The sequence below is a fragment of the Bordetella pseudohinzii genome, from assembly GCF_000657795.2.
Classification (GTDB): domain Bacteria; phylum Pseudomonadota; class Gammaproteobacteria; order Burkholderiales; family Burkholderiaceae_B; genus Bordetella; species Bordetella pseudohinzii.
The window spans coordinates 226,199-338,674 of record NZ_JHEP02000003.1 but is presented as its reverse complement, the minus strand read 5'-3'; the positions used below and the strand labels follow the sequence as shown (position 1 = coordinate 338,674).

At 67.6% G+C, this 112,476-nt stretch carries 112 protein-coding genes and 1 tRNA gene (2 of these 113 only partly in view); 46 read left to right on the top strand and 67 right to left on the bottom strand.

Translation table 11 applies throughout. The features are described 5' to 3' along the window. Together L540_RS05955 and L540_RS05950 are read left to right on the top strand one after the other, a co-directional pair. Positions 1-308, top strand: partial view of an alpha/beta hydrolase family protein gene (locus L540_RS05955; RefSeq protein WP_043210238.1) — the 3' end only. The gene continues 598 nt to the left of window position 1, outside the view; 308 of the gene's 906 nt are visible here — the last part of the coding sequence; the start codon falls outside the window, past its left edge; its stop codon occupies positions 306-308. 8 nt (positions 309-316) lie between these two features. Next, on the top strand, positions 317-1,447 hold the full coding sequence (locus L540_RS05950) for a M20 family metallopeptidase (protein ID WP_043210241.1): 1,131 nt from the start codon (positions 317-319) through the stop codon (positions 1,445-1,447). Between the two features lie 62 nt (positions 1,448-1,509). On the opposite strand, the gene L540_RS05945 is transcribed toward L540_RS05950, so the two are convergent. From L540_RS05945 to hemE, 3 genes are all read right to left on the bottom strand, one after another. Then, the gene (locus L540_RS05945) at positions 1,510-3,570 is read right to left on the bottom strand and encodes a UvrD-helicase domain-containing protein (RefSeq protein ID WP_043210244.1); all 2,061 of its coding nucleotides are present in this window, start codon (positions 3,568-3,570) and stop codon (positions 1,510-1,512) included. Positions 3,571-3,608: 38 nt separating this feature from the next. Beyond that, entirely contained in the window at positions 3,609-5,678 is a 2,070-nt protein-coding gene (locus tag L540_RS05940) for a primosomal protein N' (RefSeq protein WP_043210246.1), read from the bottom strand. Between the two features lie 382 nt (positions 5,679-6,060). Beyond that, positions 6,061-7,134, bottom strand: coding sequence for a uroporphyrinogen decarboxylase (gene hemE / locus L540_RS05935; protein WP_043210249.1), 1,074 nt, complete (start codon positions 7,132-7,134; stop codon positions 6,061-6,063). A 211-nt stretch (positions 7,135-7,345) separates the two neighbouring features. On the opposite strand from hemE, the gene L540_RS05930 reads away from it, so the two are divergent. Continuing rightward, positions 7,346-8,419, top strand: a complete 1,074-nt coding sequence (locus tag L540_RS05930; protein ID WP_197085639.1) for an LD-carboxypeptidase — start codon at positions 7,346-7,348, stop codon at positions 8,417-8,419. 134 nt (positions 8,420-8,553) lie between these two features. Here the strand turns inward: L540_RS05930 and L540_RS21735 are convergent, their stop codons facing one another. The 12 genes from L540_RS21735 to L540_RS05870 form a co-directional block, all read right to left on the bottom strand. Then, on the bottom strand, positions 8,554-9,300 hold the full coding sequence (locus L540_RS21735) for a hypothetical protein (RefSeq protein WP_197085638.1): 747 nt from the start codon (positions 9,298-9,300) through the stop codon (positions 8,554-8,556). A gap of 162 nt (positions 9,301-9,462) precedes the next feature. Then, positions 9,463-9,888, bottom strand: coding sequence for a F0F1 ATP synthase subunit epsilon (locus L540_RS05920; protein ID WP_043210251.1), 426 nt, complete (start codon positions 9,886-9,888; stop codon positions 9,463-9,465). A 9-nt stretch (positions 9,889-9,897) separates the two neighbouring features. Beyond that, entirely contained in the window at positions 9,898-11,298 is a 1,401-nt protein-coding gene (atpD, locus tag L540_RS05915) for a F0F1 ATP synthase subunit beta (protein WP_043210253.1), read from the bottom strand. 37 nt (positions 11,299-11,335) lie between these two features. After that, on the bottom strand, positions 11,336-12,241 hold the full coding sequence (atpG, locus tag L540_RS05910; RefSeq protein WP_043210255.1) for a F0F1 ATP synthase subunit gamma: 906 nt from the start codon (positions 12,239-12,241) through the stop codon (positions 11,336-11,338). A gap of 97 nt (positions 12,242-12,338) precedes the next feature. Continuing rightward, the gene (atpA, locus tag L540_RS05905) at positions 12,339-13,880 is read right to left on the bottom strand and encodes a F0F1 ATP synthase subunit alpha (protein ID WP_043210259.1); all 1,542 of its coding nucleotides are present in this window, start codon (positions 13,878-13,880) and stop codon (positions 12,339-12,341) included. A 37-nt stretch (positions 13,881-13,917) separates the two neighbouring features. Then, positions 13,918-14,457, bottom strand: coding sequence for a F0F1 ATP synthase subunit delta (locus L540_RS05900; RefSeq protein ID WP_043210261.1), 540 nt, complete (start codon positions 14,455-14,457; stop codon positions 13,918-13,920). Positions 14,458-14,469: 12 nt separating this feature from the next. After that, a complete protein-coding gene (locus L540_RS05895) occupies positions 14,470-14,940 on the bottom strand; it encodes a F0F1 ATP synthase subunit B (RefSeq protein ID WP_043210264.1) in 471 nt (156 codons plus the stop codon). A 121-nt stretch (positions 14,941-15,061) separates the two neighbouring features. Further along, positions 15,062-15,304, bottom strand: coding sequence for a F0F1 ATP synthase subunit C (gene atpE, locus L540_RS05890; RefSeq protein WP_003815363.1), 243 nt, complete (start codon positions 15,302-15,304; stop codon positions 15,062-15,064). 115 nt (positions 15,305-15,419) lie between these two features. Further along, complete coding sequence (gene atpB / locus L540_RS05885) at positions 15,420-16,301, bottom strand: F0F1 ATP synthase subunit A (protein ID WP_043210266.1); 882 nt, start codon at positions 16,299-16,301, stop codon at positions 15,420-15,422. Positions 16,302-16,367: 66 nt separating this feature from the next. Then, positions 16,368-16,784 (bottom strand): ATP synthase subunit I, encoded by a 417-nt coding sequence (locus tag L540_RS05880; protein WP_029577603.1) that lies wholly within the window; start codon positions 16,782-16,784, stop codon positions 16,368-16,370. Between the two features lie 429 nt (positions 16,785-17,213). Beyond that, a complete protein-coding gene (locus tag L540_RS05875; RefSeq protein ID WP_043210270.1) occupies positions 17,214-18,695 on the bottom strand; it encodes a DUF1254 domain-containing protein in 1,482 nt (493 codons plus the stop codon). 248 nt (positions 18,696-18,943) lie between these two features. Further along, positions 18,944-19,720, bottom strand: a complete 777-nt coding sequence (locus L540_RS05870) for an enoyl-CoA hydratase (RefSeq protein ID WP_043210273.1) — start codon at positions 19,718-19,720, stop codon at positions 18,944-18,946. Positions 19,721-19,755: 35 nt separating this feature from the next. Here L540_RS05870 and L540_RS05865 point away from each other — a divergent pair, with 35 nt between their 5' ends. Then, entirely contained in the window at positions 19,756-21,516 is a 1,761-nt protein-coding gene (locus L540_RS05865; RefSeq protein ID WP_109842460.1) for a M61 family metallopeptidase, read from the top strand. On the opposite strand, the gene L540_RS05860 is transcribed toward L540_RS05865, so the two are convergent. Beyond that, positions 21,513-22,400, bottom strand: a complete 888-nt coding sequence (locus L540_RS05860; protein WP_043210276.1) for an NAD(P)/FAD-dependent oxidoreductase — start codon at positions 22,398-22,400, stop codon at positions 21,513-21,515. The genes L540_RS05865 and L540_RS05860 overlap by 4 nt on opposite strands. A gap of 107 nt (positions 22,401-22,507) precedes the next feature. Here L540_RS05860 and folB point away from each other — a divergent pair, with 107 nt between their 5' ends. Together folB and ttcA are read left to right on the top strand one after the other, a co-directional pair. Beyond that, positions 22,508-22,867 carry a dihydroneopterin aldolase gene (folB, locus tag L540_RS05855; protein ID WP_043210279.1) on the top strand — a complete coding sequence of 120 codons (360 nt, stop codon included), beginning with the start codon at positions 22,508-22,510 and terminating at the stop codon, positions 22,865-22,867. A 3-nt stretch (positions 22,868-22,870) separates the two neighbouring features. Next, positions 22,871-23,821: a tRNA 2-thiocytidine(32) synthetase TtcA gene (gene ttcA / locus L540_RS05850; protein ID WP_043210281.1), complete on the top strand. Its 951-nt coding sequence runs from the start codon at positions 22,871-22,873 to the stop codon at positions 23,819-23,821. On the opposite strand, the gene L540_RS05845 is transcribed toward ttcA, so the two are convergent. The 6 genes from L540_RS05845 to apaG all read right to left on the bottom strand — a co-directional run bounded on the left by L540_RS05845 (position 23,805) and on the right by apaG (position 29,390). Beyond that, the gene (locus tag L540_RS05845) at positions 23,805-24,557 is read right to left on the bottom strand and encodes a DUF3800 domain-containing protein (RefSeq protein WP_043210282.1); all 753 of its coding nucleotides are present in this window, start codon (positions 24,555-24,557) and stop codon (positions 23,805-23,807) included. The two genes, ttcA and L540_RS05845, sit on opposite strands and share 17 nt — an antisense overlap. Before the next feature lie 137 nt (positions 24,558-24,694). After that, positions 24,695-25,648, bottom strand: coding sequence for a D-2-hydroxyacid dehydrogenase family protein (locus tag L540_RS05840; protein WP_043210284.1), 954 nt, complete (start codon positions 25,646-25,648; stop codon positions 24,695-24,697). Between the two features lie 26 nt (positions 25,649-25,674). Continuing rightward, positions 25,675-26,502: a DsbC family protein gene (locus tag L540_RS05835; RefSeq protein ID WP_043210285.1), complete on the bottom strand. Its 828-nt coding sequence runs from the start codon at positions 26,500-26,502 to the stop codon at positions 25,675-25,677. A gap of 40 nt (positions 26,503-26,542) precedes the next feature. Continuing rightward, positions 26,543-27,712 (bottom strand): UbiH/UbiF family hydroxylase, encoded by a 1,170-nt coding sequence (locus L540_RS05830; protein ID WP_043210286.1) that lies wholly within the window; start codon positions 27,710-27,712, stop codon positions 26,543-26,545. Continuing rightward, entirely contained in the window at positions 27,709-29,001 is a 1,293-nt protein-coding gene (gene mltA, locus L540_RS05825; protein ID WP_043210289.1) for a murein transglycosylase A, read from the bottom strand. The genes L540_RS05830 and mltA overlap by 4 nt, the downstream gene beginning before the upstream one ends. A 14-nt stretch (positions 29,002-29,015) precedes the next feature. Next, positions 29,016-29,390: a Co2+/Mg2+ efflux protein ApaG gene (gene apaG / locus L540_RS05820; protein WP_043210291.1), complete on the bottom strand. Its 375-nt coding sequence runs from the start codon at positions 29,388-29,390 to the stop codon at positions 29,016-29,018. A gap of 105 nt (positions 29,391-29,495) precedes the next feature. On the opposite strand from apaG, the gene rpe reads away from it, so the two are divergent. The 7 genes from rpe (at position 29,496) to adhP (ending at position 36,333) form a co-directional block, all read left to right on the top strand. Beyond that, positions 29,496-30,221, top strand: a complete 726-nt coding sequence (rpe, locus tag L540_RS05815) for a ribulose-phosphate 3-epimerase (RefSeq protein WP_043210293.1) — start codon at positions 29,496-29,498, stop codon at positions 30,219-30,221. Positions 30,222-30,236: 15 nt separating this feature from the next. Then, a complete protein-coding gene (locus L540_RS05810) occupies positions 30,237-30,932 on the top strand; it encodes a phosphoglycolate phosphatase (protein WP_043210295.1) in 696 nt (231 codons plus the stop codon). A gap of 233 nt (positions 30,933-31,165) precedes the next feature. Then, positions 31,166-32,686: an anthranilate synthase component I family protein gene (locus tag L540_RS05805; protein ID WP_043210296.1), complete on the top strand. Its 1,521-nt coding sequence runs from the start codon at positions 31,166-31,168 to the stop codon at positions 32,684-32,686. Positions 32,687-32,754: 68 nt separating this feature from the next. Beyond that, positions 32,755-33,318 carry an aminodeoxychorismate/anthranilate synthase component II gene (locus L540_RS05800; protein WP_043210298.1) on the top strand — a complete coding sequence of 188 codons (564 nt, stop codon included), beginning with the start codon at positions 32,755-32,757 and terminating at the stop codon, positions 33,316-33,318. Positions 33,319-33,334: 16 nt separating this feature from the next. Further along, positions 33,335-34,366: an anthranilate phosphoribosyltransferase gene (gene trpD, locus L540_RS05795; RefSeq protein ID WP_043210299.1), complete on the top strand. Its 1,032-nt coding sequence runs from the start codon at positions 33,335-33,337 to the stop codon at positions 34,364-34,366. Further along, positions 34,363-35,151 (top strand): indole-3-glycerol phosphate synthase TrpC, encoded by a 789-nt coding sequence (gene trpC, locus L540_RS05790; RefSeq protein ID WP_043210301.1) that lies wholly within the window; start codon positions 34,363-34,365, stop codon positions 35,149-35,151. The genes trpD and trpC overlap by 4 nt, the downstream gene beginning before the upstream one ends. A 147-nt stretch (positions 35,152-35,298) precedes the next feature. After that, positions 35,299-36,333 carry an alcohol dehydrogenase AdhP gene (gene adhP / locus L540_RS05785; RefSeq protein ID WP_043210303.1) on the top strand — a complete coding sequence of 345 codons (1,035 nt, stop codon included), beginning with the start codon at positions 35,299-35,301 and terminating at the stop codon, positions 36,331-36,333. Between the two features lies 1 nt (position 36,334). On the opposite strand, the gene L540_RS21885 is transcribed toward adhP, so the two are convergent. Both L540_RS21885 and L540_RS05780 read right to left on the bottom strand, forming a co-directional pair. Beyond that, the gene (locus L540_RS21885; RefSeq protein ID WP_165590410.1) at positions 36,335-36,487 is read right to left on the bottom strand and encodes a hypothetical protein; all 153 of its coding nucleotides are present in this window, start codon (positions 36,485-36,487) and stop codon (positions 36,335-36,337) included. Positions 36,488-36,572: 85 nt separating this feature from the next. Next, positions 36,573-37,190 carry a 2-hydroxychromene-2-carboxylate isomerase gene (locus L540_RS05780; RefSeq protein ID WP_043210305.1) on the bottom strand — a complete coding sequence of 206 codons (618 nt, stop codon included), beginning with the start codon at positions 37,188-37,190 and terminating at the stop codon, positions 36,573-36,575. A gap of 233 nt (positions 37,191-37,423) precedes the next feature. Here L540_RS05780 and L540_RS05775 point away from each other — a divergent pair, with 233 nt between their 5' ends. Next, complete coding sequence (locus L540_RS05775; protein WP_043210307.1) at positions 37,424-38,332, top strand: LysR substrate-binding domain-containing protein; 909 nt, start codon at positions 37,424-37,426, stop codon at positions 38,330-38,332. 20 nt (positions 38,333-38,352) lie between these two features. Continuing rightward, a complete protein-coding gene (locus L540_RS05770; protein WP_043210309.1) occupies positions 38,353-39,312 on the top strand; it encodes an MBL fold metallo-hydrolase in 960 nt (319 codons plus the stop codon). Between the two features lie 27 nt (positions 39,313-39,339). Here the strand turns inward: L540_RS05770 and selD are convergent, their stop codons facing one another. The 8 genes from selD to fdnG form a co-directional block, all read right to left on the bottom strand. After that, positions 39,340-40,389: a selenide, water dikinase SelD gene (gene selD, locus L540_RS05765; protein ID WP_043210311.1), complete on the bottom strand. Its 1,050-nt coding sequence runs from the start codon at positions 40,387-40,389 to the stop codon at positions 39,340-39,342. A gap of 58 nt (positions 40,390-40,447) precedes the next feature. Further along, positions 40,448-40,543, bottom strand: a tRNA-Sec gene (locus L540_RS05760). Between the two features lie 12 nt (positions 40,544-40,555). After that, on the bottom strand, positions 40,556-42,484 hold the full coding sequence (selB, locus tag L540_RS05755; protein ID WP_043210312.1) for a selenocysteine-specific translation elongation factor: 1,929 nt from the start codon (positions 42,482-42,484) through the stop codon (positions 40,556-40,558). Beyond that, entirely contained in the window at positions 42,481-43,896 is a 1,416-nt protein-coding gene (gene selA, locus L540_RS05750) for an L-seryl-tRNA(Sec) selenium transferase (RefSeq protein WP_043210314.1), read from the bottom strand. Before selA ends, selB begins: the two co-directional genes overlap by 4 nt. After that, positions 43,893-44,828 (bottom strand): formate dehydrogenase accessory protein FdhE, encoded by a 936-nt coding sequence (gene fdhE, locus L540_RS05745; protein WP_043210316.1) that lies wholly within the window; start codon positions 44,826-44,828, stop codon positions 43,893-43,895. Before fdhE ends, selA begins: the two co-directional genes overlap by 4 nt. A gap of 96 nt (positions 44,829-44,924) precedes the next feature. Further along, complete coding sequence (locus tag L540_RS05740; RefSeq protein ID WP_043210318.1) at positions 44,925-45,572, bottom strand: formate dehydrogenase subunit gamma; 648 nt, start codon at positions 45,570-45,572, stop codon at positions 44,925-44,927. Beyond that, positions 45,565-46,464, bottom strand: a complete 900-nt coding sequence (gene fdxH / locus L540_RS05735; RefSeq protein ID WP_043210320.1) for a formate dehydrogenase subunit beta — start codon at positions 46,462-46,464, stop codon at positions 45,565-45,567. The genes L540_RS05740 and fdxH overlap by 8 nt, the downstream gene beginning before the upstream one ends. Before the next feature lie 10 nt (positions 46,465-46,474). Then, positions 46,475-49,543, bottom strand: a complete 3,069-nt coding sequence (gene fdnG / locus L540_RS05730) for a formate dehydrogenase-N subunit alpha (protein ID WP_146028131.1) — start codon at positions 49,541-49,543, stop codon at positions 46,475-46,477. A gap of 259 nt (positions 49,544-49,802) precedes the next feature. Here fdnG and L540_RS05720 point away from each other — a divergent pair, with 259 nt between their 5' ends. Both L540_RS05720 and L540_RS05715 read left to right on the top strand, forming a co-directional pair. After that, on the top strand, positions 49,803-51,227 hold the full coding sequence (locus L540_RS05720; protein WP_043210326.1) for a DUF1254 domain-containing protein: 1,425 nt from the start codon (positions 49,803-49,805) through the stop codon (positions 51,225-51,227). Positions 51,228-51,265: 38 nt separating this feature from the next. Then, positions 51,266-51,778, top strand: coding sequence for an acyl-CoA thioesterase (locus L540_RS05715; RefSeq protein ID WP_043210328.1), 513 nt, complete (start codon positions 51,266-51,268; stop codon positions 51,776-51,778). On the opposite strand, the gene L540_RS05710 is transcribed toward L540_RS05715, so the two are convergent. Genes L540_RS05710 through L540_RS05700 form a run of 3 tightly spaced genes read right to left on the bottom strand, consistent with a single transcriptional unit; the run spans position 51,735 to position 54,507 of the window. Then, positions 51,735-52,724: a sterol desaturase family protein gene (locus L540_RS05710; protein ID WP_043210329.1), complete on the bottom strand. Its 990-nt coding sequence runs from the start codon at positions 52,722-52,724 to the stop codon at positions 51,735-51,737. The two genes, L540_RS05715 and L540_RS05710, sit on opposite strands and share 44 nt — an antisense overlap. 6 nt (positions 52,725-52,730) lie before the next feature. Next, entirely contained in the window at positions 52,731-53,528 is a 798-nt protein-coding gene (locus L540_RS05705; RefSeq protein ID WP_043210330.1) for a polysaccharide deacetylase family protein, read from the bottom strand. Then, positions 53,512-54,507, bottom strand: a complete 996-nt coding sequence (locus tag L540_RS05700) for a YVTN family beta-propeller repeat protein (RefSeq protein WP_109842462.1) — start codon at positions 54,505-54,507, stop codon at positions 53,512-53,514. The genes L540_RS05705 and L540_RS05700 overlap by 17 nt, the downstream gene beginning before the upstream one ends. Before the next feature lie 310 nt (positions 54,508-54,817). Here L540_RS05700 and L540_RS05695 point away from each other — a divergent pair, with 310 nt between their 5' ends. The 7 genes from L540_RS05695 to L540_RS05665 all read left to right on the top strand — a co-directional run bounded on the left by L540_RS05695 (position 54,818) and on the right by L540_RS05665 (position 62,633). After that, positions 54,818-55,336, top strand: a complete 519-nt coding sequence (locus L540_RS05695; protein ID WP_043210333.1) for a sigma-70 family RNA polymerase sigma factor — start codon at positions 54,818-54,820, stop codon at positions 55,334-55,336. Further along, a complete protein-coding gene (locus L540_RS05690; protein ID WP_043210334.1) occupies positions 55,333-56,265 on the top strand; it encodes a FecR domain-containing protein in 933 nt (310 codons plus the stop codon). Before L540_RS05695 ends, L540_RS05690 begins: the two co-directional genes overlap by 4 nt. 102 nt (positions 56,266-56,367) lie before the next feature. Next, complete coding sequence (locus tag L540_RS05685) at positions 56,368-58,917, top strand: TonB-dependent receptor (RefSeq protein WP_231584741.1); 2,550 nt, start codon at positions 56,368-56,370, stop codon at positions 58,915-58,917. A 55-nt stretch (positions 58,918-58,972) separates the two neighbouring features. Continuing rightward, positions 58,973-60,019 (top strand): hemin-degrading factor, encoded by a 1,047-nt coding sequence (locus L540_RS05680; protein ID WP_043210336.1) that lies wholly within the window; start codon positions 58,973-58,975, stop codon positions 60,017-60,019. A gap of 7 nt (positions 60,020-60,026) precedes the next feature. Further along, positions 60,027-60,860 (top strand): heme/hemin ABC transporter substrate-binding protein, encoded by an 834-nt coding sequence (locus L540_RS05675; protein ID WP_043210337.1) that lies wholly within the window; start codon positions 60,027-60,029, stop codon positions 60,858-60,860. Beyond that, positions 60,844-61,848: a FecCD family ABC transporter permease gene (locus L540_RS05670; RefSeq protein ID WP_043210338.1), complete on the top strand. Its 1,005-nt coding sequence runs from the start codon at positions 60,844-60,846 to the stop codon at positions 61,846-61,848. Before L540_RS05675 ends, L540_RS05670 begins: the two co-directional genes overlap by 17 nt. Next, the gene (locus L540_RS05665; RefSeq protein ID WP_043210339.1) at positions 61,848-62,633 is read left to right on the top strand and encodes a heme ABC transporter ATP-binding protein; all 786 of its coding nucleotides are present in this window, start codon (positions 61,848-61,850) and stop codon (positions 62,631-62,633) included. Before L540_RS05670 ends, L540_RS05665 begins: the two co-directional genes overlap by 1 nt. A gap of 2 nt (positions 62,634-62,635) precedes the next feature. On the opposite strand, the gene L540_RS05660 is transcribed toward L540_RS05665, so the two are convergent. From L540_RS05660 to L540_RS05630, 8 genes are all read right to left on the bottom strand, one after another. Then, positions 62,636-63,103, bottom strand: a complete 468-nt coding sequence (locus L540_RS05660; protein WP_043210340.1) for a MarR family winged helix-turn-helix transcriptional regulator — start codon at positions 63,101-63,103, stop codon at positions 62,636-62,638. Positions 63,104-63,153: 50 nt separating this feature from the next. Beyond that, positions 63,154-64,128, bottom strand: coding sequence for a Bug family tripartite tricarboxylate transporter substrate binding protein (locus L540_RS05655; protein WP_043210342.1), 975 nt, complete (start codon positions 64,126-64,128; stop codon positions 63,154-63,156). 56 nt (positions 64,129-64,184) lie between these two features. Further along, entirely contained in the window at positions 64,185-64,358 is a 174-nt protein-coding gene (locus L540_RS21880) for a hypothetical protein (protein WP_165590411.1), read from the bottom strand. Positions 64,359-64,369: 11 nt separating this feature from the next. Continuing rightward, positions 64,370-65,920: an FAD-dependent oxidoreductase gene (locus L540_RS05650; RefSeq protein WP_082149557.1), complete on the bottom strand. Its 1,551-nt coding sequence runs from the start codon at positions 65,918-65,920 to the stop codon at positions 64,370-64,372. Positions 65,921-66,024: 104 nt separating this feature from the next. Further along, positions 66,025-66,531, bottom strand: coding sequence for a 2-thiouracil desulfurase family protein (locus L540_RS05645; RefSeq protein ID WP_043210344.1), 507 nt, complete (start codon positions 66,529-66,531; stop codon positions 66,025-66,027). 67 nt (positions 66,532-66,598) lie between these two features. After that, positions 66,599-67,285, bottom strand: coding sequence for a phosphoribosyltransferase (locus tag L540_RS05640; protein WP_043210347.1), 687 nt, complete (start codon positions 67,283-67,285; stop codon positions 66,599-66,601). Next, on the bottom strand, positions 67,285-68,454 hold the full coding sequence (locus L540_RS05635) for a M20 aminoacylase family protein (RefSeq protein ID WP_043210348.1): 1,170 nt from the start codon (positions 68,452-68,454) through the stop codon (positions 67,285-67,287). Before L540_RS05635 ends, L540_RS05640 begins: the two co-directional genes overlap by 1 nt. Before the next feature lie 3 nt (positions 68,455-68,457). Further along, on the bottom strand, positions 68,458-69,441 hold the full coding sequence (locus L540_RS05630; RefSeq protein WP_043210351.1) for a Bug family tripartite tricarboxylate transporter substrate binding protein: 984 nt from the start codon (positions 69,439-69,441) through the stop codon (positions 68,458-68,460). A 121-nt stretch (positions 69,442-69,562) separates the two neighbouring features. Here L540_RS05630 and L540_RS05625 point away from each other — a divergent pair, with 121 nt between their 5' ends. From L540_RS05625 to L540_RS05585, 9 genes are all read left to right on the top strand, one after another. Continuing rightward, positions 69,563-70,465, top strand: a complete 903-nt coding sequence (locus L540_RS05625) for a LysR family transcriptional regulator (RefSeq protein WP_043210354.1) — start codon at positions 69,563-69,565, stop codon at positions 70,463-70,465. Positions 70,466-70,542: 77 nt separating this feature from the next. Beyond that, entirely contained in the window at positions 70,543-71,271 is a 729-nt protein-coding gene (locus L540_RS05620; protein ID WP_043210357.1) for a 2OG-Fe(II) oxygenase, read from the top strand. A 1-nt stretch (position 71,272) separates the two neighbouring features. Then, positions 71,273-71,923 carry a DNA oxidative demethylase AlkB gene (gene alkB / locus L540_RS05615; protein ID WP_043210364.1) on the top strand — a complete coding sequence of 217 codons (651 nt, stop codon included), beginning with the start codon at positions 71,273-71,275 and terminating at the stop codon, positions 71,921-71,923. Positions 71,924-72,022: 99 nt separating this feature from the next. Beyond that, positions 72,023-73,066, top strand: coding sequence for a bifunctional DNA-binding transcriptional regulator/O6-methylguanine-DNA methyltransferase Ada (gene ada, locus L540_RS05610; RefSeq protein ID WP_043210366.1), 1,044 nt, complete (start codon positions 72,023-72,025; stop codon positions 73,064-73,066). 3 nt (positions 73,067-73,069) lie between these two features. Further along, positions 73,070-73,600, top strand: coding sequence for a 2OG-Fe(II) oxygenase (locus L540_RS05605; protein WP_043210368.1), 531 nt, complete (start codon positions 73,070-73,072; stop codon positions 73,598-73,600). Between the two features lie 96 nt (positions 73,601-73,696). Further along, a complete protein-coding gene (locus L540_RS05600; protein ID WP_043210370.1) occupies positions 73,697-74,839 on the top strand; it encodes a GGDEF domain-containing protein in 1,143 nt (380 codons plus the stop codon). Positions 74,840-75,044: 205 nt separating this feature from the next. Then, a complete protein-coding gene (locus L540_RS05595) occupies positions 75,045-76,400 on the top strand; it encodes an acyclic terpene utilization AtuA family protein (protein WP_043210372.1) in 1,356 nt (451 codons plus the stop codon). Between the two features lie 11 nt (positions 76,401-76,411). Further along, on the top strand, positions 76,412-76,732 hold the full coding sequence (locus L540_RS05590; protein ID WP_029577660.1) for a DUF4387 domain-containing protein: 321 nt from the start codon (positions 76,412-76,414) through the stop codon (positions 76,730-76,732). A 54-nt stretch (positions 76,733-76,786) separates the two neighbouring features. Further along, the gene (locus L540_RS05585) at positions 76,787-77,749 is read left to right on the top strand and encodes a tripartite tricarboxylate transporter substrate-binding protein (RefSeq protein WP_043210377.1); all 963 of its coding nucleotides are present in this window, start codon (positions 76,787-76,789) and stop codon (positions 77,747-77,749) included. 36 nt (positions 77,750-77,785) lie between these two features. Here the strand turns inward: L540_RS05585 and L540_RS05580 are convergent, their stop codons facing one another. Then, the gene (locus tag L540_RS05580; RefSeq protein WP_043211078.1) at positions 77,786-78,757 is read right to left on the bottom strand and encodes a sigma 54-interacting transcriptional regulator; all 972 of its coding nucleotides are present in this window, start codon (positions 78,755-78,757) and stop codon (positions 77,786-77,788) included. Between the two features lie 125 nt (positions 78,758-78,882). Between L540_RS05580 and L540_RS05575 the strand changes: the two genes are divergently transcribed. Beyond that, positions 78,883-80,124: an Hsp70 family protein gene (locus L540_RS05575; RefSeq protein ID WP_043210379.1), complete on the top strand. Its 1,242-nt coding sequence runs from the start codon at positions 78,883-78,885 to the stop codon at positions 80,122-80,124. A gap of 4 nt (positions 80,125-80,128) precedes the next feature. Here the strand turns inward: L540_RS05575 and panB are convergent, their stop codons facing one another. From panB to L540_RS05555, 4 genes are all read right to left on the bottom strand, one after another. Beyond that, positions 80,129-80,989, bottom strand: a complete 861-nt coding sequence (panB, locus tag L540_RS05570; protein WP_043210381.1) for a 3-methyl-2-oxobutanoate hydroxymethyltransferase — start codon at positions 80,987-80,989, stop codon at positions 80,129-80,131. Between the two features lie 74 nt (positions 80,990-81,063). After that, positions 81,064-81,720, bottom strand: coding sequence for a DUF799 domain-containing protein (locus L540_RS05565; protein WP_043210383.1), 657 nt, complete (start codon positions 81,718-81,720; stop codon positions 81,064-81,066). A gap of 5 nt (positions 81,721-81,725) precedes the next feature. After that, a complete protein-coding gene (locus L540_RS05560) occupies positions 81,726-82,136 on the bottom strand; it encodes a DUF4810 domain-containing protein (protein WP_048026071.1) in 411 nt (136 codons plus the stop codon). Between the two features lie 8 nt (positions 82,137-82,144). Beyond that, on the bottom strand, positions 82,145-82,825 hold the full coding sequence (locus L540_RS05555; protein ID WP_197085636.1) for a CsgG/HfaB family protein: 681 nt from the start codon (positions 82,823-82,825) through the stop codon (positions 82,145-82,147). A 422-nt stretch (positions 82,826-83,247) separates the two neighbouring features. On the opposite strand from L540_RS05555, the gene L540_RS05550 reads away from it, so the two are divergent. From L540_RS05550 to L540_RS05540, 3 genes are all read left to right on the top strand, one after another. Continuing rightward, complete coding sequence (locus L540_RS05550; RefSeq protein ID WP_043210385.1) at positions 83,248-84,354, top strand: porin; 1,107 nt, start codon at positions 83,248-83,250, stop codon at positions 84,352-84,354. 249 nt (positions 84,355-84,603) lie between these two features. Then, a complete protein-coding gene (locus L540_RS05545; protein ID WP_048026070.1) occupies positions 84,604-85,551 on the top strand; it encodes a Bug family tripartite tricarboxylate transporter substrate binding protein in 948 nt (315 codons plus the stop codon). Between the two features lie 2 nt (positions 85,552-85,553). After that, the gene (locus L540_RS05540; protein WP_043210388.1) at positions 85,554-86,948 is read left to right on the top strand and encodes an amidohydrolase family protein; all 1,395 of its coding nucleotides are present in this window, start codon (positions 85,554-85,556) and stop codon (positions 86,946-86,948) included. A gap of 13 nt (positions 86,949-86,961) precedes the next feature. On the opposite strand, the gene L540_RS05535 is transcribed toward L540_RS05540, so the two are convergent. Beyond that, on the bottom strand, positions 86,962-87,858 hold the full coding sequence (locus L540_RS05535) for a LysR family transcriptional regulator (protein ID WP_043210390.1): 897 nt from the start codon (positions 87,856-87,858) through the stop codon (positions 86,962-86,964). Positions 87,859-87,907: 49 nt separating this feature from the next. Here L540_RS05535 and L540_RS05530 point away from each other — a divergent pair, with 49 nt between their 5' ends. Continuing rightward, the gene (locus tag L540_RS05530) at positions 87,908-88,555 is read left to right on the top strand and encodes a DUF1275 family protein (protein WP_053073168.1); all 648 of its coding nucleotides are present in this window, start codon (positions 87,908-87,910) and stop codon (positions 88,553-88,555) included. Here L540_RS05530 and L540_RS05525 read toward each other — a convergent pair. From L540_RS05525 to L540_RS05495, 8 genes are all read right to left on the bottom strand, one after another. Further along, complete coding sequence (locus L540_RS05525) at positions 88,517-88,981, bottom strand: YaiI/YqxD family protein (RefSeq protein WP_043210392.1); 465 nt, start codon at positions 88,979-88,981, stop codon at positions 88,517-88,519. The genes L540_RS05530 and L540_RS05525 overlap by 39 nt on opposite strands. A 6-nt stretch (positions 88,982-88,987) precedes the next feature. Beyond that, a complete protein-coding gene (locus tag L540_RS05520) occupies positions 88,988-89,251 on the bottom strand; it encodes a ribbon-helix-helix protein, CopG family (RefSeq protein ID WP_043210395.1) in 264 nt (87 codons plus the stop codon). 55 nt (positions 89,252-89,306) lie between these two features. Next, a complete protein-coding gene (locus L540_RS05515) occupies positions 89,307-90,803 on the bottom strand; it encodes a 5-methyltetrahydropteroyltriglutamate--homocysteine methyltransferase (protein WP_043210398.1) in 1,497 nt (498 codons plus the stop codon). 20 nt (positions 90,804-90,823) lie between these two features. Then, positions 90,824-92,353 carry a hypothetical protein gene (locus tag L540_RS05510; RefSeq protein ID WP_197085635.1) on the bottom strand — a complete coding sequence of 510 codons (1,530 nt, stop codon included), beginning with the start codon at positions 92,351-92,353 and terminating at the stop codon, positions 90,824-90,826. Between the two features lie 19 nt (positions 92,354-92,372). Further along, positions 92,373-92,891: a hypothetical protein gene (locus L540_RS21875; RefSeq protein ID WP_197085634.1), complete on the bottom strand. Its 519-nt coding sequence runs from the start codon at positions 92,889-92,891 to the stop codon at positions 92,373-92,375. 22 nt (positions 92,892-92,913) lie between these two features. Next, complete coding sequence (locus L540_RS05505; protein WP_043210400.1) at positions 92,914-93,276, bottom strand: DsrE family protein; 363 nt, start codon at positions 93,274-93,276, stop codon at positions 92,914-92,916. 41 nt (positions 93,277-93,317) lie between these two features. Further along, complete coding sequence (locus tag L540_RS05500; RefSeq protein WP_043210403.1) at positions 93,318-93,557, bottom strand: sulfurtransferase TusA family protein; 240 nt, start codon at positions 93,555-93,557, stop codon at positions 93,318-93,320. Between the two features lie 200 nt (positions 93,558-93,757). Further along, the gene (locus tag L540_RS05495) at positions 93,758-94,642 is read right to left on the bottom strand and encodes a GntR family transcriptional regulator (protein ID WP_043210407.1); all 885 of its coding nucleotides are present in this window, start codon (positions 94,640-94,642) and stop codon (positions 93,758-93,760) included. 196 nt (positions 94,643-94,838) lie between these two features. Between L540_RS05495 and L540_RS05490 the strand changes: the two genes are divergently transcribed. After that, positions 94,839-95,498 carry an alpha/beta hydrolase family protein gene (locus L540_RS05490; protein ID WP_053073167.1) on the top strand — a complete coding sequence of 220 codons (660 nt, stop codon included), beginning with the start codon at positions 94,839-94,841 and terminating at the stop codon, positions 95,496-95,498. On the opposite strand, the gene L540_RS05485 is transcribed toward L540_RS05490, so the two are convergent. Beyond that, entirely contained in the window at positions 95,495-96,256 is a 762-nt protein-coding gene (locus tag L540_RS05485) for a TrmB family transcriptional regulator (protein ID WP_165590412.1), read from the bottom strand. The two genes, L540_RS05490 and L540_RS05485, sit on opposite strands and share 4 nt — an antisense overlap. Positions 96,257-96,456: 200 nt before the next feature. Here L540_RS05485 and L540_RS05480 point away from each other — a divergent pair, with 200 nt between their 5' ends. Genes L540_RS05480 through L540_RS05450 form a run of 7 tightly spaced genes read left to right on the top strand, consistent with a single transcriptional unit; the run spans position 96,457 to position 102,942 of the window. Next, entirely contained in the window at positions 96,457-97,629 is a 1,173-nt protein-coding gene (locus L540_RS05480) for an ABC transporter substrate-binding protein (protein ID WP_043210414.1), read from the top strand. A 49-nt stretch (positions 97,630-97,678) separates the two neighbouring features. Next, a complete protein-coding gene (locus tag L540_RS05475; protein ID WP_043210416.1) occupies positions 97,679-98,548 on the top strand; it encodes a branched-chain amino acid ABC transporter permease in 870 nt (289 codons plus the stop codon). Beyond that, positions 98,545-99,507, top strand: a complete 963-nt coding sequence (locus L540_RS05470; protein WP_043210419.1) for a branched-chain amino acid ABC transporter permease — start codon at positions 98,545-98,547, stop codon at positions 99,505-99,507. Before L540_RS05475 ends, L540_RS05470 begins: the two co-directional genes overlap by 4 nt. Continuing rightward, on the top strand, positions 99,504-100,235 hold the full coding sequence (locus tag L540_RS05465) for an ABC transporter ATP-binding protein (protein ID WP_043210421.1): 732 nt from the start codon (positions 99,504-99,506) through the stop codon (positions 100,233-100,235). Before L540_RS05470 ends, L540_RS05465 begins: the two co-directional genes overlap by 4 nt. Next, positions 100,219-100,920, top strand: a complete 702-nt coding sequence (locus tag L540_RS05460; RefSeq protein WP_043210422.1) for an ABC transporter ATP-binding protein — start codon at positions 100,219-100,221, stop codon at positions 100,918-100,920. Before L540_RS05465 ends, L540_RS05460 begins: the two co-directional genes overlap by 17 nt. Before the next feature lie 13 nt (positions 100,921-100,933). Further along, the gene (locus L540_RS05455) at positions 100,934-101,869 is read left to right on the top strand and encodes a carbon-nitrogen hydrolase family protein (protein ID WP_043210425.1); all 936 of its coding nucleotides are present in this window, start codon (positions 100,934-100,936) and stop codon (positions 101,867-101,869) included. 14 nt (positions 101,870-101,883) lie between these two features. Further along, the gene (locus tag L540_RS05450; protein WP_043210426.1) at positions 101,884-102,942 is read left to right on the top strand and encodes a phenylacetaldoxime dehydratase family protein; all 1,059 of its coding nucleotides are present in this window, start codon (positions 101,884-101,886) and stop codon (positions 102,940-102,942) included. On the opposite strand, the gene L540_RS05445 is transcribed toward L540_RS05450, so the two are convergent. The 9 genes from L540_RS05445 to L540_RS05405 form a co-directional block, all read right to left on the bottom strand. Further along, positions 102,939-104,087 (bottom strand): mechanosensitive ion channel family protein, encoded by a 1,149-nt coding sequence (locus L540_RS05445; protein WP_082149555.1) that lies wholly within the window; start codon positions 104,085-104,087, stop codon positions 102,939-102,941. The genes L540_RS05450 and L540_RS05445 overlap by 4 nt on opposite strands. A gap of 221 nt (positions 104,088-104,308) precedes the next feature. Further along, on the bottom strand, positions 104,309-105,511 hold the full coding sequence (locus L540_RS05440; protein WP_043210429.1) for an NAD(P)/FAD-dependent oxidoreductase: 1,203 nt from the start codon (positions 105,509-105,511) through the stop codon (positions 104,309-104,311). 107 nt (positions 105,512-105,618) lie between these two features. Continuing rightward, a complete protein-coding gene (locus tag L540_RS05435) occupies positions 105,619-106,392 on the bottom strand; it encodes a sulfite exporter TauE/SafE family protein (RefSeq protein ID WP_043210431.1) in 774 nt (257 codons plus the stop codon). A 100-nt stretch (positions 106,393-106,492) separates the two neighbouring features. Next, the gene (locus tag L540_RS05430) at positions 106,493-107,038 is read right to left on the bottom strand and encodes a MarR family winged helix-turn-helix transcriptional regulator (RefSeq protein WP_043210432.1); all 546 of its coding nucleotides are present in this window, start codon (positions 107,036-107,038) and stop codon (positions 106,493-106,495) included. Positions 107,039-107,112: 74 nt separating this feature from the next. After that, a complete protein-coding gene (locus L540_RS05425) occupies positions 107,113-108,309 on the bottom strand; it encodes a Gfo/Idh/MocA family protein (RefSeq protein ID WP_043211093.1) in 1,197 nt (398 codons plus the stop codon). A gap of 16 nt (positions 108,310-108,325) precedes the next feature. Then, the gene (locus tag L540_RS05420) at positions 108,326-109,297 is read right to left on the bottom strand and encodes a PDR/VanB family oxidoreductase (protein ID WP_043210434.1); all 972 of its coding nucleotides are present in this window, start codon (positions 109,295-109,297) and stop codon (positions 108,326-108,328) included. Positions 109,298-109,334: 37 nt separating this feature from the next. Then, positions 109,335-110,324, bottom strand: a complete 990-nt coding sequence (locus tag L540_RS05415) for an ABC transporter substrate-binding protein (RefSeq protein ID WP_043210436.1) — start codon at positions 110,322-110,324, stop codon at positions 109,335-109,337. A gap of 15 nt (positions 110,325-110,339) precedes the next feature. Continuing rightward, positions 110,340-111,659, bottom strand: a complete 1,320-nt coding sequence (locus L540_RS05410) for a Rieske 2Fe-2S domain-containing protein (protein WP_043210438.1) — start codon at positions 111,657-111,659, stop codon at positions 110,340-110,342. A 113-nt stretch (positions 111,660-111,772) separates the two neighbouring features. Then, positions 111,773-112,476 carry the 3' portion of a Bug family tripartite tricarboxylate transporter substrate binding protein gene (locus L540_RS05405; RefSeq protein WP_082149554.1) on the bottom strand. Its footprint extends 316 nt past the window's final position, so 704 of the gene's 1,020 nt are visible here — the last part of the coding sequence; its start codon lies off the right edge, out of view; the stop codon is at positions 111,773-111,775.

Genomic DNA, 112,476 nt, shown 5'->3' with positions numbered 1-112,476 from the left:
TCTTGGCCTATCCCATAATCATCCTGGCCGGCGACCAGGACACCGCCACCGACGACCCCAACCTGCCCAGCCAGCCCGAAGCCTTGCGCCAGGGGCCGCACCGCTACGCGCGCGCCCGGCATTACTTCGAGGCGGGCCAAAAGGAAGCCGAACGCCGCGGCCTGCCCTTCGGCTGGCGCTTGCAGACCGTGCCCGGAATCGGCCATGATGGACGCGCCATGTCCGCCGTGGCCGCGCATCTGTGGTTCGACGGCAGCATGCCCGACGCCGCCACGCTGGCCGCCCTGGCCGGCAACCACACCGCCTGACCGACACCATGACCACGCTCCCCGATACCCAAGCACTCGTCGCCGAAATCCAGACCTGGGTGCAGTGCGAATCGCCTTCCCACTATGCCGAAGGCATCACCGCCATGGCCCAGCTGGCCGCCGAACGCGCCCGCGCCCTCGGCATGCGCGTCGAACTCACGCCGCTGGGCGCCGACATCGGCCCCATGGTCTATGCCACCACGCGCGCGCCGGGCGACACCCGCCCCGGCATCCTCATCATCGGCCACATCGACACCGTGCACCCCGTGGGCACGCTGGGCGAAAACCCCTGCCGCATCGAAGGCGACCGCCTCTACGGACCGGGCAGCTACGACATGAAGGCCGGCATCGTGCTGGCGCTGGCGGGCCTGACCGGCCTGGCCGCGCCCGGCGCCACCCGCCTGCCCATCGACTTCCTGATGGTGCCCGACGAAGAAACCGGCAGCCACGCCTCGCGCGAACACATCGAACACCTGGCCAAGCAGGCCAAGTACGGCCTGGTCTGTGAACCGGCGCGCCCCAATGGCGGCAAATGCGTGACGGCCCGCAAGGGCACCGGCATGCTGCGCCTGGGCGTCAAGGGCCGCCCGGCCCATGCCGGCATGGCGCACGAAAAAGGCCGCAGCGCCATCCGCGAAATGGCGCACCAGGTCCTCGCGCTCGAAAACATGACCGATTACGCGCGCGGCGTGACCGTCAGCGTCGGCACCATCGCCGGCGGCACCGTCACCAACACGGTGCCGGCGCAATGCCGCTGCGTGGTGGACTTCCGCGTGCCCGACATGGGCGCGGCCGAGGACGTGCTGCGCCGCATGCGCCAGCTGTGCGCCGTCGGCCCGGATGTCGAACTGGACATCGACGTCGAATTGAACCGCCCGCCCATGGTCAAGACGGCCGAATCGGCCGCGCTGCTCGAACTGGCCCAGGGCTATGCCAGCCAGGCCGGCTTCCCGCTCGAAGACGCCCCCATGACCGGAGGCGGCAGCGACGCCAACTTCACTTCCGCGCTGGGCGTGCCCACCCTCGACGGCCTGGGCGCCGACGGCGACGGCGCCCACACCCTGCACGAATACATCCAGATCTCGACGCTGGATATGCGCGCCAAGTTCTGGCATTTGTTGCTGCGGGATTTGGTGTAGTTCGGCCGGTGTCAGACGCCAGGCGGCAAAGTGGATTCAGCGGGTGTCTGACACCAGAAGGGTTATTTGTTCAACAACGCCTTCAACATCCCCAGCCGCTCTTTGGGGCTCATGGCGGCGGTGGCGGGGTCTTCGGTGATGCCGGGTTGGGCCAGGCCCATTTCTTCGATGAAGCGCGAGGGTTCGCAGACGCGGTCCTCGCGCGCGCGGCGGCGTTTGCGGCACCAGCTTAGGTGCAGGCTGCGCTGGGCTCGGGTGATCCCCACGTACATCAGGCGGCGCTCTTCCTGGATGCGGGTGGCAAGATTGTTGGCCGCATTGTCGGGATCGGTGTCTTCTTCGTCCCGGCCAACGTGCGGCAGCAGGCCCTCCTCGACTCCGACCAGGTAGACATGGGGATATTCCAGCCCCTTGGACGCATGCAGGGTGGAGAGCTTGACCGCATCGGGCTCCTCGTCCTCGCCGCGCTCCAGCATGGTGACCAGCGCCACATGCTGCACCAGTTCGAACAAGGTCATGCCGTCTTCGTCGGCCTTGCGCTTGAGCCAGGAAACCAGCTCCATCACGTTCTGCCAGCGCGTCTGAGCCGGGCGCTCTTCCAATGTGTCGAAGAGATGGCGCTCATACTGGATGGCCGAGAGCAGGTCGTCCAGCAGGGGGCCGGCCGGTTCGGCCGCGCGCGTGGTCGCGCCGTCGGCGCCGCGCCCGGCGCGCCACTGGATACGGCGGATGAACTCGCCGAAGGTGCGCAGCGGCTCAAGCTGGCGCGGCTGCAGCAAAGCCTCCAGCCCTTCTTCGGCCGAGGCTTCCAGCAGCGAAATGGCGCGCTGGGCGGCATATTGGCCCAAGGTCTGCAAGGTGGCCTGGCCGATGCCGCGCTTGGGCGTGGTGGCCGCGCGGATAAAGGCCGGATCGTCTTCGTCGTTGGCGATCAGGCGCAGATAGGCCAGGATGTCGCGCACCTCGGCCTTGTCGAAAAAGCTCTGCCCGCCCGAGATGGTGTACGGGATCTTGAGATTGCGCAGCGCCTGCTCCAGCACGCGCGACTGATGGTTGCTGCGATACAGGACGGCGAAGTCCTTCCATTGCGCCTGGCGCTCAAAGCGCGAGGCCGACAGCTTCATGGCCACCGATTCGGCCTCATGCTCGTCGCCGTCCATGGGGCTGACCGTGATGGGCTCGCCCGCGCCGAGATCCGACCAGAGCTTTTTCTCGAACAGCTTGGGATTGCGCGCGATCACATTGTTGGCCGCGGCCAGGATGCGCTGCACCGATCGGTAGTTCTGCTCCAGCTTGATGAGCTTGAGATTGGGATAGTCGGTGGTGAGCTTGGCCAGGTTCTCGATGGTCGCGCCGCGCCAGGCATAAATGGCCTGGTCATCGTCGCCCACGGCGGTAAACAGCGAACGCATGCCGGTCAGCAGCTGCACCAGGCGGTACTGGCACACATTGGTGTCCTGGTACTCATCGACCAGCAGGTAGCGCACGCGGTTCTGCCAGCGGGTGCGCACCTCCTCGTTGTTTGCCAGCAGCTGGGCCGGGATGCGGATCAGATCGTCGAAATCGACCGCCTGGTAGGCGGCCAGCGTCGCCGCATAGCTGCGGTACACGGCCACGGCCTCCACCTCGCCCGGCGTGACCGCCACCTTGGCCGCATCGTCCGGCTCCAGCAGGCCGTTCTTCCAGAGCGAAATAATGGACTGCACTTCACGCAGCCGCCCCCGGTCGGTGGTCGCCAGCAGATCCTGGATGATGGCCATCGCGTCATCGGCGTCCAGGATGGAGAACTGCGGCTTCAGGCCGGCGTGGGCGGCTTCCTCGCGCAAGAGGCGCACGCCCAGGGCATGGAAGGTGCTGATGGTCAGCCCCTTGGCCAGCTGCCGGTCGACCAGGGTCTTGACCCGCTCGGCCATCTCGCGCGCGGCCTTGTTGGTGAAGGTCAGCGCCACGATATTGCGGCCCATATAACCGCACTCGCGCAGCAGATAGGCGATCTTCTGCGTGATGACGCGCGTCTTGCCGCTGCCGGCGCCGGCCAGCACCAGGCAAGGGCCGTCCAGGTAAAGCACCGCCTCTTTCTGCGAGGGGTTCAGGCCGTGGCCTATGGGAGTGTCTGTGGACATGGGTCTAAACGTGAGGGTCGGGGCGGGCGGGCAAGGCGTCAGATCTCCAGCGGATCGACCTCCAGCTGCCAGCGCACCCTGGCCTGGGCGGCCAGGGGCGCGATCGCGTCCATCCAATGCGGCAGGAAAGCCTGCAGCGCCGGCCGGCTGGCGCTCTCGACCAGCAGTTGGGCGCGCTCCACATTGGCAACGCGCACGATGCGCAGCGGCACGGGATCGTAGAGTGTAATCGCCTCGCTCAGGGCCGCGCCGGCCTGCCTGGCGGCTTGCAGAAAATCCAGCGCCTGGGCGACTTCGCGCGCCTCGGAGGTCAGCAGGGCCTGGTAGGCAAAGGGCGGCAGACCCGTCACTTCGCGTTCTTCGAGCGAATGGCGCGCAAAACCGGCGTAGTCGTGGCGGACCAGCGCCTGGTAGACCGGCTGCTCCGGATAGCCTGTCTGGATCAGCACCTCGCCGCCGCCCACATGGCGGCCGGCGCGGCCGGCCACCTGCATCAGCTGGGCGAACAGACGCTCCGGCGCCCGGAAATCCTGGGCGAACAGCATGGCGTCCGCGTTGAGCACGCCCACCAGTCCAAGCCGCGAAAAATCATGGCCCTTGGCCACCATCTGCGTGCCCACCAGGATATCGACCTCGCCCGCGTGGACGGCGGCGAACAGGGCTTGCGCGCTGCCCTTGCGGCGCGTGCTGTCGGCATCGATGCGGGCAATGCGCGCCTGGGGAAACATCTCGGCCAGATGCTCTTCGATGCGCTGGGTGCCGCGACCCATGGGCTGCAAATCCTGGTCGCCGCAATCCGGACAGGCGCGCGGCACCGGCCCCTGGTAGCCGCAATGATGGCAATGCAGGCGATAGCCGCCCGACGCGCCCGCGCGATGCAGCACCGTAAACGCCGAGCAGCGCGGGCAATGGGTCACCCAACCGCAGGAGGCGCAATGCAGCACCGGCGCATAGCCGCGCCGGTTCAGGAAGACCAGGGCCTGCTCGCCGCGCCCCAGGCGCTCGGTGATGGCGTCTATCAACTGGGGCGACAACCCATGCTTGAGCGGCAGCCGCCGCGTGTCCACCAGGCGCATGCGCGGCAGCTCGGCCGCCCGCGCGCGATTGGCCAGCGCCAGGCGCAGGTAGTGGCCCCGCTGGGCGTGGTGCCAGCTCTCCAGCGACGGCGTGGCCGAACCCAGCACCACCGGAATCCCGCGCTCATGGCCGCGCCATACCGCCAGATCGCGGGCCGAGTAGCGCAGGCCTTCCTGTTGCTTATAGGAGGCGTCATGCTCTTCATCGACCACGATGAGGCCGAGATCGGGCATGGGCGCGAAGATGGCCATGCGCGTGCCCAGCAGCATCCGCGCCTGGCCGCGCTGCACCCGGGCCCAGGCCTGCAGGCGCTCGCCATCGGACAGGCCGCTGTGCAGCACGGCCACGCCGTCCTGCCCGACCAGGTGCTCCAGCCGCGCGCGCAGCGCGGCCTCCAGCTGCGGCGTCAGATTGATTTCGGGCACCAGCAGCAACACCTGCCGCCCGGCCGCCAGGGCGGCTTGCGCGGCATGCAGATATACCTCGGTCTTGCCGCTGCCGGTCACGCCATGCAGCAGGACGGTCTTGAAGCCCGAAATGCCGGCGATCGCCGCCACGGCGGCCGCTTGCTCTTCATTGAGGGCGGGCGCGGTATCGGGCGAGACCGGAGCCGGCGCGGCGTGGCGCGGCTTGCGCGCGTCCAGGCGCGCCACCGGCCCGGCGCCCGAGCGCTTGCCCTGGTAGGCGCTGGGCTTGCGCAGCGGCGGCGGCAACACGGGCAGCATCACCTCGCCCAGCGGCCGCTGGTAGTAATCGGCGGCAAATTGCGCCAGACGCATCCAATCTTCGGGGAAAGGCGGCAGATCTTCCAGCAACTGCTCGACATCCCGCACCTGGGCAGGGTCCACGGCCGGCTCGGCCGGCAGCGCCAGCACCACGCCCACCAGCTTGCGCCTGCCAAACGGCACGATCACCCGGCTGCCGGGCACCACGGCCGAAGCGGCCATGCCGGGCGGCAGCCGATAGTCGAAAGGCCCATGCAGGGGCACGTCCAGCGCCACCCGGACCCACACGGCGGCCGGCTCAAGCATGGCCGTCCGGGGCAACTTCCGGCGCTGCGCGGGCGCCCGCGGGCGCGGCATGGCAGGGTGTCAAACGTTGTTCCAACTTAAAGTGGTTTCTGGAAGATGATGCTAAAGGCAATACATGCCGAGAAGATTGCGCAGAAAATCCGCAGCCTGTGGATAACTTTGGGGAAAAAGGCCTGGCAATCTTGCCATGCCGTCCTGCCACACGTCCGGCATACTTGGCAAGCCGTCCTAGAACAATAAAATTATTATTTAAATTCATGGACTTATTTGAATTTTACACTGCCGTGACGAGAAATTCGGGGTTTTCCCCAGCGCTGTCATTGCTGTGCACAACTCAAGCCGGAGGCAGGCCGAATACGCCGTTTCCGACGCTAGCGGCCACTCACTTTGCATGCAAGGCGCGGCTGTATTGATGCACTTCGTCGACCAATTCGCCGACGGCTTCGGGCGGCGTGAACTGCGAAATCCCATGGCCCAGATTGAACACATGTCCGCCCTGGCCGACCGGGCCAAAACTGTCCAGCGTGCGCCGCGCCTCGGCGCGGATGGCCTCGGCCGAGCCGAACAACGTCATGGGGTCCAGATTGCCCTGCAAGGCCACCCGGTCGCCCACGCGCGCGCGCGCCTGGCCCAGGTTGACCGTCCAGTCCAGGCCCACGGCATCGCAGCCGCTGGCCGCGATATCCTCCAGCCACATGCCGCCGCCCTTGGTGAACGCGATCACCGGCACCCGGCGCCCTTCGCGCTCGCGCTGCAGGCCGGCGATGACCTTGCGCGTGTAGGCCAATGAAAACGCCTGGTAGAGGCCATCGGCCAGCACCCCGCCCCAGCTGTCGAAGATCATCACGGCCTGCGCGCCCGCATCGATCTGGGCATTGAGATAGCGCAGGGTGGCCTCGGCGTTGACCTCCAGGATGCGGTGCAGCAGATCTGGACGCGAATACATCAGGGTCTTGATCTGGCGGTAATCATCGCTGCCCTTGCCCTCGACCATATAACAGGCGATGGTCCAGGGGCTGCCGGCAAAGCCGATCAAGGGCACGCGGCCATCGAGCTCGCGCCGGATACTGCTCACGGCGTCGAACACATAGCGCAGCCGCTCCATGTCGGGCACCGCCAGGCGGGCGACATCGGCCTCGTCGCGGACGGGCCGGGCAAAACGCGGGCCTTCTCCGATGGCAAAGTCCAGCCCCAGGCCCATGGCGTCAGGGACCGTCAGGATGTCCGAAAACAGGATGGCCGCGTCCAGCGGATAACGCTCCAGCGGCTGCAGCGTCACCTCGGTGGCGTAATCGGTGTTCTGGGCCAGGCCCATGAAAGAACCGGCCCGGGCGCGCGTGTCGCGGTATTCGGGCAGATAGCGTCCCGCCTGGCGCATCAGCCAGATCGGCGTATAGGGCACAGGCTCGCGCAGCAGCGCGCGCAGGAACACATCGTTCTTCAGGGCAAGGGACACGGCTTTCCTCGGATGATGGGCAGCCTATGATTCTACCGCCCCCCCGGCGCCGGCGCCTTGCCCTGGCGCCGGCCGTCAAGGGTCAAGACCCGGCATCTGACGGGCTGGCCAGCGGGATGCCGTCCGGCCGATGCCAAGGGACGCATTCCCGGGAGCTGAAAATCGGGCATGCGTGCCGGCCAGGATGCCGGCGGCTGGATAGAGTGGCTTCGTGTATCAGCTGGGAGACACGATGATTACCCGCCGTTGCCTTCTGAAACGGTCCGGCCGGGTGCTGGCGCTGGCGGCCTTTCCGTCGCTAGCGCTGCCGCGCGCCGGGACACAAGCCTGGGAGTTTCTCAAGGAGGGCGACGTGATCAGCGTCATCGCGCCATCCTCTCCGATCGACAATCCGCAAGAACGCTACGCGAAAATCCGGGCCTATTTCGCACGCACGCCTTTCAAGGTCCACATCCCCGATGACTTGATCGAGCCCACCGTGCCGCTCGACGAGGCCAACACCATCGCCAAGCGCGCAAGCTTTGTCCACGAGGCCTTCGCGTCGGACGCCAAGGCCATCTGGGCAATCGGCGGCGGCGGTTGGGGAGCCAGCATGCTGCGCGCCCTGATGCGCTACCCCAGGCCGCATAAGGTCAAGCCCATACTCGGCTATTCCGATGTGACAGCCTTGCATCTGTATGCCAATGCCTATCTGGGCATTCCGTCCATCCATTCGGTGGTGCTCGGGATAAACGGGGATATTTCGCCAGGCTGGAACCACAATGGCATTGATACCGCGCTGGCCTTGCTCAGTGGCGCCACGCCTGTCGTGCGCTACCGGTTTCGGCCGCTGAACGCGACGGCGCGCCACAAGACGGCGGCAAGCGCCCGGATCGTGGGCGGCAACTCGCTGCTGGTCTCCGCGCTCAATGGCGCGCCTGGCCTGACCTTGGATTCGCGCAATGCCTTTGTCTTCCTGGAGTCGGTCGCCGATGATCCCGGCCGCTTTTCCCGAAAGCTCATGGGCTTGACCTATTCAGCCCTGATCCGCGACTGCGCAGGGGTGATTTTTGGCGACGTCATCGCCCAGGGCGGCAAGGAGAATCCGCCTGCCATCCAGGAGCAGTTCGACGATATCGTCCAGCGTTTCGCCGACCAGTTCGCCGCGGACAAGATCGTGCTCAAGGCGGACAATCTGTTCGGCCACGGGCCCGTCAACCTGCCCCTGCCGCTGAACACGGCAGCGAGTTTCCATCGGGACGGCCCTATCGTGACAGGCAGCATTTGGGCCAACCGGCAGGCATAGCGCGGCGCTCGGATTCCGTCCAAATCAACGGGATCGAGCATGCCAGGGATGGGTTCATCCAGTGCCCCGCTCTGAGTGGCGACGGCGTGGCAGGCACGGCGCCTCGAACCGGGCCCGGATGAACCACATCAGCACTAGGCCATGCGCGGCCGCTGCTCCCGGGCTTGCTCGCGATAGGGGGCCGCCTGGATACGATGTTTGCGCATCAGGGCCCAGAAGGCGCGGCGGTGCTTGGCTGCCGCCCGGGCCGCCTGGGTGACATTGCCCTCATGGCGCGCCAGGCTGCAATGCAGATACGTGCGCTCGAAATGCCCGACGACCCGGGCCTTGGCCGCGCCAAAAGGCGTGTCCAGCAGCGCGGCATCCACCATGCCGGCGGGATCGGCCGGCTCTTGGAGGGTGGCGGCGTCCGCGTAGCGGCCCCGGCGCACATCGTAGACCCAGGCCTCTTCAGGCTCCAGCGCGGGAGGCTGGGCGCGCGCCCGCCTGCGCGCGGCCAGGGCGATGCGCAGCCGCAGCTCGTCCGCCGAATCCGGCCGCAGAAAATCATCCAGCCCCAGCGGCAGCAGATCGCGCAGGGCGACGGCGCCGACATCGCGGGCCAGGGCCAGCACGGGCGTGTGCAACTGCTGCCGGGCGCCGGCCAGGGCGGTCCTCACCCAGGACAGGGTGGCGGATTCCACGGGGAGCAGGCAGGCATCGAAGCGGCGCAGCGCCAGGCATGAGGACGCCAGCCATGACGGATCGCCGGCCGGCTCCTGGGGATACAGCCGCGGATGGCCGTTGCGCAGGCTCTGCCGCTCCATGCCGCGCATCCAGTCATGCAGCCATGTGCCATGCCCAGGCGCCAATACCAGGGCGCAATCGTAGGTTTCGCGCATTGCAACTCCTCTCTTGTACGGGGAGGAAAAAGGCTACGCGACTTGGCCCGCACCGGAACAGACGCGAACCCCGCATTGCGGCAACTGCGCGCGACAAGATCGAAGCACCCGCCAAAAAAAAAGCGGCCCGAAGGCCGCTGTTTTCCGCAGTCCGCGCAGCGCTCAGTGCGAATTGCGGCCTTGACGCAGGCGGCGGGCCGCGGCGGCCTGGGCCGCCAGCATGGCCAGCTCGGCCTCGACCACGGCGATATCCTCGCGGTCCTTGGCGTTGCGCAGGGCCTCTTCGGCCTTTTCGCGCGCGGCCAGGGCACGGGCCTCGTCCAGGTCGGCGGCACGGATGGCCGTATCGGCCAGCACGGTCACGCTGCCGGGCTGCACTTCCAGAATGCCCCCGGCGACGAAGATGTTTTCCTCGCCTTCGTCGGCACGGACGATCTTGACCGTCCCGGGGCGGATGCGCGAAATGAGCGGGGTGTGGCCGGGCAGAATGCCCAGCTCACCCGACTCGCCAGGCAGGACCACGAACTTCGCCTCGCCGGTGAAGATCGATTCCTCTGCGCTGACCACATCAACATGCAGGGTTGCCATAATGGATCCTTATTGCAGTTTCTTGGCCTTCTCGAAGGCTTCGTCAATCGTGCCGACCATGTAGAAGGCCTGCTCGGGCAGCGCATCGCACTCGCCGTCGACGATCATCTTGAAGCCACGGATGGTTTCGGCCAGCGGCACGTACTTGCCCGGCGAACCCGTGAACACTTCGGCCACGTGGAAAGGCTGCGACAGGAAGCGCTGGATCTTACGCGCGCGGGCCACGGCCTGCTTGTCTTCCGGCGACAGTTCGTCCATGCCCAGAATCGCGATGATGTCGCGCAGTTCCTTGTAGCGCTGCAGGGTCTGCTGCACGCCACGGGCCACCTGGTAGTGCTCTTCGCCGACGATTTGCGGGTCGAGCTGGCGGCTGGAGGAATCCAGCGGATCCACGGCCGGGTAGATACCCAGGGCGGCGATGTCACGCGACAGCACCACGGTCGAGTCCAAGTGCTGGAAGGTCGTGGCGGGCGACGGGTCGGTCAAGTCATCGGCAGGCACGTACACGGCCTGGATGGAGGTGATCGAGCCGGTCTTGGTCGAGGTGATGCGCTCTTGCAGAACGCCCATTTCTTCGGCCAGCGTGGGCTGGTAGCCCACCGCCGACGGCATACGGCCCAGCAGGGCGGACACTTCGGTGCCGGCCAGGGTGTAGCGGTAGATGTTGTCCACGAAGAACAGAATGTCGCGGCCTTCGTCGCGGAACTTCTCGGCCATGGTCAGGCCGGTCAGCGCCACGCGCAGACGGTTGCCCGGGGGTTCGTTCATCTGACCGAACACCATGGCGACCTTGTCCAGAACGTTCGACTCTTCCATTTCGTGGTAGAAGTCGTTGCCTTCGCGGGTACGCTCGCCCACGCCGGCAAACACCGACAAGCCGCTGTGCTGCTTGGCGATGTTGTTGATCAGTTCCATCATGTTGACGGTCTTGCCCACGCCGGCGCCGCCGAACAGGCCGACCTTGCCGCCCTTGGCGAACGGGCACACCAGGTCAATCACCTTGATGCCGGTTTCGAGCAGCTCAACCGAGGGCGACAGTTCGTCGAACTTCGGGGCGTGCTGGTGGATGGCGCGCTTTTCGTCGGCCTGGATGGGGCCGGCTTCGTCGATGGGACGGCCCAGCACGTCCATGATGCGGCCCAGGGTGCCGTGACCCACCGGCACCGAGATCGGGGCGCCGGTGCGGTTGACGGACATGCCACGGCGCAGGCCGTCGCTGGAGCCCAGGGCGATCGTGCGGACCACGCCGTCGCCGAGCTGTTGTTGCACTTCGAAGGTCAGGCCCTTCTCGGCGAACGAGGAACCCTCGTCGGCCAGGGTGAGCGCTTCGTAGATCTTGGGCATTTCGTCGCGGGGGAACTGAATGTCCACCACGGCACCGATGCACTGAACGATGGTTCCGTTGCTCATGTCGATTCCTTGATATTTTGACGGGATACTGCCCGGCTTACACCGCGGCAGCGCCCCCTACGATTTCCGAAATTTCCTTGGTGATCGCCGCTTGGCGGGTCTTGTTGTAGACCAGCTGCAGTTCACCGATGACCTTCTTCGCGTTGTCCGACGCCGCCTTCATGGCGACCATACGAGCGGACTGTTCCGAGGCCATATTCTCGGCCACGGCCTGATACAGAAGGCCTTCGACGTAGCGTTGCAGCAAATCGTCGATCACGCTCTTGGCGTCCGGTTCGTAGATATAGTCCCAGCTGTAGTCAGATTTGATCTCAGCCGCGCCTTCCAGGTGCTCCACGCCCGACTGGAAAGGATCGTCCAAACCAGAGGCCAAGGGCAAGAGGCGCAAGAACACCGGCTCCTGCTTCATCGTGTTGACGAAGCGGGTGGTCGCCACGTAGAGCGCATCGATGCGGCCTTCGAGGTAGTCATCCAGCTGCACCTTGATGGCACCCAGCAGGCGGTCCAGGTCGGGCTTGTCGCCCAACTGGGTTTCCTGGGACACCAGCTTGGCGCCGATACGGGTCAGCAGGCTCAGGCCCTTGTTCCCGAAAGCAGTCGACTGCACCTTGATGTTCTGCGCTTCGAAGTCCTTCAGGCGCGACAGAGCAAGACGGCTGATATTGGTGTTCAGGCCACCGCACAAACCCTTGTCCGTGGTGACCAGCACCACGCCCACCGCCTTGATCTCGCGTTCCTGGAGATAGGGGTGGTTGTACTCGGGGTTGGCCTGCATCAGATGCGCGGCGATCTCGCGCACCTTGTTGGCATACGGACGGCCCGCGCGCATCCGATCCTGCGCCTTGCGCATCTTGGATGCGGCGACCATTTCCATCGCCTTGGTGATCTTGCGCGTGTTCTGCACGCTCTTGATCTTGGTTCGGATTTCCTTGATTCCGGGCATTGCGCTTTCCTGTTGAGACGGCTGGCGGGTCCGGCCCCTGGCCTCGCCCGCCCTACCGTAGGATGGGCGTCAACCCATCACTACGCCAGAACTTGCCTTAAAAAGCACCGTGCTTCTTGAAATCCTGGAGCGTCGAGGCCAATTCGGCTTCGTCGTCCTTGGACAGTTCCTTGGTGTCCTCGATGCGCTGGATCAGGGCGGCATGCTTGGCCTTGAGGTGGTCCTTGAAGGACTTCTCGAAGGACAGCACCTGGGCCACATCCACGTCATCCAGGTAACCGTTGTTCACGGTGTACAGCGACACGGCCAGTTCCCACACTTGCAGCGGCTGGTATTGCGGCTGCTTGAGCAGTTCGACCACGCGCTTGCCGCGCTCGAGCTGGCGACGGGTCGCGTCGTCCAGGTCGGAGGCGAACTGCGCGAAGGCGGCCAGTTCACGGTACTGCGCCAGGTCGGTACGGATACCGCCCGACAGCTTCTTGATGACCTTGGTCTGGGCAGCGCCACCCACGCGCGACACCGAGATACCGGCGTTGATGGCGGGACGGACACCGGCGTTGAACAGGTCGGTTTCCAGGAAGATCTGGCCGTCGGTGATCGAGATCACGTTGGTCGGAACGAAGGCGGAAACGTCGCCGGCCTGGGTTTCGATGATCGGCAGCGCGGTCAGCGAGCCGGTCTTGCCCTTGACGGCGCCGTTGGTGAACTTCTCGACGTACTCTTCGTTGACGCGAGCGGCGCGCTCCAGCAGACGCGAGTGCAGGTAGAACACGTCGCCCGGGTAGGCTTCGCGGCCCGGCGGACGGCGCAGCAGCAGCGAGACCTGGCGGTAGGCCCAGGCTTGCTTGGTCAGATCGTCATAAATGATCAGGGCGTCTTCGCCGCGATCGCGGAAGTATTCGCCCATCGTGCAACCGGCGTAGGCGGCCAGGTATTGCATGGCGGCCGAGTCCGAGGCCGAAGCGGCCACGACGATGGTGTACTCCATCGCGCCGTGTTCTTCGAGCTTGCGCACGACGTTGTTGATGGTCGATGCCTTCTGGCCGATGGCGACGTACACGCAGGTGACGCCCTTGCCCTTCTGGCTGATGATGGTATCGACAGCAACGGCGGTCTTGCCGGTCTGGCGGTCGCCGATGATCAGCTCGCGCTGGCCGCGGCCGATCGGAACCATCGAGTCGATAGCCTTGATGCCGGTTTGCAGCGGCTGCGACACCGAGCGGCGGGCGATAACGCCGGGCGCCACTTTTTCGATGATGTCGGTTTCTTTGGTGTTGATCGGGCCCTTGCCGTCGATGGGCATGCCCAGCGTGTTGACCACGCGGCCCTTGAGCTCGGGGCCGACCGGCACTTCGAGAATGCGGCCGGTGGTCTTGACCTGGTCGCCTTCGGACACGCCGGTGTAGTCGCCCAGAATCACGGCGCCGACCGAGTCGCGCTCGAGGTTCAGAGCCAGACCGAAAACATTGTTGGGAAATTCGAGCATTTCGCCCTGCATCACGTCGGACAGACCGTGGATGCGGGTAATACCGTCGGTCACGGAGACGACGGTACCTTGGGTACGAACATCAGTCGAAGCGCCCAGGCCCTCGATGCGGCTCTTGAGCAGTTCGCTGATCTCGGAGGGATTGAGTTGCATATTGACTCCTGGAATCCTGTTAGTCTCGCGTGCCTTGTCAGGCGGCCAGCGTATCGCGCAAGCGGGCCAGTTGGGCTTTCACGGAAGTATCGAGCACCTGGTCTCCGACGGCCACGCGCACGCCGCCGATCAGGGACTGGTCGACGGTGACACGCGGCTTGAGCTTGAGACCGAATTTGACTTCGAGCGCGGCGATGAGCTCGTTGACCTGAGCGTCACTCATTTCAAACGCGCTGGTGATTTCCGCCTGCGCCGTGCCCTCGTGGCGATTTTTCAAATCGACAAATTGCGTGGCGATGACGGGCAGCAGCAACAGCCGGTCGTTCTGCACCAGCAGGTCGATGAAATTGCGCGCGGCTTGCGGCAGCGGCGATTTGATCAGGCTGGTGAAGACCTGGCCGCGCTGGGCGTCGTCCAGGCGCGGATCGGTCATCGCCTCGCGCACATCGGGGTTGGCGGCAACCTGGGCCAGTTCACCGACGAGGTCGGCCCATGCGGCCAGGCCAGCCTTGTCGTCGCACGCAGCGCCGAACAAGGCTTCGGCGTAGGGGCGGGCAACAGTGGAAAGTTCAGCCATGACGTTCCCGGATTAAAGCTGCGCCTTGAGCTGGGTGAGCAGCTCGGCATGGGCGCGGGCATCCACCTCGCGCTTGAGGATCTGTTCAGCACCCTTGACGGCCAGCGCGGCGACTTCGTCGCGCAGGGCATCACGGGCACGCTGAACTTCCTGAGCGGCGTCCTGGGCGGCCTGGGCCACGATGCGCGCACGCTCGGCTTCGGCTTCGCGGCGGGCTTGGTCGATCAGGCCGGCAGCTTGCTTCTCAGCGTCGACAATGCGAGCGTGGGTTTCAGATTTGGCAGAAGCCTCGATCAGACTGACGCGCGCTTGGGCCTGGGCCAGGTCGGCTTTCCCTTTCTCGGCGGCGGCAAGGCCGTCGGCGATTTTTTGGCGGCGCTCATCGATCGCCTTCGTCAGGGGCGGCCACACGAATTTCATCGTGAACCAGCCCAGAACGAAGAACACGAGCATCTGGAAGAAGATCGTCGCGTTCAGATTCACGGTCGTTCCTTTAACACCTTGCGGCTCCGGCTACCCGACGCGGGGCGGCACGGAGCTCTCGATACTTGCCGGGCGTACCACGCCCAGCTGCGGGCCCGCCTCGCGCCGGCGGGCATGGCCTTTAGCCGACGAACGGGTTGGCGAAGGCGAACAGCATGGCGATACCCACGCCGATCAGGAAGGCCGCGTCGATCAGACCAGCCAGCAGGAACATCTTGGTTTGCAGCGCGTTCATCAGTTCGGGCTGACGAGCCGAAGCTTCCAGGTACTTGCCGCCCATCAGTGCGATACCGATGCAAGCGCCGATAGCGCCCAGACCGATGATGAGACCGCAAGCGAGAGCAACGAAAGCGACGTTGGTCATGACAACTCCTTGGTTAAAAATCTGAAGTCAGAAATGTTAGAAAACGGGTACTACTTGAATGCAAGAAAACCTTGCCATCGGCGCCCGCCACCATGGCGTGCGCCGAAAATTGGGATCAATGACCTTCGTGAGCCTGACCGATGTACACCAGGGTCAACATCATGAAGATGAATGCCTGCAGCAGCACGATCAGGATGTGGAAGATTGCCCACACCGAACCGGCCAACACATGCCCAATGCCCAAACCGATGCTGGAGGCGTTAAAGCCCGTCCAGGCGCCACCCAGCAGGGCGATCAGCATAAAGACCAGCTCACCGGCGAACATGTTGCCGAACAACCGCATGCCCAGCGAGACCGACTTGGCGGCGTACTCGATGAGGTTGAGCAGCAGGTTGAAGGGCGCCAGCACGACGGCCGCCAGGCCGTGCGCATGGAAGGGCGCGGTGAACAATTCTTTGACGAAGCCGCCCGGGTGCTTGATCTTGATGCCGTAATAGAACATCAGCAGCAGCACGCCCAGCGACATGCCCATGGGCACGTTCAGGTCGGCGGTGGGGAGAATGCGGTGGTAGTACAGCGGGTCGCCATGATGGGCGCCCAGGCCGGTGGCGCGCCAGATCGAGGGCAGCAGGTCGACCGGCAGCAGGTCCAGCGCGTTCATCAGGATGATCCAGAGGAACACGGTCAGGGCCAGCGGGGCGACAAACAGGCGGCTCTTGGCGTTGTGCACGATGCCCTTGGCCTGGTCGTCGACCATGTCCACGATCATCTCGACAAAGCCCTGGAAGCGGCCCGGCACGCCCGAAGTGGCGCGGCGCGCGGCCAGCCACAGGAAAAAGACGACGAGCAGACCCATGAGGATGGACCAGAACAACGAGTCATAGTTGATGACGTTGAACTGGGCGATGACGGATTGCTTCTCGCCCAGGTTGTTCAGGTGCACCAGGTGGTGCTGGATGTACTCGGACTGAGGCGACGCGCCACTGGCTGCAGCCATGTGAAATCCTACCCTGTTTGCTGTGCGCCGCCTCTTGCGAAACGGTGTGCACGATTGTTAATTGCGCTAAGACAGCTTGCGAAACATCAACAGCAGGAGGTAGCCCTTGAGCGTCAGGATCAAGCCCAGCAGCACCGCCGGCCAGACCAGCCAGGCCTGGGTGTAGTGCCAGATCAGCCACAACAGCAAGGCCGTCATGAGCAGCTTGAACATTTCGCCAAGGAAGAAAGTCAACGGATTGGGCCGGACAGACTTGACGACGTTTATCAGCAAGCGCAATGCAAACAATGCATTGGGCAAGAAATACGCCCCCGCTCCCAATAACGCCGACGTCGCCGCCGCCGTTCCCGCAACAACCCCCGCGATTGCTGCCGCTACGAGTCCCATGAGCCCCTGTGCCAAGACAGCCATGAAGAGCTCCCGGCACGCACGCGCATTGATAGCCGCGCGATCAGCATCGGTAAGAACCAAACTCTTCTGCATCAAGCTTCCCCGCCCATAACCGCCAACGATATCGCCACGACATCGCAGCACGGTTTCAGGCCTGCCTCGAGAACATGGACCCGCAACCCGGCACCCCGCCGCCTGCCACACCGCGCCCCGCCGTCGCCGATCGGAATCGGAGATGGCCGGCTAGTGCTTCAGATAAGCCCCCTGGATCGGGGTGGGAACCGGGCCACTGACCGTGGCCTCTCTTAGCGTTTTGCGCCCAATTTGCTATGGCCGCCCGGGCGCAGCTTTTAAGCTACGTGTTACCCCGCAAGCGTCAAACCGCGAAAGTATAGCTTGAAAGCAATTCGGCAGACAAATGGGAAAGGGGCATTTCAAATGGGGATGCCCCGTCCCTTTTCAAGCCCCCAGAAAAATCCCCCGGCGGACCGGGGGATAGGGCAGGCGCGGGGGTGTCCGGGCTCAATCGCGCACGATGGGCGGCGGCGCCCACTGGCCGTCGAGGGCGATATTGCGCGGCGCATACAGGCGCAGATTGACCAGGAAGGCGCCATCGCGGGGGGCCGGCAGCCAATTGGCCGCGCGCGATTCGCCCGGATAGTCGCGGCGGATATAAATATCCAGCGAGCCATCGCTGTTGTACTTGAGCGGGTCGGTGCTGCGCAGGGTGTAGCGCTTGGCCTGGTTTTCGGCAAAGCCCTGGCGCGCGTCATAGAGATTGAGCGACCAGAACCCGTCCACGGGCGGCAGCTGCGCCTTGTCGAAGTGCAGCACATAGTTGCGGCCGCTTTCCAGCGGCCGGCCCTTGTTGTCCGAACCGGCGACCGGATAGATCACGTCCTCGGGCGGGCTGGCGCCCAGGCCGGCGTAGGCCACCGAGGCGCGGCGCAGATAGTCCGTGCCATAAGTGCCTATGCCGGTGAGCACGGTATTCCAGTTGTTGGTCTGGGTGCTCAGGCGCGACACGCCATCGGCGATGCGGCGGCCGGCCACGGGCTGCGCGTCGACCAAGGCCTGCTGCACCACCGGTTCGAGCTGGCCGAAGACCAGCGGACGGTCGCCGATGCCGATGCGGCGCAGCCGGTCCAGCATGGGATAGTCGTTGCCATGAGGCGGATTGTTGCGCACCAGCTGCGAGAACAGCGTGAAGAAGGTCGCGGCGTCCATATTGGCGACCTGCTCGGCCGGCGTGCCCTGGGTGTTCCAGCTGGCGTTGACCGGTCCGCTGGCGGCCAGGCCGTAGCCGCGCCCGTATTGGTTCAGCGGCGTGGCCGACAGCCCGGCCTGGAACTGGCTGAGGGCCTGGGCATCGCCGCCGGCCTGCACGCGCCCGATCAGCCAGCCCACGGCGGTCGGGCTGCGCACCAGGTCCACGCCGGCCGGCAGGCTGCCCTGCCAGCCCGGTCCCACGATGGCGAAAGTCTGCGGCCCCCGGCCATTGGTGCGCGTGCCGCGCGTGGCATAGCTGTCGGTCCACATGTCCAGCAGGTTCAGCATCACGAACCGGTCGCCGGCGTCCGGCACCTGGATGATGAGCGGTTCGCGCGACACGTCGTACCAGAGGCTGGAATAAAACGTGTCGGTGCTGGGCCAGGCCACGTCCGCCGTGCTCGCATCGGGCAGGGAAGTGCGGTGGCCGAACTGGTTCATCGGCGCGCGGCCCGCCACGGGTGACTGGACATTGGTGGTCTGGCGGCGCGTGACTTCCATCAGCACCATGGGATAGGCGTAGATATAGGCATCGACGGCCAGATCGCGCAGCTCCTGGGCCGACAGGGGCGCCAGGCGCGCGGCCGGGGCCGGATAAGGCGTCTCCGACACCAGGCGCATCGTCGGCGTGGGCGAGCGGCCCTGCGCCTGGGAGACGCCCACGGCGGCCATGCCCATCACACCGGCCGCCAGGGCCGCTTGCCAGCGCAGCGCGCGGTTTACAGGTGTTCGCATATGAGGCTCCTTGTTTCTGGTTGGACAATGAGCCGCTTCCGCCGCCCGTGGCGCCGGCCGCGACACAGCTTGCCTGTCCAGCATAGGCGTCCGGCCTGCAACAGAGTGCAATGCAAACGTTTCAACGGGAAACCCGCGCCCGCGGGCCGCGGCGGCGCTTCTCCCTAGACAAGACGCCCGCGGGCTCGGGCGCGCGGGCGTCTGGGGCGAATCGAAACCAGGAACGACAGGCCGTAACCGGCCTGCCCTCAGCGATGCTTGAAATCCGGCTTGCGCTTCTCGGTGAAGGCGGCCATGCCTTCTTTCTGGTCTTCGGTGGCGAACAGCGAATGGAAGACGCGGCGTTCGAACAGCAGGCCTTCGTTCAGGGAAACCTCGAAGGCGCGGTTGACGCACTCCTTGGCCATCATCACCGAAGGCAGGGACATCGAGGCGATGACCGTGGCGGCCTCCAGGGCTTCGTCGAGCAGCTTGTCGGCCGGCACCACGCGCGACACCAGCCCGCTGCGCTCGGCCTCGTCGGCATGCATCATGCGGGCGGTGAGCACCAGGTCCATGGCCTTGGACTTGCCGACCGCGCGGGTCAGGCGCTGAGTGCCGCCGGCGCCGGGAATCACGCCCAGCTTGATCTCGGGCTGGCCGAAACGCGCCGTGTCGGCCGCGATCACGATGTCGCACATCATGGCCAGCTCGCAGCCGCCGCCCAGCGCATAGCCGGCCACCGCCGCGATCACGGGCTTGCGCACGCGCTTGAGCGTCTCCCAGTTGCGGGTGATGTACTCGCTGCCATAGACGTCCATGTACGACCAGTCTTTCATCGCGCCGATGTCGGCGCCGGCGGCGAAGGCTTTTTCGCTGCCCGTGATCACGATGGCGCCGATGCCGGCGTCGGCCTCGAAGGCCAGCAAGGCGGCGCCAAGCTCGTCCATGAGCTGGTCGTTCAGGGCATTGAGGGCCTTGGGACGGTTCAGGGTCAGCAGACCGACTCGGCCGCGGGTTTCGACCAGTACAAACGACTCGCTCATGGAATGTCTCCTGCGAAGAATATGAGAAGTAAGATATGCGGATGAACGACGCACCCGTAATTTACCGCCTTGAGCCCTACGACCCCGCCGGCCATCGCTACCGGATAACCCTAACGGTGGCGCAGCCGGATCCCCAGGGCCAGCGCCTGTCGCTTCCGGCCTGGATTCCGGGCAGCTATCTCATCCGCGATTTTTCGCGCCAGATCGAAACCCTGACCGCGCGCGCCGGCGGGCGCGCCGTGGCGGTCGAAAAAACCGACAACCACAGCTGGCAGGCGGCGCCCTGCGAGGGGCCGCTGGTCATCGACTATACGGTCTATGCCTGGGATCTGTCGGTGCGCGGCGCCCACCTGGACGAAAGCCATGGCTTTTTCAATGGCACCAGCGTCTTCCTGCGCGTGCATGGCCGCGACGAACAGCCCTGCCTGCTGGAGCTGGCGCCGCCGCCGGGCATCGAGGGCTGGAAGGTCTACACCAGCCTGCGCGAAGCCGGCGCCCGCCGCCATGGCTTTGGCCGCTACCAGGCGCCCGACTACGACGCCCTGATCGACCACCCCGTTGAAATGGGCACGCCGCAGGTCGCCCGCTTCAGCGCGCACGGCGCCGAGCACGAACTCGTGTTCACGGGCGTCGCGCCGCGCCTGGACCTGGAGCGCATCGCGCGCGACGTGCAGAAAATCTGCGAAACCCAGATCGCTTTTTTCGAGCCGCGCACGCGGCGCGCGCCCTTCCTGGACAGCGCCGACCGCTATGTCTTCATGACCATGGTGACCGGCGACGGCTATGGCGGCCTGGAGCACCGCGCCAGCACCGCGCTCATGACCTCGCGCAAGGATCTGCCCGTGCTGGGCCAGCAAGGCCAGGGCGAGGGCTACCGCGGCTTTCTGGGCTTGGTCAGCCATGAGTACTTCCACACCTGGAATGTCAAGCGCATCAAGCCGGCGGCTTTCGCGCCCTATACGCTGCAAGAACCCAGCCTGACCCGGCTGCTGTGGGTGTTCGAAGGCTTTACCTCTTATTACGACGACCTGCTGCTGCTGCGCGCCGGCGTCATCACCCGCGCGGACTATCTGCGCATGCTGGGCAAGGCCATCACCGGCGTGATGCGCAGCCCCGGCCGCCACAAGCAATCGGTGGCCGAAAGCTCGTTCGACGCCTGGACGCGCTATTACAAGCAGGACGAGAACTCGCCCAATGCCTTGGTGAGTTATTACACCAAGGGTTCGCTGGTCGCCCTGGGGCTGGACCTGCTCATCCGCCGCGACAGCCAGGGCCAATACAGCCTGGATGACGTGATGCGCCTGCTATGGCAGCGCTATGGCCGGGACTTCTACCGAGGCCGCCCGCGGGGCCTGGGCGAAGACGAGTTTCCCGCCCTGGTGCGCGAGGCCACCGGCGTGGACGCGCGCCGTTTCATCCAGCGCTATGCCCATGGGCGCGCCGATGTGCCCCTGGCCGAGCTGCTGGCCCCGCATGGCATCTCGGTGCAATGGAAAACGGCCAGCCCCATCCCCAGCCTGGATGTGCGCACGCGCAAACAGGGGGACAGCCTGGTCCTGGCCACGGTCTTCGAAGGCGGCGCGGCGCATCGCGCCGGCCTGTCGGCGGGCGACGTGCTGGTGGCCATCGACGGCCTCAAGGTGGAGGCGCCCGCCGGCCTGGAGGTGCTGCTGTCGCAATACCGGCCGGGCGACCGCGTGCTGGTGCATGTGTTCCGGCGCGACGAACTGCGCGCCTACCGCCTGCGCCTGGCCGCGCCCGAGGCGCTGGACTGCGTGTTGAGCGAGACCGCCTAGCGCGGCTGGCGCTCCCAGCGCCGCTGGATGTCCTTGGCCGCCACCACGCCGTCGGCCATGGCCGTGACCACGCAGGGATGCGCGCGATTGGCCACTTCGCCGATGGCATAGACATCCGGCAGGCTGGTGCGCGCGGTCGCGGCCTCGGTCTGGATATAGCCGCGCGCATCGCGCGCCAGGTTCAGGCCGTCGGCGAAACCCGCCTGCGGCTCCCAGCCGTAGAACACCAGGATGAGATCGTAGCGGCGCCCATTGACGCTGCGCGCCCGCGGGTCGACCTCGTAGGCGCCCACGCTGACGCCTTCGCGGCCGGCGCGCTGCACCCATTGCTGTTGGGCGCGCACGCTGCGCGCATAGAGATGCACCTGGCGCGCGCCGCGGTTGCGCACATAGACAAAGTTCTCGAAGGCATTGTCGCCGCCGCCCAGCACCGCCACGGACAGGCCGGTGTAGTCCTGGGCCACGATGGGCGAACCCGGGCCGATCAGCACGCCCGGCCACCTGGCCTCGGGCGCATGGCCGGGCAGGCCGCGGGCGCGCACGCCCGAGGCGATGACCAGACAGCGGCCCTTGAGCGCCTCGCCATCGAGCGCCAGCTCGATGCCGCCCTTGCAGGGGCGCACCGAGCGCGCCGGGGCATTCAGGCGCAGCGGCACCCGGGCCAGCGCCAGGCTCTCGGCGATCTGGGCGGCGATTTCCTGGCCGGTCCGGCCGGGCGCGGCCACGATCCAGTCATCGGCAAAGGGATTGTCCGCCGTCAGCCCGCCGGCCCGCGCGCCTGCCTCGACCAGCACCGGCGCCAGGCCCAGCCTGGCCAGCCAGACCGCGCAGGAGGCGCCCGCCGGGCCCGCCCCCACTATGACCGCATCGTAGAACTGCTGCATATATCCCTTTTTCCGTGCCAGCGCCCGTAGGCGTCCCCGAATTGTAGTCAGACCGCGCGGGCGGCCCAGCGACTTACAATTCAGCTTCTCCCCGCCCTGAGTTCATTATGCCTACTCGCCGTATTTTCATTTCGGGCCTCGCCCTGGACGCCCGCATCGGCATCCTCGAACATGAACGCCGCGCCACCCAGCCGCTGCATGTCGACGCCGAATTCGACATCGACATCACGCGCAGCGTGGACGACCACGACATCCACAGCGTGCTGGACTACCGGCGCCTGCGCGAAGCCATCGTCCAGGAATGCACGCAGGCCCATGTCAATCTGATCGAAACGCTGTCCGAGCAGGTGGCCGCGCGCCTGCTGGCCGAATTCGAGGAAGTCCGTGCCCTGCGCCTGCGCATCAGCAAGCCCATGGCCTTTTCGGACTGCAATGCCGTGGGCGTGGAAATCCAGATCAGCCGTTGAATCATGAGCACCGCCGACACCGAATACCGCAGCCCGGCCGAGGAAAAGGCCCGCCACGAGGGCAATAAGCTGAGCAAGCGCCTGGCGCGCGAGACGACTCGCGCGCTGTCCGACTACAACATGATCGAGGAAGGCGACCGCGTGATGGTCTGCCTGTCCGGCGGCAAGGATTCCTATGCCATGCTGGACATCCTGATGGCGCTGCAAAAGCGCGCGCCCTTCCGCTTCGAGCTCATCGCCGTCAACCTGGACCAGAAGCAGCCGGGCTTTCCGCCGGACATCCTGCCCAACTACCTGACCGCGCTGGGCGTGCCCTTCCATATCGAGACGCAGGACACCTATTCCATCGTCACGCGCGTGGTGCCCGAGGGCAAGACCATGTGCTCGCTCTGTTCGCGCCTGCGCCGCGGGATCCTGTACCGCGTGGCCGACGAGCTAGGCGCGACCAAGATCGCGCTGGGCCATCACCGAGACGACATCCTGGGCACGCTGTTCCTGAACTTGTTCTACGGCGGCAAGCTCAAGGGCATGCCGCCCAAGCTGGTTTCCGATGACGGCCGGCATACCGTCATCCGGCCGCTGGCCTATGTCCCCGAAAGCGATCTCATCGCCTATGCCCAGCTCAAGCAGTTCCCCATCATCCCCTGCAATCTCTGCGGCTCGCAGGAAAACCTCAAGCGCAAGGAAGTCACGCGCATGGTGCAGGAATGGGACAGGAAGTTTCCGGGCCGCTCCTGGAATGTCTTCAATGCGCTGTCGCGCGTGGTGCCCTCGCACCTGATGGACCGCGAGCTGTTCGACTTCGTGGGCCTCAAGCCCACGGGCGTGCCGGATGCCGGCGGCGACATCGCCTTCGATGAGCCGGCCGACGACGAACAGGCCTGCGGCGCGCCCGCCGAAGAGGGCGCGGACGGTCTGAACGAACAGAAGATCGTTTTCAGCCGCCGGGCATGAGCCCCGGCAGGACGGCGGCATCCAGCTGCCGTCCGAAACACTGCTCGAAACAGGCCCACTCGGGGTAATCGGCCGGCGCGGCGCGATAGGCATAGAGCCGGCCGGCCAGGCCGCAGATCCAATCGGCGCATTGCAGGGTCTGGAACAGATCGCTCTCCGCCTGCAAGGGCGGCTCCATGAGGCTGCGGCATTTGCGCCCGCCCTCTTCGAACATGGCGCGCGTGCAGGCCTCGACATGGGCCGCCCGCCAGCGCTTGCCGCTTTTTTGCTGATCCAGCACGACCATGAAGGTGGCCTCGCGCGCCTCGCAATACGCCGCCACGCGGCGCAAGACCGCCAGCAGCTGGAACTGGAAGCGGTCGGCCGCTGTCTGCCCGGGCGGCTTGGCGCCGCCGCAGGCGACCACATGGCCGCCCGCCTGCCGGATGCGGTCGATCAGGCGCGTGGCGGCCTGGACCAGCATGGGGTAGCGCCGCAGATTGCGCTCGGTGAACAGTTGCGCGCCTTTTTTCTCCCAGCGCCAGGCCGGCAGGTGCTGGCGCTGGATTTCGGGGCGCAGCAGGCGGCACTTCAGTTGGTGGAAATGAATGGCGAATTCGCGCAATTCGGCGGCCGGCAGCATAAAGCCCGCGAAACCGAACACGGGGCTGGTGCGAAACCGCGGATGCGATCGGCTGACATAAGGGCCGATATGGCCGAATTCGTCCAGGTAGACCACATAGTGCGCAGGCCCCAAGGCGCGGCGAAAACGATTACAGCCCTGAATGAACGCTCGCTCCTTGGCGATTGCGGAAATAGGGCTAGTATGCGGGCCGCCGCCGGCGCTGTTGCCAGGAATTGCAGAATTCGGACGCTTGAGCTGGCGCCAGCCGCTCAGGCGTTGAGCACCTGTATGGGCTTGCCGTCCCGCCAGGCCTGCACGGCCTTGACGGCATTGCGGTAGAAAGCCTCGAAGTTGGACTGGCTGACATAGCCCAGGTGCGGCGTGAGAATGACGTTGTCCAGGTCGCGCACGGCATCCGTGGGCGGCAGCGGCTCGACCGGATAGACGTCCAGGCCGGCGCCGGCGATGCGGCGCTTTTCCAGCGCATCGCGCAAGGCGGCCTGGTCGACCAGGCCGGCGCGCGAGGTATTGACCAGATAGGCGGTGGGCTTCATGGCCGCCAGGGCGGCGTCGTCCACCACGTTGCGCGTGCGTTCGCTCAGGACCAGATGGATGCTGATGGCATCGCAGCTGGAGAAGAGCTCGCCCTTGTCCACGCGCTTGACGCCGGCCTGGGCGGCGCGCTCGTCGGTGAGATTGGGGCTCCAGGCGACGACGTCCATGCCGAAAGCCAGGCCGACCCGCGCCACGGCCTGCCCCAGCTTGCCCAGGCCCAGCACGCCCAGGCGCTTGCCGGCCAGGGGTTCGGGCATGCCTGTCTGCCACATGCCGCGCCGCATCGCGGCGTCTTCCTGGGGCAGGTGCTTGAACAAGGCCAGCAAATGCGCCCAGGCCAGCTCGGCCGTGGCGGTATTGGCGTCGGCGCTGCCGGGCGCGCCGCACACCGGAATGCCGCGCGCCGCGCAGGCCTGCATGTCGATGGCATTGTTGCGCAGCCCGGTGGTGACCAGCAGGCGCAGATTGGGCAGGGCGTCGATCAGTTCGGCCGGAAAGGCCGTGCGCTCGCGCATGGCCACGATGACGTCGAAGGGTTGCAGCACCTGGGCGCGTGCCGGGCCTTGCGGCAGGGCATCGCGAAAGGCCGTGATGTCGGCGCCCAGGCTCGACCAATCGGCATAACGCAGGGCGACTTCGTGGTAATCGTCCAGTATGGCAATTTTCATGTGCTGTCTCCCCCGGGGTGTGCGCGTCAGCGGCTTGCGGACAGTCGTTGCTGCAATTGGGCCAGAGGCAGGGCGCCGCTGGCGCGCGTGCCATCCTCGAAGAAAATCGTCGGCGTGCCGCGCACCATGAGCTGGCGGCCCAGCGCCAGCATATTGTCGATGGGCGCATCGCATTGGACGGTGGCGGGACGCTTGCCGTCCAGCATCCAGTCATCCCAGGTCTTGCCCGGGTCGGCCGCGCACCAGACGTCGCGCACCTTGACCGTCGAGTCCGGCGACAGAATAGGAAAGAGGAAGGTGTAGATCGTCACATCGTCCACATCCTTCAAGGTATGACGCAGCTGCTTGCAATAGCCGCAGTTGGGATCCTCGAAGATGGCGAGCTTGCGCGTGCCCTTGCCCTTGACCTGCTTGATGGCCAGGTCAAGCGGCAGGTCCGCGAACTGGACGGCGCTGAGTTTTTCCTGGTTTTCGCGCGTGACATCGCGGCGCGTGGTGGCGTCTATCAAGGGGCCTTCCATCACCCAGGAGACGTTCTCGTCGGTGTAGATCATGTCGGCGCCCACCTGGACCTCGAACAGCCCATAGGGCGTGCGGCGCACGGCTGTGATGTCCAGGTCATTGAAGCGCAGCTGGAAGCGTTTCTTGACCGCGTCGGCCACGGGATCGGGCGGCTGCGCCTGGGTGGTGGAATAAACCTTGCCACCCTTGGCGGCGGGCGTGCCCACTTGATTGGTGGAATAGACCTTGTCGGCCTTGTCCGCGGGCTGGCCGGTCGACACCGATTTGCCCTCCTGGGCAAACGCGGCGCCGCACAACAGGCCGGCCAGCAGGAAAATAATGCGTGCGTTCATGAAACCACTCCTGATACCAAACCAAGGCCGGCCGCGCCCTTCAGTTGCGCGAGGCCTCTTCGATGAGCTTGCGCTTGAGAAAGGGCAGCGCATCGACCACGCGCATGCCGGCGTTGCGCAGAAAGGCCGCCGGCGCGTTGTGCGCGGCAAACAGGCGATGCAGCCCATCGGTGGCCAGCCGCATGGCCAGCACCGGTTCGGCGCGCGCGCGCTGATAGCGGCGCAGCACACGGATGTCGCCAGCCTGGCGGTAGGGCTCGCGCCCGGCCACGGCGCGGGCCAGGGCCTCGACATCGCCCAGGCCCAGGTTCAGGCCCTGGCCGGCCAGCGGATGCAGGCGGTGCGCGGCGTCGCCGGCCAGCGCGATGCCGGGCGCCACCATCTGCGCATGCTCCAGCGTGAGCGGAAAGCCATGCAGGCGGCCGCGCGCGCGCAGGCGGCCGAGACGGCCCTCGCTGGCCAGGACCAGACGCTTTTCGAGTTCGGCGGCCTGCTCGGGCGCGGGCATGTCCATGAGCCGGCGCGCCATGTCCTCGCGCATGGACCAGACCATGGAGACCTGGGCGCCGTCGCGCGTGTCGGGCAAGGGCAGCAGGGCCAGCACGCCGTCGTCGCGGAACCACTGGAAGGCCGTGCCGTGGTGAGGCTGTTCGGCATCCAGGTGCATGACCAGGCCGATGTCGGCGTATGACTTGCTTGCATGCTTCAGGCCGGCGGCCTCGCGCAGCGGCGACGACGCGCCGTCGGCGCCCACGAAGAGTTCGGCCGCCAGGCGTTGCCCGCTTTCGGTCTCGACCTCGCCGTCACGCCAGGCGACGGCGCGCTCTTCGATCCAGGGAATGCCGAACATGCGCGTGGCCTGGATGAGCACGCGCTCGATCTCGCCGGCCTCGGCGATCCAGGCCAGCTCGTTGCGGGCCGCCTGCCAGGCCTTGAGTTCGACCCGGCCGTCGGCGTCGCCGTGGATTTCCATGGCCGTGACGGGCGTCAGCCGGGAGGCGGGCATGGCATCCCAGATGCCCAGTTCCGCCAGGAAGCGCTGGCTGGCCGGCGATATGGCGTAGACGCGCGGATGATAGACGTCCGGCTCGGCGGGCGGCACGTTGGCGCGCGGCGCCAGGACGGCCACGCGCTGCTGGCGCCTGGCCAGCGCCAGCGCGGCCGACAGGCCCACGATGCCGGCGCCGCAGACAAGGATCTGGTGTTTCATCTTGCGGAGGGCTCCCCGGCCTGCTTGGGCCACAGCAGCCACATCTGGCCGCGCTGCTTCATGCGGCCGGCCTGCTGCCCGGCCTCATCGCCAAAGCCCCAGTAGTAATCGGCCCGCGCCGCGCCGCGGATGGCCGTACCCGTGTCCTGGGCGAACACCAGGCGCTGCAAGGGCCGCTCGGAGGCGGGGTAGGTAGTCGCGAGATAAACGGGCGTGCCCAGCGGCACGAAGCTGGCGTCCACCGCGATCGAGCGGCCGGGCGCCAGCGGAATGGCATAGGCGCCCTTGGGGCCTTGCTCGGGATCGGCCACGGCCTCTTCGCGGAAGAAGACCACGGCCGGGTTGGCGTTGAGCATTTCCTGCACGCGCGCCGGATTGCGCTGCGCCCAGGCGCGGATGTTCTGCATCGACGCCTGGTCGGCGCGCAGCTCGCCGCGGTCGATCAGCCAGCGCCCGATGGACACATAAGGCTGGCCATTGTGGTCGGCATAGGCCACCCGTATGGTCTTGCCCGCGTCGCGGCCTTCGGTGAGCTGCACGCGCCCCGAGCCCTGGACCTGCAGGAAGAAGTTGTCCACGGGATCGTCGACCCAGGCCACCACGGGCGGCTTGCGGTCGGAGGCTTCGATGCCGGCGCGGGTGTCATAGGGCACGACGCGGCGGCCATCGAGCTTGCCGCGCACGCGCTTGCCGGCCAGATCGGGATAGACGGCGCCCAGGTCGATGGTGAGCAGGTCGTCGGGCACGCCATACAGCGGCCATTGGTGGCGGGCGCTGCGCTCGCGCGCGCCGCGCACCAGGGGCTCGTAATAGCCCGTGACGGTGTTGACGGCCGGGCGGCCGTCGGCGCCATTGAGGCGCCAGGGCTGCAGATAGGCCTGCATGAAACGGCGCACCGCGGCGGCGTCGCCAGCGGCCGGCGCGCGCGCCGGGTCGGCGGCCGCGGCGCAGACGGGCTGCCAGGCGCGCGGCGTGGCGCGCGCCGGCGCCGCCAGATTGCCCGAGGTCGGGCGCATCAGGCCCTTGCAGTTGCGCAGCACCAGCGGCCACAGGCGCGACAGGTCATCGCTCTCCCAGCCGGGCAGTTCGCTCCAGGCCGCCCGCTGGTAGCGGCCGGCCAGGTTGCGCGCCGGCGTATCGGGCAGGGCCGACAGCGCAGGCACGGCCAGCGGCCCCTCGGCCACCGGCGGCGCGCCGCCGGGCCTGGCGCTTTCGGGCGGGATTTCCGATGTGGTGGAACAGGCTGCCAGCAGCGCCGACAGCAGGGACAGGCAAAGTAGACGTTTCATGAAGACGGGTGAGGTCAGTGCAGGGTGCGGGGCATGGCGAGCACGAACTCGGCGATCGGCACCTCGAAAGGTATGCCGTTCTCGCCGACGCAGTGATAGGAACCCCGCATCGTGCCGACCGGGGTCGGCAGCGGACAGCCGCTGGTGTATTCGAAGGTTTCGCCCGGCGCCAGCAGGGGCTGCTGCCCGACCACGCCCAGGCCGCGGACTTCCTGCACGCGCTGGTTGCCGTCGCTGATGATCCAGTGGCGGCTGATGACCTGGGCAGGGTGCGCGCCGGTATTGGTGATGCGCACCGTGTAGGCGAAAACGTACTGCTGTTGACTGGGATCGGACTGCTCCGGCACGAAACGCGGAGTCACGGATACGGTCAGATCGTAGGGTTTCACAGGCCTTTCCCGGTTTGGCACTCGACAATACGATACGGGCGGACCAGGGCGTCTACACAAACCGGTAACGCAAGCCTGGGCGCCAAACTGCAATAATTGCACATTATGCCCTTGGATACCCCGAACACCATGTCCGCCCCGGCCACCACCCGCATCGCTCCCAGCATTCTATCCGCCGACTTCGCCCGCCTGGGCGAGGAAGTCCGCAATGTCGTCGCCGCCGGCGCCGACTGGATTCATTTCGACGTGATGGACAACCACTACGTGCCCAACCTGACCATCGGGCCCATGGTTTGCGCCGCCATCCGTCCCCATGTGCAAGTGCCCATCGACGTGCATCTCATGGTCGAACCGGTCGACGAGATCGTCCCGCTGTTCGCCAAGGCCGGCGCCGACATCATCACCTTCCATCCCGAGGCCAGCCGCCATGTGGACCGCACCCTGGGCCTGATCCGCGACAGCGGCTGTAAAGCCGGCCTGGTCTTCAACCCGGCCACCCCGCTTTCCTACATGGATTATGTGATGGACAAGCTGGACGTCGTGCTACTGATGTCGGTCAACCCCGGTTTCGGCGGCCAGGCCTTCATCCCGTCCACCCTGGCCAAGCTGCGCGAGGCGCGCGCCCGCATCGACGCCTGGACCCAGGCCGGCGGCCAGCCCATCCTGCTGGAAGTCGACGGCGGCGTGAAAACCGATAACATCGCCGAAATCCGCCGCGCCGGCGCCGACACCTTTGTCGCCGGCTCGGCCATTTTCGGCAAGCCCGACTACACCGCCGTCATCAAGGCCCTGCGCGACGAGATCGCGCGCGGCGAAACCCTGGCCGCCTGAGCCGAGAGAAGCCCTATGAACCGTTACCGCGCTGCCTTGCTGGACCTGGACGGCACCCTGCTCGATTCGATCCCCGATCTCGCCATGGCGGCCAACGCCATGCGCGTCGAACTGGACATGCCGCCGCTGCGCGACGATGTCCTCGCCACCTTCGTGGGCAAGGGGGTGGACAACCTGGTGCGCCGCACGCTGGCGGCCAGCCGCGACGGCGGCGAGGTGGAAGACTCGCTCTTCGCCAAGGGGCGCGAGTCTTTCTACCGCCACTACCACCTGGTCAACGGCGACCGCGCCCGCGTCTTCGATGGCGTGATCGAAGGGCTCAAGCTCATGCGCGACATGGACATGAAGCTGGCCGTGGTGACCAACAAGCCGACCGAGTTCACCCTGCCGCTGCTGCAGCGCACCGGCCTGGCGGGTTTTTTCGACGTGGTGGTCTGCGGCGATACCTGCGCGCGGCGCAAGCCCGATCCGGATCAGGTGCTGCATGCCTGCGAACAGCTGGGCGTGACCCCGCGCGAATCGGTGACCATCGGCGATTCGGTCAACGATGCCCAGGCCGGCCGCAGCGCCGGCACGGCGGTGCTGGCCGTGCCTTATGGGTACAACGAGGGCATGGACGTGCGTTCGCTCGATGTCGATGGTATAGTTGATTCGCTCGTCGAGGCAGCAGCCTGGATCGCGCGCCATGCCGAAAGCGGCCGGCCGCTCTGAGACCACTGCCCCGGCACCATTTATTTAGCCCTCGCCATACCCAATGAAGACTCGCCCCCTGACCCAAATGCGCAACGCCTCGTGGCGTTGGTGGCGTTTGTCTTCCGGGTGGCGATGATCTCTCCCCGGCCCTAGACGCGCGCGCCGCGATAGTGCCCAAAGCCAAGCCCGGAACCGCCAAGGACCGGGCTTTTTTGTTGCGTGCCTGGTCCCCACCCCCTACGAGACCCGACATGACCGAACTTGAATTCAAAGCCCTCGCCGCCCAAGGCTATAACCGCATCCCGCTGGTCGCCGAAACCTATGCCGACCTCGACACGCCGCTGGCCATCTACCTGAAGCTGGCCCACGCCGGCCCGCAGAACGGCCGCATGAGCTGCCTGATGGAATCGGTCGTCGGCGGCGAGCGTTTCGGGCGCTACTCCTTCATCGGCCTGCCGGCGCACACCGTCATCCGCGCCAGCGGCCGCAAGACCGAGGTGCTGCGCGACGGCGAGGTCATCGAAACGCACGAGGGCGATCCGCTGGCCTTCATCGAGCAGTACCAGGCGCGCTTCAAGGTGGCGCTGCGCCCGGGCATGCCGCGCTTTTGCGGCGGCCTGGCCGGCTACTTCGGCTATGACACCGTGCGCCATATCGAGCCGCGCCTCGGCCCCGCGGTCAAGCCCTTCCCGGAAGGAATGGACGGGGGCACGCCGGACATCATGCTGCTGCATGTCGATGAGCTGGTCATCGTCGACAACCTGGCCGGCCGCACCTATCTCATGGTCTATGCCGACCCGAGCCAGCCGGAAGCCTACAACCGCGCCCAGGAACGCCTGCTGGAGCTGCGCGCCCGCCTGCGCAAGCCGGTGGACATCCCGTACAGCCACGCCAGCATGCAGACCGAAGAGCGCCGCGACTTCGCCAAGGAGGACTACCTGGCCGCGGTGCGGCGCGCCAAGGAATACATCGCCGCGGGCGACCTGATGCAGGTGCAGGTCGGCCAGGTGATCGCCAAGCCCTTCCGCGACGCACCGCTGTCGCTGTACCGCTCGCTGCGCTCGCTGAACCCCTCGCCCTATATGTATTTCTGGAATTTCGGCGACTTCCAGGTCGTGGGCGCGTCGCCGGAGATCCTGGTGCGCCAGGAGCAGGTCCAGGAAGACGGCCGGCTCAAGTCGCAGATCACCATCCGCCCGCTGGCCGGCACCCGCAAGCGCGGCGCCACGCCCGAGGAAGACCTGGCCCTGGCCGCCGAGCTGCGCGCCGACCCCAAGGAAATCGCCGAGCACGTCATGCTGATCGACCTGGCGCGCAACGACGTGGGCCGCGTGGCCGAGATCGGCTCGGTCAAGGTGAGCGACACCATGGCCATCGAGCGCTACTCGCACGTGATGCACCTGGTGTCCAACGTGACCGGCAACCTCAACCCCGGCATGAGCAGCATGGACGTGCTGCGCGCGGCCTTCCCGGCCGGCACGCTGACCGGCGCGCCCAAGGTGCGGGCGATGGAAATCATCGACGAACTGGAGCCCGTGCGCCGCGGCATCTACGGCGGCGCGGCCGGCTACCTGAGCTATGGCGGCGAAATGGACGTGGCCATCGCCATCCGCACCGGCGTCATCAAGAACGGCACGCTGTTCGTGCAGGCCGCCGCCGGCGTGGTGGCCGACTCCGTGCCCGAGCTGGAATGGGCCGAGACCGAAGCCAAGGCGCGTGCCGTGCTGCGCGCCGCCGAACAGGTGCAGCACGGCCTGGACGATCCCATCTGAACCGACGATCCCAGAGCTCGTATGTATACCGGGCCTTACGCCCTTCAATTTCCTGAGGTTGCCCAGCCATGCTGCTGATGATCGACAACTACGATTCCTTTACCTACAACCTGGTGCAGTACTTCGGCGAACTCGGCGAAGACGTGCGCGTGGCGCGCAATGACCAGATCACCCTGGAAGAGATCGCCGCGATGGCGCCGGACCGCATCTGCGTCTCGCCCGGCCCCTGCTCGCCGGCCGAGGCCGGCATCTCGGTGCCGCTGATCCGCGAATTCGCCGGCAAACTGCCCATCCTGGGCGTCTGCCTGGGCCACCAGGCCATCGGCGCGGCCTATGGCGGCGACATTGTCCGCGCCCAGACCATCATGCACGGCAAGACCGTGCAGGTCAGCCATACCGGCACCGATATTTTCAAGGGCCTGCCTTCGCCCTATACCGTCATCCGCTATAACTCGCTGACCATCTCCCCGGACACGCTGCCGGACGTGCTGGAGGTGACCGCCACCGCCCCCGACGGCGACATCATGGGGGTGCGTCATAAAACCCTGCCGCTATACGGCGTACAGTTCCATCCGGAGTCCGTGCTCAGCGAGCACGGGCACGACATGCTGCGCAACTTCCTGAATATCTAGAACAAGGGGACCCACCATGACGATTTCTCCCTCCGAGGCCTTGACCCGCTGCATCGAGCACCGCGAGATCTTCCACGATGAGATGCTGCACCTGATGCGCATGCTGATGCGCGGCGAGATGTCGCCGCAGATCGCCAGCGCGCTGTTGATGGGCCTGCGCGTCAAGAAGGAAACCGTGGGCGAGATCACGGCCGCGGCCCAGGTCATGCGCGAGTTCGCCACGCCGGTGGTCACGCCCAATCCGCAAGACCTGCTGGATATGTGCGGCACCGGCGGCGACGGCAGCCAGACCTTCAATATCTCGACCACGGCCATGTTCGTGGCCGCGGCGGCGGGCGTGCCCATCGCCAAGCACGGCAACCGCAGCGCTTCCTCCTCCTCGGGCAGCGCCGACGTGCTGGAGGCCCTGGGCGCCAATCTGCAGCTCTCGCCCGAAGCGGTCGCCGAATGTATCCAGGCCACCGGCATCGGCTTTATGTTCGCCCCGGCGCATCACGGCGCCATGAAGAACGTCGCCGCCGTGCGCAAGGAGCTCGCCGTGCGCACCATCTTCAATATCCTGGGGCCGCTCACCAACCCGGCCGGCGCGGCCAACCAGCTGATGGGCGTATTCCACCCCGACCTGGTGGGCATCCAGGTGCGGGTGCTGGAACGCCTGGGCTCGCGCCATGTGCTGGTGGTGCACGGCAAGGACGGCATGGACGAAGCCTCCCTGGGCGCGGCCACCCTGGTCGGCGAACTCAAGGACGGGGTCGTACGCGAATACGAGATTCATCCGGAAGACTACGGGCTATCCATGATGTCCAATCGCAGTATCAAGGTGTCCAATCGCGAACAGTCGCGTGAACTTGTCATCGAAGCATTGGATAATGTCGAAGGGGCGGCGCGTGATATCGTCGCACTGAATGCCGGCCTGGCCATCTACGCCGGCAACAAGGCCGACAGCATCGAGTCAGCATTGACGCTGGCATTTGAGACGATCGCCAACGGGGCGGCACGCGCCAAGTTGGAAGAATTCTGCGCATACACCCGGAAATTTTCAAAATGAACGACATTCTCGCGAAGATCCTCGCCGTCAAGGTCGAGGAAGTCGCTACCGCTCGCCAGTTGCGCAGCGAGGCCGAGTTGCTGCGCGAGGCGCAGGCCCGCCAGGACGTGCGCGGCTTTGCCCAGGCCATCGAGGACAAGATCGCGCAAGGCAAGGCCGGCGTGATCGCCGAAATCAAGAAAGCCTCGCCCTCCAAGGGCGTGCTGCGCGAAAACTTCGATCCAGCCGAGATCGCGGCCTCCTATGCCGTGCACGGCGCGGCCTGCCTGTCGGTGCTGACCGATGTGCATTTCTTCCAGGGGTCGCACGACAACCTGCGCCGCGCGCGCGCGGCCTGCCCGCTGCCCGTGCTGCGCAAGGATTTCATCATCGACCCCTACCAGATCATCTCGGCGCGGGCGATGGGCGCGGACTGCGTGCTGCTCATCGTGGCCGCGCTCACGCCTTCCCAGCTGCGCGACTACGAAGCCCTGGCGCTGGACCTGGGCATGGACGTCCTGGTCGAAGTCCATGACGAGCAGGAGCTGGATGTGGCGCTGTCGATGAAGACCCCGCTTCTGGGCATCAACAACCGCAACCTGCGCACCTTCGAGACCAAGCTGGAAAACACCCTGAACCTGCTGCCGCGCATCCCGGCCGGCAAGCGCGTGGTCACCGAGAGCGGCATCCTCACGCCCGAGGACGTCCAGCTCATGCGCAAGAACGGCGTGCACGCCTTCCTCGTCGGCGAAGCCTTCATGCGCGCCGAAGAGCCCGGCGTCGAACTGGCCCGCCTGGTCGCCTGACCCTGCCGATCCGGCGCCCGGCGCCTTGCGTCTTGACGATACGCAAGGCGCCGCCGGCCATGCTGCGATACAGTGAGAAGGTATCCCGCGTGTCCGGGAGCTGATCCTCCCCCTTTTCCTTGCGCGGGCGCACACTGGAGAACGGCAATGGCAAAAACCATGAAGGCCGCGGTGGTCCGCGAGTTCGGCAAACCCCTCGTGATCGAGGACGCTCCCATTCCCATGCCCGGCCCCGGGCAGATTCAGGTCGCCATCCAGGCCTCGGGCGTCTGCCACACTGACCTGCACGCCGCCGAAGGCGATTGGCCGGTCAAACCCAATCCGCCGTTCATCCCGGGCCACGAAGGCGTGGGCTTCGTCTCCGCCGTGGGCGCGGGCGTGAAATTCGTCAAGGAAGGCGACCGCGTGGGCGTGCCCTGGCTCTATACGGCCTGTGGCCATTGCCGCCACTGCCTGGGCGGCTGGGAAACCCTGTGCGAGGCGCAGCAGAACACCGGCTACTCGGTCAATGGCGGCTTCGCGGAATATGTGGTGGCTGACCCCAATTATGTCGGCCATTTGCCGGCCAATATCGGCTTTGCCGAGATCGCCCCGGTGCTGTGCGCCGGTGTGACGGTCTACAAGGGCCTGAAGGTGACGGACACCAAGCCGGGCGATTGGGTGGCCATCTCCGGCATCGGCGGCCTGGGCCATATGGCGGTGCAATATGCGCGGGCCATGGGCCTGCACGTGGTCGCCGTCGATGTCGATGACGACAAGCTGGCGCTGGCGCGCCGCCTGGGCGCCGAAATCGTGGTCAACGCCAAGACCAGCGCCGATCCGGCCGCCGAGGTCAAGAAATTGACCTCGGGCGGCGTGCAAGGGGTGCTGGTGACGGCCGTCTCGCCCAAGGCTTTCGAGCAGGCCATGGGCATGACCGCCCGCGGCGGCACGATTTCGCTCAACGGCCTGCCGCCGGGCGACTTCCCGCTGCCCATCTTCAGCACCGTGCTCAATGGCCTGACCGTGCGCGGCTCCATCGTCGGCACGCGGCTGGATCTTCAGGAATCGCTGGATTTCGCCGCCGACGGCCGCGTGGCCGCGACCATCAGCACCGCGCGCCTGGACGACATCAACCAAGTGTTCGACAAGATGCACAAGGGCCAGATCGAAGGCCGCATCGTGCTGGACATGACCGCCTGATCTAGTCTTTCTTGCCGTCGCCGCCCGCCGGCGCGGCGGGCATCTCCTGGCGGCGGCGCCAGTGAAAAGCCACCCGGCGGATGCGGGCGCTGCGGAATTGGGTCATGGAACGGCTGCCCGGCATGGGCAGCCCGCGATGGGCAGTGTTTTTCATCGTCCGCCTGAAACTTCGATAAAGGAGGCGGCGCAATCGTCCGCCTCCGGGGAGGAGCCGCCCCAGATCGGCCGCGGCGGCCGGCTCATGCCGCGCTCCGGTCGCGCGCCCATTGCAGGGCGTCTTCGAGCCTGTCATTGCCCCAGAACATCTCGCCGTCGGCCAGGAAGGTCGGCGCGCCGAAGATGCCATGCTGGCGGGCGCGGTCGACCTGCCGGCGCAAGGCCTCCTTGCTGTTCTCGGTCTTGGCGCGCGCGATCCAGTCCGTGGCGTCCAGGGACAGATCTTGCAGGATTTCGCGCATCACATCCTCGTCCTGGATGTCGCGGTCTTCGGCGAAGTTGGCGCGAAAGACCGCGCGGCAGAAATCCGCCCCCCAGGGCTGGTGCTGGCCCAGCAAGGCCAGGCGCGCGGGCAGCACGCCCATGCGCGGGAAAATCATGGGGCGGTTGTAGGGCACGCCATATTTGTCGGCCAGGCGCGCGATGTCGCGCATCATGTAGGCGCCCTTGCCGGGAAAGAGCCGGAAGGGGCTGTCATTCCAGCCCTGGGCCTGGAAGATGGGCCCCAGCAAAAAGGGCTGCAACACCAGCCTGACCTCGGCCGCGCGGGCCAGCGCATCGACGCGGGCCATGGCCAGATAGCTGTAGGGGCTGGCGAAATCAAACCACATCTCAACGCTGGGCGCGGCGGGAAGGGTCATCAGGAAGCACTCCGGCAATAGGGGCGGGCGCGGCCCGCGGATGGCGACATCGCGGGCAGGCCGCGAGCCGTTCCAGCCCAAAGCATAGAACAGCGCTCCGGGCGCCGGAAGCGCCTGGCATTCCCAAACCACCCTGCCAGGCCGCGCCCGCTTATTCGTTCAGCTGCTATTGGACGGCCGGAAGGTAATATTGCTCAAGCGACTTTCACGGCGTCATGACATGAGTTTTACGAATGCCATTCCCTCTCGCTAAATTACCGCCCCTGGATCTGGTGCGGGGCTTTGTGGCGGTGGCGCGCCGCATGAGCATCACCCTGGCCGCCCAGGACCTGCACGTGACCCAGTCGGCCGTGAGCCGGCAGATCCGCAGCCTCGAAGCCCATCTGGGAGTCGCCCTGCTGCGGCGCGGCTTTCGCAGTATCTCGCTCACGCCCGAAGGGGCCCAGCTGTTCCGCCTGGCCGACCCCTGGCTGACCGAACTGGGCGAACTCAGCGCGCAGTGGCGCACGCCCGGCCGGCGCCTGCCCGTGACCGTCACCACCACCATAGGCGTGGCCTCGCTCTGGCTCCTGCCCCGCCTGGGCGCCTTCCAGGCCGCCCACCCCGATATCGATGTGCGGGTGGCCGCCGACAACCGCATCATGGACCTGGACCGCGAGGGCGTGGACATCGCCATCCGCTACTGCACGGCCGAACAGGTGAGCGAAGACGCCCAGTGGCTTTTCGGCGAGACCGTGCTGCCGGTGGCCCATCCCTCGCTGGCCATGGCGCGCCTGGACGGCGACAGCCTGCCAGAACAGGTCCTGCTGGAATTCGACGACCCCACGCGCCCCTGGCTGCAATGGCATGGCTGGCTGGAAGCGCGCGGCCTGGGCCGCGCAAGGCCCAGGAGCATGCTGCGCTTCAACCAATATGACCAGGTCGTCCATGCGGCGCTGGCCGGCCATGGCGTGGCCCTGGGCCGCCATGCCCTGATCGCGCCCATGCTGGCCGATGGGCGGCTGCGCGCCGTGGGCGGCGAGGCAGCCGGCAGCACGCCGCTATCGTATTGGCTGGTGCGCAATCCGCGCCGGCCCTCGGCCGAGGCCGACATCGTGGCCGAATGGCTGCGAACTCAGGCATTATCCGAAGCTGACCGATAACCCCTGCACGGAGCCCTGCCATGTCTTTTGCCCGCATCGCGGCCGCCCTGGGACTGACCTTAGCCCTCCTGGGCGGCGCCCAGGCCGCCCCTGTCCAGACCGCGCAAGCGCCCGGCTTTCAGCGCATGACATTGGGCGACTTCGTCGTCACCGCCCTCTATGACGGCTATGTCGATCTCGACCCCAAGGTCTTGACCGGCGCCTCGCCCCAGGATGTCCAGCGCCTGCTGGCCGATATGTTCGCGCAACGCGCCAGCGGCATGCAGACCGCCGTCAACGGCTATCTGGTGCACACCGGCGCCCAGCTGCTGCTGGTCGACACCGGCACGGGCCATTGTTTCGGCCCCACGCTCGGCCAGATGGAGAACAATCTGCGGGCCGCCGGCTACGCGCCGGCGGACGTGGACGCGGTGCTGCTGACCCATCTGCATCCCGATCATGCCTGTGGATTGATCACGCCCGACGGCCAGGCGCGCTTTCCGCGCGCCAAGGTCTATGCCGCGCGCGAAGAAACCGCCTACTGGCTGAACAAGACCCTCGCCTCGGCCGCGCCCGAAGCCGCCCGGCCCATGTTCGCCATGGCCGCCCAGGCCGTGGCGCCGTACCAGGAGAGCGGCCGTTTCATCGCCTATGACGGCGACCCGGGCATCATGCCGGGCCTGGACATCGTCGAGAGCCCGGGACACACGCCCGGCCATCGCTCCTACCGCCTGAGCTCGGGCGGCCAGACCCTGCTGATCTGGGGCGACATCGTGCACAACCACGCGGTGCAGCTGCGCCGGCCCGAGATCGCCGTCGAGTTCGACGTGGAAAGCAGCCAGGCCATCGCCACGCGGCGCCAGATCCTGGCCGACGCGGCGCGCGAACGCCTGTGGATAGGCGGCGCGCACCTGCCGTTTCCGGGGCTGGGCCATGTGCGGCCGGACGGCGCGGGCTATGTCTGGGTGCCGCTGGAGTACGCGCCCCTGCGCAACAAATAACGCAGTCCGAAGGGCGCGGCGGCCCGCCTAGCCGACCTGCACCACCGGATCGCCGACGGCCATCTCGCCGATGACGGCGGCGTCGGCAAAGCCGCCGGCGGCGAAGATATCCATCACCTGGGCGGCCGCCTCGGGCGCGCAGGCCACCAGCAGACCGCCCGAGGTCTGCGGATCGGTCAGCAGGGCGCGCTCGGCGTCGCCGACCTTGGGCCCCAGGCGTATGGCGTCGCCATAAGAGGCCCAGTTGCGGCCGGAAGCGCCCGTGACCACGCCCTCGGCGGCCAGGGCGCGCACTCCCGGAATCCAGGGCAGGTCGCTCAGGCGCAGCTTGGCGGTCAGGCCGGCGCCGCGCGCCATCTCCAGCGCATGGCCCAGCAGGCCGAAGCCGGTGACATCGGTGATGGCGTGCACGCCGGGCAGGGCGCCCAGGTCGGCCCCGGGGCGGTTGAGCTTGGTGGTGGCCGCCAGCATGGCGGCATAGCCGGCCTCGTCCAGACGGTTTTTCTTCAGCGCCGCCGACAGGATGCCCACGCCCAGCGGCTTGCCCAGGATGAGCACATCGCCGGCGCGCGCATCCGCATTGCGCTTGATGAAATCGGGGTGGACCAGGCCCATGGCCGCCAGGCCATAAATGGGTTCGACCGAGTCGATGCTGTGGCCGCCGGCGATCATGATGCCGGCGTCGTGGCAGACGGACTCGCCGCCGCGCAGGATCTCGGCGATCACATCGTGCGGCAGCACATTGATGGGCATGCCCACGATGGCCAGCGCCATGATGGGCTTGCCGCCCATGGCGTAGATATCGGACAGCGCATTGGTCGCGGCGATGCGCCCGAAGTCGAAGGGATTGTCGACAATGGGCATGAAGAAATCGGTGGTGGCGATCAGGGCCTGCTGATCGTTGAGGCGATAGACCGCCGCGTCATCGGCGGTTTCGGTGCCCACGAGCAGGTTGGGGTCGCTGCGCTGCGGCACGAAGCGCGCCAGCAATTCCGACAATACGCCAGGAGCGATCTTGCAGCCGCAGCCTCCGCCATGGGAAAGCGAGGTCAGTCGCGGAATGGTGTCGGTGGGCATGCGCTATCTCCATCGGGTCAGGGGCGCTCAAAGCATAGCACCCGGCCGGCCGGGGAGATGGCGGAAGGCAGCAGGAGTCGAACCTACCTGGGAACGTCTGACGTCCCCAACTGGGTTTGAAGCCCAGCCGTGCCACCGGGCACGCATGCCTTCCGTTAACGGGCCTCTATGATAACGACTCGTCCCCGGCTTGTGGGTGCGCGTAGAGCGCGCTGTCGGCGCGCAACACATGGCCGTCGCGCAAGCGCCGCGTATAGCCCACACGGTCGAAGAACTCCAGGATCTGGATGGCGCGCTTGCGCCCCAGGCCGGTCAGGTCGCGAAAGGGCGCGGCCTCGGCGCTGCCCTGCTCACGGCATAGCCCGGCCACCATGGCGGCCAGGGCCTGCATCGGTTCGCGGTGATAGAAAAGATCGCGCACCACCTGGACCACGTCGCCACGGCGCAGCAGCTTGCGCATCAGGCGGCGCATATCGTCTTCGGGCACATGCAGCGCGCGCGCCATGTCGCGCACCCAGGGCGGATCGTAGCGGCCCTGCTGCAGCAGCGGCAGCGCGCGCTCGGCCAGCGCGGCCTCGGCCTCGCTCAGCGACACGCCATGGTCGGGCAGCTGCCACCAGACGCCATTGCGCCGCGCCAGGCCTTGTTCGGCCGCGCTTTCCAGGAGGGCCTGCCAGAGTTCGGGCGTGGCCTGGGGCCAGGCCATGCGCCGCAGCCGCGCGGCATCGGCGCCCGGCTCGTCGGGAAACTGCGCATGAAAGGCCGCGAGCGCGGCGCCCAGGTCGTCGTGCAGGGCCTGCCAGCGCCCCTCGTCGATCAGGATGCGCCCGCCGCCCTGGCGCGGCGCCACCCAGCGCGCGGCGGCCGGCAGGCGGCCGGCCGCGCCCAGGCGCAGGACCGCGAGTTCGGAGATGCCCAGCGGCGCCTGCGCGAGCACGGGCCGCAAATCGCCATCGGCCAGATAGGCGGCGACGGCGTCCAGCCAGGCCAGGCGCGCGGGCGAGCGCCGCTTGCGGTCCGGCGCATTGGGGTCCAGCACCTGTCCGCCGCCCACGGTGCGGTTGGCCTGGGCATTGCGGACGATGTAGCGGTCGCCGGGCATGGCGCACAGCGGCTCGTCGAAGACCAGCTGCACCCGCCCGGTCTGTCCGGCGGGCAGCTCGGCGGGCGCCAGCGGCACGGCATGGGCCAGCGCCCGCGCCGCGCCCAGATGCACATGCAGCGGCGTCCAGGCCGACAGCGGCGTGTCGCCCTGCCAGCGCAGTTCGACATCGAGATGCCGCGAGGGCGTGAAGCAGCGCGCATCGGCCACCCAGTCGCCGCGCGCGATATCGTCCTTGTCCACGCCCGGCAGGTTCAGGGCGCAGCGCTGGCCGGCCGCGCCGGTATCGCTGCTGCGGTTCTGCGCATGGATGCTGCGCACCCGGACCGCCCGTCCGGCCGGCATGAGACGCAGATCGGCGCCGTCCTCGCCCACGCGCACCATGCCATCGTGCACCGTGCCGGTGACCACCGTGCCATGGCCGGCCAGCGTGAAGGCGCGGTCTATCGCCAGGCGGAACAAGCCGCTGGCCGGACGCGGCGCCAGGGTCTGGGCCTGGGCGTGCAGCCAGGTCTTGAGCCCGGCCACGCCGGGATCGCCGGGCTGGCCGGCGGCCACGACGAACAGGGGCGCATCCTGCAGAAAGGAAGCCGCGGCCAGGGCGCGGATTTCGTCCTTGACGGCCTCGATGCGGCCGGCGTCCGCGCGGTCGGCCTTGGTGATGACGACCGCCCCCCGGTCCACGCCCAGCAGGGCGAGGATGGCCAGGTGCTCGCGGGTCTGGGGCATCACGCCATCGTCGGCGGCCACCACCAGCAGGCCGAAGTCGATGCCGCTGGCGCCGGCGGCCATGGTGTGCACGAGTTTCTCGTGGCCCGGGACGTCGATAAAGCCCAGCACATCGCCATTGGCCAGGGGCGTGTAGGCATAGCCCAGCTCGATGGAAATGCCGCGCGCTTTTTCTTCCTTGAGCCTGTCGGTATCGACCCCGGTCAAGGCGCGCACCAGGGTGGTCTTGCCGTGGTCGATATGGCCGGCGGTGCCGACGATCATGCCAGGGGCTCCGTCAGTTGCGCGGCAAACTCGGCCTCGTCGCGCGCTTCGAGGCAGCGCAAATCCAGCCAGAAGACATCATCGTCGATGCGGCCGATCACCGGCCGCGGCAGCGCGCGCAGGCTGGCCTGCAGACGCTCCAGGTGACGGCCGGCGCGGCCGCGGCCGCGGCCCAGATAGCGTATGGCCAGACCGAAGCTGGGCAATTGATCAATGGGCAGCGCGCCGCTGCCGATCTGGCTGAACATCGCCACGCCCTCGACGCCGAAGCCGGGCCCCACGGCGTGCTGCATGGCCGCGCGCAGGCGTTCGGCCTGGGCCTGCATCTGGCGCTGCGGCCGCGTAAGCAGGCGCAAGGTCGTCAGCCGCTCGGCGAGCTTGTCCGGCGCCCGGTAGAGGGCCAGCACGGGCTCAAGCGCGGCCAGCGTCAGCTTGCCCACGCGCAGGGCGCGCTTGAGCGGGTTTTTCTTGATCTTGCGGATGAGGTCGGCGCGGCCGACCAGCAGGCCGGCCTGCGGTCCGCCCAGCAGTTTGTCGCCGCTGAACGTGACCAGGTCGGCGCCGGCTGCGATGGTCTCGCGCACCGTGTCCTCGCGCGGCAGCCCCCACTGCGTCAGGTCCAGCAGGGTGCCGCTGCCCAGATCGACCGTGGCGGGCAGGCCCTGGGCGTGGGCCATCGCCGCCACCTCGGCCACGCTCACGCTCTTGGTGAAACCGGTCACGGCGTAGTTGCTGCAATGCACTTTCATCAGCATCGCGGTGCGCGGGCCGATGGCGTTGGCGTAGTCCGCGGCATGCGTGCGGTTGGTGGTGCCGACCTCGACCAGCCGGGCGCCGGCGCGCTTCATGATGTCGGGGATGCGAAAAGCCCCTCCGATCTCGACCAGTTCACCGCGCGAGACGATGACTTCGCGGCGATCGGCCAGCGCATTGAGCATGAGCAGCACCGCCGCGGCATTGTTGTTGACCACCGTGGCCGCCTCCGCGCCGGTCAGCTCGCACAGCAGGTCTTCGATGAGATCATCGCGGTCGCCGCGCGCGCCGGTCTCCAGGTCGAACTCCAGGTTGGCCGGGCGCGTGAGCGCGCGCAGCACCGAATCGACCGCTTCGTCGGGCAGGAGGGCGCGCCCCAGATTGGTGTGCAGCACGGTGCCGGTCAGGTTGAACACCGCAGTCAGGCGCGGCGCATTGCGCGCCGCCAGGGCCTGCGCGGTGGCCGCCGCCAGGACGCCGGCCTGGAGTTCGTCGAGCGCCAGGCCGCCGGCCAGCGCCCGTTCGCGCAAGCCCTGCAATTGCTCGCGCAGCACGGCCACGACCTGGCTGCGGCCGTGGCGCTCCAGCAGCGCCGCATAGCCGTCGTGGTTGAGCAGACGGTCCAGCGAGGGGATGTCGCCCGGCGCGGCCGCGCTCATTCGGCGCTCTCCTCATGCCAGAGCAGCGGATTGCCGCTGGCCCGGTGGTAGCCCGCCTCGCCCATCAGCACGTCCAGCGCCAGGCTGGCGAGATCGTCGGCCACGGGTTCGACATGCAGGTCTTTCTCTTGATAGAAGATCTTGCGGTAGCTGTGGCAACTGTCGCAGGACTCGGCCTTGATGGCTTCGGAGCGGCCGGCGATGTTGTGATAGGCCACGTCCTTGGTGTTCTGGCAGTGGCTGCAGGTCACGCGCACCAGGTGCCATTCGCAGGCGCACAGGCCGCAGGCCAGGTAGCGCAGGCCGTCCGACTGCCCGCCCACGCGCACCACGCTGGAAACCGGCAGGCTGCCGCACATGGGGCAGACTCCGAAGGGGCTGGCCACCGGCATGGCCTTGGGATCGAAGCGGCAGGCCATGTCGGTCCAATAGACTTGCAGCGCGGCCATCACCAGGGGCGCGGCGGCGCTGTCCACGCCTACCGTCCGCTCGGCCAGCAAGGCATCGGCCAGATCCTCGACCGCCTGCGGGTCGCGGGCCAGCGCCTCGCGCCAGCGTTCGCAGACGTCGCGCGCCGCCTCGGGCGTGGCGGGCAGGGCGGACACGCGCGCCAGCAACTGGTCCAGCACCTCGCGCCAGGCCGGATCACGCTCCCAGGCCACGGCCTGCAGCGGCGGCATGCCATGCGCCTGGGCCAGCTCGACCCGCTCGGCGGCCGGACCCGGGAAATGGCAGGACGCCAGCGCGGCCTGCTGGGCATCGGCCACATCGGCCATCAGCCGCAGATAGTCGGCAATGGGATTGCCTTCGGCCAGGGCCCGCAGGCGCGCGGCGCGCGCACTGAAGACCGTGGCGCGCTCGGGCTGGCGCAGGCGGGCAATGGCGGTGTGATCCAGGGATTCGATCTCGCCGCGCGGCAGAATTCGCTGCAAAGCACTCTCCAGAGAAACAAACACGGCTGCGGGCGCGCCAAGCGCGCATCGCAGCCGTGCGGCGGGCCGTCGGGCCCGGCGGGGACGGTGGCGGACTTATTCGCCGCCAGGCGACTCCTTGCGAACCGAACGGAACCAGGCGCGATGATGTTTCCAGGCCCAGCCCCAGCTCACGGTGCCGCGCACCATGGCTCGGACCGAACCCTTGACCCAGATCGCCGCGTAGATATGCACAATGATCGCGCAAATCAACACAAAAGCAAAAAAGGCATGCAACAGCGAGGCGACGCGGATACCGTCTATCGGGAAATACCCGGCGAAGTAGGGGCGCCACATCACGATGCCGGTCAGGATCAGGCCCAGCATGCAGATGACCAGCGCGTAGAACAGCAGCTTCTGGCCGGCGTTGTACTTGCCGACCTCGGGCAGCTTGTCCTCGCGGTTGTTCAGCACGTCGCCCAGCTGGCGCAGCCACTGGCGGTCGTTCTTCGTCATCAGGTTGTGCCGCCACATATGGCCGGCGAAGACGAAGAAGCAGACAAACATCACGACCCCGATGAAGGGGTGCAGGATGCGCGTCCAGGGGCCGCCGCCCAGCAGGGCATAGAGCCAGGAGAAGGCCGGATGAAAGAGCGCCAGGCCCGAGAGGGCCAGCAGGATGAAGGTCAGCGCGATCAGCCAGTGATTGGTGCGTTCACCGGCCGTATAGCGCTGGATCTGCTTGGAGCGACGGGGGTCAGCCATGGCGCGCCTCCTCTTCAGCCTTGCGTTCGTCTTCCTCGTCGGTCTCGTTGGGACCGACCCGGATGTAGTGCAGGAAGCCGGCCAGCGCCGTCAGCGCCATGGCGGCCACGCCCAGCGGTTTGGCGATGCCCTTCCAGAGCGAGACCATGGGACTGATCTTGGGATCCTCGGGCAGGCCGTGATAGAGCTGCGGCTTATCGGCATGGTGCAGCACGTACATGACGTGCGTGCCGCCCACCCCCTGGGGATCGTACAGGCCGGCGTTCTGGAAACCGCGCGACTTCAGGTCTTCTATCCGTTCGGCCGCGTGCTGCTTCATGTCGTCCTTGGTGCCGAACACGATGGCGCCGGTGGGACAGGTCTTGACGCAGGCAGGCTCCTGGCCGACGGCCACGCGGTCCGAGCACAGGGTGCACTTATAGGCCTTGTGGTCCTTCTGCGAGATGCGCGGGATGTTGAACGGACAGCCCGTGATGCAATAGCCGCAGCCAATACAGTTTTCTTCGTGGAAATCCACGATGCCGTTGTTGTATTGGATGATGGCGCCCGGCGAGGGACAGGCCTTCAGGCAGCCCGGGTCCTCGCAGTGCATGCAGCCGTCCTTGCGGATCAGCCACTCCAGGTCGCCCTTGTCGTTCTCGTACTCCGAGAAACGCATGACGGTCCAGGAATGCTCGGTGAGATCGGCCGGGTTGTCATAGACCCCCACGTTCACGCCGACCTCGTCGCGCAGATCGTTCCACTCCATGCAGGCCACCTGGCAGGCCTTGCAGCCTATGCACTTGGAGACGTCGATCAGCTTGGCGACGCTGCCGGTCGAGGGCTCGCGCACGCCGGGCGGCGGCGTGGTGGTGGCGGAGCGGCGTTTGATGTCCAGTGATTGCATCGACATGGCTTGGCTCCTATGCCTTCTCGACCTTGACCAGGAAGGATTTGAACTCGGGCGTCTGGCTGTTGCCGTCGCCCACGAAAGGCGTCAGCGTATTGGTCAGGAAGCCCGGTTTCGCCACCCCCACGAAGCCCCAGTGGATGGGGATGCCCACCTGGTGCACGGTGCGGCCCTCGATGGTCAGCGCCTTGATCCGCTTGGTGACCAGGGCCACGGCCTTGATGTAGCCGCGGTTGGACGACACTTTCACGCGCGAACCATTGGCGATGCCCAGCTCCTTGGCCAGCGCCTCGCCGATCTCGACGAATTGCTCGGGCTGCAGGATGGCATTGAGCCGGACATTCTTGGTCCAGTAGTGGAAATGCTCGGTCAAGCGATAGGTGGTGGCCACATGCGGGAATTTATCCGCCTTGCCCATGGCCTCCAGGTCTGACTTGAACACGCGCGCGGCCGGGTTGCTGACGGCCAGCGGCTGCTTGGGATGCAGCGGGTTGTAGCCCAGCGGGTTCTCGAAAGGCTCGTAGTGCTCGGGGAAAGGCCCTTCGGCCATGCCGGCGCGGGCAAAGAAGCGCGCCACGCCCTCCGGGTTCATGATGAAGGGACCCATGCCGCCGGCCGGATTCTCGTCACCCTTGAAGTCCGGGATATCGGCGCCGCCCCAGGCCTTGCCATTCCAGGCGATGAGACTGCGCCGCGGATTGAAGGGCTTGCCTTGCACGTCGCAGGATGCGCGGTTGTACAGCACCCGGCGATTGGCCGGCCAGGCCCAGGCCCAGTTCAGGGTCTGGCCGATGCCGGTCGGATCGCTGTTGTCGCGCCGCGCCATGAGATTGCCCGCCTCGCTCCAGGCGCCCGCGAAGATCCAGCAGCCGCTGATGGTGGAGCCATCGTCGCGCAGTTCCGCGAATCCAGCCAGCTGTTCGCCGGCCTTGCGGGTGACGCGCGTCGGATCCTTGGGATCGGTCAGGTCGACCAGCGCGCGGCCCGTGTACTCCTTGGCCAGCTCGACCGCCGTCGGGTTCTCCGGATTGGAGTACGGCCACCACAGGTTGACGATGGGATCGGGATAGGCGCCGCCGTCCTTGCGGTACATCTCGCGCATGCGGGTAAAGAGATCGGCCATGATCTCGATATCGCTGCGCGCCTCGCCCGGGGGCTCGGCGCCCTTCCAGTGCCATTGCAGCCAGCGGCCCGAATTGACCAGCGTGCCTTCTTCCTCGGCGAAACAAGTGGTGGGCAAGCGGAAGACTTCGGTCTGGATCTTGGCCGGATCGACGTCGTTGTGCTCGCCCGCATTGCGCCAGAACTCCGAAGTCTCGGTGTTCAGCGGATCCATGATGACCAGGAACTTGAGCTTGGAGAAGCCCGCGGTCAGCTTGGCCTTGTTGGGCGCGGCGGCCAGCGGGTTGAAGCCCTGGCAGATGTAGCCATTGACCTTGCCCTGGTTCATCAGCTCATACGTCTGCAGCATGTCGTAGAGCTTGTCCAGCTTGGGCAGATAATCGTAGGCCCAGTTGTTCTCCGCCGTGGCCGCGCCGCCCCACCAGGCCTTCATGAGGCTGACATGGAACTTCTTGTAGTTCTGCCAGTAGCTCAGCTGGTTGGGACGCAGCGGCTTGAGCGTGCGCACGTCGATGTATTTGCCGAAATCCTGCTCGCCCTCGCCGGGCAGGGTCATATAGCCCGGCAGCAGGTTGGACATCAGCCCCAGATCGGTCAGGCCCTGGATATTGGAGTGCCCGCGCAGCGCATTCATGCCGCCGCCGGCCACGCCGATATTGCCCAGCAGCAGCTGCAGCATCGCGCCGGTGCGGATGATCTGCGAGCCGATGGAGTGCTGCGTCCAGCCCAGCGCGTACAGGATGGTGGCCGCGCGGTCCGTGGTGGCCGTCGACGCCAGCGTCTCGCAGACATACTGGAACTTGTCCTTGGGCGTGCCGCAGACGCGCTCGACCATCTCCGGCGTGTAGCGCGAGTAGTGCTGCTTGAGCAACTGGTAGACCGAGCGCGGATGCTGCAGCGTGGGATCGGTCTTGACGTAGCCGTCCTCGCCTCGCTCGTAGTCCCAGGATGCCTTGTCGTAGCTGCGCTTCTCGGCGTTGTAGCCCGAGTAGATGCCGTCCTCGAACTTGAAGTCCTCGCGGACGATGAACGAGAAGTCGGTGTAATTGCGCACATACTCGTGCTGGACTTTGTCGTTTTCCAGCAGATAGCGGATGACGCCGCCCAGGAAGACGATGTCGGTCCCGGTGCGTATGGGCGCGTAGAAATCGGCCACGGACGCCGAGCGCGTAAAGCGCGGGTCCACGACCAGCAGTTTCGCCTTGTTATGGGCTTTCGCTTCCGTGACCCATTTGAACCCGCAAGGGTGGGCCTCGGCGGCGTTGCCGCCCATGATCAGCACTACATCCGCGTTCTTGATGTCGACCCAATGGTTCGTCATCGCTCCACGGCCAAACGTCGGGGCAAGACCTGCCACCGTCGGGCCATGTCAGACACGAGCCTGGTTGTCGAACGCCAGCATCCCCATGCTGCGCACAACTTTGTGCGTGATGTAGCCGACCTCGTTGCTGCTGGCCGAAGCCGCGAGCATGCCGGTGGTCAGCCAGCGGTTGACGGTCTTGCCGTCAGCCGTCTTCTGCACGAAGTTGGCGTCGCGGTCTTCCTTCATGAGCTTGGCGATGCGCGTCATCGCCTCATCCCAGGACATGCGCTGCCATTTATCCGAGCCCGGCGCGCGGTACTCCGGATACGTGAGGCGGTTGGGGCTGTGGATGAAATCAATCAGGCCAGCCCCCTTGGGACAGAGGGTGCCCCGGTTGACCGGGTGATCGGCATCGCCCTCGATGTGGACGATGCTCGCCTTGGCGTTCTTGGCGCCGTCGCCAAGCCCGTACATCAAGACGCCACAGGCGACCGAACAGTAAGGACAGGTGTTGCGCGTTTCCGTCATGCGCGCAAGCTTGTACTGGCGGACTTCGGCCATGGCCGTGCCGGGCGCGGCGCCCAGCATCACCAGGCTGGAGCCTGCCAGCGTCGACCCTGTCACCTTGAAGAACTGGCGGCGATTCATGTTGAGCATGAAGCACTCCCTTCTGGGTGGAGGAAAGTGACGCCAAGCCTCGCCTCTCGCAAAGACCCCGCGGGCGTCACAGTTAAGGGCAGTATAGGGTGCTTACATCGCGGATATCAATTGCGCGGCGCACAAATTGCGATTTGGCTCAAGAAAGCGGCGTATTCGCCGATTTTGCCGCGCCCGCGCGCTGCTACCATGCGGCCTTCCTTCCCGCCGCGCCGCCGCGCACGGGAGCTGTCCTCATTTCTGTCTTCTGGAGCGCCGCATGCGCCGCCTGAATGTGGCCGTCCTGTGCCTGGCCGCCCTGTTCGCCCCCTTGCCCGGCCCGGCCCAAAGCCTGGCCGACCCGCCGGCCGCCGCGGCCGAGGTCCAGCGCATCGCCTTCGACGCCTATATTTATCTCTACCCCCTGGTGTCCATGGACCTGGCGCGGCGCCAGGCCGTGTCTCCCAAGGCCGCGGGCCAGGCCGGCCACGCGCCGGCCAACCGTTTCTGGATGCAACGCGACGGCGCGGCCGGCGGCGCCTGGGCGCACGCCGACATGCTGCGCATGTCGGCCTGGCTGGACCTGAGCGACGGCCCCGTGGTGATTTCGGTGCCGCCCACCCAGGGCCGGCTCTACACCCTGACGCTGCACGATCTCTGGAGCGAGGCCTTCGCGGTCCTGGGCAAGCGCAGCACCGGCACCGGGCGGGGCAATTACGCCGTGGTGCCGCCCGGATGGACGGCGGCGCTGCCGCCGGCCATGCAGCGCATCGACGCGCCGACCAGCCATGTCTGGCTGCAGGGACTGCTGCAGCCCGGCGCGGCGGCCGAGACCCAGGTCTTGCAGGACGGCTTTATCCTGACCCCGCTGCAGGACTGGAACCGGGGCGCGCAGTCCATGCAGGTCAAGTCGGACCCCGCCCTGGATCCTGCCACCCCGGTCGCCCGGCAGCTGGCGACCATGCCGGCCGATGTCTTTTTCGCCTACGGCGCCGAGCTGCTGCGCAAAAACCCCGCGCACGCTACCGACCAGCCCATGCTGGCGCGCCTGCGCCGCCTGGGCATCGCGCCGGGCCAGCAGTTCGCCCTGTCCCGGCAGGACAACACCGTGCAGCAGGCCCTGCGCCGCGCCGCGCGCGAGGCGCCGGCCTATATCGAAGCCCTGGCCCGCGCGCGCCAGCCCGATGCGCGCGGCTGGGTGGCCGAGCGCGAGGCCATGGGCGCCTATGGCGGCGCCTATCTCAAGCGCGCCTGGATGGCCTGGCTGCAACCCGGGGCCGAACTGCCCGAGGACGTGCTGACGCTGCGCCTGGTGACCGACGCCGACGGCCTGCCCATCGACAGCGGCGCGCGCTATGTGCTGCGTTTCGAGGCCGATGCGCTGCCGCCGGGCGACGCCTTCTGGACGCTGGCGGCTTTCGATGCGCAGGGCCAGGCCGTGCCCAATCCCTACCGGCGCCACAGCGTGGGCGACCGCGACCCGCTGCGCTACAACCCGGACGGCTCGCTGGAGCTGTATCTGCAGGCCGATCCGCCGGCGGAGGCCGAGCGGGCCAACTGGCTGCCGCTGTCGGGCGAGGCCGTCAACCTGCTGCTGCGCATCTATCTGCCGGCCGCCGCCGCCCTGGACGGCCGCTGGAATCCGCCCCTGCTGCGGGCCGAGCGGCCCGAAACGGCGGCGGCCGGCAGCGCCGCGCCGCAATAGGCGAGTACGATAGCCACTTCGCAACCCGCAGCACCGCCATGGAAGACGCTTTCAGCCACCAGCTTTCGATGACCATCCTGATGACGCCCGACATGGCGAATTTCTCAGGCAATGTGCACGGGGGCACCATCCTCAAATACCTGGACCAGGTGGCTTACGCCTGTGCGAGCCGCTATGCCGGCCAGTACGTGGTGACCCTGTCGGTGGACCAGGTGGTCTTTCGCGAACCCATCCACGTGGGCGAGCTGGTGACGTTTCTGGCCTCGGTCAATTACACCGGCCGCACGTCGATGGAAATCGGCATCAAGGTCGTGACCGAGGACATCCGGCGCAAGCTGGTGCGCCACACCAACAGCTGTTATTTCACGATGGTGGCGGTCGACGACCAGGGCCAGCCCACCGCCGTGCCGCCCCTGCAGTTACGCACGGTCGAGGAGTTCCAGCGCTTCGAGGCGGCCAAGCAGCGCCGCGCCCTGCGCCAGGAAATGGAAAACCGGCACGACGCGATCAAGAAGCAGGCGCACGATCCGAGCGCCGCGGCTCGGCCCTAGCGAACATGCGCCTCAGGCCCAGCCACTGCTGGGCCCAGAAACCGCGCCCATAGTCGCGGCCGCCGCCTTGCGGCAGCTGGTCGTGGATGCCGGTCGGGCCGTAATCGCCGTCAAAGCGCGCCGTGCCGAACAGCATGTCCCAGACCGGAAAGAGCGCGGCGAAGTTGTAGCCCCCGGCCGGCCCCGGCGATGAGGCGTCATAGGCGATGGAATGATGCTGGCGGTGAAAGCGCGGCCCCACGACCAGGCGCGCGCCCAACCGGCCGAAGCCGGCGCGCAGATTGGCGTGCGACAGGCTTTCGGTCAGCTGGGTGATGGCCACCACGGCCACGAACTGCGCCGGCGGCACCCCGATCAGCTGGGACACCAGCACGATGACCACGTCGCGCAGCATGTCGTCGAGCAGGTGATTGCGGTTGTCGCTCCAGAGGGTCATCTGGCGCTGGCTGTGATGCAGCGAATGCAGCGCCCACAGCCAGCTGTAGCGGTGCTGGGCCCGGTGGTAGCAATAATCCACCAGGTCGAAGACCAGCAGGTAGAGCAGCAGGCTGGCCCAGGGGCCGTCGGTCACGCCCGGCCAGACCTGGTCGAGCTGAAAGGTCGCCAGGCCCCAGGTGTGCAGGGCGCCGAAGACGCTGTCCCACAGCGGCTCGACCGTGAAGAACAACAGGATGCGGAACAGGCCCAGGCGATGCACCAGGGTGTAGACCACGTCCACGAAGACCTGCTGGCGGTCGCGCACCGCCTCGACCGGACGCCAGCGCTCCAGCGCGCCGAAGATCGCCACCATGATGACGATCTGGACCAGGCCCACCAGGAGCCACATCGTGCCGTCGTAGGCGTCTTCGATGATGCTGGCCAGGCCCAGGTGAAAGAGCAGGGGCTGCACGGCTGTCTCGAACAGCCATTGCTGGCATTGTGAAAACAGCTGGCTGAGTGTTTCCATGGTGAATCAGTGAGGCGTGGCGAGCCACTGGCGATACGCCGGATGCGCATCGAGCGTGGCGAAACAAAAACCCTTGGCCTTCAGGCCGGTGATCAGCGGCTCCAGCACGGCCGGCGCCCAGGGATCCTTGCGCGACCAGATGCCCAGGTGTGCAAGCAGAATATCGCCGGGCCGGATGCGGCGCAATGCCTGGTCCAGCAGGGCGGCATTAGGATATTTGTCGCTGGGCAGCTCATCGCCCAGGAAGCCGGCGTCGGCCCAGCCGACATGGGCATAGCCGCAGTCGCGGGCCGCCGCCAAGAGCGCCGGCGAGGTCTTGCCGCCGGGCGCGCGATACAGCGGCAGCATGGCCTTGCCGGTCATTTCGGTGAAGCGCTGCGCCGAGCGCCGGATCTCGCGGCAATATTGCGCCGCCGTCCAGGTCTCGGTCTTGCCATTGTCCGGGCCGGCGCTGGGCCGCACGCGGAATCCGCCGTCGGGCAGATCGCCGCGCCAGTAGACGTGATCGTAGGTATGCGAGCCGAACACATGGCCTTCGGCGGCGCGCGCCTTCCACCAGGGCGCCCATTGCGCGTCCAGGCTGCTGCCATTGCTGAGAGTGCGCTCATTGGCCAGGAAAAACGTGGCGCGCACGCCCTGGCGCTTGAGGACGTCGGCGACCAGGTCGGCCACCCCCATATGCCCGGTATCGAAGGTGAGATAGACGGGCTTGTCGCAGGCCGCCGGCGCGGCCGCGGCCTGGGAGACGGCGGCGGCCAGCAGGCCGGCCGCCCATATCCGGCGCCGGTCAGCGGGCCGGCGCATGGTTCAGCGTCCACACGCCGTGCGGGGACTTGCCCACGCGGACCTGCTTGCTGACGGTTTTTTTGTCGAGATCGATGACCGTCAGCTTGCCCGCCCAGCGCGAGGTGACGAAAAGCAGCTTGCCGTCCTTGGAGACATCCATGCAGTCCGGGCCGCCCGGCGCCGCGAAGGTGTCGGTGACCTCCAGCGCGCGCATGTCGATGCGGCTGATGGTGTTGGCGCTGCGGTTGCTCACGAAGAGATGGCGGCCGTCGCCCTGGGCGCGGAAGGCATGCGCGCCGGCGGCGGTCTTGATGCGCTTGATGAGTTTGGCCGGCTTGGCGGTCAGGTCATAGGCCTCGACATAGCTGTCGCCCGTCAGCGCCACCAGCAGGATCTTGTCGTCGCCGGTGATGAAGACATCGGCCGGCGTCTTGCCCACCGGCATGGTCCACAAGGGCTTTTGCGTGGCCAGGTCGATGGCGATCACCTGGTCGCTGTCCTGCAGCGACACATAGGTGACCTTGCTCTTGCTGTCGATGGCGATATGGCTGGGCGTCTTGCCCGCCGGCACGCGCTTGGCCAGCTTGAGGTCGAAACCCTGGCCTTGTCCCAGCGGCTTGTACTCGTAGATGTCGATGTGGTCCAGGCGGTTGGCCGCCGTGACGAACCACTTCATATCGGGCGAAAAGCGCAGCTGGTAGGGATCGACGATCCCGGTGATCGTGCGCTGGATATCGCCGGTGCGCGGGTCCATGAGGGTGATGGTGTCGCTCAGCGCATTGGCGACCATGAGCGATTTTTCGTCGGGCGTCAGATAAAGGTGATGCGGCTCCTTGCCGGTCGGCACGCGCCGCAGCTCGGTATAGGTAGCAGGATCGATGATGCTGACGTTGGCGTTGAGCGAGTTGAGCACGAAGATCGGGGCCGCGGCCGCCGACAGGCTGAACGCCATCCCCGCGCTCGCCAGAGCGCAACGGATCAGATGCAGGGGATTCAAGATGTGGTGATACCAAAAAAGGTCAGCGGCAACAGGGCCGGTGTGCCGCCATTTTGGCATAGCCGCCTGACGAAAAGTGCAACGCGCGATGCGCCGCCGGCTTTCCGCGCGGCCTGTTGCGGCTTGGCAACAACCCGCGCGAAATACCCGTGTTTTCAGGCACCTGCGCGTCCGGCCAGCGGCCCGGAACCCGCCATGGCCGCCAGCGAGTCGCCGAACTGCTTGCCCGCCATCCGGCCTGAGCGCGAAGGACAAATTCCAATTGCAGTTTCACGCCCATTTAATAGAATGAGAGTTATTTTCATTTACATTGGGCGCCAACGTGTTTTCTGCCTCCCAAGACGATGTCCACCGACTCTATACCGATCATCATGGCTGGCTGAACGGTTGGCTGCGCAAGAAGCTGGGCAATAGCTTCGATGCGGCGGACCTGGCCCAGGACACATTCGTGCGCGTGCTGCGGCACCGCCGCGAGCTGCCCGCCGTGCGCGAGCCGCGCGCCTATCTGGTCACCATCGCCGGCCGCCTGCTGCTCAATCACTACCGCCGACGCTCGCTGGAGCGGGCCTATGAAGAAGCCCTGGCCGCGCTGCCGCCCGAGCGCGCGCCCGCGCCCGAGCAGCGCCTGCTGATCCTCGAGACGCTGGACCACGTCGACGCCTTGCTGGCCGCCCTGCCGGCCAAGACGCGCACCGCCTTCCTGCTGGCCCAGGTCGATCGCCTGCCCCAGGCCGCCATCGCCGAGCGCCTGCAGCTGTCGGTGCGCACGGTGCAGCGCCACATCCTGCGCGCCTACGAGCAATGCATCCTGGCGATGGGCGAGGCATGAGCCCGGACGGCGCCATCGACCGCCATGTGGCCCGCGAGGCGGCGCGCTGGCTCCTGCACCTGGCTTCCGGCCAGGCCAGCGCCGAAGACACGGCCGCCATCGACCGCTGGCGCGCCCGCAGCGCCATGCACGAACAAGCCTGGCAGCGCGCCCAGCGGCTCAAGGCGCTGCTGGGGGGCCTGCCGCCCGAGCTGGCCCGCGCCACGCTGGAGCGGCCGGCCTTCAAGACCCGCCGCCTGGCGCTCAAGACCCTGGCCGCGCTCATCCTCGGCACGCCAGCCGCCTGGGCGGCCTGGCATGGCGGCCGGCGGGCCGGCCTGCTGGCCGACCACCGCAGCGCGCCGGGCGAACGGCGCGACATCACGCTGGCCGACGGCACCCTGGTCACCCTGAACAGCGGCACGGCGGTGGACATCACCGCCGATGGCCTGCGGCTGCGCGCTGGCGAAATCTATGTGCGCGCCGGCGCCCACCCCTGCGTGGCGCACACCCCGCAGGGGCAGGTCGGCGCCAGCCAGTCGCGCTTCGTCCTGCGCCTGCTGGACGCGGGCTGCCGGGTCGACGTCTACGAAGGCCAGGTGCGGCTGCGGCCAGCCCTGGGCGCGGCCGCCACCGTGGACGCGCCCCAGGCCGCCTGGTTCGACGCCCGCGCGCTGCGCATCCTGTCCACGGCCGTGGACGGCCAGCCGCCCTGGCTGCGCGGCGTGCTCCAGGCGCGCGGCATGTCGCTGGCCGAGTTCGCCGCCGAGATCGCCCGCCACCGGCGCGGCGTCGTGCGCTGCGACCCGGCCGTCGCCAGGCTGCGCGTCTCGGGCACCTTCCAGCTCGATAACACCGATGGCGTGCTGCGCGCGCTGCCGGCGCTCCTGCCCGTGGCGGTGCGCCGCCGCACCGCCTATTGGGTCGTGATCGGCCCGCTGGACACCTGAATGATCCCTGTTACAAAAAAACGGCGCATGAGCTGTCCGATTTGAACCGCTCGGCGGTCATGGGAAGCAATGGCAACGGCTACCCCTGACCGGAAAGACCTCATGGCATCTGTACGACTTCGCTTTCTTTCGGCCCCGGCGCGCGCCGGGGCGCTGACCTCCCTGGCCCTGGCGCTTAGCGTCTGCGCGCCCGCCCTGGCCCAGCGCGCCGCGCCCCAGACCTACCAGATCGCCGCCGCGCCGCTGGCCGACGCGCTGGCGCGCTATGCCGACCAGGCCGGCCTGACGCTGCTCTACGAGCCCTCGGCCGTGGCCGGGCTCACCAGCCCGGGCCTGAGCGGCAGCTACACCCCCGAACAAGCCTTGGCCCGGCTGCTGTCGAACACCTCGCTGGTGGCCAGCCGCCAGGGCGACGGCACCTATGTGCTGCGCCCCGATGCCGTGCACCAGCTCCCGCCGGTATTGGTTGAGGGCGCCAGCACGCGCGCCGACCCCGCCTGGGTCAGCAGCACGTCGCGCCCGGCGCTGGACGCGGCCATGGCCTACAGCTGGAGCGATGTCGGCAAGCGCCTGGACCCGGGCGTGGCCTTCAACCGCCAGAACAACAGCATCAATATCCGCGGCCTGGATCAGGACCGCGTGCTCACCCGCATCGACGGCATCCGCCTGCCCTTCCTGGATGACGGCGCGCGCGGCGTCAAGGGCGGCCTGGAAGCCGTGGACTTCAACACGCTGTCGCGCCTGGACATCGTGCGCGGCGCCGATTCGGCCAAGGCCGGTTCGGGCGCGCTGGGCGGCATGGCCGATCTGCACACACTGGACCCCTCCGACCTGCTGCGCGATGGCAGCGACCTGGGCGCGCTGGCCAAGACCGACTACGACTCGGCCGACACCAGCCGCGGCGTCAATGCCGCGCTGGCCGGCCGCCTCCATGACAACACCGCCTGGCTGATCCAAGCGGGCGCCCGCGCCGGCCATGCGCTGGACAACCGCGGCGACGTCGGCGGCTATGGCCCCCGGCGCAGCGAACCCACGCCCGAGCGCTACACCCAGCGCAACTTCCTGGCCAAGCTGCAGCAGAAAATCGATGGCGGCCACCGCTTCGGCCTGACGGGCGAATACTTCAAGCGCCAGGGCGATCTGGACAATATGTTCGATCAGGGCCGGGGCACCAACTATCTGTATGGCGAAAACTCGACGGTCAAGACCACCCGGCGCGAGCGCGTGTCGCTGGACTACCAGTACATCGCCCCGGCCGCCGGCGGCCTGATCGACAGCGCCACGGCCAAGGTCTACTGGCAGCGCGTCACGCTGGACAATGCCATGGACGGCCAACGCAGCAAGAACAGCCGCGCCTTCATCATCCCCAACGATCCCCACCGCTATGGCTATCCCTACGGGCCCTATGGACGCGGCAATTCCATCCGCGAGTCGCTCTTCGGCGTGAGCGCCGAAGCCAGCCGCCGTTTCGAAGGCCCCGTCACGCAGCGCCTGACCCTGGGCGGCGAATGGATGGGCAACCGCACCCAGCAATACTCCGACGGCTACGACAACTGCCCGGCCATCCCGGCCGGCATGCGAGCGCCCTTCGGCCCGCGCTCATGCGAGCTGCTGCACACCAACCAGGCCGACATGCCGCGGGTCAAGGGCAGCCAGTTTGCTTTCTGGGCCCAGGATGAATTCGGCTTCGGCGACGGCCGCTACACCCTGACCCCCTCGCTGCGCTACGACCACTACGCGCAAAAGCCGCAGTCCAGCGACGGCTATGGCAACAATGCCAACTCCCGGGGCACGCTGCCGCCCGCCTCATCGGGCGGCCGCTTCTCGCCCAAGCTGCTGGGCAGCTGGAAAGCGCGCGAAGATCTCACGCTCTACGCGCAATACGGCTTCGGCTACCGCGCCCCCAATGCCAGCGAGCTCTACACCAACTACGGCGGCGCGGGCACCTATCTGCGCGTGGGCAACCCCGGCCTCAAGCCCGAGGTCAGCAAGGGCTGGGAGCTGGGCGCCAAACTGGGCGACGATGCGCTGGGCGGCGCGCTCTCCCTGTTCGACAACCGCTACCAGAACTTCATCGACAAAAACGTCCCTCTCGACCCGTCCTCGCCGCAATGGCAGCCGGGCTGGGCCGGGCAGTATCCGCTGGGCGTGATCGGCATCGCCAACCGCGATCGCGTGCGCATCTATGGCGCCGAGGCTTCCGCGCACTGGACATTCGCGCCCAACTGGCGCACCTGGGGCTCGCTGGCCTGGGCCGTGGGCAAGGACCAGGGCAAGGGCCAATACCTGAACGCCATCCCCGCCCTGAAGGCGGTGCTGGGCCTGGGCTATGCGCGCGATCAATGGGGCGTGGACGCGCTGCTGACGGCCGCGCGCAAGCGCGACAAGGTGTCGTATCCGGATGCCGGCCCGGGCGTGCGCTATCCCGACTTCCAGGCCCCGGGCTATGGCGTGGTCGACCTGATGGCCTATTGGCGGCCTGCCGCCGTCAAGGGCATGCAGTTACAGTTGGGCGTCTTCAACCTCTTCGACAAAAAGTACTGGGAAGCCATCAATGTGCCGACCGCCGGCGCCACGGCCATCCCGCGCCCGGTAGACTGGTACACCGAACCCGGCCGCAGCGTGCGCCTGTCCCTGACCTATCAATACTGATCCCCCCTTGCGCGGGCGGGATCGGGACCCGCCCGCCGGACCTAGGAGAAACCGCATGACCGATCTTTCTTTTGAGCAGCGCGCCAGCGATCTGCGCGCCCGCCACGATGCCTATGCCGCCAGCCAGCCCGGGCAGCGCGCCCGCAACGCGGCCCAGGCGCTGGGCGTGAGCGAGGCCGAGTGGATCGCCGCCGGCTGTGGCGCCGCCCGGGTGACCGCCCTGGCGGCGGACCCGCGGACCGTCTTCCGCGAGCTGGGCACCCTGGGCGAAGTCATGGCGCTGACCCGCAACGAATGGTGCGTGCACGAGCGCCATGGCCGCTACGAGGACATCCAGGCCGAGGGCGCGGTAGGCCTGGTGCTTGGCCCGGACATCGATCTGCGCGTCTTCTTCAACTGCTGGCGTTCGGTCTGGGCGGTCGAGCAGGACAACCACCACAGCCTGCAATTCTTCGACGCCGAGGGCGTGGCGGTGCACAAGGTCTACCGCACCGAAGCCAGCGACGCGGCGGCCTGGCAGGCCCTGATCGACAAATTCGCCGGCGCGCCGGCCTGGCCCGTCCCCGAGCCTATCGCCGCGACCGTCGAAGACCGCCGCGTGGCCGATCCGCAGGCCCTGCGCGAGGCCTGGCTGGCCATGAAGGACACGCACGAGTTCTTTCCGCTGCTGCGCAAATTCAAGGTGGCGCGCCAGGCGGCGCTGGCCGCCGCCGGCAGCGACCTGGCCCAGATCGTGCCGGCCGACACCGTCGAGCGCATGCTCGGGCAGGCGGCCGAAAGCGGGCTGTCCATCATGTGCTTCGTGGGCAACCGCGGCATGATCCAGATCCACACCGGCCCGGTGCATGCGCTGCGCCGCACCGGGCCCTGGTTCAATGTGCTCGATCCGCGCTTTAATCTGCATCTGAACACGGACGCCGTCGCCCAGACCTGGGTGGTCAACAGGCCGACCTCCGACGGCTGGGTGACCTCGCTGGAGCTCTACGCGGCCAACGGCGAGCTGATCGTGCAATTCTTTGGCGAACGCAAGCCCGGCAAGCCCGAGCTGCCCGCCTGGAGACAGCTGATGCTCGGCCTGTGCGAACAACCCCTGGCCGCTTGAGGTGCATATGAAAAGACTGCTGGGCGCCGCGCTCGCAGCCTGCCTGGCCTTGCCGGCCGCGGCGGCCGAACGTGTCGTGACACTGGGCGGCAGCGTGACGGAAATCGTCTACGCGCTGGGCAAGGGCGACATGCTGGTGGGCGATGACCTGTCCAGCATCTATCCCGACGCCGCCACCCGGCTGCCCCGCGTGGGCTATTACCGCAGCGTCCCGGTCGAAGGCGTGCTGGCGCTCAAGCCCGACCTGGTGCTGGCCTCCGAGCAGGCCGGGCCGCCCGATGCGCTCAAGCGCCTGGCCGACGTCGGCGTGACCGTGCTGCGCGTCTCCGACGAACCATCCTTGCAGTCTCTCGAAACCCGCATCGGCCAGATCGCCGATGCGCTGCAGGCCGGGCCCGAAGGCGAACGCCTGCTGGCCCAGGTGCGGCGGGACCTGCGGGCGGCCCAGGCCCTGCCGGCCTCGGGCAAGCGGGCCGTGATGCTCATGAACCGCACCGGCACGCCCCAGGCCGCCGGCGGCGGCACGGCGGCCGACCTGCTGCTGCGCCTGTCCGGCCTGGACAATGTCATGACCGGACAGCAGGGCTACAAACCCGTGTCGGCCGAAGGCATAGGCGCGCTGGCGCCGCAGGCCATCATCGTGACCTCGGCCTCGGTCGCGGCCTCCGGCGGGCTGGACAAGCTCTACCAGCAGCCCGGGCTGGCCAACACGCCGGCCGCCCGCCAGCAATGCATCATCGCCATGGACGACCTGCTGGCGCTGGGCACCGGCCCGCGCCTGGGCCAGGCCATCCGCTTTCTCAAACAACAGCCTTGCATCCAGCATGACGCCGCCCACTGAGCCGGTCCGCGCGCGCTGGATCCTGGGCGGCCTGGCGCTCGCGCTTATCGTGGTGCTGGGCCTGGCCACGGCCAGCGGCGCGGTGTCCATCCCGCTGGCGGCGCTGCCGCGCCTGCTTGGCGGGCAGGCCGGCCCCGACGATACGCTGTGGCACAACATCATCTGGGACATCCGCCTGCCGCGCGTGCTGTTCGCGCTGGTGACCGGCGCGGCCCTGGCCATCTGCGGCGCGACCATGCAGGCGCTATTCCGCAATCCGCTGGCCGAACCCGGCCTGGTCGGCATTTCGCTGGGCGGGGCCCTGGGCGCGGTGGCCGCCATCGTGCTGGGCGCGGGCGGCTTCTTCCTGACCGCCTCGGCCGCCTTCGCGGGCAGCCTGGCCGCCACCGCCTGCGCCTATACGCTGGGCCGGCGCGTGCAAGGCGTGGCCGGCCTGCTGCTGGCGGGCATCGCCATCAATGCGGTCTGCGGCGCGCTCATCGGCCTGCTGACCTTCATCGCCAGCGATGCGCAGCTGCGCGACCTCACCTTCTGGAACATGGGCAGCCTGGCCGGCGCGCGCTGGCCCATACTGGCCTTTCTGGCGCCCTGGACGCTGTTCTGGTGCCTGTGGCTGATGCGCCAGTGGCGCGCCCTCAACGCCCTGCTGCTGGGCGAGCGCGAAGCCCAGCACCTGGGCTTTGCGCTGTCGCGCCTGCGCCGCAAGCTCATCGTCGTCACCGCCCTGGTGGTGGGGCCGCTGGTCGCGGCGACCGGCGGCATCGGTTTTGTCGGCCTGGTCGTGCCCCACCTGGTGCGCATGGCGCTGGGCGCCAACCACCGCTGGCTGCTGCCGGCCTGCATCCTCGCCGGCGCGGTGGCGCTGGCCCTGGCCGACTGGCTGGCGCGCATCGTGGTCGTGCCCGCCGAGCTGCCCATCGGCCTGGTGACCGCGCTGGTGGGCGGGCCCTTCTTTTTGTGGCTATTGGCCCGCGGACGCCGCTACTGATGACACTCCAAGCCCATCACCTCACCCTGGAGCGCGGCGGCAAGCGCATCCTGACCCAGGTCTCACTCACCCTCGCGCCGGGCGCCGTGCTGGGCCTGCTGGGCGCCAACGGCGCCGGCAAGTCCACCCTGCTGGCCTGCCTGGCCGGCGAGCTGGCGCCCGTCAGCGGCCAGGTCGAGATCAATGGCCGGCCCCTGCGCCAGCTGGCGCCCGGCCAACAGGCGCGGCTGCGCGCCGTGCTGCCGCAAAAGCCCTCGCTGTCCTTTGATCTCGGCGTCGAAGAAGTCGTCGCCATGGGCGCCTATCCCTTTCCCGAACTCAGCCCCGGGCAGGTCGGCCAGCTCTGCGAGCAGGCGTTGCGCCAGGCCGGCGTGAGCCATCTGGCGCAACGGCGCTATCTGGAACTCTCGGGCGGCGAGCAGCAGCGCGTGCAATTCGCGCGGGTGCTGGCGCAATGCCAGGCCGCGCCCGCCGGCGAGCCGCGCTACCTGATGCTGGACGAGCCCATCTCCAACCTCGATCCCCGGCACCAGATCGACCTGCTGCGCACGGCCCGCGAGCTGGCGCGCGAGCAGGGCGCGGGCGTGCTGGTCATCGCGCATGACGTCAACCTGGCCGCGCGCTGGTGCGACCGCATCATGCTGCTGGCCGATGGCGCGGCGGTGGCCGAGGGCGCGCCGGCCGAGGTCCTGACGCCGGCGAATCTGCGCCATGTCTATGGCGTGCAGGCCGAGGTGTTGCCGCATCCGCGCGAGGCCGGCGCCCTGCTGGTGCTGATGCGCTGAACTCAGCCCTCCGCGGGACGCAGGTGGCTGATGATCTTGTCCAGCATGCGGCTCAGTTCGGCCTGTTCGCGCGCGGTGAGGCAGCCGAAGATCTCTTCGTTGCGCCGCGCGATCAGCTCGATGAGCTGGCGATAGCGCTTCTGGCCCTTGGCCGTGGGGCTGAGCACCACGCCGCGCCCATCGACATGGCTGACCGCCTTGCGGATGAGGCCGGCATCGCTCAAGGCCTGGGCGCAGCGGCTGGCCTGCCCTTTGTTGAGGTTGGCCGCCAGCGCCAGGTCGTTGACCGACAGCGGCGCGAAGCGGCCGATGGCCGCCAGGCAGCGCGCCTCGCCGATGGGCAGCTGGTATTGCTCGGCGTAGGCCTGGGCACTGTCGCGATCGCTGATCTTGTTGACGACATGCATGCGATAGGTCAGGAAGCGATCCAGCGCGGGCAGATCATCATGGACGGCGCTATCGTTGGACATGGTCTGCGTACCTCATAAGAAGCTGCGAGTGTGCCACAAGCCAGCCGCCATCAATCCACCTTGATGCCGGCCTCCTTGATGACCTTGGCCCATTTGGCCTGCTCTTCGGCGGCATAGCTCGCCATGGCCTGGGGCGTGCCCGGCAGGGTCTCCAACCCCATGGCGGCGAAGCGCTCGCGCACCGCGGGCTGCGCCAGCGCGCTTTGCAGCGCCCGGTTCAGCGTGGCGACGATATCGGACGGCGTACCCTTGGGCACCACCAGCCCTTGCCAGGCATAGGCCTCGAAACCGTCCAGGCCCGATTCGATCAGGGTGGGCACCTGCGGGAAGCCGGCCGGACGCTTGTCGCTGGCCACGGCGATGGGACGCAGCTTGCCCGAGGCGATGTATTGCATGCCGGTGGCCGAGTCGACAAACATCATGGGCACCTGGCCGCCCACCACATCCTGCACGGCGGGCGCCGCGCCGCGATAGGGCACATGCACCAGGTTCAGGCCGGTGCGGGCGCGCAACAGCTCGGTCGCCAGGTGATGCGGGCTGCCCGAGCCCGGCGTGGCATAGGGCACGCCGTCTTTCTGCGTCTTGGCCCAGGCCACGAACTGCTCATAGGTCTGGACCGGCACCGAAGGATGCACGACCAGGATCATGGAAAAGCGCGTCATCAATCCCACGGCGTCGAAATCGCGCTGCGGCTGATAGGCCAGCTTGGGATAGAGCGAAGGATTGGCCGCCAGCGTGGCGGTATCGCCCGTCAGCATCACATAACCGTCCGCCTTGGCCCGCGCCGCGTAGTCGGCGCCGATGGCCGTGGCCGCGCCCGGCTTGTTGGAGATGATCAGGGTCTGCTTGAGTTCGCGCGCCATGGGTTCGGACAGCGTGCGCGCCACGATGTCCGAGCCGCCGCCGGCCGGATAGGGCACGACCCATTCGATGGGGCGCTCGGGATAGCCGGCCGCATTCGCGGCGCCGGCCAGGATGGACAGGGTCAGGCCGGCCGCAAACGCCGCCGCTTTTCGCAACATCATGATGTCTCCTCGGGGTTTTATGTTTTCTTGCTTTGTGGATACTGCGGGGCGCCGGGTCAGAGCGATTGCTCTGCCTGGCGGATGATCTCCAGCGCCGCGGGCGCGTCGTCCTGCCGGCTCAACAAGGCCAGACAGACCATGGACAGCAGCAGCGGCGCGCGCGCTTCGCCCGCGCGGCTCAGGGTATGGGCCAGCTCGGTATAGACCTGGTCGAGTTCTTGATGGGTCATGGCCTTGTGCCTCAGATTCCAAACGACGCCAATGCCTGGCGCAGGGCTTGCGTGTCGATCTCCTTCCAGCGCGCCAACACATAGCCGTCGGGACGGATCAGGTAAAGCCGTGCCTGGCCATAACGCTCGCGCAACTGGCCGCTGTCGCTCACGGCCGTCCCCGGCCCGATGTGCAGCAGCTGCGCGCCCTGGCAAGACGCCAGCGCCGGCGCTTCATCGCCTATCGCCAACACCGTGAAATCCTTGCCGAACCATTCCGTCAGGTGGCGCCGGCGGCCGCCCTCGCTCAGCTCGCATTCGGGCGCCGGCATGCCTGGCGCGGCCTGCGCGCCGGCGTCCGGCGCGCCATCGGCCAGGTTCAGCGCGCTGTCGCGATAGAAGACCGGCTCGGATTGGCGCGGGTTGATCAGCGAACGCACGCCTTCCTCGCGCAGGGCCAGGCGCAGCGTCGCCTGGCGCAGCAGTTCAAAGCCATAGTCCGGCGGCGCCATGAACTCGGTGCTCTTGGCGCCGTAGGCGATGTTCATGCGCGCGGCGGCCACGCGCTCCTGGCTGTAGCTGTCCAGCAGCGCCTCGCCGGCGCGGTTCGACAGCACCGCGGCCAGCTTCCAGGCCAGATTGGCCGCGTCGTCCAGGCCGGAATTCAGGCCCCGCACGCCGAAAATAGGCACCAGGTGCGCCGCGTCGCCCGCGAACAGCACCCGCCCATGACGGTAGTTGTCCAGCGTCAGGCACTTGGCGTTGTAGATGGATATCCACAAGGGCTCCCAAGGCTCATCCTCGCCTATCATCGCCAGGTGGCTGCGCACCCGCGGCAGCACGTTCTCCGGCTTGACCGCCTCGGCCGGATCCTCATCGTCGCGGATCTGATAGTCGATGCGCCATACATCATCGGGCTGGCGGTGCATGAGCAGCGTGGAGCCCGGATTGGACGGCGGATCGAACCAGGCCAGGCGCTCGGTGGCGCGCCGGCTCTTCTGGCGGATGTCCACGATCACATAGCGCCCTTCGTACTGCATGCCCTTCAAGGACAGGCCCAGCAGCTCGCGCACCGTGCTGCGTCCGCCATCGCAGGCCACGACCCAGCCGGCGCGCAGCTCGCGGCTGCCTTCAGGCGTCTGCACCGTCACGGTGGCGCCTTCGCCGTCCTGGCGCAGGCCGGTCACCCGGCTGTTCCACAGCACTTGCGCCAGGCCGGCGTGCTCGCGCAGGGCCTGGTCGATGTATTCCTCGATGTAGTACTGCTGGATATTGACCATGGGCACGAAGCGCTGGCTGGGCTCATGCGGCATCTCGAAATGCAGGACCTCGCGATCGCCGTAATAGCTGCGTCCGCCGCTCCAGGGCAGGCCTTTTTCCAGCACCGGGCCGTCCACGCCGCCCCAGGCCAGGATCTCCAGCGAGCGGCGCGACATGCAGATGGCACGGCTGCCTTCGCAATAGCCGGCATCGGCTTCCACTGTCACCGAGGCGATGCCCTGGCGGGCCAGCAGCAAGGCCAGCATCAGGCCCACCGGGCCGCCGCCGGCGATAAGAACAGGTACACGATCGCCTTGCGACATGCCAGTCTCCAGATATCATATGGTTGTGTGCGCAACTATATGCCCTCCTAGTTGCGTACGCAACTATGTATGGAATACGGGAATACCCGGACAGAAGGCAAGAATCAGGGAGCGGAGCAGCGGTCCTGGGCGCGCAGCCAGGCGTCGGCGGCTTCGAGCTGGTGTTCGCTGAAGACCGGCAGGCCGGCCTGCGCCAGCGCGGCCGCGGTCACGCCCATGGCCGCCACGCGCTTGCCCTGGAAATGGCCATCGTGGATCTGGCCGCTGCCACAGGAAGGGCTGCCTTCCTTGAGCACCGCCGCGGCGATATCGTGCCGGGCCGCCAGTTCGAGCGCCTGGCGGGCGCCAGCCACGAAGGCCGCGCTGACGTCGCCGCCATCGCGCTGGCGCACGCGCGCCAACCCCTGCCAGACCGCCCGGCCATCGGCGCCAGGCTCGATCTCGGCGGCCGGGCGCGGAATAGACAGGCCGCCCGCCACCTCGGGGCAAAGCGCCACGATGCGGCCTTCGTCGGCCCAGCGCCGCAGGATGGGATGCGGCCGCGCCGCGTCGCGGCCGTCATAGCGCACCGGCTGGCCCAACAGGCAGGCGCTGACGAGCACGCGCCTCACGGCCTAGCCCCCCCGAAACGCGCCGCCGGCTGTTTGCAGCACGCCTGTCCCCGAGCGGACGCGGTCTTCATTCCGGCATCCAGCCGCCCTCGACACGCCGCATACGCGGCGAATCGAAGGCGCCTTCCACCTCGACCGGACGCCCGCGCGCGTCGCGCAGCGCGCGCCAGCCTTGCCCCTGGCGCATGGCCACGACCACGCCGGCCACGTCGGCGTCGCAACGCGCCAGCAGGGTCAAGGCCGAAGCCATGGTCTGCCCGGTGCTGACGGCGTCATCGACCACCAGCACGCGCCGGCCGCGAAGGCTGCCGGCCAGATTGGGATCCACATAAAGCATCTTGGCGCTGTCTGGCGTGGTCAGCGAACGCACCGGCACGGCCAGGGCATCGTCGTACCAGTATTTGCGCGAATAGCCGAAAGGCACATAGCGGCTAAAGCCCAGGCCGCGCGCCACCAGGGGCGCGAACGCCAGGCCCAGCGTGGGCAGGCCCACCACCACCTCGGCCGCAAAGTGCCGCGCCTGCCGCGCCATGAAGCCCGCCAGCGTCTCGACCACGTCCAACGCCGCGTGATTGGCGATGAGCGAGGCCACGCAGCGCTCGCTGTCTCCCGGCACGCCGCGCAAGGGCAGCACCAGATAGCGCCCATCGGGCAGGCGCGCCGGATAGCTGCGGCGATAGGGGCCGCGAGGCGCCTCCGGCAAGACCACGATCTCCTGCCAATAGGCCGTGGTGGGATCGAAGGCTTGCGACATCAGGCGCCTCCCAGGAAGCGCTCGGCCAGGCGCACCCAATAGGTGGCCACGCGCGGCAGGAGCGCATCGTTGAAGTCATAGCCCGGGTTGTGCACCATGCAACCGCCTTCGCCCTCGCCATTGCCGACAATGAAATAACTGCCCGGCACGGCCTGCAGCATGAAGGCGAAGTCATCGCTGGCCTGCAGCGGCTGCAGGTCGGCAATCAGCGCGGCCTCGCCCAGCGACTGGCGCGCCACCTCGCGCGCGAAGTCCGTGGCGGCGGCATCGTTGATGACCGGCGGATAGCGCCAGCGGTAGTCCACCTCGACTGTGGCCCGATGAACGGCGGCCTGCTGTTGCGCGATGGCCGTGATGCGGTCGCGCAGCAGCTGCCGGGTCTCGGGCCGGCGCGCGCGTATGGTCAGGCGCAGCTCCACGCTGGCCGGAATCACATTGGGCGCATCGCCGCCATGAATGGCGCCGATGGTGACGACCGCCATATCGTTGGGATCGATCTCGCGCGAAACAATGGTCTGCAGGGCCAGCACGATATGCGCGGCGGCCACGATGGGGTCCACGGCCACATGCGGCATGGCGCCATGGCCGCCCTCGCCGCGCACGGTCAGGATGGCGGTATCCGAGGAGCTGTACATCACGCCGGACCGGAAACCGAACTGGCCGGCGGCATAGCCCGGCTCATTGTGGAAGCTGTAGATCGCGTCGCAAGGGAAACGCTCGAACAGGCCGTCGGCCATCATGCGCTGCGCGCCCCCATGGCCTTCCTCGGCCGGCTGGAAGATGAGGTTGAGCGTGCCATCGAAAACCGCGCGCTCGGCCAGCACGCGCGCGGCCGCCAGCAACGTGGCGGTATGGCCATCATGGCCGCAGGCGTGCATCTTGCCGGGCAGGCGGCTGGCGTAGGGCAGGCCGGTGGTTTCGTGGATGGGCAGGGCGTCCATATCGGCGCGCAGGCCCAGGCGCCGCGTGCCGCTGCCGCGGCGCAGCTGGCCCACCACGCCCGTGCCGCCCAGGCCACGATGCACCTCATACCCCCAGGCGCGCAGGCATTCGGCCACCAGGTCGCCGGTGGCGACTTCTTCATAGGCCAATTCGGGATGGGCATGGAGGCGGTGGCGCAGGGCCACCATCTCGTCCTGGATGGCGGCGACCTCGGGAAGCATGCTCATCGGCTACTCCTGCGTGATGCGGGCGCTGGCCACGATGCGGGCGTAGGTGGCCTGTTCTTTCTTGAGAAAGTCGGCGAAGGCGGCCGGGCTGCCCTGGCCCGGCGTGGCGCCGCCGTCCTTCAGGCGCGCCGTCACCTCGGGCAGCTGGAGCACGGCATTGAGCGCCTCGTTCAGGCGCGCGATGATCTCAGGCGGCGTGCCGGCCGGCACGAACAGGCCGGTCCAGGTATTCAGGTCAAAACCCTTGAGCGCGGCGGTCTCGCCAAAGGCCGGCACCTGCGGCAGCGAACTGGCGCGCGCCGCCGAGGTGACACCCAGCGCGCGCAGCTTGCCCTGCTGCACCAGGGGCGTGGCGCTGGTGGTCACCAGCATGCCCAGGTCCACCTGGTCGCCCATGACATCGTTGGCGATCTGCGCGCCGCCGCGATAGGGCACGTGCACCAGCTTCACGCCGGCCTGCTCCTGCATGACTTCCACGGCCAGGTGCAGCACGGTGCCCACGCCCGAGGTCGCGTAGGTCAGCTTGCCGGGCTCGCGCCGGGCCAGGGCCAGCAGCTCTTCGATGGAATTCACGGCCAGGCCGGGACGGGCCAGCATGACCACCGGGGCGGTCGTCACCAGGCCGACCGGCGCCAGGCGCTGCTCGGCGTCGTAGCGCACGGCGGGATTGATCAGATGCGCGACGCTGATCGGACCATCGAAGCCGATCACCACGGTATAGCCGTCGGGCTGGGCATGAATGGCCTTGCCCACGCCGACCACGCCGCCGGCGCCGGCCACGTTCTCGACGACGATGGATTGATTCAGGCGCTCGCCCAGACGCTGCGCCACCAGGCGCGCGGTGGTGTCGACATTGCCGCCGGCGCTCACCGGCACGATAAGGGTGATGGGCTTGGCGGCAGGCCAGGCCGCGGCCGCGCAGGCGGCGGACACGGCCAACAGCGGCGCCAACAGGGCCGCCGCGAGAAAAGACAGGCGTTTGGACATGGGAGGCAATCGGAAGAAGCCGCGCAGGCGGCGGGCGGGGCCATCGTAAGGACGGGCGCGTAATAACTGAAGTGATATATTTTTATAGATTAATCCATTTATCTTATAAGCAGCCCTCATCATGACGCCTGAAGCGCCGCACCGGCAGCCCAGCCTGCGCCAGCTGCGCGGCTTTGTCGAAGTGGCCCGGCACGCCAGCTTCAGCCGGGCCGCCCAGGCCCTGGCCTTGAGCCAGCCGGCGCTGTCCTCGGCCATCCGGGAGCTGGAAGCCGTTCTGGGCGCGCCGCTCTTTGACCGCAGCACCCACCATGTGCGGCTCACCCAGGCCGGCCGCGCGCTCTACGCCCAGGCGCAATGGATGCTCAATACCTTCGATGAGGGCGCGCAGGAGCTGCACCGGCTGCTGCACGCCGAGGCCGCGGTGGTGCGCATCGGCTGCATTCCCTCGACCATGCCGCTGATCGCGCCCTTGCTGGCCGATTGGCAGTCCGCGCATCCGGACATCGAGCTGCAGCTGCGCGATGTCCTGAACGACGAGCTGATCAGCGGATTGCAGAACGGCGCCCTGGATCTGGGCCTGGGTCTGGACTTCGGGCTGCCGCCGCAGATACAAGCCCAGGAAATCGCCCGCGACGAGCTGGTCGCGGTGCTGGCGCCCGGACACCGACTGGCCGGACGGCCGCGCCTGCACTGGCGCGACCTGGCGGGCGAGCGGCTGGCCATGCTGTCGCGCGGCAGCACCCACAGCATGATCCTGGCCGCGCTGGCCCAGCACGGCCTGGCCGCGGACCAAGTGCATACCCTGCACTACACCGACTCGCTCTACAGCCTGGTGCGGGCCGGCCAGCGGGTGGGCCTGATTTCGCGCCTGTACACCTTGCCGCAGCGGCCCGGTTCGCTGGCCGTGCTGGGCCTGGGCGAGCCCGCCACCGAGCGCTCGATCGCCCTGCTGGCCCACACGGCGGCCCAGCGCCCGCCCGTGGCCCGCTGCCATGCCTGGCTGCGCGCCGCGCTGCGGCGCTGAATTCGGGCGCAAGACATGGGATGCGCGCCGCCGGCGCGCCGTCTAGACTGAGTTGTCCACCGCAAGCGCCATCCATCGTGACCGCCGATCTCTCCCGCCGCATCGACCAGCGCCTTGACGCCCAGGACTGGGCCGCGCTCTCGCAATCCCTGGATGCCGAGGGCCGCGGCATCCTGCCCGCCCTGCTGCGGCCCGGCGAATGCCGCCAGCTGGCGCGGGCCTATGACGCCGGCGGCGGCCGCTACCGCAGCCGCGTGGTCATGGCGCGCCATGGTTTCGGCCAGGGGGAATACCAGTACTTCGCCTACCCGCTGCCGGCGGCCCTGGCCTTGTGGCGCGCGGCGCTGTATGCGCGCCTGGCGCCCATCGCGCGCGACTGGGCCCGGCGCCTGGGACAGCCGGCCGACTATCCCGAGCAACATGCCGATTACCTGGCTCGTTGCCATCGGGCGGGCCAGGCCCGGCCCACGCCGCTCATCCTGCGCTATGGCGCCGGCGACTACAACTGCCTGCACCAGGACCTCTACGGCGAAGAAGTCTTCCCGCTGCAATGCGTGGTGCTGCTGTCCACGCCCGGCGTGGATTTCGAGGGCGGGGAATTCGTCATGACCGAGCAGCGCGCCGGACATCCGCCCCAGGCCGATGTGCTGCCGCTGGCCCAGGGCGACGCCCTGGTCTTTGCCGTGCACCACCGGCCGGCCGCCGGCCCGCGCGGCTGGCACCGGCGCGCCATGCGCCATGGCGTGGCCGCCGTGCGGGCCGGCCAGCGCCACACCCTGGGTATTATTTTCCACGACGCTTCCTGAGATGCAGGCCGAACTCTTCGCCGACGACAACCGCATCGCGCTGGGGCCCCAGGCCTGCGTGCTGCGCGGCCTGGCCCTGGCGCGGGCCGAGCGTCTCCTCGCCGCGCTGGCGGACATCGAGGCCGGCGCGCCGCCGCGCCATATGCTGACGCCGGGCGGCTTCACCATGTCGGCGGCCATCACCAATTGCGGCGAGCTGGGCTGGACCACGGACCGGCAGGGCTATCGCTATCGATCCCATGACCCGCAAAGCGGCCTGCCCTGGCCGCCCCTGCCGGCCGTATTCGCCGAGCTGGCGGCCGAAGCCGCCGCCATGGCCGGGTTTGCGGGATTCCGGCCCGATGCCTGCCTGATCAACCACTATGCGCCCGGCGCGCGCATGAGCTTGCACCAGGACCGCAATGAAGCGGATTTCGGCGCCCCCATCGTCTCGGTCTCGCTGGGCCTGCCGGCGGTTTTCCTGTTTGGCGGACTGCGCCGCCAGGACCGCTGCGCCCGCGTGCCGCTGCGGCACGGCGATGTCGCCGTCTGGGGCGGCGCGGACCGGCTGCGCTTTCACGGCATCCTGCCGCTGGCCGAAGGCGAGCATCCCGTGGTGGGCCGCCAGCGCATCAACCTCACCCTGCGCCGGGCGGGGCCCGCGGTACAGTAGCCTGGACGGGGCGGCGCGGGAATTCGGCCGCAAGACGCGGAGTGCGCCCTGGCCCGCGCCCGTCTACAGTGGTCTTACCTTGTTTTTCATGAGTCCGCCATGAACACGCGCCTCACCGACACCGATCCCCGCTGGGCCGCCGTGATCGCCCGCGATCCTCACGCCCGCTTCGTCTATGCCGTCAAGACCACCGGCGTCTACAACCACCCGGGCAATCCGGCCCGCCTGCCGCGTCCGGAGAACGTCGAATTCTTCGCCACCGCTCAGGAGGCCGAGGCCGCCGGCTACCGGCCCAGCCAGGTCCAGGCCCGCGTCAGCCGGGCCCATGCCGGCTGGGTCGCCCAGGCCTGCCGCCGCATCGAGACGGCCGACACCCTGCCCTCGCTGAACGAGCTTGCGGCCGAACTCGGCGTGAGCAGCTACCACTTCCACCGTGTCTTCAAGGCCGCCACCGGCCTGACGCCACGCGCCTATGCCCAGGCCCACCGGGCCCGCCGCCTGCGCCGGCGGCTCGACGGCGGCGAAGACGTGACCACCGCCCTTTACGCGGCCGGCTTCAACTCCAACAGCCGCTTCTATGCCGCCGCCGACGGCATGCTGGGCATGAAGCCCAGCGAGTACCGCGAAGGCGGCGCCAATGCCCGGCTCTACTTCGCCATCGGGCAATGCTCGCTGGGCGCCATCCTGGTGGCGCAAAGCGATCGCGGGGTCTGCGCCATCCTGTTGGGCGATGACCCCGAGCCGCTGCTGCAGAGCCTGCAAGACCGCTTCCCCAAGGCCGAGCTGATCGGCGGCGATCCGGCCTATGAGGGCATGATGGCCACCGTGGTCGGCCTGGTGGAGGCGCCCGGCGCGCCCGTGGACCTGCCGCTGGATGTGCGCGGCACCGCCTTCCAGGAGCGCGTCTGGCGCGCGCTGACCCAGATCGCGCCCGGCGAAACCGCCTCCTACAGCGACATCGCCCGCCGCATCGGCAGCCCCAAGGCCGTGCGCGCCGTGGCCCAGGCCTGCGGCGCCAACATGCTGGCCGTGGCCATCCCCTGCCACCGCGTCGTGCGCAACGACGGCGCGCTGTCGGGCTATCGCTGGGGCGTGGCCCGCAAGCGCGAATTGCTGCGCCGCGAACAGGCGCTGGCGGCCTGAGCCATGCCGACGCTGGAAAGCCGCCTGGCCGGCGAAGGCTGGGCCCTGCTGGACGAACGGCTGGACGAGGCGGCGCGCGCGGCCCTGCGCCAAGGCAGGCCGCCGGCCTGGGCCGCCGCGCTGCGCGACCGCCTCGAACCGCTGGCGCGGCAATGGCAGGCCCATCTGGGCGAGGCGGCCGGCGCCCCCACGGCCCGCCGGCCGCGGCTGGAAGAGCAGACGCTGGCGGCCGGACAGGCCCTGGCGCTGTCGGCCAGCCACGCGCCGGATGTCTTTCCCCTGCAGCTGCTCATCCTGCTGTCGGCGCCGGGCCAGGATTTCGACGGCGGCCACGCCATCGCCGTCGAACAGCGCCCGCGCATGCAGTCCCGCCCCATGGTGCTGCCCCTGGCGCAAGGCAGCGTCGCCGTCTGCGCCACCGGACCGCGGCCGGTGCAAGGCCGCCAGGGTCTCTACACCACGCTGCTGCGCCTGGGCACGGGGCGGCTGCGCCGCGGACAGCGCCAGGCATGGGTGCTGCGCTGGCAGGTCTGACGCGCCGCCGCGGCAAGAAAAAAAATGCCGCTCCGGCTCTTGCGATGGCCATGCGGGCGGGCTATATCTCTAGTCCGCCCGCCACGACCGCCACGCATGCTCCCGACCCGTAGCACCTACTCCATGCCGACCTGGCGTCTGACGCGGTGGCTGGCCCATCCCGGACAGGACGTCCCCCTCGACATTCAGCGCGCCCTGATCGGCAGTCTGTTCGGCACCCTATCCATCTTCATCGGCGGCGTGCTCAACAGCCTCATGGTCGCCGCCGTCCTGGCCTGGCGCGTAGGCACGCCCATCTTCTACGGCTGGGTCGCGCTGGAGCTCTTCATCTGCATCACGCGCGGCGGCATCCTGATCTCGGCGCACCGCCATGCGCGGCGCGGCGGCGCCACTCATACCGATGTCTATCTGCTGCTCACCCTGGGATGGGCCGGCAGTGTCGGCTATGGCATCACCATCAGCGCCCTGAGCGGTGACTGGATCGCCATCGCCATCACCTGCCTGTCCGCCGCGGCCATGGTGGGCGGCATCTGCTTTCGCAACTTCGGCGCGCCGCGCCTGACGGCCGCCATGGTCATCCTGGCCCTGGGGCCCTGCATCGCCGTGCCGATCTTCAACGCCGGCTGGCAGCTGTGGGTGATCGGCATGCAGCTGCCGCTTTATATCGCCAGCATGACCGTGGCGGCCTATAAGCTCAACGCCATGCTGGTGGCCACCATGCGGGCCGAACGCGAAAACGACGAACGCGCGCGGCGCGACTTTCTCACCGGCCTGCTCAACCGTCTGGGCTTGAGCCTGGCCCTGTCCGAGGCCGCCACGCTGGCGCGCGAGCGCGGCGAGCAGCACGCCTTGCTTTACCTCGACCTGGACGGCTTCAAGGCGGTCAACGACACCAGCGGGCACGCCAGCGGCGACCGGCTGCTGCGCGAGGTCGCGCAGCGCCTGTGCGCCCTCGCGCCGGACGGCAGCGCCATCGCCCGCATCGGCGGCGACGAATTCGTGCTGCTGCTGCGCGTCGACCGTCACGCGGACCCGCGCGCGCTGGGCGAACGCCTCATCGCCGACGTCAGCAAACCCTATGAACTGGGCGAAGCCGGCGAGGTGGGGATTTCCGCCAGCCTGGGCATCGCCCTCATTCCACAGCACGGCCACGACATGGTCGACATCCTCAAGGCTGCGGATCGCGCGCTTTACCTGGCCAAAAGCGCCGGAAAGGGGCGCTGGGCCATGGCGGCCTGAGCCGGACGACCACGGCGCCGCCGGTCTCATGCGTGCAATTCGCGCATGATGCGCGAATTGCACGCGCATCAGCGGCGCACGGTGTCGCGTCCACGCATCAAGGCTTTGATTCCTCGGCATATTTTCCGCAAGCCGCGGTTGGCACGGAGTTTGCGTTATCCGAGACATCCCGGCCCTGTGCGGCCTTCCTCAACCGAGTCAAAAGATGCGCTCCATGAGAATCATTTGTCCGAACGGACACCTGGGCTTCGCCCCCCTGCGTACCGAGAGTTTCCAGGCCGGCGTGCGCGCCCGGCCCGATTACATCGCCGCCGACTCCGGCAGCGACGACGTGGGCCCCGTGCCCCTGGGTTCGGATACCTCGACCAGCCCCGAGGCCTGGCAGCGGCACGACCTGGAGCAGATGCTGCTGGCCGCGCGCAGCCAGGGCGTGCCCATGATCATCGGCTCGGCCGGCGACACCGGCTCGAACAGCCGGGTGGACCTCTATGTGCGCATCATCCGCGAACTGGCCGCCAAGCATGGACTGGCGCCGTTCAAGATCGGCTATTTCTATTCCGAGGTCGATCCGGAGTTCGTGCGCGGCAAGATGCGCGCGGGCGCGGCCATCGTCGGCCTGGACGGCTACGCCGACCTGACCGAGGCCGAGCTGGACGCCACCGCGCGGATCGTCGCCGTAGCCGGCGTGCAACCCTATCTGAAGCTGCTGGAAGCCGGCGCCGACGTCATCATCGGCGGACGCAGCTCGGATGCCGCCGTGTTCGCCGCGCCCGCGCTGCATCATGGCTTTGCCGCCGACCAGGCCTATTACCTGGGCAAGGTGCTGGAATGCGCGTCGTTCTGCGCCGAACCCTATGGCGGCAAGGAAACCGTGATGGGCGAGATCAGCCATGAGGACGTGCGCGTCACGGCCATGCACCCCGAGCAGCGCTGCACCATCGCCTCGGTGGCCGGCCACGCCATGTATGAGCGCTCCAACCCCTACGAAGAATTCTTCGCCGGCGGCAAACTGGATATGCGCGAATGCCACTATGAGCAGCTCGACGAAAAGACCACCCGCATCACCGGCTCGCGCTTCATCCCCTCGGAGCGCCTGACCGTCAAACTGGAAGGCTCGGGCAAGGTGGGCGAGCGCTACATCGGCCTGTGCGGCGTGCGCGATCCCTACACCATCGCCAACATCGACCGCGTCATCGGCTGGGCCCGCGACAAAGTCCGCGAACGCTTCGGCGACAACGGCTATGAACTGCATTACAAGGTCTATGGCCGCGACGGCGTCATGGGCGACCTGGAGCCGCTGCGCGACCAGCCGGCGCACGAGCTGTGCATCATGGTGCAAGGCGTGGCGCCCACGGCCGAGATGGCCGAAGAGCTCACCCTGACGGGCCTGCGCCAGATGTTCTATGCCCGCCTGCCCGACGTCAAGGGCACGGCCGGATCGGTGTCCTTCCCCCTCGATGAAGTCGTGCGCGCCAGCGCCGCGTATCGCTGGACGCTGAACCACACCATCCCGGTGGACGACATCTTCGAACTGATCCAAACCCACATCATCCAGGCCTGAGAGAACCCGCCATGCCCACGCAGAAACTGAGCGAACTCGCCAAGACCATACGCAGCAAGAATGCCGGCGTGAACAAGATCACCTTCGACATCATCTTCCGCGACCGCGACACCTATGAATCGGTGAAACGCTCGGGCGCGCTCACGCGCAAGAGCGTGGCCGCGCTCTATCGCATCCCCGACGCGCGCATCTCGGACTTTGTCGAATACGATCCCGGCCTGGCGATCAAATTCACCATCTATCGCCTCGTGCCCAGCGGCTCGGCGGGCGATGGCGATATCTTCGGCGCCCAGCAGTACGCGCCGCTGCTGGACCTGCCCGTGCAACGCTGACCGGCACGCGGGCCTGCCCGGCGCAGGCCCCGGCCTATACAAGGGGAATAATCTATGAAAACCATCTTCCGGGCGCTGGCGCTGTGCGCGCTGACCGCCGGCGTCCAGGCCCAGCAGGCGCCCACGCCGGTGCCCAAGCAGATCAAGATCGTGGTGCCCTTCAGCGCCGGGGCGAGCAATGACGCCATCGCGCGCGCGATCGCTCCCCAGCTGGCGGAACAGCTGAAAACCATCGTCATCGTCGAGAACCGTGTCGGCGCGGCCGGCGTCATCGGCTCGGACTACGTGGCCAAGTCGGCCAAGGACGGCGCGACCCTGCTGCTGACCTCGTCCACCTTTCTGACCTCGGCCGCCACGCAGCCGCGCATGCCCTACGATCCGGTCAAGAGCTTCGCGCCGGTGGCCATGGTGGGCGAGGGGCCGCTGGTCATCGGCGTGACCGGCGCCAAGCCCTATGCCAGCCTGGCCGACGTGCTGGAGGCCGCGCGCGCCAAGCCCGACGTGCTCAACTACGGCACGGCCGGCATCGGCTCGCTGGCGCACCTGGCGACCGTGATGATGGACGACGCCGCCAAGGTCAGCATGACCCATGTGCCTTACAAGGGCGCGGCCAATGCCGCTTCCGACATGGCCGGCGGACAGATCGACATCATGCTGGCCAACTACAGCTCGCTGGCGCCGCTGGTGCAGTCGGGCAAGATCAAGCTGGTGGCGACCACGGCCCGCGACCCCCATCCGGCCTTTCCCAAGTTGACGCCGGCCGCGGCCATCCTGCCCGGCTACGCGGTCGATATCTGGGTCGGCGTGTTCGCCCCGGCCGGCACGCCCCAGGACCTGGTCGACCGCTACAACCAGGCCATCGGCCGCGTGGCCAGAACGCCCGAGAGCACCGCGCTGCTGGACATGGACGGCACCGTGCCCGCGGCCATCGGCAGCGCCGAATTCGGCCAGCGCGTCGCCCGCGACTATGCCTTGTGGCGCGACGTGGCCCGCAGCCACCACATCAGCGTCGAATAGATTCTGGTTTGACGCAGCGCTTCCCCGGCCCGGCCGTCAGGCCCGGCCGGGCTTTTTTTCCAGATCCAGCCGCAGCATCTGGTGCCGCAGGGCGTGCCGCGTCAGCCCCAGGGCCTGGGCGGCGGCGGCCAGGCTGCCGCCCTGCGCGGCCAGCGCCGCCTGGATCATGCGGCGCTGGAAATCCGCCGTGCGGGCAGCGTAGTCGCCCGCGCCGGCCGGCGCGCTGGCATCGCGCACGATGCGCGCCGGCAGATGCTCCAGGCCCACGGTCTCGCCGCTGTCCAGGATGCAGATGCGCTCCAGCAGATTGCCCAGCTCGCGCACATTGCCCGGCCAGCGATAGCGGCGAAAGACCTCCTGCACCGCCGGATCGATGCGCCGGAAGGCGCTGGCATGCAGCCGGTTGTAGCGCGCCAGGAAGCGGTCGGCCAGCACGAAGACATCATCGCCGCGCTCGCGCAGCGGCGGCAGATTGATCGACACCACCTGCAGGCGGTAGTACAGATCATCGCGGAACTTGCCCGCGTCCACCTCGCCCAGCAGGATTTTGTTGGTGGCCGCGATAAAGCGCACATCGGTCGTCAGCTCATGCACCGCGCCGATGCGCCGGAAGCGCCGGCTGTCCAGCAAGGTGAGGATCTTGGCCTGCATCATGGGTTCGAGCTCGCGCACCTCGTCCAGGAAGACGCTGCCGCCATGCGCGATCTCCAGCAAGCCTTCCTTGCGCGCGACAGCGCCCGTGAAGGCGCCGCGCTCATGGCCGAACAGCTCGGACTCCAGCAGATTGCCGGGTATGGCGGCGCAATTGATCTCGGTAAAACCTTTTTCGGCGCGCGCCGAATGATCGTGCAGGGCGCGCGCCACCAGGCCTTTGCCGGTGCCGGTCTCGCCGTAGATGAGCACCGTGCTGGCGCGGCTGCGCGCCACGCGCAGCACCAGATCGCGCAAGGCCACGATGGAGGGATGGTCACCGACGATGGTGTCGGCCAGGGGAGGCGGGGGAGTCATGGCATGCAACATAAGGGCGCGATACTGGGCGCATTATCCGGCCGCCGCCCCCCGGGCTCCATTCCGGCATACCCCTAGGCAGCGGCGGCCTGGGCTACACTAGCGCGCTTTTTTCCTGGTTTTCCATGACTGCCTGCGGAATCGACTTCGGCACCTCCAACTCCACCGTCGGCTGGATGCGCCCCGGACAGCACGCCCTGCTCGCGCTGGAAGACGGCAAACCGACCTTGCCTTCGGCCATCTTCTTTCATGACGAAGATGAGGAGGTGAGCTATGGCCGCGCGGCCATCGCCGATTATGTGGCCGGCTATGACGGCCGCCTGATGCGCTCCATGAAGAGCCTGCTGGGCAGCTCCCTGATGGAAGGCCACACCGAGGTGGCCGGCCGCGCCCTGCCGTTCAGGGTGCTGCTCACGCGCTTCATCGCCGAGCTCAAGGCCCGCGCCGAACGCGCGGCGGGCCGCGGCTTCGAGGCCGCCGTGCTCGGCCGGCCGGTCTTTTTCGTGGACGACGACCCCAAGGCCGACCAGCTGGCCCAGGACACCCTGGGCGAGATCGCCCGCGCGGTGGGCCTGCGCGACATTGCCTTCCAGTATGAGCCGCTGGCGGCCGCCTTCGACTACGAATCGCAGATCTCGCGCGAAGAACTGGTGCTGGTCATCGACATCGGCGGCGGGACTTCCGACTTCTCGCTCATCCGCCTGGGACCGCAGCGCGCCGGCCGCGCCGACCGCCGCGAGGACATCCTGGCCCATGGCGGGGTGCATATCGGCGGCACCGATTTCGACAAGCAGTTGAGCCTGGCCCACGTCATGCCGCTGTTCGGCCTTGGCGGACAGCTCAAGACCGGCAAGGACGTGCCCTCGACGCAATACGCCAACCTGGCCTGCTGGCACACCATCAACCAGGCCTATACCCGCAAGGCGGCCGAGACCTTCGCCTTCATCCAGGCCCAGGCCGTCGAACGCGACAAGATCGGCCACCTGATGACCCTCATCAAGAACCGCGAGGGCCATTGGGTCGCCATCCAGGTCGAAGAAGCCAAGATCGCCCTGTCCGAAGCGCCCGCCACCCGTATCGACCTGGCGCGCATCGCGCCGCAACTGGCGGCCGACATCGACCGCCCGGCGTTCGATATCTCCATGAGCGGCCTGATCGACCGCGTCGAAAAGACGGTGGCGCGCCTGCTGGCCGACGCCGGCGTGAGCGCGGTCGACACCCTGTTCTTCACCGGCGGATCAAGCCGCGTGCCCTGCCTGCGCGAACGTGTCTCGGCCCTGCTACCCGGGGCGCGCAGCGTCGAGGGCGACCTGTTCGGCAGCATCGGCGCCGGCCTGGCGCTGGATGCCCGGCGCAAGTTCGGCTGAGACGCTACCAGGCGTGCAGGGCGTCGTCGGGGAAGCTGCCCTCGCGCACCGCGCGCGCATAGGCCTCGAAGGCCTCGCGCACGCCGCCGCTGCCAGCCAGGAAATTCTTCACGAAGCGCGGCGTCTTGCCCAGGCTGGCGCCCAGCATATCGTGCATCACCAGCACTTGGCCCGCGGTGCCGGCGCCCGCGCCTATGCCTATGGTGTGGCAAGCCGGCAGGGCCGCGGTGATGCGCGCCGACAGGGCGGCCGGCACCATCTCCAGCACCAGCAGGGTCGCCCCCGCGTCGGCCAATTCGCGCGCATGGCGCTCGAGCCGGGCGGCGCCGTCATCGTCGCGCCCCTGCACGCGATAGCCGCTCAAGGCATGCACGGTCTGCGGCGTGAGCCCCAGGTGGGCGCACACCGGCACGCCGCGCTCGACCAGGAAACGCACCAGGGGCGCGGTCCAGCCGCCGCCCTCAAGCTTGACCATCTGCGCGCCCGCCTGCATCAGACGCACGGCATTGCGCATGGCGTCGTCCTGGCCGCCGTGATAGCTGCCGAAAGGCAGATCGGACAATAGAAGAGAGGGAGAGTCGGCCAGGCCGCGGGCCACGCTTTGCGTGTGATAGACCATATCGTCCATCGTCACCGGCACCGTGCTGTCGCGGCCCTGGCAGACCATGCCCAGGGAATCGCCCACCAGTACGGCATCCACGCCGGCCTGCCCGGCCAGGCCCGCGAAGACCGCGTCATAGGCGGTGAGCATGACAATCTTCTCGCCGGCGTCGCGCATTTCCTGCAGGCGCCGTGGCGTGACTTTGCGGGCCGGACCCGCGCCCCCATAGGGCGCGGGACTGTTTCGCTGCGTGCTGCTAGCCATGTCCTCTCCTTGTTGGAGCCGCCAAGGCTACACCAGACCACGGCCTTGTTGCAGGGGCCGTGGTCCGGGAGGACTTACTTGAACTCGTAATGCGGGGACCGCGGACCGTAGAGCAGACCGCCCTGGGTACCGGCCATCAGCAATTGCTGATTGGTCAGGGCGGCCACGCCATAGGCGCGGTCGGTCAGGGTGTTGACCACCTGATCCACCACGGCCTGCACCAGCATGCCGAGAATGCCGCCCTGGCTGCCATTGCCCGCCTGGACCACCGTCTTGGTGCCTTCCCAGAGCTGCGCGCCGGTGCGCAGATCGACCAGCGAGGCGTCAACCGCGACCGTGGTCACGCTGCCCAGCAGCTGATAGGACGAACCATATTGCTTGACCTTGAGATACAGCGCGGCGTCGGCGCCGAAGATCTCGCGCAGCTTGGCCGGCGGCACCTGGTTCGCATCCTCGGGGGAAATCATGCCGTTCTGGCGGAAGGTCTCATCCATGACCGCCACCGGCACGACGTAATAGCCCGATTCGGCCAGCGGATAGGTCGCCTGGGCCAGCACCGCGGCCGAAGCGACCGGCTCCACCGATTCATTCAGGGGCGGCAACACCAGGATGGAGGCGGGCTTGCTTTCGCGGAACGCGCCGTAATCGACATTGCGCTGCGGGGCGGCCACGCAACCCGTCAGGACCGCCAGCGCTGCCAGCAGGCCGGCACGGAACAGAGTACGGATCATGAGGCTCACTTCCCTTTTGCGGTGTTGGTGTCAGTCGCGGACTTGGCCAGGCCGGCCACCGACGCATCCTTCTTGCTCATCAGAAAGTCCATGAAGGGCGCCGACTCCGGAAAGGCGTTCTTCTCGCCATTGAACTGTTCGACGGCCTTGTCGTCCTGGCCGGTCTTCAGATAGAGCAAGGCCATATGGGCGCGGAAACCAGGCGGCAGGGCCTGCTCGGCCGAACGCGCGGTCTCGACGTTTTTCTCCATGGCCGCCAATTGGGCGGTCGGATCCGAGCCATCGTCCTTGAGATAGGCGTATACCGAAGGCTGATAGCTCTGCCAGCTGTACAGGGACTTCTGCTGCGCGCAGGCCGACAGGCCAAGCGCCAGGGCGCAGGCCAGGCCCGCGCGGGTCAATCGAGGGATCGTCATGGCCGTCCTCAGTTGGCGGACGGACGCCATGCGCCCTGTTCGACACCGTCGACCAGGCGGTCCACGGCTTCGCGGATGGCCAGGTCCAGCACCTTGCCGTTGAGGGTCGAGTCGTAGCCCGCCGCGCCGCCAAAGCCCAGCACCTCGCGGTTGGACAGGGCGTACTCGCCGGCGCCGGTCACCGAGTAGACGACTTCGGAGCTGGACACATCGACCACGTTCAGGTCGACCTTGGCGTAGGCCACCTGCTCCTTGCCGCGGCCCAGGATGCCGAAGAGCTGGTTGTCGCCCGTCACCTTGCGGCCGAAGGCCGTCACATCGCCCGTCACCACATAACGCGCGCCCTTGATCTGGTTGGCCTTTTTATTGAAAGCCGCCTCCTGCGCGATTTCGCTCAGGTTCTCGCGATCCATGACGGAGAATCGGCCAGTGCGCTGCAAATGGCTGACCAAAATCGTCTTGGCCTGTCCGCCCAGGCGATCCTGCCCGTCGGAAAATACTCCGCGCAGATAATTGCTGCGATTATCGAACTTGCCCACGGAAATCGGGCTGCGCGGGCCCTGATAGGCGGGTTTGGAAGCCGCCGCCGTCTGTGGCGGCGCCACGGCCTGCGAACGTTCGGTTGCGCAACCTGCCAGTGCTGCCGCGAGCGCGATCAGCGTGCCGGCCTTCATCACCGCCTTGATCATTGACTTCTCCGTGTGCAGGCGAACGATTTCGCCGTTTTGGTGTCCGAAGTGTACTAAATATTTCAAATGTCACAAATAGGGACGTCCCTACGGGATTCATAATCCCGCCCGCCCCTCCATCCCCCGGAGATAATCGACGGACCAAACCAAGGCGGGAAAATCCGGCGCGGCATTTGCATTAATCCGGAACGGGGACTTATGCCGTTCGGATAATCACGTCCATTGAGAGGACCGCCGCGGGCTGTTTCGGAAACTCAATGTTTCAAAGTCGGCCGGAATACATGGCGATTGCCTGCAATTAGACGGAATAGCCAGCAAATTGGCCTACACTTGGGGCCTGGGAACGACATCCTGCCGATGTTTTGTTCCTTTTTTTTGCACCGGCATTTCGCGGTGCCAACCCCGGTATGGAGATCTCTCGGATGAAAAAGACGTTGCTCGCAACGGCGCTCGGCCTGTCATTGGCCGGCATGGCACAGGCAGACACGTCAGTCACCCTCTATGGTGTCATCGACACCGGCATTGGCTACAACAAAATCAAGGGCCCCGGCTTCGACGGCAGCGGCGTGGGCATGATCAACGGCATCCAGGAAGGCTCGCGCTGGGGCCTGCGCGGCGCCGAAGACCTCGGCGAAGGCCTGCGCGCCACCTTCAAGCTCGAAAGCGGCTTTGACTCCGGCAACGGCAGCCGCGCCCAGGGCGACCGCCTGTTCGGCCGCCAGGCCACCGTGGGCCTGGCCAACGACGCCTGGGGTTCGCTGGAATTCGGCCGCCAGGCCACCGTGGGCTCGAACTACCTGGCCGACATCGACCCCTTCTACACCAGCTACACCCAGGCCAACATCGGCACCGGTTTCAGCGCCGCCAACACCATGCGCTGGGACAACATGGTCATGTACAAGACCCCCTCGGTCAACGGCTTCGAGCTGGGCGTGGGCTATTCCTTCAATGTCGACGCCAACAACGGCGACCAGAGCGGCTTCCGCACGGCCGACAACACGCGCGGCATCACCGCCGGCCTGCGCTATCTGCAAGGCCCGCTGAATGTCACGCTGACCTATGACCAGCTCAACGGCGCCAACCGCTCCAGCATCGACAACGGCGCCACGCCGCGCCAGTACGCCCTGGGCCTGAGCTACGACTTCGACGTCGTCAAGCTGGCCGCCGCCTACGGCCGCACGACCGATGGCTGGTTCGTCGGCCAGGACCTGCCCAGCGGCACGCCCTACAGCGACGAATTCGGCAGCTACCGCTTCGCGGACGGCTTCAAGGCCAACGCCTATATGGTGGGCGCCACCATGCCGGTCGGCGGCGCGGGCAGCCTGTTCGGTTCCTGGCAGATGGTGGACCCGTCCAACGACCGCCTGACCGGCGGCGACGAGAAGATGAACGTCTTCAGCCTGGGCTACAGCTATGACCTGTCCAAGCGCACCGGCCTGTATGCCTATGCTTCCTACGCCAAGAACTATGCCTTCATCGACGAGCTGAAGAGCACGGCCTTGGGCGTGGGCCTGCGCCACCGCTTCTGATCCTGCCCTCGGCAGGCAAGCGCCAAGGAGGATGCCGCGAGGCATCCTCTTTTTTTGCGGCCCGCGCCAGGCCATCGGCGGGCGCAAAGACTTGGCATGGGCGCCGACAAAACCGGCCGCCTCGACGCCATCTTTACCCGCCGACGCAAAGCTGGTTTGTCCGGCCGTGTCTTGTTGGCGCCGGACCTGTCTCCCTAAGATGCCTGCTGCCGCCAACTCCGCGGCCTGACATAAAAGCAAGGGGAACCCATGAAAATCATGATCGCGGCCGCCGGCGCCGTCCTGTTGGCCAGCGCCGCGCAGGCGCAGACCTACCCGGCGCGGCCGGTGGAACTGACCATTCTATGGGCGGCCGGTACGGCGCCCGACGTCGTCGGCCGCGCCCTGGGCGAGGGCATGGCGCGCGAACTGGGCCAGCCGGTGCTGATCATGAACAAGCCTGGCGCCGGCGGGGCGGTGGCCTACCGCTACACGGCCAACCAGAAGCCTGACGGCTATGCCCTGATCATGAACTCCAATTCGATCTCCACGGCCTACCACACCGGCACGCTGCCGTTTGACTACCAGTCCTTTACACCCGTGGCGCAGGTCAGCATCGAGTCGCCCGTGCTGGTGGCCCGCGCCGACGCGCCCTTCGACGACCTGGCCGGCCTGATCGCGCAGGCCAGGCGCAAGCCGGGCGAGCTGCGGGTCGGCAACTCGGGCGTGGGCAGCCATCTGCAGATCGCTTCCGAGGCCTTCTTCGAGCAGCAGAAGGTGGAGGTCAACCACATTCCCTTTGCCTCGGCCTTCTCCATCACCAGCCTGCTGGGCGGAGACATCGATGCCTCGATGACGTTGCCAGGCTCGGTCGCGCCGCAGGTCGCGGCCGGCAAGGTCAAGGTGCTGGGCGTGCTGGCCTCGCGGCGCGATCCCTCGTTTCCGTCCGTGGCCACGGCGCGGGAGCAGGGCTACGATTTCAGCGCCGATATGTGGCGCGGCGTGGCCGCGCCCAGGGGCTTGCCCGACGCCGTGCGCGCGCGCATCGAACAGGCCGTGCGCGCCACCGTGCAAAGCGAAGACTTCAAGAAGCGCGGCCTGGCCAATGGCTTTCAGCCCGCCTTCCTGCCCCATGAGGCCTTTGCCAACGTCATCGCCCAGGAAGACCAGACCATCGCCGCCGCCCTGCAAAAGCAAGGCCTGAAGAAGAGCCCCTGACCATGCCGCAAACACTGATCACGCGCGCCCATCTTCTCTCGCTGGACCCGGCCATCGGCGACCTGCCGCAGGCCGACATCCTGATCGAGGCCGACCGCATCGCGCGCATCGCCCCCCGGATCGACGCTCCCCACGCCCGCCGCATCGACGCGGCCGGCAGGCTGGTCCTTCCCGGCCTGATCAACGCCCATATCCATACCTGGGAAACCGCCTTGCGCGGCATCGGCGGCAACTGGGCCGGGCTGGATTACTTCAACTATTTCCATGGCCGCCTGGCGCCGCTCTACACGCCGGAAGACACCTATCTGGGCACACTGGCCGGCGCCTTCTCGCAGATGGACGCGGGCGTGACCACCATCTTCGACTGGTGCCACAACAACAGCACGCCCGAGCACACCGATGCCGCGATCCAGGCCTTGCAGGCCAGCGGCATCCGCGCCGTGTTCGGCCACGGCACGATCAAACCCAAGCCGCGCCCCGGCGAGCGGCATTTCTCCGAGATCCCGCACCCCGTGGCCGAGATCCGCCGCTTGCGCCTGGGCGCGCTGTCCGATGATCAGGCCCGGGTCACGCTGGCCATGGCCATCCTGGGTCCGGATTACGCGACGCTGGAAGTCTGCCGGCAGGATTTTCGCGCCGCCCTGGATTTCGATCTGCTCAGCAGCGCGCACGCCTGGGGCCGCCCCAACCGCCTGGTGCCCGGAGGCTATCGGCAACTGGCCGCCGAAGGTCTGCTGGCCGGTCGCCACAATGTCGTGCACGCCAACTACTTCGAGGACGACGAAGTGCGCCTGCTGATCGACCATGGCGCCTCGATCACCGCCACGCCGGGCGTGGAGATGCAATTCCATGCGCGCCGCCCCTTGAGCGGGCGCGTGCGCGCCGCCGGCGGCCTGCCCTCGATCGGCGTGGACAGCGAGGTCGGCAACAAGGGCGATATGTTCGATCTCATGCGCACCACCCTGCTGGTCGAGCGCATGTACGCCAACCAGGATGCCTTCGCCGCCCTGGCCGGACAGGCCAGCGCGGGCGCGGCGGTGGGCACCGGCGGCTCGCCCATCAAGACCACGGCCGTGCGCACGCGCGAGGTGCTGGAATGGGCCACGCGCGGCAATGCGGCCGCCCTGGGCATGGCCGAGCGCATCGGCAGCCTGGCGCCCGGCAAGCAAGCAGACCTCATCATGATCGAACGCAGCCGGCCGCATATCCTGTCGACGCAGGACCCGGTCCAGGCGGTGGTTTCCTATGCCCAGCCCAATGATGTCTCGCTGGTGATGATCGCCGGCGAAGTCGTCAAGGAAGACGGCGTGCTGCGCCACGCGGGCCGCCTGGACACCACGGCCTTGCAGGCCTCGGCGCAGCGCTTGATGCGCGAGTCGGGCGTGCCCATCGTTTGACGCGCGGCCGGCCTCAATCGGCGCCGAAGGCCAGCGCCAGGCTATCGACAAAACGGCGCAAGCGCAGCGGCAATTGCGGCCGCGCGCGCCAGGTCGCATACAGCGCGATGTCGTGGCAGGCGTAATCGGCCAGGCATTCGACCAGGCGGCCCGCCCTCAAGTCCTCTTCGACATCCCACAAGGCTTTTTGACCGATGCCACGCCCCTGCATGATCCAGTCGTACATGACCTCGCCGCTGGCGCTGGTGAGCGCGCCGGCGACCTGCACCGTGCGCACCTCGCCATTGGCATGCCGGAACAGCCAGGGATCGAAAGTACCCCGGCGTCGGATCAGCCGGATGCAGTTATGCCGCAGCAAGTCCTCGGGGACCCGAGGCGTGCCATGCCTGGCCAGGTAGCCAGGCGTGGCGCAGATCAGGCGCCGGCTGCGCAACAGGCGCCTGACCACGATGTCCGGGCCGTCCGGCAGGCCGGCGCGGATCGCCACATCGAGCGCATCGTCATGCACATTGAAACCCGCGTCCGACAGCGTAAGCTGGACCTCGACCTCTGGATACTGCTGCGTGAAGTCGGCCACGATCGCCGCCACGCGCTGGCGGCCGATCTGCATGGGCGCGCCCACGCGCAGCAGGCCGCGCGGCACCTCGCCCACCGAGGCGATCTCGGCCTCGATCTCGGCCACCGACTCGAGCACCGCCAGGGCGCGCTCGTGCAGCATGGCGCCCTCCTGGGTCAGCACGAACTGCCGCGAAGAACGATGGAACAGGCGCAAGGCCAGGCGCGCTTCCAGCGCGGACAGACGCCGGCTCATGACCGCCGGCGAGCTGTCGACCCGCCGCGCCGCCTCGGACAGGCTGCCCGCCTCGACCAACAGCCGTATCAAGCGCAGGTCGGCCAGTTCAAAACTCATGATTCTCCGTTCCCCGATCTGATTCCATCACCCTGCCGCGCTGACCGCCATGCCTACCCCTGACCCCCGGCCGGGCCCTTCGGCCCATTTTCTCATCGCGCTGGCCGGCGCGACCGATGCCATGATGATGCTGCGCGGCGCGCCGGTATTCGCTGTCTATGTTACCGGGGACACCGCCAGGATAGGCGTGGCGCTCGGCCACGGGCAATTGAGCCTGGCCCTGCTGCCCATCATGGCCGTCATCCTGGCGTTCTTTGCCGCCACCACCCTGGCGGCCGGGATAGGCCAGGCCGCGCCCCGTTCGCGCGGCGCTGTCTTGTTGGGTTTGTGCGCCGCGCTGCTGGCGGGGGCCGCCGCCGTCCCGGGCGATGCCCACCGCGGATTCGCGCAAGTCCTCTGGGTTGCCGCCGCCATGGGTGTGCTCAATCAGGTCCGCGGTGACGAAGCGGGCGTCACCTTCATCACCGGCACTCTGGTCAGGACAGGCCGGGCCTTGGCCTCGGGAGACATCTGGGCTGCCGCCCAGGGCCTGGGACGCTGGTGCAGCTTCCTGGCCGGCGTGGCCGCCTGCGCCTGGTTCGACAGCCGGTATACCGCCTGCACCCTGCCGCTCATCGCCGCCGTGGCCGGCCTGGGCGCGGCGCGGCTGGCGTGGCGCTCAGGGCCCGGGTTGGCCGCGCGCCTGCCGCGCCAATAGCGCATCCAGCTGGTTGGCGAAAGCCTTGCGGTCGGCCTGGCTGAAGGCGGAGGGGCCGCCCGCGTCCACGCCCGAGGCGCGCAGTTCTTCCATCATGTCGCGCATGGCCAGGCGTTCGCGTATGGTTTCCGGCGAATAGCGCTCGCCGCGCGGGTTGATCGCCATGGCCCCCTTGGCCAGCACATCGGCGGCCAGGGGGATGTCGCCGGTGATGACCAGGTCGCCGGCGACGGCATGCTGGGCGATATGCGCGTCGGCCACGTCAAAGCCGCGCGGCACCTGCACGGCGCGGATCCAGGGCGAGGGCGGGGTGCGCAGCATCTGGTTGGCCACCAGCGTCAGCGGCAGCCGCCAGCGCTGGGCGGCGCGGTAGAGGATGTCCTTGATGACGGCCGGGCTGGCGTCCGCATCGACCCAGATATGCATGGGCGGTCAGGCGTCCAGCGCTTTTTGCAGCAGCTCGGCGACGATGTCGTTGGTCGAGACGCCGCGCTCCTGGGCCAGCGCCCGCAGGCGTTCGGCCTGGGCCTGGGGCAGCTTGAGCGCGAAGGGCACCAGGCCGGCGGCCTGGTCCAGCTTGCGCTGCTCGCGCCGGTCGGGGGCCTGGCCGGCGCCGAAGCGGCCGGGCGTGCCGCCCTGGCGCAGCTGGCCGGCCAGCTTCAGGGCCTTGTTCTTTTCGAGGTCGTATTTATTCATGATGATTCCAGTCCGGGGTGCGCCATCATAGCCTTGCGGGCGCCCCGCGGCCCGGTCATCGCGCGAACCGCCCGGCCGCCTGGGCGATCACGGCCAGTTTCTGCTGGGCGATTCCGGCCGAACAGATCGGGTTGTCCGCAAAAGTGGCAAAGCCGCAATCCGGATGCAGCAGCAGCCGGTCGCGGCCGAACAGGCCGATGCCGCGCTCGATGCGCGCGGCCACCGCGTCTTCGGACTCGATGGCCGGATCTTTTTGATTGACCACGCCGATGCCGATGCGGGCATGATCGGGCAGGGCCTTGAGCATGGCCACGTCGCCGGCGCGCGGCGTGCACATCTCCAGCAGATAGGCGCCCACGCGCACCTGCGCCAGCGTGGGCAGCAGGGGTGCGTAATCGCCCGACAGCGCCACGCTTTCGTCCGGTGTCCAATTGCCCCGGCAGACATGCAGGGCGGTGCGCTCCTGCGGCATGCCGTCGAGCACGGCGTTGAGCAGGTCGCGCGCGAAGGCCAGCTCTTGCGCGGGCGCCAGCGATTCGGACAGCGCACCGCACATAAAGCTGCGCTTGTTCTTGGCGCCGGAGAACACCACCTCGGACAGCACGGGCTCGTCCAATTGCACCAGGGCCGCGCCGGCGTCCAGCAGTTCGGCCAGCTCCTGGCGCAACACCCGCACGATGTCGGCCGCCAGCGCTTCGCGGTTGTCGTAGGCGCGGTCGGAGATGCACTCCATCCACATGGTGCGCGTCAGCAGATAGGGACCGGGCAAGGCCACCTTTACCGGTTTGCCCGTGACGGATCGCGCGAAATCGACCTCGTGCGCCACCAGCGGGCGCGAGCGCGCCAGCCGGCCGAAGACGGCCGGATGCCGCACTTCGCCGGCGGGGATGTCCAGCGCGCGCAGCTCGGCGGCGAAGGCCTCGGGATCGTCGACCAGGGGCAGCAGATCGGTCAGCGGAATCAGCTGGCAGTTGTCCAGCCGCGAGGCCACGAAGCTGGCATAGCTGTCGCGGCGCTGTTCGCCATCGGTGATCATGTCCACGCCGGCCTGCTCCTGCGCGGCCACGGCCAGGCGCACGGCGTCGTCGGCCGTCTCCTGGAAAGCCGCCTCCGACAGGCGGCCCTGCACATGGGCGTGCATGGCCTCTATCATCCAGCGCGGCCGGGGCCAGCTGCCCATGCCGGTGACGGCCAGCGGCGGCAGGGGCGGCGCGGCGATGCGCTGGCGCGGCGCCTGGCGCGGTTCGGCCGGCCGGGGCGCTTTGGCCGGGGCGGCGGGCGCCTGGCGTTCGGCCAGCGCGCCCTTGCACACCAGAAAGCTGCGCTGCCCGTCCTGCTGGGTCCAGGAGACCAGTTCATTGCCCGTCAGCCTGCACCAGGCCGGCAGGTCCTCGTCCACGGAGATTTCGCGCGAAAGGATTTCCAGCAAGCCGCCGCGCGGCAGGGGATCGATGTGCTTGCGGATCAGCAGCAGCAAACCATTGCCGCAATCCAGATCGCCGCCGTCGAAACTGACATCGGGGCTGTGTTCATGCCGGGGCAGGGCTTGCATATCGGGACTCCTCCTGCGGGCTAGCGGCGGCGCCGCCCCCACTCGAAACCCACGCCCAGGCAGGCCAGGGCAAGGATGGCGATGACGATGATGAGCGACGGCGGCCAGGCCGCGGCGGACTGGGGCACGACGGGCGCCCTGGGCGCGGTCGCCGCGCCCGCGTCGGCGCGCCGCGCGGCGGCATAGCTGCGCGCCAGCATCGCGCGCCCGACATCGAAGAGCATGGCCTGCCCGGCCACGCGGCCCTGGCCAAGCACCAGGTCGACATTCTCCACGTCCGGGCCGCCCAGGTTGATGGAGCGCGCGCCCTCGCGGTCCTCGATATGCCAGGCCGTGACCCTGCCGTCGGCGACGGCGTCGACCACGATCTTGAAATACCCTTCCGGACCGGCATGCGCCTGGCCCGGTTTGAGCCGTATGGTGTCCTTGTTGACCAGCATGAAGCCGAACTGATGCCCGGTGGGGCAGCCCACCGGATAGCTGGCATAGCGCGTGTCGCGCGCGTAGTCCGCGCCATAGGCCAGGCTGTAGGCCTTGCCATAGACCTTGAGATTGGCCTTGCCGCCCTCGAAGGCGCCGGGCCAGGGCGACAGAAAAACCGCCATGTCGCCATCCTCGAACAGCAAGGCCTTGCGCGCCTCGGTGTCCTCGATCAGCCGCTCTGGGCGTATGGGCCCCAAGGTGCGCGTCTTGACCACCTGGCCGCCTTCGAGCAGCTCCAGGGTGACCGTGTCCGCGCCCACGGCGGCCACGCGCAGCGCGCGCGTCCCGATCCGCCATTGCTCGCCCACGCCGGCCAGGCCCGCGTGAATGTTCTCCTCGGCATAGAGCATGCGGTCGGTGCGCACGCCGCTCAGCCAATCGAACACCAGCTTCTGCGGGCTGATCTCGCGCGCCTGGCCCTGGTTGTAGAGTTGGTTAAAGCGCGCGCCCCACCAGTTGGTTTCGTTATTGGAGAGGATGGGATTGCCGAAGGCCCATTCCCAGTCGGTTCCCGCGATGGTGCGCACATGCAGCGCGTGGTTGGCCAGGGTTTCATGGCCCACCGTCGCGTAGTACTGGTAGACCTGGCCGCCCACGGCCACGCTGCCGCCGGCCGGGATGCTGACATTCTCCTGGACTTCGATCGACATGTCGTAGTCGATGAAGGTCGCCAGGCGGCCCAGCATGGGCACTTGCTCGCCGCGCAACGCCACCTCGCCGCCCCAGGTGTCCTCCAGGTAATAGAGGCCGCCCGGCGGGATCACCACTTCGCCGTTCTCCACGCGGCTCTGGCGGATGAAGACCCCGTCGTACTTGGCGATCTTGCGGCCGAAATCATCCGTGACCATGCGATATTGCGGCAGGCCCGGCAAGCCGGGCACATAGGCCGGCTTGACCGGACGCTCGGCGATCAACGAGAAAGGCGGCGGCGCGATGGGCCCGGCGGCAATCGGATGGGCCAGCGGCAGGCCGGGCCGCGCCGGCGTCAGCACGCTGGCATAGTCCAGCGCGGCCGCCGGCAAGGCATACACACAGGCCGCCATGGCGGCGGCATAGCGGATTTTCATGCGTCGTCCCCGATGAGTCTCACGCCCTTGCCGCCCGCCCTGGGGGCAGGGCGCAGGCCTGGGCGCGCCGCGACAGGAACAGGACGCCCCAGCCCGTCAGCAGCAGCGTGTTCAAGGTGATGAGCCACTTGGGCACATCGGCCAGAAAGCCGCCCGCGATGCCCAGGCCCACCACGGACAGCGCCGGCGCCAAACAGCTCACGCACAGGGCCGAGACAGCCAGCGCGCCGCCGCCGGCGGCCACGCCGGCCGAGGCCGCGCCGCCGCGCCGCCCGATGGCAAGCGCAAACGCCATGAAAGCCAGGGCCAGGCCCACCGTGATGGCGGTGAAATACTCCTGCTTGCGCAAGAAGCTGACGGCCCAGGCCTGGGCGCGCTCATAGGCGAGGCCCCCGCCCGCGGCGAATTCGCCCGGCAAAAAGCCGCAGGCTTCAGCCTCGGCCGCCGTGGCGGGCAACTCGAACACGGCATAACTCGCCGCCACATAGGCCAGGGCGGCCAGCACGAATACCGCGCACAGCAAACGACGGGCAGGCATGGCGTCTCCCGGTGGGATAGGATCAGTAGCTGATGCTGGGCGCGCCGTCGCTCATGAACTCCACCAGCTTGGCCCCGCCGACGATCTTGGCGCCGGCCACCAGCTTGTTTTCATCCAGGGCGCGTTTCTTGAAGCAGGGCGAGCAGACATAGATCTCGCCGCCGGCGGCCGCGAAGTTGTCCATCAGTTCCTTGAGCGGCGCGAAACCGGCCTCGTGGATATCATCGGCATAGCCCTGCTGGGACAGGCGCGTGCCCTCGATGGACAGAAACACCACCGTCTGCTTATCGGAAGCCACCGCGGCATTGGCGACCACGAAGGCCACGGTGGCCTTATCGGTATCGTTCTTGGAGCAGGTCAGCGAAACGACGAATTTTCCAGCCATGTTGAGCCTCCAGGGGTCGGGGTGAAAACAGCAAAGCGGGTCTACCAGTCCAGCCGCGAGCGTATCCAGAAGGTATGGGTCTGCGCGTCGTAGCGTTCCAGTTCGTTGCGGGTCATGCGGCAGAAAGCCGGGATGTCATGGATGGCGCCCGCGTCGTGCGCGACCACGCGCATGAGCTGGCCGGGCATTTTCTTCAGATGCTTGCGCAACTTGAGGATGAGTTCGCCGCAACCCATGTTGCCGGCGTCCCAGAAGTCGTCGCCTTCGCGCGGCGCGGACATGGCGCGTCAGCCGCGCGGCAGCCGGACGGGAAGGGGCGAACGGGGAGAAGTAGGTGTAGTCATGGTGGCAAGGACCTTGCACATCAGCGACAAAGGGGAAACAGCCGAGGCGGCTGCCGGAACCGGCATCTTACCCACATCAGATCAACAGCAATAGTGCGGGCATCCCCTGACATTCCGGTCTTGAATGTATTTTGTTCTTATAAAGAACAATTTTGCCGTGGTGTGGAACGCACTTGCATGGCGCTTTCCAGATGGCGGCGCATGAGCAGCACGGCCAGCTCGATATCGCCGGCGGCCAGCTTGTCCAGGATCTCCAGATGCTCGCGCGTGCTGACCAGCACGCGGTCCTGACCGTAGCGCCAATCGTAGTTGCTCAGGCGGCGCAGCATATTCTGCCGCTCGATCACGTCGGCGAAGTGGCGATTGCCCGAGCCCGCGGCGATGCCCAGGTGAAAGGCCGCGTTCATCTCGAAGAACTCGATGCTGGCATGCTCGTCCCAGGGCGATTGCAGAAAGCGCTGATGGCGCCGGCGCATATCGTCTATCCATGCCGGGGCCAGGGCAAAGCCGGGCAATTGCATGGCGGCGGGCTCCACCGTGAGGCGGAACTGATAGCTCTGGCGGCGCGCTTCGCTATCCCAGGGCGCGGCCAGGAAACGCCAGCCGCTGGCGAGCTTTCTTTCCACCGCGCCCAGGTTCGCCAGCCGCTCCAGGGCCTCGCGCACGCGCAGCCGGGTCAGGCCATAGGCCTGCATCAGGTCGCTCTCGGAGATGAACTCGGCCAGCACGCCCTTGTGACGGTCGCGCGCCACGCGCAGGACCAGCTCATCCAGCTCGCGGGCGCCGCCGGGCGCCGGCAGGGGCGGCGGCTTGACCAGCGTCATGCCCAGATTGCTGCGGCGCTCGACATAGCCATGAGCGGCCAGTTCTTCCAGGGCGGCGCGCACGGGCGTGCGCGACACCCCCAGCCATTCGGCCAGGCGTTTTTCATTGACCCGGTCGCCCGGCGCGAGCCGCTGCTCGTGGATATAGCCACAAATGCGTCCGGCGAGATCCAGACGGGAGGAAGAACGGCGGGGCATAATGGCAGCTTGATGTTTTTTAAGCACTCATAATACACTTTGTCGCCATGCCATCGCGCAGCGCACGCGGGCCTGACACTGCGGATTATCCGCCGGCGGCCAGCACACCCCAAGGAGAAAGCATGAAAGCCGCGCCCATGACCCCGCCCACCGGCCAGCTCCCCTGCCTGGCCGCCCCTGTCCGCCGGGGCCCGGCATGAGCCTGCCCGCCCTGGGCCCTCACGACGTCGGCCGCACCGCCTACTACGCGCTGGCGCCCGACCTGCCCGTCAGCTACTGCCTGTTCGTCCCCCGGACGCTGGACCGCGAGCGCCCCGTCCACCTCGTCGTGGCCCTGCACGGCGCCAACCGCGCCGCCGAAACCTGCCGCGATGCCTTTGCCTGCCTGGCCGAAGACCGCAATGCCATCGTGCTGGCGCCGCTGTTCCCGCGCGGCCCGCTGGGCGACAGCCACCAGGACCTGGACGAAGACGGCTTGCGCCATGACCTGATGCTGCTGCGCATGATGGATACCGTCGCCGCGCGCTACCAGGTGGCCTTCTCGCGGGTCGCCGTCTTCGGCCTGGAAACGGGCGCGCGCCTGGCGCACCGCTTCATGCTGCGGCATCCCGGCCGGCTCAACGCCGCCGCCCTGTGCGCGCCGCCCGCGCCCCTGGATGCGCAGGCGCTGCCCGACGCGGCGGAGGACCTGGCGGCGCTGCGCCAGGTCGCCGTACATCTGGCGGGCAGCCAGCCGGACCTGGCCCGCCCGCTCGAGGCGGCCGGCGTGCGCGTCGAATACGACGCGGCGCGGCATCCGCTGCACAGCGAAGCCCGCTCGCGCGCCTTCCTGTGGCGCCACCTGGCGGCCGCCTAGGCCCCGGCGGCGCCTGGCAGGCGCGACGCCTGCCCCGCCACGGCCCATAAGGAACGGAAGAAAGAGCGGTTCAAGGAGGCCAGCTCGCGGCTTTCGATGACCATGGCGTAGTTCTCCTCCTTGGACGAGACATAGGTGACCTTGTCGTCGGCGATATACATGGTCATGCCCAGATCGAGATCATCCGGCGCATAGCGCAGCTCGCGCAGTTCGTCGCCGCTGCTGGGCCAGATGCTCTCGGTCTCGCGCGAGGGCGAGCGCAGGACGTTCAGGCGTATGCCGCGCTTGACCCGCTCGGCAATGAAACCATCCATCCATTGCGCGCCCGGCACCTCCAGCAGCTCATGCATGGACAACACGCCCAGCAGGACCTTGCTGCGGCAGTCCAGGGTCTCCCAAAGCGCCCGGTGTATGCCCTCGGCCCCCTCGTAGATGCGTGTGCGCGGCTTGCGGGGCGAGCCGTTATAGAGCGAGCGCAGCTCGGGCACCAGCTCATCGAGCATGAGCCGCTTGCGCTCCCAGTCGCGGATAAGCACGCGCGGATCCTCCGGCAGCACCCGGCGCACGCCGGACGCCTCGCCCTCCTGCGCCACGAGGCCGCGCCGCTCCAGCCGCTCCAGCAGGTCATAGCCATTGGTGCGCGATACGCCCGCTCGCGTGGCGATTTCCGTGACGGACGCCGAGCCCAGCTGCAGGGCGGCGAGATAAAAGCGGCGCTCCTTCTCGTCCAGGCCCAGGGCCTGCAGTTGCGCGTCCATGTCCATGACCGTCTCCGTTGTCGAATATTTTCGACAACAATATATCCTCTAAATGTGCTTGTTTTCAAGGATATTTATAGGGGAAAACGCCGAAAACCGGCCTATTTTGTCGAATTTTATTGACGTGATTTTTTACGCTACCTAGACTGCCTTTCAGCCGCTTGTTGCGGCACACAAAATTTCAGTCCAAGGAGAAAAACATGGTTCGCTGGCTCGCAGTGACTGCATTGGGCGCCGCCTTGCTCGGCCCCGCCGCCGCCTCGGCGGAAACCGTCAACATCGGCATCGTGCTGCCCCTGAGCGGCCCCAATGCGCAGTTCGGCATCAACGCCAAGAACGGCATCGAGCAGGCGCTCCAGGACATCAAGCCCGGCCTGGGCAGCCTGGACGTCAAGCTGGTGTACGCGGATGTCCCGGCCCCCAACGCGGCCGCCGCGGCCGTGCAGCGTCTGGTGAGCCAGAACCAAGTCGTCGGCATCGTGGGCGCTTTCGTGAGCTCCATCACGCTGGCGGCCTCGGAAGTCACCGAGCGCACCGGCATCCCCATGATCACCCACTCCTTCGCGGATCAGATCACCAGCCGCGGCTACCGCTACATCTTCCAGGTCGCGCCCAAGGCCACGACCTTCGGCGAGAAGCAGTTCCAGTACGCCCTGGACATCGCCGCCAAGGCAGGCACCAAACTGTCGAAGATCGCGATCTTCTATGAAGACACCGCCTACGGCACCTCGCAGGCCGAAGGCATACGCAAGGCGGCCGCCAAGGCGGGCGTCGACGTCGTGATCGACGACGGCTATCCCCTGGGCATCACGGACGTGGCGCCGCTGGTCAACAAGCTGCGCCGCTCGGACGCCCAGGTGGTTTTCCCCGTGTCGTACTTCAACGACGGCCTGCTCATCATCCGCACCATGCGCCAGCAGCGGATCAACATGCCGGTCATCGGCGGGGCGGCCGGCTACATCGTGCCCGACTTCCAGAAGGGCCTGGGCGAGTACGCCGAGGACGTGTTCTCGATCGCGCCGGCCAACTACGACGCCGTGCCCGATATCGCCTCGCGCTACAAGGCCAAGCACGGCGTGTTCATGGCCCACGAAGCCCTCATGTACGGCGCGGCGCTGCAGCACATGGTCGCCGCCATCCAGCAGGCCAAGTCCACCGATCCGGACAAGATCCGCAACGCGGTCGCCGCGCTGAAGAAATGCGACGGCTTCTCGGCCGGCATCCCGGGCGGCTGCACGGCCTTCGACGACAAGGGCCTGACCTCGACCGCCTATCCCATCTTCGTGCAATGGCGCGGCGCCGACCTGGTGACCGTCTTCCCCGAGAGCGCGGCCAAGGCGCCGGCGCGCTGGATGGGCGCCGAAGTCAAGTAAATCCTCTTCCCCCCAGGGCCGGCGCGCGCGCCGGCCCGCAGGACACTCCATGATCTCCGCATTTCTCCAAACCCTGATTGACGGGCTGCTGATCGGCGGTGTCTACGGCGTGATCGCCGTCGGCTTGTCGCTGGTGTTCGGCGTGCTCAAGATCGTCAATTTCGCGCAGGCGGAATTTCTGATGATAGGCATGTACGCCGCCTGGTTCTCCTGGGCCTACCTGGGCCTGGACCCGGTGTTCGGCGCCTTCGTGGCCCTGGCCGTGGGCTTCGCCCTCGGCGCGCTGTGCCAGCGCCTGCTCGTGCAGCATGTGCTCAAGGCGCCGCCCGTGGCGCAGATCTTCCTGACCGTCGGTCTGCTGGCCGTGATCGAGAACGGCGCGCTGATGCTCTTCGGCTCGGAGTTCCGCTCCGTGCGCACGCCTTACCAGACCGCCGCGCTGGAACTCGGCCCGCTGTTCATCTCCGTGCCCTATCTCGTGGCCTTCATCGCCGCGCTGGCCATCTCCGGCGCGCTCTGGCTGCTGCTGACGCGCACCTGGATAGGCCGCGCCATACGCGCCACCTCGCAAAATGCCAATGCCGCGCAGCTGTTCGGCATCGACACCCGCACCGTCTATGCCATCGCCTTCGGCCTGGGCACCGGCCTGACCGCCTTCGGCGGCGGCGTCATCCTGAGCTACTCGGCCGTCAGCCCCACGGCGGGCGCGCAGTTCGTGGTGCTGATGTTCACCGTCGTCGTGCTGGGCGGCCTGGGCAGCGTGCTGGGCGCGCTGGTCGGCGGCCTGATCGTCGGCGTGATCCAATCGCTCTCCACCCTCGTCATGCCGATACAGCTGCAGAACCTCGCCTTATTCGTGGTGTTCATCACCTTTCTCGCGTTTCGTCCGCAGGGCCTGCTGGGCAAGGGGGCACGATGAAAAAATCCCTGATCCTCATCGCGGTGGCGGCCATGGCCGCGCTGGCCCTGTCCCAGGCCCTCGATCCGCGCGGCTATGGCGTGCGGGTGCTCTGCCTGGTGCTCATGGCGGCCACGCTGGGCCAATGCTGGAACATCGTCGGCGGCCTGGCCAACCAGATCTCGCTCGGCCACGCGGCCTTCTTCGGCATCGGCGCCTATTCCTCCACCGTGCTGCAAACCCTGTGGGGCATCACGCCCTGGCTGGGCATGCTGCTGGGCATGGTCCTGGCCATGCTGGCGGCCGTCGTTCTGGCGCTGCCCACCATGCGGCTCAAGGGCCCCTATTTCGCCCTGGCGACCCTGGCCTTCGGCGAAGCCTGCCGCATCCTGGCGACCTCGCTGCCCGGCATCACCGGCGGTCCGCAAGGCATCTCCGTGCCTTTCGTCGGCAATTCCTGGGCCATGATGCAGTTCCGCGGCGCGGGCAATTATGTCTACCTGTTCACCGGGCTGTTCGTCATCGTGTCGGCGGTCTTCGCCTGCCTGGCCCACGGCAAGATGGGCTATCTGCTGCGCGCCGTGCGTGAGAACGAAGAGGCCGCCGAGGTGGCCGGCGTCAACACGCTCAAGGTCAAGCTGATCGGCGCGCTCATCTCCGCGGCGCTCACCGCCGCCACCGGCACGCTGTTCGCGCAGTTCACTTTCTTCTTCGATCCCGAAAGCGTCTTCAGCGCCGCCGGCATCTCGATACGGGCCGCGCTCATCGCCATCGTCGGCGGCGTGGGCACCCTGGCCGGCCCCATCATCGGCGCGCTGGTGGTCGTGCCGCTCGAAGAAATCCTCAACACCTATCTGTCCAACAAGGCCGCCGGCATCGCCCCCTTCACGTTTGGCATCGTTCTCATCGCCATCGTGCTCTGGCGCCCCCGCGGGCTGGTGTCGGTCTTCCGCGGCAAGCGGGCAGGAGCGCGCGCATGAATGCAAACCTGATCGCCAGCAACCTGACCGTCCGCTTCGGCGGCCTGGTGGCCGTCAACGATGTGTCGTTCAGCATCCGCCCCAAGGAGATCATCGGCCTGATCGGCCCGAACGGCGCCGGAAAGACCACGCTGTTCAGCATGCTCGTGGGCCTGTACCGCCCCACCTCGGGCCGGATCCACTTCGACGGCAAGCGCATCGACCGCAAGCGTCCGCACGTCATCGCCCGCCAGGGCATGACAAAGACGTTCCAGAACACGGCGCTGTTTCCCGAGATGAGCCTGCTGGAGAACGTCACGACCGCGGGCCTGCTGCACCACAACCTGGCCGATGCGCGCGCCCTGGCCTGGGACTGCCTGGACAAGGTGGGCCTGCGCGCCGAGGCGCATGCCGACGTCGATGACCTCACCTTTCCGCAGAAAGCCCTGGGCGAAGTGGCCCGGGCCCTGGCGACCCAGCCCCGCATCCTCTTGCTCGACGAAGTGATGGCCGCCCTCACGCCGCCCGAAATGGATACGGTGATGGCGACCCTGCGCGAGCTGCGCGACCGCGACGGTCTCACCCTCATCGTCGTCGAGCACCATATGCGCGCCATCATGCGCCTGTGCGAGCGCCTGCTGGTGCTCAACTTCGGCCGCCTGATCGCCGATGGCACGCCGGCCGAAGTGTCCGCCAATCCGGACGTCATTTCCGCTTATCTGGGAGGCAGCCATGCTCAGCATACGTAATCTCAGCGGCGGCTATGGGCCGCGCCCGGTGCTGCAGGACGTCAGCATCGAGGTGCGCGCCGGCGAGACCGTGGCCATCCTGGGCGCGAACACGGCCGGCAAGACCTCGCTCATCCGCGCCATCTGCGGCCAGCTGCCCAAGGTCGGCGGCGCCATCGAGTTCGAGGGCCGCGACCTGCGCCAGCTGCCCGCGCACCGCCGCGTCCAGGCGGGCGTGGCCTGCGTGCCGGAAGGCCGCCATGTCTTCCCCGAGATGAGCGTCTACGACAATCTGCTGCTGGGCGCCTACAGCCGGCGCGACGCGGACCTGAGTGAAGACATCCAGGCCTGCTTCACGCTCTTTCCGCGCCTGGCCGAACGCCGCGCGCAACTGGCCGGCACGCTGTCCGGCGGCGAACAGCAGATGGTCGCCTTCTGCCGCGCGCTGATGGCCAGGCCGCGCCTGTTGCTGCTGGACGAACCCAGCCACGGCCTGGCCCCGATGATGGTCGACGAAGTGCACAAGGCCATCATGACCGTCAACGCCCGGGGCATTTCCGTTTTGCTGATCGAACAGAACGTGGCCAGCGCCTTGCGCGTGGTGGGCCGCGCCTATGTTCTGGAAAGCGGCCGCATCGCCATGCAGGGCAGCGCGGCCGAACTCGAATCCAACGACGACATCCGTCGCACTTATCTGGGTATTTAGAAGGAAATCCATCATGGCAAAGTTCAAGGCAGCAGTCGTTCAAGCCTCCTCGATCACCGAAGACACGCCGGCCACGGTCGCCAAGGCCTGCCAGCTCATCGCCGACTGCGCCCGCCAGGGCGCCCAGATCGCGGTTTTTCCGGAAGCCTTCATCGGCGGCTACCCCAAGGGCGCCAGCTTCGACATCGCCATCGGCATGCGCACCGCGCAGGGACGCGACGAGTTCCGCCAATACTATGACCAGGCCATCGCCGTGCCCGGCGCGGAAACCGAAGCCCTGGGCGCCGCGGCGGCCGAGGCCGGCCTGTTCGTCACGATAGGCGTCATCGAACGCGACGGCGGCACGCTGTATTGCACGGTGCTGTTCTTCGGCCCCGATGGCAGCCTGCTGGGCAAGCACCGCAAGCTCATGCCCACGGCCGCCGAGCGCCTGTGCTGGGGATTCGGCGACGGCTCGACGCTCACCACCGTGGACACGCCCTGGGGCACCATGGGCTCGGTCATCTGCTGGGAAAACTACATGCCGCTGCTGCGCATGGCCATGTACGGCAAGGGCGTATCCATCTACTGCGCGCCCACCGCCGACGACCGCGACAGCTGGGAGGCCAGCATGCGCCACGTCGCCCTGGAAGGCCGCTGCTTCGTGCTGTCGGCCTGCCAATACTTGAAGCGCTCCCAATTCCCGCAGGGCATGAAGAACCACATCACCGACCAGGGCGACGACGTGCTGATGCGCGGCGGCAGCCTCATCATCGATCCGCTGGGCCGCGTGCTGGCCGGCCCGGACTTCAGCGGTGAAACCATTCTGGTGGCCGAGCTCGACACCGACGACCTGGCGCGCGGCAAGTTCGATTTCGACGCGGCCGGCCATTACGCCCGCCCGGACATCTTCCAGCTGACCGTCCAGGAACGCCCCATGGCGGTAATCCAGACCGTGGCCGGCGCCTAGCGCGGGAGAACGACATGACCTTCGAAGTGCAATATCCCCGCACCGTCGCCGCGCGCCGGCCGCAAGGCCACCAGCCGGCCGCGCCGCGCTTTTCCCTGCGCTGGGAAAAGCCCATCGCCATGCTGACCACCGCCTACTTCGGCATCCAGGCCGAGGCGCTGCGCTGGGAAGACGAGCAAGCCTTCCATCGCCTCATGCAGCCCTGGCTGGACGACCCCTATGGGCCGGAAAGCTATGAATTCATGCGCTGCCTGGACGAGGCCGGCCATACCAACGGCATCATCGTCGCCTACTGGACCGATCCGGCGCAATATGCGACCTGGATGCGCCAGACCGGCTTCCGGGCCTGGTTCACCGATCCCGCCCGCCTGCAAGAAAGCTTCGGCTACTGGAACGAAACCGTCAGCGTGCCCTACGACCGCCACGAGACCATTTATTCCAAGCCGACGTACCGCATCGGCTTCGGCCGCACGCCGCAAACCGCCATCGTATCCATCACCAACAATGGCTATTTCGGCGCCGCGCGCGACCGTCTGCCGGTCTCGGCCATCGATGAGCTGGTCAGCCCCTGGGGCAGCCAGCTGCCGGCGCCCGCGCAGCCGGCAAGCCGGGGCGCCCGCCTGCTGGCGCGCGTGCCGCACAATGTGGCCATGCTGCGCTCGGGCCAGTTCTGGGAAGGCGCCGGTGTCGAACAGACGCAGGACTACCTGCAGGCGCTGCAGCCCAAGCTCATGCGCGGCATGAACTTCCTGCGCGACCACAAGGTCGCCACCGGCTGTATGTCGCTGCGCATCATGGCCAACCTGAACGAGGACGGCTCGCCGCGCCAGGAGACTTCGGTGGCGGCGTATTTTCTGTCCCTGGCGCACCTGGAGGGCTGGGCCGCCTCGCACGAGACCCATCTCGACATCTACCGCCACGCCATCGACATGAACCGGCTGCACAAGGAAAAGCGCGAGGTCGTCACCTGGCATGAGCTTTTCGTGCTGCAGGACGGCCATGCCTTCGAGTACGTCAACTGCCACCCGGCCACGGGCATGCTGCCCTTCGCCGAACTTTGGGCGCCCGCCTAGGCGGCCTCCGACGAGCCGGGGCCCGCCGGCCGGACATCCACCCCGGCCGGCAGGGTCTCCACATAGATCGAGCGGCTGGGAAAGGCGAAAGCGGCCCCGGCCCGCGCCACGATGTCCTTGATGGCGCAGGCCAGCGCCTCCTTGAGCCGCAGCCACTCGCCCCAGTCGGTGGTCCGCGTAAAGCAATAGACCATCAGGTCTATCGAGGAGTCGTTGAACTTGTCCACGCGCACGAAGACCGGCGCCTGCGGCGGATGCACAAAGGCCGCGCTGCCGAGGATATAGGCCTGCACCTCATCGCGGACGCGGCGCAGCTGCCCGCAGGAACTGCGGTAATCCAGGCTGACGATCCAGGAAATGCGCCGATAGGTCATGCGCGAAAAATTGACGACCGCGCTATCGGCCAGCCTGGCGTTGGGCACGAACACCGGCGCCAGGTCGAAACGGCGCACCCGTGTGGTCCTCAGGCCTATGGTCTCCACCGTGCCCTCGACCTGGCCCTCGGCCAGGATCCAGTCGCCGCTCTCGAAGCGCCTTTCGGCGATGATGAAAATCCCCGCGATCAGGTTCTTGAACAGGTCTTGCGCGCCCAGAGCCACGGCGGCGCCGAACAGGCCAAAGCCGGCCACGATGGGACCGACGCGGATGCCCCAGATCTCGAGGATGATGGCCGCGGCCAGCAGCACGATGACGATCCGGGAGATCCTCAAGGCCCAGGCGATCATGCTGGGGCTGATGCCGTTTTCGCGCCGGCCCAGGGCGGTCAACAGCGGCGCCGCGGCCCCGGACAGGACCCAGAACAGCGTCAGGACGACCAGCGTGCGATTGACCTGGGCGAACAGCTCGCGCCACTCGGCGTCGGCGCTGACGATGCGCGAAATCACGAAGACCGCCACGACGATGGGGATGAAGCGGATGGGCGGCCCCAGCGCCGCGCCCATGGCCGGGTCCGCCTCGCGCTGGCCCATGCGCCGCTCCAGATGCCGCAGCACGGCCCGGCAGAAGAAGTGGCGCGCCAACAAGGCCATCAGCAGCACCAGCAAGGCCAGGGCCCACTGGCTGATGGGCGTGCCCATGAGGCCGCGGTCCAATGCCAGCCCGGCCCAGGCCGTGACGCTGTCGTAGATCCGCGCCGCCGCGCCCATGGCGCCTAGCCGCCGCGCGGCCGCCGCCCGCGAGAACGGCAGGCCGGCATGGCGGCGACAAAGAGAGGACGGTTCAGCGGCATGAAGCGGGCGCCCGGCGCGGCGCTGGCGGTGGATGCAATCCGTCAGGATACGGATGCGCGCCCGCCCTCAATAGCGCCAAGCGTCTGATTGTCCGCCGCCTCCGGGTGCCGCCGGCCCAGGCGCGGCGGGCCGGGTGTTCAGCAATGCGTTTTCAAGGCCACCGCCGGATCGAGCAGCACTTCGGCCGGCGGATGCTCGGCCAGATCCAGCAGCTTGCGCGCGGCCATGTGGTCCAGCGGCGCGTTGATGGACTCCACGCACATCAGGCGCCCGTCCAGGAAGTGCATGACCGACAGGCTGCCGGGCTTGGGGCCGGGACGCAGCCGGCGCTCGGCGTCCGCCGGCGCGATGCCGGCGATCTGCAAGCGCAGCGCGCCCTGGTCGGACCAGGACCAGGGCAGGGCGCGGTAATCGGCCGGCTGGCCGCACAACACGGCCGCCAGCGTGCGGGCCTGGTCGTTGGCGTTCTGCACCGACTCCAGGCGCAGGCGGCGGCCCTCGCGCAGATAGGGAAAGGCCGCGCAATCGCCGATGGCATGGATGTGCGGCTCGGACGTCTGCATATGGCTGTCGACCACGATGCCGTTGTCCACGGCCAGGCCGGCGGCCTCGGCCAGACGGGTCTCGGGCACGGCGCCAATGCCCGCGATCAGCAACGCCACCGGATGGCTGCGTCCGCCGGCGCGCAACGCGCCGACGCGGCCATCGGCCAGGTCAAAACCCTCGACACTCACGCCCAGGTGCAGCACGACGCCGGCATCGCGCAGATGGGCGGCGACCCGCTCCGAGACCTCGGGCGAGACCGAGCGCGCCAGCAAACGGGGCTGGCTTTCGAAGACCTCGACCTGCTTGCCCAGCGCGGCGGCCGTGGCGGCGATCTCCAGGCCGATGAACCCTCCGCCCAGCACGGTGATGCGGCTGGCCTGGGCCAGGGCGTCGCGCAGCAGGCGCGCGTCGGAGGCGGTGCGCAGATAGTGCAGATTGGCCGGCGCCGGCTCCAGGGCCGCCAGGCGGCGCGGGCGCGCGCCGGTGGCCAGCACCAGCTCGTCATAGGCCACGACCGCGCCCGAGGCCAGCGTCACGGTGCGCGCGGCCGCATCGATGGCCGTGGCGGTCTCGCCCAGCAACAGGCGGACGCCCTCGTAGGCGCTGGCCGGGCGCAGCGGCGTCGGCTCGGCGGTCGCGTCCTTGATAAAGGTCTTGGACAGCGGCGGCCGGTGATAGGGCAGCTGCGTCTCCTCGCTGATCAGCGTGACGGCCAGGTCCTGGCCGGCGTCGGCCAGGCTGCCGCAGAGTTGTGCCGCGGCGTGGCCGCCGCCGATGATGACGATTTGGCGCATGAATGCCCTCCAGGATTGCGCGTCCCAGGCCGCGATACCGGCATGGCGTGAGATGTAACGCCGCGAACTCTACCTGATAACCGCGCTCGATGGTGATCCGGGCCGGGCTAGACGCCCTTGCCGATAAGCAGCAGCGCCAAGGTGGACAGAAAACCCAGCAGCACATTGCGGAAAGCGCCTTCGCTCAACAGGCCGCGCAGCCTGCGGCCTATCGACATCCCCAGGGCCATGGGCAGCAGAGCGATCGCCGAGCACACCATCTCGGACAGCCCGAGACGCCCGTAGAGGGCCAGCGAGGCGTAAAGCGGGATCATCCCGAACAGATAGATGATGCTGATGCCGCCGATAAACGCTTCGCGCGGCAGCCGCAAGGCCATCAGATAGGTGATGATGAAAGGGCCCGTCATCGAGGACACGCCGCCCATGGCGCCGGCCAGCAGCCCGACCGCCACGCCCAGCTTGCCCTCCCGCTGGGGTGGAATGGCGCTATCCGGCCGATAGACCATCAGGACCACGGCGCACACCACCGAGCCGGCGACCAGCAGGTTGAGCAGCTCGGTGGGCAAGGACAGGGCCAAGCGCACCGAGACGATGGTGCTGATGAAAAGCGCGGCCGACAGGCCCTTGAACCGCCCGAGGGCCCGCCTGGGCTCCACCGCCCTGACGGCCTGCCAGAGATTGGACGCCAGCACGGGCACGACCAGCAGGCTGATCGCGGTCAGGGGCGGCAGCACAAAGGACAGCATGGGCACAGCAACCAGCGGCAGACCCACGCCCAGCGTGCCCTTGACGATGCCCGCGACAATGAAGGTGGCGGCGGCGAAGGCCAGGAGAAGATAGCCGGGCCATTCGGGCATCGTCCACGGCAGCGACATGTCCATGAGGGTCTCGCGGGATGAGCCGGTATCGGAATCGCACACCGACACCTGCGGATTATTATTAGCGATCTAATAATATCAGCATCATGGACGGTCGGCGAGGTCAGGCCGTCTCGCTGATCCGGCGCGACAGTTCGCGGGTCGAGGGCACCCGGCGTTCGGCATTTTCCAGCGCGGCCTCGTCATCGGCCATATTGGTGATGATGGTCAAGAGCACCTTGCGGGCCGTCTTGATCTCGGCGCCGCTCAGGCCGCGCGTGCCGATCGCGTTGATCTCTTCGGCCAGGGGGACCAGCTTTTTCTTCAGGGCGCGGCCATTGCGGGTCAGGAAGACGTGGACATTCTTGTTATTGCCCGGCAGATGCTTGCGCTCGATATATCCCAGCGACTCCATGGCCTTCATGGCCGAATAGGTCGTCGGCTCCATGACGCCGGCGCTTTCGCTGAGTTCGCGCTGCGTCAGGCCATCCTGCTCCCACAGGATGCGCAGGAATGCCCAATGGCCGAAAGAAACATTGTGCTCGGCCAGCCGTGCCTGGAGCCCTCGCACCAAGGCGCGGGTGGCGTCCTTGATCAGGTGGGCAAGGCGGTCGTCGGGAACCGCTTCACGCCAGTGCTTGAGTACGGTCTGGGTCTCTTTGGATGTCATACGCGGCGTCGGCAGGGGGCAGCTTGGCTGTTCGAAAATATACCTCAAAGTCCCTGGCATGCCGCCGGCCGGCGCTATGCCCCGGCCTGGTGTACAAGACCGATGTCGCGGCCGCCGCGGCTCGACGCCAGCATGGCCAGACAGATCTCCAGGGTTCCCTTGGCCCAGCTGCCATCATGCAGGCAGGGCTTGCCGAGGTAGACCGCGTCGTGCAGCTCGTCGATGACCTCCAGCCGCGGCGCGGCGGGCGGGCGCAGGGGCAAAAAGCGCCGCGCCTGGTCCCCATAGACATGGATGCCGTGGCTGGTCGGCCGCAGATCGGCCCCCTCGCAGGACACCAGGATGGACCCGAAATGCTGGTGGGCCAGATCGGGCGCGCGCGCGCCGCGGCCGGCCGGCCCGGCCACATAGGCCTTGCCGCCGTAGGCGCCCGCGGCCTTGAGCTCGGCCTCCTGGCGAGCGGACACCGTGGCCAGCTTGCGCCTGGCCTGCCCATAGTCGTCCGGATGCTTGGCGGCGCCCATCTCGCCTATCCAGTCCATCCACTCATCGGAGTCGAAATGACCGTAGCCGTTGTAGTTCAAGGAGGCGTAGGCGCCGCCGTCGAACCACAGGAGGGCGCTATACGCCCCTTCTGTCGGGCGCGCCGGATCCCAGTTGCCCAAGGCGCTGCGCAGACTACGCGCGCGCCGGCCCGCCAGCAGGCGCACAATGTCGACCTGGTGCGCGGCCTGGCTGAAGACGGCCCCGCCGCCGGCCTCGGTGGCAAGCTCCTCGGGCCGCCGGGGCCGATAGAGGTAATCGGTGTAATTCAGCGCATGAATCATCTTCACCGCGCCGTATTCGCCGGATTCGATCAGGCGGCGCGTTTCAAGATAGGGGGTGTCGAAGCTATGGCAATGCCCTATCACGAGATGCACCCCCGCGGCGCGGCAGGCGTCGATCATCGCGTCGCATTCGCCGAGGCTTAACGCCATCGGCTTTTCCACCAGCACATGCTTGCCATGCGAGGCGGCGATGCGCGTATGCTCGGCATGGAACTGATGCGGGCTGGCAATATAAACCGCCTGGACGTCCGGATCCGCCGCCAGGGCTTCCACGCTGTCGTGAACCGGGCAGGAAAAATCGGCGGCAAAGCGCCGCCGGGCCTCGGCGCGCGGATCACAGGCGCCGGCCAGCTTGATGCGCGGGTCGCTCAGAAAGGTCGGCAGCATCAGCGTGAAGGCGCGGCCCAGCCCCACGATGCCCAGGCGCAGCAAGCGAGGTGTCATGGCGGCGTCCGGCATGCTAAAGATCCAGGACCAGCTTGTCGCAGCTCGCGCGCGACACACAGACCATGATCTGGGAGGCCTGTTCCTCGGGCAACAGCACCATATCGCGATGATCGGCGCTGCCGGCCAGCATGCCGGTGCGGCATGAGCCGCAGGTGCCGCTCTCGCAGGAGAAGGCGACGCGCACGCCGGCCTCGCGCAATACCGAGAGAATGGACCTGCCGACCGGCACCTCCAGCGTCTGTCCCGAGCTCGCCAGCTCGACGCTGAACGGACGGTCATCGGGCCGCTTGCCGCCGCCCTCGAGAAAGCTCTCGAAGTGGATGCGGCCCGGCGACCAATGTCCCGACATATCGCGCACCGCTTCCATCAGCCCCCTGGGCCCGCAGCAATAGACATGACCGCGATTGGGCTTCTCCAGCACGGGCCAGAGATCAAAAGCCTTGTCGGCCTGGCCCTGGTCGTGATGGATCTTCACATGGCCCTTGAGTTCCGGCGCGCTCAACTCGTCCAGAAAGGCCGTGGTCTGCGCGGCCTGGCTCAGGTAATAGAGCTTCCAGGGCGCGGGCGGCAATTCGCCGAAAGAGCGGATCATGGACAGTATCGGCGTGATGCCGATGCCGCCGGCAATGAAGGTCAGGCTGCCGGGATTGTCCACCAGCGCGAATGCGTTGTCCGGCGCCGAGGTGGGCAGCACATCGCCTTCCCGCGCCTGATCGACCAGGCTGATCGAGCCCCCGCGCCCCTGCGCGTCCCGCTTGACGGCGATGACGTAGCGGCCGCGCTCGGCCGGGTCATTGCACAAGGAATACTTGCGCAGCTCGCCATTGGGCACCCGGACCCGGATGTGCGAGCCCGCCGTGAACCCGGGCAGCGGCGCGCCATCATCGCGCGCCAGCTCGAAGGAACGAATCCCTTCGGCCGCATCGGCGATCTTCACGATGCGCAGCGGCATCATCTCGCCAGCCTCGTGAGCGGACTGATTCATGACTGTCTCCAGCAAATTCGGCGGCCGCCGATACGGCTCAGATCTTGTAGGTTTCGTAGCTGCTGGGGTGGAACAGTTCTTCCACGGGGACATGCCGCGCCGACAGCCCCTGGGCGTGGTGATGGCGGGTAAAGGCCTCCAGCGTCGCGAGGCTGCCCGGCACGCCATACGACCAATAATCCTCTCCCATCGTCTCGCGGGCCGCCTTGAGCTGTTCTTCGACAAAAGGCAGCGTCACCTTGGTGGCCGAGGTATCGGCCAGTTTCGCGAGCGCCGCGGCCTTGGATAGCTCGAATGCCTTGAGCAAGGCGCCCGGAAGCCAGGGCTGTTGCTCGGCAAGCGTCTTCCTGATGCCCACCACATGCATGATCGGGAAAATGCCGGTGCGCCGGTAGTAGTCCTTGGCCACGGCCGTGGGATCGTCGAAGAGCCAGCCCACGTTGGGGTTCAGGCGGGCCTCGCCCGATGGGGCGCGCGGCGCCATGAAGCCGTCGATCTCGCCGCGATGCAGCATCTCGGAGATCGTGGTGTCGGCCGGCGCGTCAACCATGTTGACGTCCGGAGGCAGCTGCAGCTTGATCTTCTCGGGACGCCCCGGCTGGTCTATCCCGCCGCGCACCCAGGTGACGTCGCCAGGCTTGACGCCATAATCGTCCTGCAGCAGCGCGCGCGCCCAGACATTGGCCGTCAGCTGGTACTCCGGAATGCCGATGCGCTTGCCCCGGAGGTCTTCGGGCGACTTGATCCTGTCCTTGCGCACATAGATCGAGGTATGCCGGAACGCGCGCGACAGAAACACCGGGATCGCGACGTAGGGGCACTCGCCCCGCGAATGTTTCACTAGATAGCTGGAGAACGACAGCTCGCTGACATCGAAGTCCTGGAAGCGGAAGGCGCGGAAAAACATTTCCTCGGGACTGAGCAGCATGAAGGCCGGATCGACGCCGTCGATCTGCACGGCGCCGTCATACAGCGCCCGGTTGCGGTCGTAATCGCCCATGGCGATAGAGAGTTTCAGCTTGGCCATGACAGTCTCCGGCGCTCAGGCGGTGGTTTGGTAATTGGTTTCGAGTTCGGGGTCGGCGCCGGGCTCCCGGCCGACCGGCGCGGACTGGAACTCCCGCCAATCGACGCTCTTCGGCACGATGGCCTGGAAGGCGCAGACAGAAGACGGGATGCGCTGCCCAGCGGTCCCGATGGCCGGCGCGCCTTGGGCGAATGCCTGGACGGCCTCCAGCATCTGGCGGCGGAATTCCACGATGGCCAGATCGCTGGCCCCGAGACGGTCATCGGAGCGATTGGCGATCGGCCCCATGGTCACCCACATGGCGATATCCTGATTGGGAAAGCCCTTGATGCCGGTAAAGTTGCCCGCCTTCATGGCCTGGCGGTCCTGCCAGAACCGGTTCTCCATGTTGCGCAGCGGCCGGTAGCGTTCGTCCAGGTCTCGGCCCACGCTGGCGCCCAGGAATTTTCGCCAGGTCTCCGTATCCGGCGTCGTTTCCCTCGCGCCCCATGCGATGAAGTAGAACACCGTGTTGGTGTCGTCCATGGGCACATTGACGTTGGCGACGTTGTACAGATTATTGGGCGGAATGAGGACGGTGCCCGGCGCGACGAAGACCGTGGAGCGGATGTAGTCGTTCTGCGCGGCATTCGTGATGGGCCGCCGGATCGCCGCATAGCGAAAGCCATAGGACGTGCGGTGCACCTGCATGCGCGGCGCCTTGTCGGTGGACGGACGCAGCCAGTTCTTGTCGGTCGCCTCGGCGCCGCCCACGCGAGCCGGCACGAAATCGGAGGAATGCAGGCTTGAGCTATGGGCCGAATCGATGGCGCCCTCAAGAATCTGCGCCCAGTTGCACGGCACCAGCACCTTGGCGATGCTGACCTTGGTGTCGCGCTCGGGCGCCCAGGACGGAGGAACAAACTCGGGCACCTCGTCCTGCGGGCCCATGAAGGCCCACACCATCCCGCCCCATTCCTGGACTTTGTAGGCCTTGTGCTTGACCCTTTCCGCCATGTTGCTGGCGGCGGGCTCGGAGACCATTTCGATCACCGTGCCCTCGACGTCCATCTTCCAGCCATGGTAGAGGCAGCGCAGGCCACAGTCTTCATTGCGTCCGTAGACAAGCGAGACGCGCCGATGCGGGCAGTACTCGTCCATCACGCCAACGCGGCCTTCCGTGTCGCGGAACACCACCAGGTCTTCGCCAAGAATGCGGGCATGGACGGGATCGCCGTCGGGCTCGCTGACCTCCTCGGTCAGGCAGACCGGCACCCAGTGCCGCCGCATGAGCCGGCCCATGGCCGCGTCGCCCTCGACACGGCAAAGCAGCTCGTTTTCTTCCTTCGTCAACATAGTTACTCCTCGACTCCACATCCGCCGCGCCCGCGGCCTGCTTTTTTTAAAATTATATTAGATATCTAAGTATTTTCGCAATGCATCGGACCGGCAAGGCGCGCGCGCCCCGTCTAGTCCGCCTTGATGGCGGCGGCCTTGATCGCGCTCTGGTAACGCTGGGTTTCGGCGTCGATGGCCCGCGCGTAATCGGCAGAGCCGCCGCCGATAGGCTCGATGCCCAAGGTGTTGAACTGCTTCACGACGGCAGGATCCTGGACTGCCTTGGCCAGCTCGCGCGACAGCTTTTGCACCGCGTAGTCCGGCACGCCGGTCGCGGCCAGCGCGCCCACCGTGACGGCAAAATCGAATCCCGGGACAATCTCCGCGATGGCGGGGATCTCGGGCGCCAGCGACGACCGCTTGCCGGCATTCGTGGCAAGGATCTTGACCTGGCCCTTGTCCGCGAAGCCGGACAGCGAGGGCAGCGCCGCGAACACCACATCCACCTGGTTGCCGACCATGGCCGGCACGGACTGTCCCGAACCCCGGAAGGGCACATGGGTCATCTTGGTCCCCAGCGCCACATTCAGGGCTTCCATCGTCAGATGATGGGAGCTGCCCACGCCGGAAGAGCCATAGTTGATCGCCGCGGACTTCGCCTTGGCGCGTTCGACAAACTCGGGCAGGGAATTGATCTTCGTCTGCGCGCTCGTGGCCAGGAACAGCGGCGAAGTCGCGATCAAGGAGACCGGAACAAAATCCCGCTTCGGTTCATAGGAGAGGTCCTTGTACAGCGACGGGTTGATCGACATCATCGATCCATCGGTGACCAGAT

Coding starts and splice junctions, on each gene's coding strand:
- L540_RS05950 (WP_043210241.1), top strand. CDS start 317: ATGACCACGCTCCCCGATACCCAAGCACTCGTCGCCGAAATCCAGACC.
- L540_RS05945 (WP_043210244.1), bottom strand. CDS start 3,570: ATGTCCACAGACACTCCCATAGGCCACGGCCTGAACCCCTCGCAGAAA.
- L540_RS05940 (WP_043210246.1), bottom strand. CDS start 5,678: ATGCTTGAGCCGGCCGCCGTGTGGGTCCGGGTGGCGCTGGACGTGCCC.
- L540_RS21735 (WP_197085638.1), bottom strand. CDS start 9,300: ATGCGCGAAACCTACGATTGCGCCCTGGTATTGGCGCCTGGGCATGGC.
- L540_RS05920 (WP_043210251.1), bottom strand. CDS start 9,888: ATGGCAACCCTGCATGTTGATGTGGTCAGCGCAGAGGAATCGATCTTC.
- atpD (WP_043210253.1), bottom strand. CDS start 11,298: ATGAGCAACGGAACCATCGTTCAGTGCATCGGTGCCGTGGTGGACATT.
- atpG (WP_043210255.1), bottom strand. CDS start 12,241: ATGCCCGGAATCAAGGAAATCCGAACCAAGATCAAGAGCGTGCAGAAC.
- atpA (WP_043210259.1), bottom strand. CDS start 13,880: ATGCAACTCAATCCCTCCGAGATCAGCGAACTGCTCAAGAGCCGCATC.
- L540_RS05900 (WP_043210261.1), bottom strand. CDS start 14,457: ATGGCTGAACTTTCCACTGTTGCCCGCCCCTACGCCGAAGCCTTGTTC.
- atpE (WP_003815363.1), bottom strand. CDS start 15,304: ATGACCAACGTCGCTTTCGTTGCTCTCGCTTGCGGTCTCATCATCGGT.
- atpB (WP_043210266.1), bottom strand. CDS start 16,301: ATGGCTGCAGCCAGTGGCGCGTCGCCTCAGTCCGAGTACATCCAGCAC.
- L540_RS05880 (WP_029577603.1), bottom strand. CDS start 16,784: ATGCAGAAGAGTTTGGTTCTTACCGATGCTGATCGCGCGGCTATCAAT.
- L540_RS05875 (WP_043210270.1), bottom strand. CDS start 18,695: ATGCGAACACCTGTAAACCGCGCGCTGCGCTGGCAAGCGGCCCTGGCG.
- L540_RS05870 (WP_043210273.1), bottom strand. CDS start 19,720: ATGAGCGAGTCGTTTGTACTGGTCGAAACCCGCGGCCGAGTCGGTCTG.
- L540_RS05865 (WP_109842460.1), top strand. CDS start 19,756: ATGCGGATGAACGACGCACCCGTAATTTACCGCCTTGAGCCCTACGAC.
- L540_RS05860 (WP_043210276.1), bottom strand. CDS start 22,400: ATGCAGCAGTTCTACGATGCGGTCATAGTGGGGGCGGGCCCGGCGGGC.
- folB (WP_043210279.1), top strand. CDS start 22,508: ATGCCTACTCGCCGTATTTTCATTTCGGGCCTCGCCCTGGACGCCCGC.
- ttcA (WP_043210281.1), top strand. CDS start 22,871: ATGAGCACCGCCGACACCGAATACCGCAGCCCGGCCGAGGAAAAGGCC.
- L540_RS05840 (WP_043210284.1), bottom strand. CDS start 25,648: ATGAAAATTGCCATACTGGACGATTACCACGAAGTCGCCCTGCGTTAT.
- L540_RS05835 (WP_043210285.1), bottom strand. CDS start 26,502: ATGAACGCACGCATTATTTTCCTGCTGGCCGGCCTGTTGTGCGGCGCC.
- L540_RS05830 (WP_043210286.1), bottom strand. CDS start 27,712: ATGAAACACCAGATCCTTGTCTGCGGCGCCGGCATCGTGGGCCTGTCG.
- mltA (WP_043210289.1), bottom strand. CDS start 29,001: ATGAAACGTCTACTTTGCCTGTCCCTGCTGTCGGCGCTGCTGGCAGCC.
- rpe (WP_043210293.1), top strand. CDS start 29,496: ATGCCCTTGGATACCCCGAACACCATGTCCGCCCCGGCCACCACCCGC.
- L540_RS05810 (WP_043210295.1), top strand. CDS start 30,237: ATGAACCGTTACCGCGCTGCCTTGCTGGACCTGGACGGCACCCTGCTC.
- L540_RS05805 (WP_043210296.1), top strand. CDS start 31,166: ATGACCGAACTTGAATTCAAAGCCCTCGCCGCCCAAGGCTATAACCGC.
- L540_RS05800 (WP_043210298.1), top strand. CDS start 32,755: ATGCTGCTGATGATCGACAACTACGATTCCTTTACCTACAACCTGGTG.
- trpD (WP_043210299.1), top strand. CDS start 33,335: ATGACGATTTCTCCCTCCGAGGCCTTGACCCGCTGCATCGAGCACCGC.
- trpC (WP_043210301.1), top strand. CDS start 34,363: ATGAACGACATTCTCGCGAAGATCCTCGCCGTCAAGGTCGAGGAAGTC.
- adhP (WP_043210303.1), top strand. CDS start 35,299: ATGGCAAAAACCATGAAGGCCGCGGTGGTCCGCGAGTTCGGCAAACCC.
- L540_RS21885 (WP_165590410.1), bottom strand. CDS start 36,487: ATGAAAAACACTGCCCATCGCGGGCTGCCCATGCCGGGCAGCCGTTCC.
- L540_RS05780 (WP_043210305.1), bottom strand. CDS start 37,190: ATGACCCTTCCCGCCGCGCCCAGCGTTGAGATGTGGTTTGATTTCGCC.
- L540_RS05775 (WP_043210307.1), top strand. CDS start 37,424: ATGCCATTCCCTCTCGCTAAATTACCGCCCCTGGATCTGGTGCGGGGC.
- L540_RS05770 (WP_043210309.1), top strand. CDS start 38,353: ATGTCTTTTGCCCGCATCGCGGCCGCCCTGGGACTGACCTTAGCCCTC.
- selD (WP_043210311.1), bottom strand. CDS start 40,389: ATGCCCACCGACACCATTCCGCGACTGACCTCGCTTTCCCATGGCGGA.
- selB (WP_043210312.1), bottom strand. CDS start 42,484: ATGATCGTCGGCACCGCCGGCCATATCGACCACGGCAAGACCACCCTG.
- selA (WP_043210314.1), bottom strand. CDS start 43,896: ATGAGCGCGGCCGCGCCGGGCGACATCCCCTCGCTGGACCGTCTGCTC.
- L540_RS05740 (WP_043210318.1), bottom strand. CDS start 45,572: ATGGCTGACCCCCGTCGCTCCAAGCAGATCCAGCGCTATACGGCCGGT.
- fdxH (WP_043210320.1), bottom strand. CDS start 46,464: ATGTCGATGCAATCACTGGACATCAAACGCCGCTCCGCCACCACCACG.
- L540_RS05720 (WP_043210326.1), top strand. CDS start 49,803: ATGCGCCGCCTGAATGTGGCCGTCCTGTGCCTGGCCGCCCTGTTCGCC.
- L540_RS05715 (WP_043210328.1), top strand. CDS start 51,266: ATGGAAGACGCTTTCAGCCACCAGCTTTCGATGACCATCCTGATGACG.
- L540_RS05710 (WP_043210329.1), bottom strand. CDS start 52,724: ATGGAAACACTCAGCCAGCTGTTTTCACAATGCCAGCAATGGCTGTTC.
- L540_RS05705 (WP_043210330.1), bottom strand. CDS start 53,528: ATGCGCCGGCCCGCTGACCGGCGCCGGATATGGGCGGCCGGCCTGCTG.
- L540_RS05690 (WP_043210334.1), top strand. CDS start 55,333: ATGAGCCCGGACGGCGCCATCGACCGCCATGTGGCCCGCGAGGCGGCG.
- L540_RS05685 (WP_231584741.1), top strand. CDS start 56,368: ATGGCATCTGTACGACTTCGCTTTCTTTCGGCCCCGGCGCGCGCCGGG.
- L540_RS05680 (WP_043210336.1), top strand. CDS start 58,973: ATGACCGATCTTTCTTTTGAGCAGCGCGCCAGCGATCTGCGCGCCCGC.
- L540_RS05675 (WP_043210337.1), top strand. CDS start 60,027: ATGAAAAGACTGCTGGGCGCCGCGCTCGCAGCCTGCCTGGCCTTGCCG.
- L540_RS05670 (WP_043210338.1), top strand. CDS start 60,844: ATGACGCCGCCCACTGAGCCGGTCCGCGCGCGCTGGATCCTGGGCGGC.
- L540_RS05665 (WP_043210339.1), top strand. CDS start 61,848: ATGACACTCCAAGCCCATCACCTCACCCTGGAGCGCGGCGGCAAGCGC.
- L540_RS05660 (WP_043210340.1), bottom strand. CDS start 63,103: ATGTCCAACGATAGCGCCGTCCATGATGATCTGCCCGCGCTGGATCGC.
- L540_RS05655 (WP_043210342.1), bottom strand. CDS start 64,128: ATGATGTTGCGAAAAGCGGCGGCGTTTGCGGCCGGCCTGACCCTGTCC.
- L540_RS21880 (WP_165590411.1), bottom strand. CDS start 64,358: ATGACCCATCAAGAACTCGACCAGGTCTATACCGAGCTGGCCCATACC.
- L540_RS05650 (WP_082149557.1), bottom strand. CDS start 65,920: ATGTCGCAAGGCGATCGTGTACCTGTTCTTATCGCCGGCGGCGGCCCG.
- L540_RS05640 (WP_043210347.1), bottom strand. CDS start 67,285: ATGTCGCAAGCCTTCGATCCCACCACGGCCTATTGGCAGGAGATCGTG.
- L540_RS05635 (WP_043210348.1), bottom strand. CDS start 68,454: ATGAGCATGCTTCCCGAGGTCGCCGCCATCCAGGACGAGATGGTGGCC.
- L540_RS05630 (WP_043210351.1), bottom strand. CDS start 69,441: ATGTCCAAACGCCTGTCTTTTCTCGCGGCGGCCCTGTTGGCGCCGCTG.
- L540_RS05625 (WP_043210354.1), top strand. CDS start 69,563: ATGACGCCTGAAGCGCCGCACCGGCAGCCCAGCCTGCGCCAGCTGCGC.
- alkB (WP_043210364.1), top strand. CDS start 71,273: ATGCAGGCCGAACTCTTCGCCGACGACAACCGCATCGCGCTGGGGCCC.
- ada (WP_043210366.1), top strand. CDS start 72,023: ATGAACACGCGCCTCACCGACACCGATCCCCGCTGGGCCGCCGTGATC.
- L540_RS05605 (WP_043210368.1), top strand. CDS start 73,070: ATGCCGACGCTGGAAAGCCGCCTGGCCGGCGAAGGCTGGGCCCTGCTG.
- L540_RS05600 (WP_043210370.1), top strand. CDS start 73,697: ATGCTCCCGACCCGTAGCACCTACTCCATGCCGACCTGGCGTCTGACG.
- L540_RS05595 (WP_043210372.1), top strand. CDS start 75,045: ATGCGCTCCATGAGAATCATTTGTCCGAACGGACACCTGGGCTTCGCC.
- L540_RS05590 (WP_029577660.1), top strand. CDS start 76,412: ATGCCCACGCAGAAACTGAGCGAACTCGCCAAGACCATACGCAGCAAG.
- L540_RS05585 (WP_043210377.1), top strand. CDS start 76,787: ATGAAAACCATCTTCCGGGCGCTGGCGCTGTGCGCGCTGACCGCCGGC.
- L540_RS05580 (WP_043211078.1), bottom strand. CDS start 78,757: ATGACTCCCCCGCCTCCCCTGGCCGACACCATCGTCGGTGACCATCCC.
- L540_RS05575 (WP_043210379.1), top strand. CDS start 78,883: ATGACTGCCTGCGGAATCGACTTCGGCACCTCCAACTCCACCGTCGGC.
- panB (WP_043210381.1), bottom strand. CDS start 80,989: ATGGCTAGCAGCACGCAGCGAAACAGTCCCGCGCCCTATGGGGGCGCG.
- L540_RS05565 (WP_043210383.1), bottom strand. CDS start 81,720: ATGATCCGTACTCTGTTCCGTGCCGGCCTGCTGGCAGCGCTGGCGGTC.
- L540_RS05560 (WP_048026071.1), bottom strand. CDS start 82,136: ATGACGATCCCTCGATTGACCCGCGCGGGCCTGGCCTGCGCCCTGGCG.
- L540_RS05555 (WP_197085636.1), bottom strand. CDS start 82,825: ATGATCAAGGCGGTGATGAAGGCCGGCACGCTGATCGCGCTCGCGGCA.
- L540_RS05550 (WP_043210385.1), top strand. CDS start 83,248: ATGAAAAAGACGTTGCTCGCAACGGCGCTCGGCCTGTCATTGGCCGGC.
- L540_RS05545 (WP_048026070.1), top strand. CDS start 84,604: ATGAAAATCATGATCGCGGCCGCCGGCGCCGTCCTGTTGGCCAGCGCC.
- L540_RS05540 (WP_043210388.1), top strand. CDS start 85,554: ATGCCGCAAACACTGATCACGCGCGCCCATCTTCTCTCGCTGGACCCG.
- L540_RS05535 (WP_043210390.1), bottom strand. CDS start 87,858: ATGAGTTTTGAACTGGCCGACCTGCGCTTGATACGGCTGTTGGTCGAG.
- L540_RS05530 (WP_053073168.1), top strand. CDS start 87,908: ATGCCTACCCCTGACCCCCGGCCGGGCCCTTCGGCCCATTTTCTCATC.
- L540_RS05525 (WP_043210392.1), bottom strand. CDS start 88,981: ATGCATATCTGGGTCGATGCGGACGCCAGCCCGGCCGTCATCAAGGAC.
- L540_RS05520 (WP_043210395.1), bottom strand. CDS start 89,251: ATGAATAAATACGACCTCGAAAAGAACAAGGCCCTGAAGCTGGCCGGC.
- L540_RS05515 (WP_043210398.1), bottom strand. CDS start 90,803: ATGCAAGCCCTGCCCCGGCATGAACACAGCCCCGATGTCAGTTTCGAC.
- L540_RS05510 (WP_197085635.1), bottom strand. CDS start 92,353: ATGAAAATCCGCTATGCCGCCGCCATGGCGGCCTGTGTGTATGCCTTG.
- L540_RS21875 (WP_197085634.1), bottom strand. CDS start 92,891: ATGCCTGCCCGTCGTTTGCTGTGCGCGGTATTCGTGCTGGCCGCCCTG.
- L540_RS05505 (WP_043210400.1), bottom strand. CDS start 93,276: ATGGCTGGAAAATTCGTCGTTTCGCTGACCTGCTCCAAGAACGATACC.
- L540_RS05500 (WP_043210403.1), bottom strand. CDS start 93,557: ATGTCCGCGCCGCGCGAAGGCGACGACTTCTGGGACGCCGGCAACATG.
- L540_RS05495 (WP_043210407.1), bottom strand. CDS start 94,642: ATGCCCCGCCGTTCTTCCTCCCGTCTGGATCTCGCCGGACGCATTTGT.
- L540_RS05490 (WP_053073167.1), top strand. CDS start 94,839: ATGAGCCTGCCCGCCCTGGGCCCTCACGACGTCGGCCGCACCGCCTAC.
- L540_RS05485 (WP_165590412.1), bottom strand. CDS start 96,256: ATGGACGCGCAACTGCAGGCCCTGGGCCTGGACGAGAAGGAGCGCCGC.
- L540_RS05480 (WP_043210414.1), top strand. CDS start 96,457: ATGGTTCGCTGGCTCGCAGTGACTGCATTGGGCGCCGCCTTGCTCGGC.
- L540_RS05475 (WP_043210416.1), top strand. CDS start 97,679: ATGATCTCCGCATTTCTCCAAACCCTGATTGACGGGCTGCTGATCGGC.
- L540_RS05470 (WP_043210419.1), top strand. CDS start 98,545: ATGAAAAAATCCCTGATCCTCATCGCGGTGGCGGCCATGGCCGCGCTG.
- L540_RS05465 (WP_043210421.1), top strand. CDS start 99,504: ATGAATGCAAACCTGATCGCCAGCAACCTGACCGTCCGCTTCGGCGGC.
- L540_RS05460 (WP_043210422.1), top strand. CDS start 100,219: ATGCTCAGCATACGTAATCTCAGCGGCGGCTATGGGCCGCGCCCGGTG.
- L540_RS05455 (WP_043210425.1), top strand. CDS start 100,934: ATGGCAAAGTTCAAGGCAGCAGTCGTTCAAGCCTCCTCGATCACCGAA.
- L540_RS05450 (WP_043210426.1), top strand. CDS start 101,884: ATGACCTTCGAAGTGCAATATCCCCGCACCGTCGCCGCGCGCCGGCCG.
- L540_RS05445 (WP_082149555.1), bottom strand. CDS start 104,087: ATGGGCGCGGCGGCGCGGATCTACGACAGCGTCACGGCCTGGGCCGGG.
- L540_RS05440 (WP_043210429.1), bottom strand. CDS start 105,511: ATGCGCCAAATCGTCATCATCGGCGGCGGCCACGCCGCGGCACAACTC.
- L540_RS05435 (WP_043210431.1), bottom strand. CDS start 106,392: ATGGACATGTCGCTGCCGTGGACGATGCCCGAATGGCCCGGCTATCTT.
- L540_RS05430 (WP_043210432.1), bottom strand. CDS start 107,038: ATGACATCCAAAGAGACCCAGACCGTACTCAAGCACTGGCGTGAAGCG.
- L540_RS05425 (WP_043211093.1), bottom strand. CDS start 108,309: ATGACACCTCGCTTGCTGCGCCTGGGCATCGTGGGGCTGGGCCGCGCC.
- L540_RS05420 (WP_043210434.1), bottom strand. CDS start 109,297: ATGAATCAGTCCGCTCACGAGGCTGGCGAGATGATGCCGCTGCGCATC.
- L540_RS05415 (WP_043210436.1), bottom strand. CDS start 110,324: ATGGCCAAGCTGAAACTCTCTATCGCCATGGGCGATTACGACCGCAAC.
- L540_RS05410 (WP_043210438.1), bottom strand. CDS start 111,659: ATGTTGACGAAGGAAGAAAACGAGCTGCTTTGCCGTGTCGAGGGCGAC.